Genomic DNA, 115,343 nt, shown 5'->3' with positions numbered 1-115,343 from the left:
TATCATAATTAATTTTAAAACTAAACAAATCATTACCTATAGCATCTGGGTTGTTTATTTGCTTAAGCCAGCCTCTAATGTTATACGTATAATCTACGTTTTGTAGTGTTGCGCTCTCCTCGTTTCCAACACCTTTACTCGTTAATTGCCCAAGCTCATCATAGGTATTTGATACAATCAGTTCTTCGGGATGTCCTGTAATTTGTTGTTTTTGAGTAAGCAGTCTATTGGCATGATCGTAAGTAAACCTATCGGTTACTACAATAGCAGCATTAGTATCCTTAGTATGTGAACTTTCGGTCTTGGTAACAATGCCTGTAAAGTCCAACTCTGATTTAATTATATCATCTGTACTAAGATAAGTATTCTCACTACCTGCATAAATAGGCTGCGCTTTGTCATCATAATAGCTTACCGAAGTGATCCAATTATTGGTGCCTAACACACGAACCAGACTTCCTGTTGGAAGTGACTTGGTATCACTAGTCACTTGCGTTCCAAATACTGTTCCCGGATTAGCAACCGCAGTGGTTAAACTTGCATTATACCCATCGTAATAATTAACACTATGTAGTGTTAAATTGGTTGTTGGATACACATTATTAGAGTAGTACACCGTAACGCCATCAATCGTAGAAGAACTAGAATCGTTTACCGATGAAGCACTCGTATTTACAGTGGCCTGAACATTACCTCTACTTCCAGCCAGTGCTGTTGTTGTAAATAGTCCTGTATAAGCCACACGATCAAAATCGTCATACTTTGTAAACGACCATTCCATTGGGCTTTTTGCGCGTTGCATAGCATCTTGGGTCGCCATTGGTCTGTCTAGCTTGTCATAAACAATGTATTCCCAGCCCTTTTGTGGAATTTTCTTTTCTACCAATCGATTTCTGTAATCATAATGGTATTGGTAACACAAACCATCAAGTACTTTCGTTTTAATGATGTTTGTTGGTAAACTAGCCACGATTTCTTCTTTTACTAAACTTGTAATTCCGCTACCTGCAATAAACAAATGTCCGTCTTGAATAGAGACCGTATAATCACCATTAAGAATGGTACCAACTACCATATCTGGAATGGTGGATTTTAACTGAAATATCGCACCTTGTTTAAGATCAATACTTGGGTTAAAGGTCATATCAAAATCAACGGTTATCGTATTGGCGGTTTCATCCACAATAATATCAACCTGTCCTGTTCCGCTTCCAACAACATTTCCTTTTTTGTCTAAAGGTAAAAACGACTTATAGGTATCATCATCCACAAAGGATTCTGGTGAAAAGGTCTTTAATATCAGGTCACTCCCTTTTGGTGATAACACATAAGTAAGGTTTCCAAAATCATCATAGACATAGTTCGTGTTGTGTTCTAAACCATTAGAATCATAGGTGCGTTTTAAGATGACTTGACCTTGAGAGTTAGTAAACTCCTCTGCGGTATGTGCTTTTGGATAGGCCTGTCCTGGTTGCCAGTTTTCATCCTTGGTAATGGTCTTATAAAGCTCTCCTGCCACATAAACACCATCGTAATAGAGTTGTGGTGCCTCGGTATTTAAATCTGGAAAAATAACACTGTATTTATCTATGTTTACAGCATTGACCTGATAGTCAAACTTAATAGTGTGATCTAAATCTGAACTTACATCTACAGCCCAAGAATCGCCAGGCGCGCCCTGTTCTAACACTCTGTTAAGAGGGGACTGATCAAAGTGCTTTTCTGAAAATGGATTTGGACTATTAACATCCAAATCGTCTGGATATTTCGCCAAGTACTGATTGTCTAAATCATCAAAAAAGGTTTGATCTTGGATTTGAAAATTAAAAGAACTTACTGCTCTTGAATATGGTAAATAGTCGAAAACTTGCCTGCCATAATTATCATAAACCATTGGTACGATGATATCTTCTTTATTGCCACCCGCTTGTTTGGCAATAGATTGCTTAGCTCTCCCTAAACCGTCAAAGTACGTAATGCTTTCTATTTTGTCGTCAGTAACCAGTTGTCCAGAAGTTAAAGCATAATCCACACCATTAAGCGTTGGCACTTTAAAGGCTGTACTCTTAACATAGCTACTTTGAGCACCATAGACATACTCATTCTCACTTAGTATATAGTTGTCATTATCTTTCACTCGTTTTAAACGATTAAAATCGTCAAACTCATAACTCATCTGGTAGCCTCTTGCATCTTCTTGGCTCGTTATTCCAACCAGTGGATCATAAACATAAGTACTCACCATAGCATTTGAGAGCGTTCTTAAATCATTTGTTTGTTGCGTAGATAGATTTCCTGTAAGGTTAAATCCAGAACCAAAACTAGACAACGCTTCAATATCACTATATGAGGCATTGATGACTTTAGCCAATGGCACAGTAGCATCAAAACCCCAGACGTAAGCAATTTTTATACCATTGGTTTTGCCAATTTCGAGTGGATTCCCATAAGCATCATACTCGTAAAATTCAATACGTTCTTCTGTAATGCCTGTTCCTTTTTGAGTTTCTACCAGTTTAGGAAGAATAAGGTCTGTTTCAAATTCGTGATATGCGGTATTGCTTTGTGAAATCTTAACCCCGTTTTTCGAAGCAATCGTTTCTAGAACCTCATTAACTTTATTGACATTATTTATCATTTTGGTTCTTAGAGCTGCCGATGTACTTGATACATTATCATGTGGGTAGAAATATTCGGTTAAAAGCTCCTGATCTACGCCTTTTTCATTGTAAAAAACCTTTAATGAATCGATTTGATAGTTGGTGGCATCATATACAAACTCTTGCCTAGATTCCTTGATGTTTGCAGGTCCACCATCATAGAAATAATCTTTAGTATCAGTTTCAATAAGCTTTACCCATGTAGATTTTAAATCTCTTGAAATGAAAGTAAAAGGAATAGAGCCGCAGTTTTGATATTGACCTAATAAGCAATCTGTATCGCATCCGCCATTACCATTACCGTGAATAATATATGAAGATGGTACCAATCGATACTTATTATCTTCAACTAATACTAATATTTGTGTGGTTATAATATCTGTTTCTAGAGTTTGAGTGGTATAACACTGTTGCATTGGTCGCTCTGGAATCCCATTAGGATTCATATAGGTATCGTAAAGTTCATAATATTGTTTCCATTCACAATCAGAAGTGTATAATTTATGATTTGTTGAAATCACATCAGAATCATCAAAATCATATTGATTATTAGTTTCTTTTATTATTCTAGTAAAAGTAAAGTTGTTTTCAATATACTCTTCATGTACTTCAGTTTTGGTAAGTAGTCCTCTTTTATAATCTAAATCCTCTGCTGGCGCATATGGATAGGTAAAAGTGGCTGAAGGACTAGAATGGTCTTGTGCTGAAGTATACGTATGTCTAGTAAAGCCATTACCTGGCTCACTAACAGTTATTGTTTTGTAACCTACGTATTGACCTTGGGTAAGCTCAGCATTAAGCCCTCTAGTAGTAACTTCAAAATTAAATGTTACTGGTCCAGTATTTATAGTACCTAAGGCACATTGCTCTGGTATTAAATGTCTTGTAACTGATTCATTATATGTTTTTGTTATACCTGTAAGCAGACCATCTATTGAACCTGATGACCTGTTTTGACCATTAAGATCATCATAAGTGAATTGAATATTTTTCTCATTAGAGGCTAGTAATGGGTCATCCTTAAATTTTATAGACTTTATTCTTACACCACCACCATAAATATACCTTTGAACAACAGGTTTAAAATTCTTATAACCAATGCAAATATCTGCTGTGACATTAGCACCCAAAGTTAGACAGTAAAACCTAACGTCATAACTACCCGCTTCAATATAAAACTTCACTTCCTCTTCAGAATCCAATCTAAAGACTTCTTGAAAGTTATTTGGTCCCGTAACTTCTATATATGAATTAAAAAGAGCCTCTGCACTGCCAGAAATGGAATTCCTTTTATAAGACACTTCTTGGGCTTGAGTTACTGTAAATGTTTCGTGATAAGCATTTGGATTTCCAAAACTATTATGGTTAGTTATGGTATTATCAAAAGATGCGCCAATACTTGTAGACAACCAATTGTCAGGGTTTTTATCACGGTACTCATCATCTGTTAATTGCGTATTTCCTTGATAGGTAATTTTATGTTGTTCAAATTCAAATTCCTTTGACCCTCCTGTTGGATAAATAATACGTGAGAGTAAACCCTTTAAAATAGCCGTATCATCAGGTATAAATAATCCGCAATAATTAGTATTGGCAATAGCTTTATTATAACCCCAGTCATCAGTGTTATTTACATCATCAAAATCTGGTAACAAATGCTTGTCATTATATTCGAATGTATATGAGTTTGTATTTCCATTAGCGTGTTCATTTACACCAATAAGCCATAGCCTATCTGTAGGGTTTTGTTCATTATATACAAATTGAAAGTGTTTATTTTCAATATTTCCAGTTTTTTTAATTCTAATATACTCTAAGACATGCCCGTTTGTTTCAGGGTGAGGAAAGTTATTTTTAAATTCAAAATCTATATATGTACCATCCCTAAAACTTATTTTTGATAGTTTTTGAGTTGTTGTTGCAGTAGTTAAATATGAATGAACAGCTTTTGGTTTTAATACTGATGCATTATATGGTACAGATATTAAGTCATTCCATAATGGTTGAGTAGGATTGATAGGTCTTGTATATGTCCTAGTTACTGATGCCGTATATGTTTCTTGACTTGTCTGATAGTCGAAGTTTACTAATACTAAATCTTGATTAACAGAATTTGGCATTTCAATTCGTGAAAGATGCCAAGCAGATTTACTAATGTAATCTGAACCATCTCCAGAAATACTTGAACTATTATCATGCATCTCTACAGCTACAAAAGGAGCAGTTGTCATTTGTTCAACAACATCAAATACATAAATATACCCCTTTGTATCAATTACTTTAAATGAATAGATATCATAGTAATAATCACTAAGAGGGTCATCGTTATAAGTGATTTCTATTTTTAAATTTTGATTTTTTGATAAAAATTTAGGTACTAAATCATCATTTTCATCTTTAACAATAATAAATCGTCCAGTAACACCTAAAACGTTAAACTGAAATAAATCAGATTCATAATCATAGACGTTATCTGGTGTTCCAGCAGCACGCCATCTAAAACGTTCTTTTTCGCTAGCAATTAGAGTGTCATAGTCCCAAAAATCATCATTATGAAGAACACCCTCTCCAGTGATTCCAATGTTCTTTTTTTTCTCATCGGGTAAGCCTCTTACTGTTCTCGAGATGACTCCACCAGCATTTAAAGACCAGCTTGTACCAACCCAACCTGAGCGGTTATTAATCTTAACACCTTGAGTATTATAACTCAACCCTATATTAACAGCTAAGTCGCCATTAATGGCCTTAGAATAGATTGGGATAGAAATATTAGGTTGTCCTGTATAATAACTTACAGGAACTTCTTCAAACTGCATTAAATTGGCTACAGTTGGTGAGGGCGGAATGATTTCTGGTAATTCTTGACCATAGGACATTGAACATAGCATCACCATAATGATGGTCATACTAGAGCTTACAAAATTTTTCATTAATAAATGAGTTTAATAGTTAATGCAAACACAAAACCCACGACTTGAAATGAACAAAGAATTCTGGTGCGGTATTTGTGCCTAATTGTTACCCGATAAAATTATTAATGAACTCTAAACCTTGTTAAAGGTTTAACCTTTAAAAGTTAAAGCAAAAACCTTTAATTTGTTCTTGCTCCCTAAAGTAAATTAGTAGCTGTAAATATTAATCCAAAACCATTTTATTTACAACTATGACAAAACAAATCAACGTCTTAATTGTTGAAGATGAACCTCTAATTGCGAGCTCGTTAGAAGCGGCGTTAAAACAAATAAGTGAAACCAATGGTCTTATAGATTTTAAAATAAAATCTACGAATAATTGTGACTCGGCAAATGAGGCCATTAAAAGAGCGATTCGAAAAAACCCTTTCGATTTAGTATTGCTAGATATTGGTATTCCTTCTTCTAAAGACAAACAGCTATTATCTGGAGAAGATATTGGCGAGGAGCTTCGTAAAACATTTCCAGAAATAAAAATAATCGTCTTTACATCTTATACCACTAATTATAGGTTAAACAACATCTTAAAATCATTAAATCCAGAAGGGTTTCTTCTAAAAAGTGATGTTGATTTCACTAAACTTATAGATGCTATAAACGCCGTAATATACGATGGTCCATTTTATAGCAAGGCCATATTACAATTAATGAGACGCCATATTTCTAATGATTTTGTTTTAGACCAACTCGACCGTCAACTTATCTATCAAATATCTAGAGGTGCTCAAATAAAAGATATTGCAGAAGTTATTCCATTATCTAAAAGTGCCATTGAATATCGAAAACGAAACATCAAGCAACTTTTTGATGTTGAACATGGCAACGATAGAGATTTACTAATAAAAGCAGAAGAACATGGCTATATATAAAACAACATCCAAACATAAAGTACGCGCATTCAACCTTCAAGAGATACTCATTGTATTGCTTATTATTGGAGTATTCATGCTTATTGCGTTACCCAATCTAATGCCACTTGTAGCTAAGGCAAAAAGTGTTGAAGCTCAGATACAATTAAAATATATTTTCAATAATCAAACCTCACATAGGTATCTCTATTCTAAATACACAACAGATTTATACGACTTAGATTTTGAAGCACCTAAAACGGTTAAAGACAATGGCACTGCAAATTATGTGTATGACATATTAAGTGCAGATAATACCAATTTTGTGGCTCGCGCTACAGCGATTACCGACTTTGATGGTGATGGCATTTTTAACGTTTGGGAGATCAATCAAGATGGTACACCAAAACAAATTGTAAAAGATTGATGCTGGCTCTAAAAATCATATTAATCATACTATTCGTTCTTATTTTCTTGCAAGATTATAAAGAGCGACAGGTCTATTGGTTCTTGTTCCCATTAGTTGGGTTGTGCTCTGGATTGCTATTTTATCAAAGTACATTACCAGAATTATTTTTAGTGTCTATAGCACTCAATAGTGGCTTCATTATTTTTTTATTGCTCATTGTTGTTTTGTACGCTAAGTTGATCTTAAAATTAAATGTTAGTGAGGCCTTCGGGCTAGGAGATGCACTCCTTTTTATAAGTTTGATATTCTCATTTTCGACAGTATCTTTCCTAACCATTTTCGTCTTCGCTTTATGTTTTTCTTTAGTGACACACCTTATTCTGAAAAAGCGCTCTAAACTTAAAACTGTGCCTCTAGCAGGTTATTTAAGTCTGTTTTTCGGACTGTCTTATATCGCATTTTGGGCAGGAATCACTAACTCCTTATACGCGTTGTGATATGATAAAGGAAGATTACAACATACCCGTAGAATTATCACAACTTATTAGTAGTGAGCAAGCCTATCAATATCATATTATTCCTATACATAAGGATGGTAACCATATTACTTTTAAGTCTGAAGACACTTCCGAAAGTCTACAACAAGAATTACACATTGTATTAGGTAAATCGGTGTCCTTAATTTATGAAGCTCCAGAAATTATTAAGCAGTATCTGGCTTCAAATTTCAGAACAACAAAAAGAACTCAAACTACTTCATTTAGTTATTCGTCAGATTTTTTGGAGCAACTGCTCTCTACAGCAAAAGCTATCGGAAGTAGTGACATTCACTTTGAGACTTATGAAAACAACTGTCGTGTACGCTTTAGATTAGACGGAAAACTTAAAACCTACTTTATCATTTCTAAAGAAGAGTATCCTGTCATTATCAACAAACTTAAGATAAAAGCAGGATTAGATATTTCAGAAAAACGATTACCACAAGATGGTCGCATTACCATTAAAACGGCAAATGATGAGTTTGATATTAGAGTATCATCATTGCCTACGCTTCATGGAGAAAAAATAGTACTTAGAATATTAAGTAAAGATGCCGATCATATTGAATTGAATGATTTAGGGTTTTCGACTGAAGAATTAAACACCTATAAAGAAACCATAAAAAAACCTAATGGTATTGTTCTCATTTCTGGTCCAACAGGTTCCGGAAAAACCACGACGCTCTATGCGACTTTGAAACTATTAAATGACGAACAAGCGAACATTTTAACCATTGAAGACCCTATTGAGTATACCTTAGAAGGTGTTAACCAAGTGCAACTTAAAGAGAACATCGGTCTTGATTTCACAAGTACTTTACGCACCTTTTTAAGGCAAGATCCAGATGTGATTATGGTTGGTGAGATTAGAGATGCTAAAACGGCTAATATGGCGATAAGAGCAGCATTAACTGGCCACTTGGTATTGTCAACAATTCATACCAATTCTGCTTGGGCTACGATTACAAGGCTTGTTGACATGGACATTGCTCCATTTTTAATTGCTAGTACTTTAAATGTTAGCGTCGCTCAGCGTTTGGTTAGAAAACTATGTGAAGACTGCAAGGAAGAGCAACCAATTTTAAAAACTGATGTTCCGAGTTCATTCCATATTCCAGAAGACTTAACAACGCAATTTGTTTCGGTAGGTTGTAGTCACTGTTATTATACTGGATATGCTGGACGAAAAGCCATTTATGAAATCATTCCAATCACAAAAGCGTTGGTATCTCATATTAAAAACAACAATCTTGAGATTGACAATTATATAGAAGAACATGACATAGCGACCTTAAAACACAACGCTATTAACCTCATTAAAACAGGTATAACTTCGGTAGAAGAAGTCTATGCGCTATTAATCTAAAACCGCATCAATGAAATCAATATTTTCAATTATTATCATATTTCTGGTCTTTTCAATAGGGCAAGCACAAACCAACGATAGATTACCTCTCATACAAACGCAGTTAGACAGTTTGTCTCTAACTAATAAAGGTTTGAGCGAAACTCTAGATGCTAGTATCGTTTTAAATGAAGTGACGCTTGCCAATTTTCTTTTGGCTGTTTCTAATGTTCATAACATAAGTATGAATGTATCATCGCAACTAGGTCAAATTAATCTCACCAATAACTTTTCAGATGTTACAATTGCCAACGTACTGTTATTTCTGTGCAAGGAGTATAATCTGGATATTGAGTTTACAGGTCAGATATTGTCTATAAAACCCTATGTTCACATTGAAGAAAACAAAGAATATCCAATTGTTATAGACTATGACCCTACAAGTAACACTATTGCACTTGACACCAAAGAGAATAATCTTTACGAAGTTTTTAGGCATATTATGGATGCCAGCGCAAAAAATTTGATGTTTGCGCCTGGTATGGAAAATCAAAAACTTACCTCCTACATTAAGACCACAAATTTTGATGCTGCTATGGATAAGTTGGCACTGGCCAATAATTTAACTCTTACCAAAACCAAGGATAACTTTTATGTGTTTGATGTAGCACAGAAAGATAACACATCAACAAATCAACAGAGTTTGAGGCGACGATTGCAGCCAAATTCGACCTTTAAAGTATTAGATAAAAACAGGCAACTTTTAGAGGTGAATTTTGTAAATACGGCCATTTCAGACGTGATAAGAACTGTTGGAGACTCATTAGATATTAGTATGTTTTTAGCGTCACCTTTAGAGCAAGCAGGAAACGTTACTATAAAAACAAAATCTATAAGTTTTGACAACCTTCTTGTAAAAATGTTTGAACCTCAGGCCGATGTAAAGCCTAGAGTAAACACCGACAATACATCGTCATCTTCTGGTAATAGAAATTCTGGCAAACAAGCAAGTAACGTCGAATCTAAACGTTATACTTTTAAGAAAGAAGGAGATATTTATTTCTTCGGAACAACAAATCAGCTTAGTGTTCGCAAGGTTGAAATCATCACATTAAAACATCGTTCTGTCAATCTTATGGATGATCCAGAATCTATGTTAACTAATAACAATGTTAGAGATAATTTTATCGCGGCAGATCAAGGATTTAGAAACCAAACCAGCTACAACACTGGTAATGTACCTAGACCCCAAAACTCTAACAATCGAAATATAAGATCTCATAACCAAGAGTCTAGAAGCATCTTAGATATTATTCCCGAAGAGATTAAATTCGGTTTAGATTTCAAAGTAGATTTCGAACTCAATAATATCTATGTTACTGGAACGAGCGCGCGCATTGAATTCTTCAAAGATTTTGTGAGTAAAATAGACAAAACGATTCCTGTTATTCTTATTGAAGTAATGATTGTGGAAGCACAAACAACCAATACACTTGAGGCAGGTGTTACTTGGGGTATTGGAGACGAACCCCAAACAACGCAAGGTAATTTGTTCCCTACAACAGATTTAACCCTGGGAGCTAAAACCATTAATAAAATCATTAACGGTTTTAGCAGTACTTCTGTCTTTAACTTTGGTAGAGTGGTTCCTAACTTCTTTGCAACAATCAAAGCCATGGAAACCAATGGTGATCTTAAAATTAAATCCACGCCTAAATTGGCGACTTTAAATGGCCATAGAGCCTCTTTTTCTAATGGGCAAACCTCATATTATGCTATCGTTCAAAGAAACATCATAGGTACAGATAATCCTCAAACTTCAGAAATACGCAACTATTTTCCTATTGACGCTAAATTAGGTTTAGATATCAAACCTTATGTTACCGGAGATAAACAAGTGCTATTGGATATCAATGTTATTCAATCTAGCTTCGGACAGCGCATCGCAGATGATGCTCCGCCAGACATCAACTCTCGTAATTTCTCATCGGTTGTACGTATGAAAGACCAAGATATTGCCGTATTAGGGGGTTTAGAAGAAAATTACAAAAACAATTCTGGCTCAGGTGTTCCTTTTTTAGCAAGAATACCAATTATCAAATGGTTATTTAGCAAACGAGTTAGAGAAGGTCGAAAATCGAAACTCACAGTATTTATTAAACCCACAGTAATTTATTAATGATACAAAAACTCATATCATATCTCACGTATGGCAATAGCTTTTACAGTGTTGAACAAACATTAGTAAATGGCAATACGGTATATCATGGTATTGGTTTAAAGAAATCTAAAAACCAAGTTGCTATTGAAGACAGCTTCCAAGAGCATACGCTCGAAGCCATTTCAAAAGCAATTCCGAAGGGAAAAGCCGTTTTTTTGGTTGTCAATAACGAATTAGTCATTACCAAAAAGGTTGAAAGTGATGCAAGCGAAACGATTAAACTCGTGCTTCAGGCTTTTCCTAATATCAAAATTGACGACTTTTATTATGAGGTTTTAAAACAAGAGCATAGTCATTTTGTGTCTATATGCAGAAAAACACATATCGATGATCTACTGAAAGATTACAAGCAAAATGGAATGGTTGTGGTAGATGTCTCATTGGGTAATTTAATGATAGCGTCAATAGTTGGGTTTATTTCCGAAGATACCATCCGAACCTCAAACGCAATACTTACAAAAAAGGGTAAGGTTATTAATTCTATTAGCTTAAATAGCGAAGTGTCAACCGTTACTTATAACGTTAATGGAACGCCCTTGGATGCCAATCAGTTGATAAATTTTTCATCGGCATTGAGTCTCATTACATCCTCTAAGCAACTAGAATCGGTATTTGGTGATACACAACAACGTTTGATAACGGACTTTAAGGAAAAACAGTTTTTTACGCAATTTATAAAACTTGGACTCTCCTTTTTATTTATACTCCTTCTAGTCAATTTTTTTCTATTTAATAACTATTACGATAAAGTTAGTGAGCTCAAAGAAACTGCCCAGGTTTTAACCACCTCCAAGACCAAAGTCATTGGTTTAAATGAAAAGGTTCTTAAAATGCAAAAGCAGGTTGAAGATGTCCTAAAGAGTAATGCTTCGCATAGTTCTTTTTATGCCAATGCCATTATCACTAGTTTACCTGAAAAAATTATGCTTTCAGAATTAAACTATCAACCACTTCTAAAAAAAATAAAAGCTAAAAAAGCAATCGAAAATGACATAAATGTCCTTCGGGTTTCAGGAATATCTTTAGAAAGTGTATTAGTATCAGATTGGATTTCTAAACTTGAAGCCATAGATTGGATTCAGCGGATTGAGATTATCAATTTTGATGATAAATCTAAAACTTCATCTTCGTTTTCATTTAAAATTTATATCAACGATGACGCAAAAAACTAAAAATATCGCTCTTGTTTGTGGGTTTATCTTACTGGTTATTATAGCCTATAAATTTGCATTTTCAAATACCCTTGAAACCAAACAAGAATACAAGGCTTTAAAAAATGAAGCGGTAGCTTTCGATAATCTACCGATGCAATTATCGTCATTAAAACAAAAGGAAAAGTACTATGATTCGTTGCTCACCAAATACCAACTTAAAGATAATTCCGTTCAAAACAGCATCCTAAAAACCATAAATACTTATGCCGATAGTACAGGTTTAAAAGTGAGCAATTTTATTGAGCCGCATCAAATTAAGCAAGGCGACCTAAGTGTAAACACCTATCAATTTACCTTAGAAGGTCATTATAATGCCATTATTACACTTATTCACAGGTTAGAACAAAACACCAAGTTTGGAGAAATCATCAACTTAGACTTTCAGAAAAAGAAAAATTATAAATCCGGTAAACACTACTTACAGGCACATGTGCTGCTTAAAAGTTTTGGGTAAAAAAACGGCTATCTATTTATATAATACTACTCAACTTAAACATTGGTAAATACATTGCAATTAGTATAAAACCAACAAATACGCCAATAAAAATAATAATAAAAGGTTCTAAGAGTGTCGATAACATTTTAGAGCTGTTTTGAACTTTAGTGCTGTACAGTGTATTCAACTTTGTAAAAATGTATTCGGTTTGATTGGTTTCCTCAGATACCTTTATTAATGTGATCATTCTGTCATCAAATATATCGTGTTTCTCCAATGAATTACTTAGAGACTGTCCTTTAACGATTTGATGTTCTACATCGTTTAAGGCTTTAGTTAACGGATAGAAATCAATCATCTTTTTTACCAGATTGACACTTTCAACAATTGGAACTTTAGACGCTGTTAACAACATCATGGATTGCGTAAATTGAGACAAATACACGGTCTTTAGAAATTTTCCAACAAAAGGGATTTTAGTGAGTAAATTATCTTTCATTCGTTTGTGCCATTCCTTTTTTTTCAATAGAAGATTAGCCACGACACCACTAAAAATAAACAATAGCATTAACCATCCATAATCGCGAACTACATTAGACAGATTCACCACAAACTGCGTAATAGCAGGTAACTCTACGTTTTGTTGTTTAAAAATATCCTGAAACATTGGTACAACAAATTGTAACATAAAGATTACAACCAATATCGCTGTACTTAATATGATGCTTGGATACGTTAAGGCATTTATCAGTTGCCTACGCTGTTCATTTTTTTTAGCATAAAACTCACCCAATTGCTGGGCTATTTTTGGGATGGTTCCTGTTTCTTCACCTATTCTTATGGAGTGGTATTCATAATCTGAAAAATCTTTATAGACTTGTATCGCTTCAGAGAAACTTTCGCCATTAACTATAGCTTTAAGAATGGCCTCTAAAACCACCTTAGTTTTTTTATTTTTTTGTGAATTAACGATAAGTTCTAAAGCCTGTTTTAAGGTAATACCTGCATTGAGTAATACGCTTAGCTCTCCATAAAATGCTTCTTTAATTTTATTAGAAAACGGCTTTTTTAAAACAACAATTTCTTTATTGAGAATAGACTCAACATTAGTACTAGCTTTTGAATTAATAGTCTTACTTGGTTGTATGTTATCTAATTGAAATGCCATTAGTTCATAAATTGTGTTGCATCAGTTTGTTTAAAAATAAATAGGCGTTGTTTGCCGTATACTTTTGGTAGTTCTAAGCGAAATGCATCTACCTTTTTGGTATTGGTTATATTTCCGTTAAAATAGAATTGCTTTCGTTCAAAGGCTACATGAAATGTATCGGTAGATTTCGTGACTACTTTTTCGTTGAAATGATAAACAGCAGAATCAATTGGTGAACTAAATACGAGTGTATTGTCTTGTTCTGAAAATGATATAGTTCCATATTTAGCGGTATCAATCCAAAGCGATTGTTCTAACCTGTTTAGTTCTGTATTTAATTTTAAATGTTCTTGAATCGCCCATATATGACGTTGCACCAATGTTAATACCGAAAAAGCAATGCCTATAATTATGGTAGATACGATAATTACGATTAGCATTTCATTTATGGTATATGCAGGCACTTTTGATTTCATTTTTTAAAAGTTGATATTTCGATGGTCTTTTCTGTGGCTGTATTAAATGCCGAAAACAAGATGATATCTTGATGGTCGCTCTTCTCTTTAGTAATAGAAATATTCCAATGCTCAAAATCGTCCTGATAAGGAATCGTTAATTTTTTGCTGTGATACATATATTCTAATTCATTAAGATGTGCTGTAATTTGTCTTGTATTGTTTCTAATCGTGTTAGAAAACAAATTGTTTAAAATCATACTAGAGACCATAAAAATGACAAGCACTAAAATGGTTGCCACTAATGTTTCCATTATACTAGACGCTTTTATTTTTTTTAGTATAACCATTTCATAACCTGTTTTGGCAACGTATTAAATGACAGTCCAACAAATTGTTCTGTAAGTTCATTGCTATTAATTTCGGCATGATACAAGTGGTTTTGATATGTTGTTCCGTTTTCTTTAACCAAGAAATTATTGGCATAAACGGTTCCGTAAACAGTACCACGTAAGTCTAGATTCTGTTCGCAATACACTTGACCTTCAATAATTGTGTTGTCTTCTATTTTCAATTGAACATCAAAATTATCAGATCGTGTTCTCCCTAAGCACAGTAAAACACCTTTGATTTCAGAATTAGAAGCTAGCTCAAGGTGATGCGCTTCTTCCTTTATATAATCGCCATACAATACGAGGGCAGACGGATAATTGAGTTTTACATTTTCAGAAACGCTAAGCTGTTTTGTGGCAAAGGCTTGAAAGATTCCTTTTACATCTTTTCTTATCTCAATATTTGGAGCTATAAGAACAACATCTTTTAATTTTGCAGTCTCATCTACGATAATCTTGCGGTTGGACTGTACGATAATATGACCACTAAGTGTGATATTAGAAAGCATAATCTCATTACGACTAGATGCCAACATTAATGGATTTTCAAACGAATTGATATGTGTTTTGCCTGAATGCAAATCGATGTTCTGTATGTTTTCTTGATTCACTAGTTTATATTCGGTCAATAATTTAATATGTGCTTCTAGTTTACTATCTAGCTTAGGGAATTGCCGACTTACTTCTGTAGCGCCATATACAGTTTTTGTTCCGTAATAGGAATGTCCTGAAATATGCCCTGTTTTGATCCCTCGTTTGGGTAAATAGGCACTGCCTTCTATTCGGGTATTGCCAACAACCACTAAGGGTTTATTATTATCTTTTAAAAACAGTGCTACTCTTGATGGCCTTGGTTGCTCACCAACAAATGCCATTTTCACTAGCTTTTTGTTCTTTATTTGTGCTTCGACGTGCATCTGTTCGAAAACACCCCAAAAGCCTTTTGTTAGTTTTAAGGATTTATCATCTTCAGCAATTAATGACATGGTCCTATTTTCATCTGTTGTAACGGTTTTAGGCATTTGATAATGAATGCCTTCATCTAATAACTTTACCGTTTCGATAGTATGATTGGTTTGTATTCTAAATTGCTTGTGAACATGCATTAAAATGAGAATTGATGACAAGAACAATGCGATCACTACGATAATGAAAGTGACCATCTGTAATGCTCCTGCTTTTAATGTTCTCATTCGTGTGCTTTTCTTACAATTACTTTTTGTTCATTTTTATAACGAAGGGTTAGCCTATTTTTATTACCTCTAACTAAAGTGATACTATCCTTTGTTTGTCCTTTTTTTACTAAAGACTGTTTGCCATTAATGCTTATAATAAAGATCTGTTCCTTATAATTTTTGTTCTTAACAATCCCTAAATACTCAACAGGTAACCATGTCACTGTTTTTCTTTTTTTAGTACTACTCTGAACTGTTTTGGGTTTTGTGATTGTTCCTAAAAAAGGATCTCTATCTACGGTTTTAATTGAAAACGTATCAATGACTGTATCCACTTTAAAGTTTGCTTTTGCCAATACTTGCGGTGTGTTTAACTCTGGCAAATCAGGATTCAATCCAGCAATAATTTTATAGGTAACGGTTCCCCATACACCTATAACCAACACCAATAGCACATATGTTTTCTTTTTAATCTTCAATACTCAAATTTTGTGTAGTATACGCTGTTTCGTATGCAGAATTTATTGCTCTAACACGCCATTGGTACTCATTACTTAATAAACTTTTAGTAAAGTTCGAACCTGTTAGAAGGGTATCTTCTACAAACTGAAGTGGCGTTTCAAAATTTGGAGTTGCGATTTGCAATTGATAGCTATCTGCAAATTCGATAGGCTGCCAAGAGAAATTGATTGCTGTATTATCTAATGTTGCATTATTTGTTGGCGCTAAAATGGTAAGATCCATTTCAGAAATATCTTCAACTGCAATAATTTCTTCACAAGTATATAAGCACAGAAGAACAAGTACTACGACTACTTTTTTTAACATAGTTTCATTACGATTAATCTAGACTTAAAAATACATTGTCTTTAGATACTTTATTAAAGGTTAAACCTTTAAATGATTAAGGATAATGCTTAAAAATAGAACTTTAGATTAAGTCATAATCCTTTAAGTAATTGGTAATTATAGTCGTACGATCCGAAAGTGGACTATGAAGAGGAGCGAAAGACATGGCTGGACTTGTGTTATTTGCGGTAAAATTTGGTTTATATATAGAACTATAAATGCGTTATTACGCAGTCTTTTTAAATCTTAAAAACACAATTAATAAAAGACCTATACTTAGAATTGCAATCACGATATAGTATACATTTTTATGATTGTCAAACTCTGGAGTTGTGTCTCCGGTTAATACTAATGAACTCCAATAAAAAGGAGACGCTTCACTCGTGTTTTTATGATTGTTTATATATGATATTTTCGCATTTCTGAGGGCTTCAGATTTAGAATTGCCTTCTTTTAGATTTGAATAAAATGTAGTTATTATTTCGTTTGTTGATTGTTGATTAATGTCCCAGAGTGAAGACACCACGCTTTTAGACCCCGAATTAATAAATGCTCTAGCTATACTCATTACACCTTCTCCTTTTTTAAGTTCTCCATGTGATGTTTTACAGGCGCTAAGTACAACTAAATTTGATTTTTGATTATTAAAATAAATATCATTTAGCATTAGTTTTTGATCATTAAAAGATATCCAAGGCTGATTATTTAAGACACCTCCATGAGTAGATATATGAACTACTTTTGAATTGCCATACTCACTAAGAAATTTATGTTTCGTTGCAGCTTCATTAACAATCATACGTGTATTTAATGTTGTTTCAATAGTTGAAGTTTCGCTTTCTGAAATCAATAAATTAGGTAAGGAACGGTCTTTAAAAACCGAAGGACTAATGGCTAAGAAATCATTCTTAAATTCCTCATTATGAGAAATTGCTAATGATGAATATGAATACGCATAGCTAACTTCGCAAAAATTTATTAAATATGAGGACGCTAAATCTTGCTCTTTATTTGTTATAAAGGATTCAAAAGGAATATAGTTTAATCTACTATCAGGTATTATGATTAACTTTTTATTGGTAAAGATGTCTTTGTTGTTTTTAAGAAAAGGGAATAGGTTAAGATAAAGTTTATGAGATATATCTTTGAAGTGCTGTTGATCTTTATAATCAACAAACGGCTTTCTAATAAGACCATCATACTGATCTAAAGCCTTATTAATATAAACCATATCTTCTAAATAGAATACCTCCTTATGCGATTTTGTTACCAAAACAACAAAACCTTTGTCTAAACTAAGTTTGTATTGCAGAACTATTTCATTGTCCTTAAGAGACTCTTGGACCATTTTAGAGTTGAATACTGTGATTTTTTTCTTAAAATTATGATATCTAGGGTATGCTGTTTCCAGAGAATCTATAAAACGCATATAAGTTTGTTTTTTAGAGAACACTTCGTTTTTTAAGCTATCTCTTATTTTAATATCCTGATGCGATTTTTTTAATAAAAACAGTTGTTCTTCTACCTTTTTAATTTCACCAATAAGATCATATTCTCTATGAATTAAATAATCGGGAAGTTGAGCTAAGACCTTGGCTTTACTAGTTGTAATATTCTCTAATAATAATAAGGCTTTACTTTTTTCAATAAAATAGAAAGCAGTTTCTGGTTGGTTTAATAAATAGGCTGCTTCTGTAGCATTTAAATAGAAGTTTGATGCTTCTTCTCTCCAAAGTAATTTTGAAAATTCTTCTCTACTCTCAAAATAAATAACATCTACTATTTGGTCTGATAATGTATATAGTTTCAGTGCTAATTGTAAATATTTGGTTTGTAAGGCTTCATTCTTTATTAACATTAGAATGTTAGCCTTATCTATAATATAACCCAATACATCTACCTTATCGTTAACATCATGAAGTGCATTAAAATTTGGAATATCAAAAACATTAGTGTTTTCGGTTTGAAGAAATTCTGAAATGGCGTCATTATAATAAGATAGGGCAAGTTCATAGTCTTTTTCCTCTTTATGCAAATCTGCCAAATTATTGTATAATGATGCTCTCTTTTCGTTATCATTAACATAAGGTAATGCGTCATTGAAAAACTTTCGAGATTCTTTTAGGTTGTTATCTTTTCTATTTGTTATTCCTAAATTTATAAGTGAATTACATATATTTAATGAATCTGATAACTCACGAGATAACTCTAGAGATTTTAAGTATCTAAATTTAGCGTTTTCATATGCTCCAATCTCGTCGTAAAATGATCCTGCATTTAGTTCTTTTGTTATAATATCGGTGTTTTTAAACTCATATTCTAGGCTAAGTTTATCAATTCGTTTAATAATTTGTAGGACTTCATCTTTAAATTTTCTATTGTCAATTTTCGAATACGTATCTAAAAGATTAATGAGGGTTCGCCCCTCCTCTTTATAATCTTCACGTTCTTTGAGAATATATATGGCTTTATTATAAAATGAAATAGCTTCGTTAAAATCACCAAGATCGCAATAAGAATTTCCTAAAACTCTATATATTATTGCCTGTCTAATGGTTTCCTTTGGGTGTTTTTTCAGGAATGCTTTTCCGTATATGATAGATTTATTATATTGTTTTTTCTTATAGTATAGGTTAACAAGATTTTTATCATTCTTTAAATAAAAATTGTCTTCATCGGGAATATTCTTTCCAATATTTTCAATTTTTAAAGCATAAGCAATAGACTTGTCAAGATCTTTTCTATAAAACCCTTTTAACAAAGAATGATATATACGTGCAAGTTTATCCTGATTAACCTTATCTTCTTTGCCATGTATTAAACTGTCTAATAGTTGTTGTTTTTTATGTATATCTAAGTCTTCTTTCTCACATAGTATTTCATAAATATCTAAGAGAGATTTATCATTTTGAGCCGTTAAACCGCACGACCAAAAACAACATAATACCACAAAAAAACCTTTGTAAAACATTAAGCAAGTTAGATTTAAAGTTCAAATCATTAATATATAAATAAACAGTCAAATATCGCAGATAGACTTCATATAAAAATTCACAACCTCTTTTTTTAGAACACTGAAAATAAGTTGTTTAAATAAAAGAGGAGCGGTTAAACTCCTCTTTTGAGTTTAAATGTAAGATTTACCTAAACTTTAATTTAAACTGTGCTATAATCAATCTACATATAAAAATGCCGAATGCTTAATTTTGAATAATGAAGGTATATAAATACTACTTGCTATTACTTGATTTTTTAAAGTTTGAGCAGACATCCCATTTTGGTAATGATAGGCGCTATAAAATGATGCATAAGCTGCTGAAAAAGAGGTCCCGTTATAATAATAAGTTTCATTATTATAAACAAACGGAATGTTCTCACTTATTGCTGCCACATCAACTGAAATGTTCCCAAAATTGGAGAAGTCTGATAAGCCAATTGCTCCTGGACTAGAAGGACCTGTAGCTGTATTAAAACTTCCAGACAAACCAGCAATTGATAGAACATTTTCAGATTCAAAAGATGATGGAAAATGCGGTTCGTGGTCATTGTTTTGATGCTCATTACCAGCCGAGCAAACCACTAAAATATCATCTTCAACAGTATCGATAAACTTATTCAGAATTTCATAATCCTGATTATACCATCCAAAGCTCATATTTATTATTTTAATATTTCGTTTTTTAGTAGCATATTGAAACCCGCATAGCGCATCGAAATAATTTATGTTTCCGTTTTCATTGGCAATTTTTACTGGTAGCAATTGATAAGGCACATTATTACTATCTAAATTTGATGTTATAATATGACTTACAACTGTTCCGTGCATACTCAAGTGATTATCAAACGGATCATTATTATTTTCAACAAAATTCCAACCAAATAATTCTTCGCTATTGTTATCTATGCAAGCATCTTCACTGGCATTATATAAAAACGAATTCGAAAATCCGTCGTAGTGATAATTAATCCCTGTATCTAATACGGCAATAGTAATACTTTGATTAAGGGCAACAACTTTAGTAACAGCATCATCTAAGACTCCAAAGGAGTTAAAATTGAATGCTAATTGATCATGAGGTATACTAATTACTGGATTAAGATCTGTTCCTTCAATTTCTTCATCTACTTTCGCTGTTTCCTTTTTCTCCTCAATATTTATATTGTTCGTATTACTTTCATCAAAAATCCACAACTCAAGATTTTCATCTGCGCATTTGCATTGCTTATATTCAGTCACACCATATTCTATTCGTTTTTGTTGTTTTTCAAAATTTGTTGTTCCCTCAGGATACAAAATGATTAATTCATTACCTCCAGTACTGTTTCCATTTCTATGGTTTGACACTCTGTTTTTTTCACTATGGATATTTTCTTCACTTATTGTTTCTTTTTCACAACTCCATATAACTATCAGCGCTAATGCTGATAAAAATCTTAATATGCTTTTCATAATTTTATTGTTTAAATTAATATTGTTTAGGTAAAATAAAAGTTTCGGCTTGATATGTATCAAACCGAAACTCTCTTACAAGTATGTTATTCAATAACAACTCTTTTGGTTATTACCCCGTTAAGGGTTTTAAAATTAAATAGGTACAGGCCAGTTGGCAGATTTAAATCTAAACCAAATTCGATAACCCCTTTGCCCGACTTCTCCTTGTTGATGGTCTTAACCAATAAACCATCATATCTATAAATCTTCAATTCAACAAATGAAATCCCTTCTATCTCAACTCTTACATCCATTTGTCCTTTATTTGGATTTGGATATATTGAAACCTTGTCATTAGACGTTGTATCATCTGCTAACCTTAGTGTTGGCAAATGACAAGCCTGAGTTGACACTGGTGAGGTTGTTCCATCTGCACATATTGCCGTTACTTGCCATACAAAACACTTGCTCTGCAAACTTAAAGGCAATGTATGCGTTGTAAATGTGGTTGTAATTGGCGCAATAGAAACTCCTAATCTACAACACTCTATCTTGATTACACTTGGCGAACTAATAATATAAGACACTGCTCCAGGCACAGGATCCCATGTTAAATCACTTCCAATAGCTTGTAAATTACTAGGTGCTGTTAATCCATCACATTCTTTGGTCTCACATTCATAAATAAAATCAAAGGTGTAAACACATTCATGTCCTGCTGGATCTATTACAGTTACTGTAACTGTATACAACACATCAACATATACCAAAAATTGATTCGTATTCACGTCAACACCTGATGGGTTTCCTGCCCATGACACATTAATCGTTTCAAAATTTGTAATAGGGTCTCCATTACTATCAACCACTGTAGTAGATACAACTCCTGACTCGCATGGATCACAATCCTTTAACGCTTCCTTTGAACGTTCTAATATCGTAAATGCACGTTCTGCATCCGACTTACTAACTATCGTATTTGTAGCTCGTGATTCTAATCCATTAAATGAAGCTAATGTTGCTACTTCTTCATCTGGACATTCATCAAATACTACGGAAATATCATCCAAACAACAATCCTGCTCTATCAACACCGTTACACTTTCACTATAAGGATCTCCACACGTATCGAAACCTGTGATGTTAGCCGTAAAACTCGTTAAAGAACTCCCTGGTGGCACACAGAATAACCCATTTAAATCCGTTAATACTGGATCTGAGGTATTGTACACTGCGTTCTCTACATTGGTCGCATTAATTGTAACACAGTTTTCTCCACACGGAATCGTATAAGTTAACGTATCGGTTATGTCTTCTCCATTGGCTGTAATCGTTACAGCTTCTGGAACACAACATACTTCCAAATAACTAATGGTATATTCACAACCATTTGGATATGTTACCGTTACCTCATAAGTTTGATCCTCTACGGCACCATATAAAATATCTGATGTACTAATCTCTACACCATTTAATGTCCATGAAAACGTATATCCATCTAGTAATAACAATGGCGTATTACCATCTAAAACGCGGATTGGCCAAGAGTCTAACTCACATACATTATTCGTCTCACATAACTCCCAATGTGGCTCCACATATGGCTCGTCTAGACAGCAGTCTTGTTCTAGATTAACGGCTATATTTTGACTATATGGATTCCCACAAGAATCTACCCCAGTAATATTAGCAGTGAAACTTGTTAATGAACTTCCAGGCACACAGAAAAGACCATTTAAATCGGTTAATACAGGATCTGACGAATTATAAACTGCATTCTCTACATTTGTAGCATTTATGGTGACACAACTCTCCCCACAGGGAATAGTATAGGTTAATGTATTTGTAATATCGACACCATTGGCAGTAATGGTTATCGGTTTTGGAGTACAACACCCACTATCCAGTGGTTTTCGTGTTTCCTGCCATGTAAAGCAATTGGGTATCCACACACCATGTTTAATATAGTAAAACTTGTTTGGGTCGAGCCCTGTAAAAGTAGTACTTGTTCCTCCTTGAATATTTGATGCAGGACCAATGGTCACTGCGTCACTCGTTTGTCCTTCGACACTCGTTTCATAAACTCTCCACCATTGGGAAGGCACAGGATCGTTTGCAGTAACTGTGACATTATACGTATCCTCTAAACACTCGTATTCATCGATTGTAAATTGAGAAGAAATACTTGGAGGACAACAGTTGAGGCAAGCATATTTTAATGCTATTTGTACCCAATAGCAGCTGTTAACATCACTTGTCCATCCAATATAAAACTCGATATCTTCCACGACCTTCGGCTCTCCAGTATCTGGGCAAATTGGAGCATGCTCATTTGCGAAAGCTATGGTTGTTTCTAACATAGCCACCTGATCGGCAGGCGTATATGGACCTCCTCCTCCAGATCCATCGCACACTTGCCATATATCTGGTTCTATGTCTCCATTATCACATCCATAACTATAATCTACAATTTCTTGGTGTGTAAATTCACCTCCACAATCATACAGTAAATCTAAGTAGCAATCAACACCATTGTCTAAAGTCCCATCTGAAGACACATCATCAAATGGTGGATCACCATCAAAGCAATGTCCAATATCGGCCTCTCCATCGGCTCCTGTTAAATCAAACATTGATTGTGCAGTTTCGAAACAGCTTTCAAAATCTTGAGCATGTAGCATATTGCTAAAAAGAAATAGCATACACACTAGCAAGAAGTGCATCGTTGTTTTTTTCATAATAAAAGTAATTTTTGGTTGATTCCTACTCTATTGAATTAGGCTTTTCGGATACTGCCTTTAAACTATTTATAGTTAAGAGGCAAATAGATTATTTTGTTACCCAAAGAATTGGAACGTTTAAAAAAAAATCCGATTTATGTAAAATAAATCGGATTTTAATATCACGCTTTTTAAACTTTAAAAAGGGCTTATTCTATAACAACTCTTTTCGTTATTATTCCATTAGCCGTTTTAAAGTTGAACAGATACAAACCTGATGGTAAATTTAAGTTTAAGCTAAAATTTAAAGCGTCTTTATTGCTTACCTCTTTATTGATGGTTTTAACTAATAAGCCGTCATATCTATAGATTTCTAACTCCATAAATGAACTGTCTCTCACATCAACGTTAATATCCATTTGCCCTTTATTTGGATTAGGATGTATTGTAACCTCAGAGCGTTGTCTAGATTTAACAGGCCCATCACTCACGCCTTCACAACCGTCCCTATCTAATTGAAAAGTTCCAGATTCAGTTACCGTATTAACACATCCATTGGCATCAGTAATAGTCCAAGTCATTGTAATATTATAGGTTCCATTACTTAGTGTTTGGTAAATTCCATTTCCAGTCGTCACTATTGGAGTTCCTCCATTTATTGTAAATGAAAATTCTTCTTCAATAATATCGCTTGAGGCGCAACCAACATCGGTAGATGCTCCTATGAAATACAAACAATCGGTAATATATGTCACTCCAAAATCGATTATGTTTTGGTCGTCACATAAACAATCGTCTTCACATTCATAAATAAAATCAAAGGTGTAAACACATTCATGTCCTGCTGGATCTATTACAGTTACTGTAACTGTATACAACACATCAACATATACCAAAAATTGATTCGTATTCACGTCAACACCTGATGGGTTTCCTGCCCATGACACATTAATCGTTTCAAAATTTGTAATAGGGTCTCCATTACTATCAACCACTGTAGTAGATACAACTCCTGACTCGCATGGATCACAATCCTTTAACGCTTCCTTTGAACGTTCTAATATCGTAAATGCACGTTCTGCATCCGACTTACTAACTATCGTATTTGTAGCTCGTGATTCTAATCCATTAAATGAAGCTAATGTTGCTACTTCTTCATCTGGACATTCATCAAATACTACGGAAATATCATCCAAACAACAATCCTGCTCTATCAACACCGTTACACTTTCACTATAAGGATCTCCACACGTATCGAAACCTGTGATGTTAGCCGTAAAACTCGTTAAAGAACTCCCTGGTGGCACACAGAATAACCCATTTAAATCCGTTAATACTGGATCTGAGGTATTGTACACTGCGTTCTCTACATTGGTCGCATTAATTGTAACACAGTTTTCTCCACACGGAATCGTATAAGTTAACGTATCGGTTATGTCTTCTCCATTGGCTGTAATCGTTACAGCTTCTGGAACACAACATACTTCCAAATAACTAATGGTATATTCACAACCATTTGGATATGTTACCGTTACCTCATAAGTTTGATCCTCTACGGCACCATATAAAATATCTGATGTACTAATCTCTACACCATTTAATGTCCATGAAAACGTATATCCATCTAGTAATAACAATGGCGTATTACCATCTAAAACGCGGATTGGCCAAGAGTCTAACTCACATACATTATTCGTCTCACATAACTCCCAATGTGGCTCCACATATGGCTCGTCTGTACATACTTTGTCGCAATCTGTGATTTCAATATCTACGTCATAAGTGACCTCACATAATTCTCCTGTAACATTATCTTGTAGATTAAAAGAAACTGTTACAGTATAACTTCCATTTTCAGTATAAGAATGACTTGTAGAAACAGGTAACCCCGTAGTTGTTTCTTCTAATGAGTCGTCCCCAAAATTCCATGTAAATTCCTGAATTAAGGTCGCGCAACCATCTATACCAAACCCACTAAAATGAAACGAAGCATCACATGCATCAACAGAGTAATAGATTTCTCCTCCATTAATGCAGTCACATGCGCTAGATGAGCAATCTCCAATAGGTTCTGGCATTTCAAATAAACGATGACTTGCACAAAAATCATATCCAAACCAAGGTTCAATTGTTCCTGGATCTGTATAATCATAAAACCCTTGCATAATCCATGTTTCTACACTAAAAGGTGTATTAGTATTAAATGTAAGTTCATAAATTAATGCGTTACTATCTACCAAATTTGGCACGCCTAAATACACCCAAGTGTTATCTGAATTTGGTCTGATATAAGCATGAAAATCTACTGGGTTTCCATCTGGTGTATGTATAGAACATAAATCAATTCTAAAATTATATGTATAATCATTAGTGTCATTACAAACAGCTTCAACCTCAACGAGATCAACTTTAATATTTGGAATTGCCGCATCACTTAATGACTCTAGATTAGAGAAACCAAATGAGTAAAAGCAACATAAAAAGCCTAATACGGCTATCAAATAATTTTTTTTCATAATTAAATTGGTTTATAAATTAGTTCTTACTCTATTGAAATAAGGCTTTTCAGATTTCGCCTTCAAGCTAAATTGAATCGATTCATAAGTAAGAGGGGTTTTGGGTTTTTTGTTACCCAACATTTTTAATTAACTTACACCTAATTAATTATCAACCTATTGTTGTTATATGAAAAATGATGATTTTATTCGTCAGTTTTTAGAAGGAAACCCAAAAGCCCTTGATCATATTTATACTACGAATTTTACGTATGTCTCGCATTATATTACAAGTAGAAGCGGCAGTATAAAAGATGCTGAAGATGTGTTTCACAATGCGTTACTAATTCTATATGTAAAACTCAAAGAGAAAAAAATAAACATACAATCATTTGACAACTATCTATTTACAGTTTGTAAAAATCTATGGAAAAGAGAAAACTCTAAAAAGAAGGTAACAAATACAGATGTTTTTCCTCTAGTAAGTGAAGAACTAAATTTAGCCTCTTTTTATTTAGAGCACAGTCAATGGGAATTGTACAAAGAAAAGTTCGAGTTACTTTCAAAACAATGCAAGGTGATATTAAAAATGATATTTGAAAAAAACTCTTACGAAAGTATTGTTAAACGGTTTTCTTATTCATCTCAAACGGTGGCAAGACAAAGAGTTTTTAAATGTAAAAAAAGATTAACCCAATTAATTAAAGAGGATTCTAGATATTCTAATCTTAAATTATAAATAATGAGCTTAAACAAAGATATCGATGATAGAATTATGAAATATCTTGATGGTCTAATGACAGCAAAGGAAATTGCAGATTTTGAGCAAGACCGGGAAGATAATGCTGAGTTAGATGATATGGTTTCGATACTGGAAAACATGAATGTTATTTATGATGACAGTAACTGGCCTATGCTAGGAAGTGACACAGAAAAACTAAAAGAAGCGCGTCTACTTTTTAGTAATGACGATGTACAATCATTTTCTAAGAAAGTAAAATCATCGGAAACTAAGTTTAAGAACAAAGCGCCTAAAACAATTAAAAAGCCGTTAAAATTCGTGTCAAGCATTGCAGCCGTTCTATTGCTAGCTCTTTGTATTAACTATTTTTTTAACTCAAACACCTCTGCAAATGAGCTTTTTAATGAATACTACAGCACTCAAGATTTACCATCATTTGCAACAAAAAGTAGCAATATTAATACTCTAATTGAAGCCGAAACATTATTTAAAGAAGAAAAATATACTGAAGCTTTACAGCTTTTCGATGCCATTACCGATGATTCAGGTAATCCAAATATTTTAATCTATAAAGCAGTATCTAATTTAAATCTTCAGCAGTACGATACTGCTTTAAAACACTTAGATAAGTTAGAAAAAAGTAATGCTATAGATTTTCACAAAGCCTATTGGTTTAAGGCTTTGTTACACTTAAAGCAAGATGAAAAAGATAAAGCAATTTTCAACTTAAAGATACTCACAAAAAACGAAGGATATTTTAATCATGAAAAAGCTATTCGTTTATTAAATGCCTTGAATTAATCTAAAAATTAACTCACCTCCCTTTCCAGCTTTTAATGATTTCTGGGTCGTATAGTGCATATCCTCTTCGATCTGGGTCTTCGGTAACATTTAAATACGTTTTATAGAATCGTACTATTTGATTAAAACTATATCCATAAACACTACTATTTCTTGGGACTACCATAACCCTTCTACCGCTTGCTCCACCACGCTCATAATCTGAGCCAGTTCCGGGTAAAGCTGCATAAGTTTTAACTTTAGTATTGTGAGCCATTTGACCAGAATAGGTATGTACCATACCTCTAATTAAGAAGCCCTTCACTTCCAATAGTGTTCTAGAAAATCGTCTGGTATTAGTAGTACTTGGTGTTCTTGATCTAAAGAAAAATAAGGGGTCGTAGGCAAAATTCCTATCTGCAAATTCTTGGGTAAAGGATAGGTCAAACGTATCAGTATCTAAATGTCTTCCATAGCGTTTTGCTCTAAATTGTGGTGAACGCAATACCTTCTGAATAACTTTTTTATAAAGTCTACTTGCCGCACAACCCCAAACCCATACATAAGCATTATTTGCAAAAGCATTTTTATAATATAACCATCTTGTGAAATCCATATTAATCACATTGGTATCTTTTCTTCGCCCGTCTTTATCCCATGGATCACGTGTTCTAGATTGTGACCCATTGGTCTTAAACTCGTCTCTTTCAAATGTATTGACAAGTACGGGGCCTCCCCTCCAGCCATGACCTAAAACAGAAAATTCATAAACCGTTCCTGGTTCGTTTTTTCCTATGTTTTGAATATATGAATAAGCATCAGTAATAGATATCACGTTGGTGTTGGCCTGAATAAACTTTCGTTCTTCCGAATAATGTGTCGCATCATCTATGGCATCAAAACTGTCATTTTCCAGAGTCCAATGTATAGCGCCATTATTTACTGTACCTTTATCTACACGTCCATGACGAACATCAAATAAAATAAAATTCACGTTAGGATCTGTGCGCCAAGCACGATGTTGTCTTATTAAAAACGCCGCTCTTCTTTTTGCAATGGTCGCAATATTAGTTCTCCCATTGTGGTATTCATATCCGGCAACTAAAATCACATACTTTTTCATTATACACTTATTGATCAATAACGGGCTGTAGTTCAGATAGATTTACTTTTTTTCCCACATCTTGTTTAAGTTTATCTTTAACTGAAGCATTTACTTCCTGAACTTTGTAAGTCTTAGGCATTGTCAATTTAGAATAGTCTACATATTTAGCAATAAGTGACGTGTCTAGTGTTATAGGGCCATCAAATCTAGGCGGTCTGGGAGGTCCTACTGGACTTGGATCTTTAGCATTATCTAACTTATAAGCAAGATCATTTAACGCATACTCATATTTAGTGAGCATCGCCATTAACTTAGACATATCTACAGTTAGGTTATTTACTTCATCATTGAGTTCTTCATTTTTATTTGCAAGAGGCAAACTAAAAAATCCAACCACAAGAGTGGATAGTATCACTAAACCCATAAACATCCAAATTGTCTTAACGGCAATTTGTCTTGGCTCTTCTCTTTTTAACTCTGTTTTCATTAAATAATAGGTAAATCCTATCATCAACAATGCAAATCCCGACACACCATAACTTAAAAGTTTGCCGCCTAACATATCTACTACATTTTCCATTTTTTTAAGGTTTTATTGTTATTTCTTTTGTTATCACTTCTTTAAATTTTCCTTTTTCTTTGTTTCCATTTATATAGCGTTTAATAACTCTCATAAATAAGGTTCCTTCGTCTTCTACAACAAAATCTATTGGACTTGGTTCTTCTTCATTTGTGAATTCGACATCATCTAAGACTATTATAGTACCATCCTCCTTTTCTAACTTAAACTCCATTCTAACATAATCTAGATCTTCGTTTTCTAAACCTGGCCCTTCCCAAGTCACGGTTAAAGTATTATCTTGTTTTTTCACTTTAGGCTTCAATAAGAGCGGACCTCCTTTTGTTTTACCTTCTTCTAAATGGGTTAAATCTCCCTCTTTGGTAATCGCAGTGAATTTATAGTCAACCTCGTCGCCTTTATTAAGAACAGGAATTGTAATTTCTTCAAGTGTGAATTCTGGTTGTTTTGCTCTAAATAATTGACTAAATTCAAAATCATCATTAGGAGCTTTATAATTTATTTGTAACAATATTTCTAAATAGTCCTCTGTGTTTCCTGTAATTACAGGAATGATATGTGCGTTTTTAAATTCGAAAGGGTCAGCCACTATGGCTTCTTCATCAATGAGTGCAGCTGGGTTCTGTTTAAGCGTAGGACGTCCATCTAAAAAATGAAAATGACGTTCTTCTTCTATAGTAGCTTCATCATGCGGATGGGTTCTAATTCTCCAAACTTCTTCCTTATTTGCATCTGAAAGCGTAAGTATCTCTTGATTAATTTGTTTTCCGTTTTGATCTTTCGTTTTTATATAAATATCTACACCACCAACTTTGGTACTGTCTATGTTTCCGTATTTAAAAGTGAATGCCTTTAAAGGAGCTAGCACTTGAGGAATAATAATTAAGTCTTGTGATGTGCTAAAAATCACCTTACTAAAAATACTTACTGGTGAGCTCATATTATCTAAGTCATCACGATACGTAAATTTCACCTGATAATAATATCCTGCTGGTTCATCTGGTTCGGTAATCCAGGCGATATTGTGTTTTTCTTGATCGTCTTTCGTTGTCGTGTAACTTATTAATGGAACAGCATCGTTTGGAATAGCAAATCCTTCCGTTTGAGATACTGCATTTTTTCCATCTTTCTTTCTCCAAATAAGAACCTCGGCACTTAATAAATCATTGGTATCGTTTTCAAAATCATGAAGCATTTTTGTTTCTAAATGTTGCTCTCTCCATAAATCCCCAAAGGTGACGGTTTGTGTATAATTTTCTAAATCATCTTTAATCTGATTTCCCATTAACCAAAGATGTGATTGCGGATTATGCGTTTTTATAGTGGCAGATCTTTGACGGTAATCCACAAATATTTTCTTGTTATGAAATAGTTTTTTTCTTTGAAATTTATAAGCTACTCCAATCAAAATGCCATCACCTGGAGTTGGGTTTGGTGCTCCATCTGGGAGGTCTGGAATTTCTGGAGACACGTAAGGCCTGAAAAGTTCTCGCATTACTTTATCTGTAAATTCCTTTACCATGTCATCTACCATTTTTTTCATATCGGCATCTACAACTTGAGATATGATATTTACTTTTATATCTCCATCTTCTATCAGTTTTTCTTTAATGAATTCAAATTCGGCCTTTGCCGAAACCGTAAGTTCTCCATATTTTATGGCCGCGCCTGCCGCTACCATATGAGATACTTTCGTATGACATCGATCTAAATCTGCTTCTATAGTCATGTCTAAAGCAGGACGCATAGCTTTAAGTTTTAAATCGTACAGCACGCCAGCTACAGAGCTTCGGTCTCCCTTTAAGGTTGCTGCAATTAAGCTCGCTCCTTTTCTATCTAATCTCACATTAAATACAGCCTTTAGATCACTACTAGATAATGAAGGTTTTTTAGATCCAATAACACTCTCAACAAAGGACTCTTCGTTAATTAAATCTTCATTTTCAGTAGAGGCATCTAAAACAATTAAATCTATTGAGCCATCATACCATTCTGGTGGTGTGAAAATAAAATCTTCTTGTACTTTATATTCATCTATCAGTATTTGCCTAGCCTCTTGTAAATGTCTATCATTAGCAATACACTGTACACCTAACGACATTATTGCTCCTGCAGAATCTTCTAGTTCTTCAAGTCCGCCTTTAATTGCTCTACCTTCTTTAAATATTTGCAGAAAAAAGTCGTAGGCTCGTTCCTGATCTGGATTATCTGAGATGATTGGGGCTAACCCTACTTCGCTAGGTAAAAAGTATATAATATTTTCTTGCTCATGATCTCCATAGAACAAGATGTTTTTATATGTACCATATGGTTTTGATAAATCTAACATAATTACCAGATGTTTTCAGGAATGGTTATTTCTATTTGCTCAGAACTAGAGGTCTTCCAGTTTGATTTGTAACGGTCTCCGCTTTCACTTTTTACCTTTAATCTATACTTGTAATCAGTTGCAGAAGCGTCAATCATGTCATGAGTAAATGTGATGATATCTCCAACAGCATTAAATTCTAACTTCTTAGAATCGTCTGAACTCATTTTAATGTTGTTCTCCTCGTCTTCGTACATTATTGTAAGACGAACTTCTTTAATCTCATAGTCTTCAAAGCTGGGCGCCTCAATGAGCTTTGCTTTTATTGTACGCTCAGGTTTAACGTTATCCTTTATCATTAAAATTGGTCCGTTATGTGCTTTCCAAGCACCTCTCCTAATTGTACCATCAACTGTAATTTCTGTAGCCTTATATTCTAAAACCTCTTTTGGAGTATCAAGACTTGTGACAACCGCCAAGCTATGTGTATTAAGGTCTTTAGTGAAATTAAACTTCTCTTGAATCCAAGTTTTTCTAGTATGCTCCCAAATACGGATTTCGGTAATTATCTTTGAAGTTTTTTCCCAATCAACTTTGCTCATTAATTCTACAGACCACTTATTTTCAAAGGGGTTAGGAATAAAGAAATTAAAGTCCTGATGATCATCTAAGTCTAAAACATATTCTTGAGATCCTTCGATGTAATAGATAATTTGCAGATCTATTTTAACGGGATGCAACTTACTATAAAGGAGTGATAATAGTTTTTGGTCTTTATCATCTTCCTTTAGTAAAAACGACTGGCTCAAAATCTTTTTGTCAGTATCACGTTCTTTAACATGTATTGTACTTTCAATAAGGTGTGTGTTTTTAAAGATGGATGTATCATCTATTCCTATTTGAAGTTTTATATTTTCGAAATATTCGGTAGGATTAAAATATATAAACTCTGATGTTGTTTCCTTCCAATCTACTTCCATCTGAGCAGGCAAACCTGTTCCTTCATTATCTAAGTAAATTGTAGTTTTATAACTGTATTTATAGGTATTTGCATGCTGCCTTGTATACTTAAAAGTTCCTTTTACTAGTTCGGATTTATTAAATATAAAGGTGTGCTCATTTTCTTTTTCATTATTGGTTTCATCCCAAACAACACAATCAATTTTAACGGTTTTGATATTATCAATTTTAAACGTGTCCACTGCAATATCTACTGTTACAGTTTCAGTTCTAAATGGCATCTTATCTAACTTAATCCATTTAAGTCTATCTCCTAATCCTCCAACGTTTTCAATCATACTAGATAGCAAAGCTTGAGGGTAAAATGGATACTTTTTAACCTTGCGTTCTCTAAGATCTACAATGAGTTCATTAGTTTGAACCTCATCGTTGTTTCTTAAAATGTAGTGTGACCCAGGAATGATTGAAGAATGAATCATACCCACAGCATGAGCTAATCGGTTTTCTATTTTTTTACTCGCACTCAATGGTGGCACCGAAGGTTTAAACAAGCGTTTAATTGCTTCTGTTTTTAATTCATTTAATAATGTTTTTGAAGCATATTCTGTAACGTCTGGATCGAGTTCTTCAATTTCCATTTCAACCAAACTGGTTTCTTTCAAATCGTCTAGAGTATTGCTAATTTCTTCTCTAAAGAATATGAGGTTCTTGACTTTCATATCTTCAAAGTGCTTGTAAATACGTTCCCATTTAATACGCATTCGCGCTTTAAATGTAGGAGCTATTCCGAGCATATTCAGTTCATAATACACGTGTCCTGCTACCACATCTTCATTCAAAGCAGAGACGAGTCGCTTAGCCTCTTCTCCAGATGTTTTAACAACTAATGCTGCTCTATTGTCACCAAATATTGATGGCGAAATTCCAGAACTCACATACCAGTCTTTTGGGTCAGGTTCTTCTCCAGCCGATGCCAAAACCATATAAACTTTCCCATCTGTTACTGTTGCTGGAATAAGACGTTTAGCATCCATTCCCCACTTTTCTTTAATTTGGAGTTTTGCGGTTTCTAAAATTTGCTCTGAGGCTTTTAAGGAAACTTCTAAAGATAAGCTCGTATCCATGACCTGATTAATCTCTTGGTCTGTACTACTTTCTGGCAAAATTGTATATGCCGAAATTGCTGGTCCTTCTGCTTTTTCAACGATACAAGGCTGTATATTAACATAATAGAATGTTTCAGAGTCTCTATCATCTCTAAAAATTGTGAGATTCCCCACGTCCATAAATGGTGGCTGATAACTTAACATGATACTATGGATTTACGTCTTTAATGATTAAAAATTTGCCTTTCCCTTCAAGGTTTTCAACTTCTATTTGATCTCCTTGTTCTGGATATAAAGTCAATGAATAATTGTACGAATCATGTCCTTCATCAATTCTAGGAATAAACCAATTTAGTGGCTTTTGAGCGCTTTCTGAGTTAAGAAAAAATTGATGTCTTATATCTTGAGTCCCATTTTTGTAAGCCATTTCAAGGACAACATTTTGGTACTTTTCACCAATTTTTAATCGACTCACATCAATCCCAACTTGTAAAATAGGAAGTATTAATGTTTGATCTCCTGAACTATCAACCCAACCACTTTTCGAAAATAAATTATCTCCTACAAGTTTATAGCGATATCTAAATTCTTGCATATCTCTATCTAATTGAACTAATTTAGCCGTTACTGGTTCCCAATCATCCTCGGCAGCAAGCTCCACTTTATCTTCACTTGTAAATTGATTGTTTTCATCTTTATACTGAAACTCTACAATGATTTTTTTCAAGCTCTGATCTGGCGACATTCCTAACTCGACATCTACTTCTAGGGTGTCTTCGTATGGATTTGGTGTAAATATATCTCCAGGTTGGTTTTGGGTGAAATAGTATTTTTGAGATGGCATTTCTATGACTTTCCCATTTTTACTGAAATAGGTTACGGTATATTCTATAGGCGCATCAATATGCTTATAGATAGCACGCTCTAGTTTTTTGCCATCAACCTCTTCTGGTGTAAACAACAATGTTGTTTTAAAATGATCTGGATCGCTTTCATTTTTATAATTAATATCCACTTGAATATTAATTACTTTATTATCTCCAGATAGTGAGTTTAACGTTGAATGTGGCTTAAAATTAGCAACCATCAATCCTACTTTTCCAACTTCAATATTTATTAATCCGTTGGTCTCTTTTACTGGTATAACTAGTGGCTCTGAAACCCCTTTAAAATACACCTCTGAGGTGTATTTTACGACGGCATCGTCTTTTTTAGGTCGTCTAAACAGCCATTTATTTTTAGTGGTATTTTTATCAAACAACCACGATTTTGATTCTTCAGCCGAAGGATACTCCGATATTACTTTTACTGACGATACGAATGGTGCTTCTTCCCATGGCGCATTTACTTGTAATGGAATTTCAACGGTTCCAACAATATCATCTGCCAAATCAACCACCTTAGTAATATTCTTTTTGTTAGCTTCAGAAACACCTTCTAAAAAGTTCATAATCGTTGCTTGAGGTGCCATTTTCCATTCCACCACATCACGTTGAGTAAAACGAAGTTCAACAAACGATTTCACCTCTTCCTTCATCAGTTCAATCATAGAGGTTTTGCGTTCCTCCTGAGTCATACCATGAATTCGAGATTTAATAATTTCTTTTACTTTTTCTTCGATTAGTTTAATGGCCATATCTCTCAACTCACTTACATGCTCGTCTGATATTTCGGTAGAACCTTTTTTAATTTCAATATTCAAAAGCCCTTCTTCTGTCATTGTTTCTACAACACTTGAAACATCTATACGTTCTACATCTGCATCTGAACAACCTTGATCTTGATTTTTCCAAACGCGGTCTACTTTTCTATCAATTTGTGATGTTTGCGTAGATCCTGCCCAAGCTCTTATTTCTAAACTTGGTAAGCGTAGTCTAAACTTTAAATCGTATCGCGTACTTATAGCCTTATCGCCTTGCTGCAATGCTTTATACCAAACAGCTGCTCCGTCTGGACTTAAACGAATGGCAAAGGCAGCATTATTATCGCCAATTAAACTTGCTGGTCCTCCTGCAGATGACCAAGACACCAAACCACCTTCTTTCTCTTCAAGAAGTGTCACGGTACCATCGGTATACTCTAAAGCCCCAAACGTAATTTCTCCTACTCGAGGCACATCTGGCTCAGGGACTCTATCCTCGCCTCTGGCCCGAGCAATTAAGCCCAAACGTTCTTTTTCTAATTTTACAATTTCACGTCGGCGTTGTTGTTGTATTTTCATACTTTTCAACTTTGCTGCCGCTTTTCTTTTTTCCTCTTCGGAAATCCCTAGGTTAATATCAAAATTGATATATCCTCCAGCTAAGCCTGCTGTAGAATTATCTGCACCATCTGCTTTATCTGTCCAAAACAGGCCATTAAAAATAGGCATATCACCATCCATTCTAATCTGTGGTGTTGAACGCGCTAGGTAAAACATATTTGGGTTCTCATCGTCTGGATATGCAATGATATCGTCGAGTACTGTTATTTGTGGTAAAGTTGTCATATCTAATGTTTTTTGTTTATCGTTTATGGTTTAGGAGGAAATACATAGAGAAAGTCTGTATACATACTTCCTGCTTCTTGCCACTCTCCTTCATTCACTGAAGAAGTAGTTACAGTATTGATCCTGTAGTCATATTTTCTATTATCAAAGTCTATGGATTGTAATAATTGTCTTGCTGTTTTTGACATTTTTATTACACCTTCGGGTTGGTCTTTATTTAATACGATAGAAAATGTATTATTGGGATCATCTTTTAATCTTGTTTCGATAAGTAAGCTAATCACGTTCATATATAGTAAGCGTTCGTCCTCCGAAAGTGTGCTCCAATTTTTAAATGGTGGACAGAGCACCTTTAAATTCCAAATTTCTGAATCTCCTGAAGCACGATCTATAACAGAATTCATTATAACTTCTGAATTAATATCTGCTCGCACTCCGTAAGGTTCACAGACCAGAGCTGTCCAAACCATATTTTTATCAGGAATAGAATCAACAGATGTGCCGTCAAGATTAATATCCACCTCTTGTTGTGGTTCAATTAAAGGCCAATTTTTTTCTCTTATGGTTGTTTTTAGGTCATTATCAACATGGTGCACTTCTTTTTTTTCTTCATCTACTGAAAGTAAGGTAAGCTCAACACCTTCGAGTTTTAATGGTATATCTGTTTTATTAATGAGTTTAAAACCTGATGGCCAAGAAGTTTGTCCGTTGCTAGAAATAAGCATTTCAGTATCAAGGTGAATATTTTGTAACTTCTCTAAGTTTAATTCAACATTAATCGGTTTACTTTTTGTGATAATATCTTCGCCTTCTTCTTTTTCTTGAAGTTCAAAGAATATTTTACCAATATTAACAGCTCCTCGTAAAAGTTCTCTTTTAAAAACCTCAAAAGACTCTAGACTAAAATCTCCTGTAATGGCAAACCCTTTAACAGGATCTATATTTATGAGTTCTTTTTTAAATTTACCAGATAAAGGATCATCGTCTAAAAATCTATCTTCTATTACAAAACTTACTTCTTTATAACCTTCAAGTCGAAGGTCTTGAGCATATTTAATTTTACCTCCAAATCTATCGCTTAATTCGCGCATTAGATCTTTTTTAGCTTTCGGATGAAAATAAGGGATCATATGAAAGATCACCTTAATACGATACACATAGGCTTCAGTTTCATTTTTTATTTTATATAGATTAATATCCACCATTGGTTGACCGAGTCTATCAACGGCTATTCTATAAACTTGAGGCAAGAAGAGTACCTTATTAGGATCATTTGTTAATCTATAATAAAATGAATGATCTTCATTATTACTAGCTTTATTAGCAAGTGTCCATTTATAGTCTTGAATTTCAAGATTGGAGAAGATTCCTCCAAACACCTCAGGATCATTTGGTTCGACATGCTTAAACAACTCCGTTTTTACAACAACTTTTCGAGGCTTTACATCTTTGTTTTTAACCTTTTTCGCTGCAACATGTATCGGTTTACGTGTTCTTGGGTCAATTGCTCTTCTCGCTTTTCTTATTGTGAATGGAGGCTTTTGCCACCATACGTCTGCAAGAACTTCAAACTTGGCCAAAATATTTGGGCTTGTAAATGCCTTATAAATGGCGTCTTTAACGTCTGCTTTAATTAAAGCATGTGCGTAAATGTGATTTGAAACATTTAATGCTTGAATTGGATTGGTTTTGGTAATCGTTAACGGAATTGTTTTAGTTGCTCCATTATGTTCATAATGAAATTTAATTTTAAGTTCTCTATAAGCCAACGGAATAACATTAGGTTCATCCCGATAAGCCTCTATAATTATTTTGAGATGTATATCTTCGTTATCGCCTTCAGAAAATCGTAATGCCTGTTCTCCTGGTATTTTTTCTTCAGTAGTTTGAAGTTTAAACCTAAATTTCGGCCTTCCGTATTTCTTCCTATTATATTCATATACACCATCACCAGAGGGAGCCGAATTTAAAGTATTTGTTATAGGCTGAATGAGCACAGCATGCACTTGAGTAAATAACTTTGCGTTATAGGCCTGAAACTGCATCTTTACAGGATTAATTTGCGTTAATCCTTTCAGCGTAACTGGGTTCTGTGAACTTTTAGCTGCTACTCTTGATCTTATATCTCTTGGTTTCCTCTGAATTGACATGAATTAAATTTTTATATGATTATTAGGCGATGATCTCTTATAATTAAGCAAAGACCTATTGAGGTGTTACAATTGGATCTTCTGTACCTGGCTCAACTGGTGGCAATGGATCTTCAATAGGCTCATCGCTGCCTTCTGGGTCTTCTAAAATGAGAATGCCTCCTTTTGTTTTTTCCATAGGTATATCCACTACCTTTCCATCTCCAGCATACTTTAACGTACATTCGAATTCATTTCCTCCAGGATGAAAAGACAGAATCTCAAATGTTTTTAGAAAGTCGCTTTGATCTAAGCGGATGGTATCCTGCTTTTCGTAGTTATTGTTGGTATCCTTATAGCTTACTGTAGCGTAAACCATTTTCCATTTGGTCCAATCTAACAAGCCTCCATCAATAGTTAGTGCTTGTCTGTGACGTTTAAGATCTATTGGCGGAATATCCTCATCACTTTTGGCTACTTCCCAATCTGATGTCACGACCAAACCATCTACATATTGTACAAAGTGACGATACTTAAAAGAATTTGTAGCGCCTTCACGAAGTCGCATACTCCAATCCCAAGTTTCTGAACCTGTAAACCATTTTGAAAATTCTTCTGTAATGACATTTGCTTTATCTTCATAGATGATTTCAACTTTTGCCGTAGTTACAGAATTAGTATCCATTAACACATCAAAAGAGGCTTTTGCTCTTCCCACGAGATCATCATCAATTGATAATACTTCTCTCGTGTCTTCTATGTAATCTGATTCGCTTTGCGTACCATCTAAATAGATCCATTTTTTCTTGTAGCGATATGATTTATCTTCATGACCATACATAAAACATTTCCACGTATCTGAAAGAGACTCTTGGTTTAAACGAATTTGCTTCTTTGAATCTGGCTTGTTAGGCTCAGCTTTGTATTCCATGTCAACAACAACTTCTTTAACCATTGTCCAATCGATATCACCGGCAGTCACCTGAGTTGTTATAAACCCTAACTTATCGTAAGACACATTAAGAACACGATCACTAATATTATTAAGCTGTATTGGTGGTGGTGCATCGGCAGTTCCTTTATATGATATTTTGGCTTCAGCATTGTAAAAATCAACTAATTCTCCCTTTGCATTTCTAGCCATACTTACTCTAAAAGTGAAAACTTCTTCCCCTGTTTCGAACAAGAATGACTTTGCATTTTGGCGTACAATACCAGATTTATGATCCTTTTGTTTGTAGTTCACATTTACAATAACAGAGTCTATATTATCTAGAACGAAATCGGCATTCACTTTTACCTGAACCTCAAGCATTTGTACTTCTGGACTACTTACATCAATATATCGAACAGCTGCTTTACGTTCACTTTCTGTAAGCTGAACAGACAATGTTCCATTAGGGTATCTTAAAAACTCAACAACTCCATTTTTCTTAAAATGAAAATTGATATCAGATACACTAGTTTTTTTAATATCATTTCTAAAATAGTAGTAATGGTCTTGATTCTTAACTCTTTTATCTCTATGAGTTAGCTTTAAATCAGAATCTGGTTGTATGCTCGTACCAGTTGATGCACCCTCTTCTCCTTCATCTTCATCCTTACTATCTCCTATAAATGCGGTTTCAAAAAATGATTTAATTATGGTCCCAAAGATGAGTTCCATTAAAGACTTTCTTAAGTTATCTTCTACTTCTTTTTTCTCGGCACTATTAGATGCCATATCTCCATAATCGGTTATTTCAATTCTAACAACTTTTCTATCAATCATTTGCTCTACTAACGAATTGATATCTTCTTTATCAACATCAACCTTATGATCATAGGTTGTTGTTTTTTTAGAGTACGTCACACCTAAAAACTTCTTAGTTTTTGTTCTTTTTCCTTGTTGAATGTGTTTTTTATAAGTTTCTTTTTGGGTTTGTAAAAACTCATATATTTGAGTTCCTTTAGCCCTAACTTTTACTTCAAGATTTGGAATATGAGCATACCCCTTTAAATCGTATCTAACAATCGCCTGAATGGGTGTTTTTTCATCAGTCCCTTTTTTTGTTTTGAATCCTTTTGAAAGCGCATCAAACATGAGTTGGGCACCTTCCACACCAAATGTGGCATACACTGCAGCCGAGTTAGAGGCTGTTAAGGATGGTTTAACTTCAGAGCTAGAACTTTTTTTGAATGTATCACCAAGCCCTTCCAATATTTCTAATCTTACTGTTCCGTCTTTCCAAGTTCCTGGATAGGTTAAAATAGGTTCAATTTTCCTTGTTGGCACTGCTCTTTTGTAACGTTTATGATAGCGACGAACGAACGCATGCGATTTTTGATTTAATATCTTTTTTAAGTAAGTCGTTGCAATTTTATGCTCCTCTTTAGACAAGGATAAATCGACTGTAACCAGTAACTGTCCTAATTGGGTTTCAACAAGTTCTTTATTGGAGCTACTTGCGTAGGCTATATCTGCATTTCTTGAGAAAAAGTTATAACTCAAAGCAGGTTTTCCATCTTGATCTCTTGCCACAACTGGTGTGGATCTTAAAGCATAAAATATATTGTCTTTTTTATGATCTCTAAATATTTCTACGTCTGGGAGTCCTGGAACTCCAATTTTATCTAATAATGAAAGCATGATATTGTGTGTTTATTTGTTATTCGTTTTATTTAATTCACAGTTGTTATTGGCAACATGAGTTGTGGTGTATTTGGAGGTATAGCATAGCTTTGCTCTTCTTGTGATCCATCTTTGGCAAAAATGCGAACGGCTGCTGTAAGTGCTACTGTAACTGGTAAATCTGGTATAATAGCAATATCTTCTACCTTACTCGAGTTTAAAAACAACACTGTATTACCTGGGTGAGATGGATCTGTACTACTTAAGTTAATTTCTATTGCAGCTAGACGTCCAGCAAAAGTGGCTTGACCTAATAAAGTAGCAACTTTTAAAGTCCTAAATCCGCTATTATCTAAATTAATGAAGGGTTGTTCTGTATCGTAATTAATCCAGTTACCTTCAAGTAATCTACCATCATTAAGTATAAATCGGCTTCGTCCTCTCCATTGTCTCGGATCTGATTCTTCTACTAAAACAGCAAAGGACTTGGTTGGAATTTCTGGTGTAAGACTAAGCGTTGTTTCTTTCTCTTCAGAATCGGCTGTAGTATATTTAATATCTACCAATGTTTGTCTCACTAAGTTATTACTACTAGCTAAGTTTGGTGTGATATTGAATATTCTTGCAAATGGTCTATCAACCACAACTTGAGAGTCTTTTATATTCTCTTCTTCAAAAACCAGTTTTTCATCTTTAAAGAAAAACTCTTGTTTTAAGTAATAATCGTATTGATTCTCCTCTGGAGGGTGAATTAAATAGCGTTTCATTTCGGCATTTGCGCTATTTAATATTGTGGTTCTTCCATTTGCTGATTTGGAAGGCGCTAAAAAGACTTGAACCGAACGAATACCATCATCACTAAACTGTAATTCACCAGCTTGAATCTCAACGGGAATTAATGGAGAATGTGTATCCATATTGATACTTAAGGCACGATCTGTTTCGTCTTCAAAAAGCTGAGATGTGATTTTAGTTTCTGGACTTCCAATAATAGATCCTGTATTATGAATAAATTCTACTTGATAATCATAAGACAATGTTCCATGGTCATCAACAAAGAATTTTATTTTATCACTCAAGTTATTTTGATCTAGAGTAATACTGTGTTCGTGCACACGTTGTGACTTGTCTCCTTTATTGCCTTTATATCCGTAAGAAATATGTACAATGGCTTCTCGAACATCATATTCTTCAAAATCAAAACTTGCTCTAACTTCTAATTCTATTTCTTTAAATGGTCCTTCATTTAGACGAGTTATCATTAATTGTTTATCTGCATCAAAAGCAGTACCTGCCAATGTTAATGCTCCGTTAGGATGATATTTAATCACTTTGGCTTCGGCCTTATCAAATGTGAACTTTCTTTTTATTTGTTGTGAAATTTCACGTCTTCTCAGTGTATATCCAACATTAATATCGACATCTAACGCTGAAGATGTTTCTTCTTCTTCCGGGTTTTCATCTTCTCCAGATTCTCCTCCAGACTCACCTCCATTGGGAGTCTCATCTTCTGAAGGTACCGTAACGCTATTGTCAGGCGGATCAGTGTCTCCACCCGTTTCATTGTCACCTCCAGAGTCTTCTCCCTCTCCTGTTTCAGCTTCTCCTTCTGGACGATCATTATCAGAGTTTGTTCCATCTACGCTTTCTTCTCCATTACCTTCTGTGGTATCATCGTCTTCCCCAGAACCTTCTTCGTCTGTTTCTTCTCCTGCTTCTTCATCGGTCTCATCATCTTCCATGTCTTCTTCCTCTTCTCCTGATTCTTCTCCATTTCCTCCATCTTCATCTTCTTCCTCATTATGTAATGGTGGATCGTCATGATCTTCATCTTCACCATCGGCATCCTCCTCTTCATCTCTAACTCTATTTGCTATAGTCTCATTGATTGCAGAACTATAGTCCTCAGTAGGGATTGCTGTAGCTTGAAATAGTGTTGGTCCCATTAATTTTTTCACCAACTCAATTCCAGTTGGGTCATTTCCTAAAAGATTGGTTTCAGACTCTCCTTCGGCATAAACAACTTGCTTCACTGTAATCGCTCCATCACTCATTAATTCTCTAATCATAACATCAATATCTGCACTTGCAGCAATATTGATATTATCATTTTTAACTCCTGCTCTTAAGTTAAATGAATGGTTCCAGAAATCTTCGGTGGCTTTAAAATCCACCGTAATTTCTAAGTTATAGGCCTTCATTACACCTAAATAGCTAAGGTCATAAACGACAGCCACCTGTGTTTGTCCTTCTTGCTTGAGTAAATTCCACATAATCTGAGCTGGTTTATTACTCAATCGTGTAGAAAACACTGCTGTTTGCCTAAGTCCCAAAGATGGCTTTGTTGAACCAGCAATAGTAACTTTAAAGTCTTCTGTATTGGCTTCTTGACTTCCGTCTGAACTGAAAACTACAAGTTTGACATCACCATCTTTAAATGGCACCATTGACAGATTTACACCATCTCCATATTTGGATTTAAGTTCATCTTTTATAGATTCAAACTTTTCTTCTGTAGGTCCTAATTCAACTTGAAGCGTTAAAAACCCACCTACACGAGATTCATCGTTATCAAAATTGGGGTCGTCGCCTTCAATAATTTCATCGTCTGTATAAACCACATATTGAACCGCTCGTCCATTATCTGCAATTTTTGCTTTTTCTTCTGGGAGGCAGTAAAAATTATTTGGATCTGTATAATCTTGATAGATAATACATCCTTGAATGACTTCTTGTTTTTCTGTACTTAACATAATTCTTATTTTTTATACATTTATATATGGTCCTATATTGGCACACCTAAACTTCTGAAGGTGTTCTCTCCAGCACATCCATAGGCATTTCCATTAAAATTGTCTTTTTGAAATTTGATGAGTGCTTGCCCAGTTCCTCGACCAAAATCGCCATCAATTGAGCCCGAATAATATGGGTTTCCGGTACTTGCGCTTCGGGTAGCTGCCAAACCACGTTGAAGGCGCTCTACCATGCTTCCGGTTGATCCATATCTCACTTTAATTAATGATGATTCTGATGCATTTGCCTTAGCAGCGTTATAGACATCTATACTATTTAAAAGAAGGTACTTGAAGGTGTTTTGATTTTCGGCTATATCGTCATAAACATTGCTAATGAATTTGTCCCAAGCATTCCAATTTCCGTTAGATTGACCACTAGGAATATATTGAGGAGGACAACCTGTAATAACTTGACAACCGTAACTGCTGTAGTAATCAGACAAGCAAAAAGATGTCGAATAACTGTTTCCTCTTATGGATCTAACACGTGTTGTACTTGGATTATTTCTGGCACAATGGATATTATCTCCTGGGTTTCCTATTGAAATAGCAGCCGATGCACCATAATTGATAACAGGTTGCCCAGCGCTCATTGTATAGTTGGCACGTCTAAGCGTTATTGAACTATTTAAGCGCAAAGCTCTGTGTTGTTGAAAGCCCGAACTACTTCTTGGATGTTGTCCTTTTATATAATCATAGAAACCTGGTTGCATACAATTAAATTGATGCATGCGTTTTCTGTTGCGTTCTACAAGTTTGAGATTTGGTACTGTACTAGATAAAAACACGGCCACTTTTCTTTGCGAAGGCAACCATTGCCCTATAAGACATCTTGGGTAGTAATAATTAATATTAACCCGTTGTAATAAATGACTTTCTTCAAACTGCATGTGTCCAGAGTAATCTAATAACGATTCGTTTGGCGCAGCAGGCAAAGCTCCTCTTATTCCAAAAAGGATCATTTCATCTTCTCTGTTCTCTAAGGATATATTATTAAATTCGAAAGCCCTTCTTAAAACGGCGTCTGATATTCTAAAAGTTTGTGCTGACATATCTTAAATTTTAGATAATTGTTTAATCATTTCTTTTTGCGTGGCCTTATTGAAAACACCGTTTATAGCAACACCAACTGTAGACTGAAATATTTTAAGAGCAGCTTCAGTTTTTGGTCCAAAAATGCCGTCAGATGTTCCTGGTTGACATCCACAAAGTTTTAAGGCATCCTGAAGTTCTACTACTTCAATTCCTGTATCTCCTCTTCTTAAAACTTTTGTGCTTATTTTTTTATTTTTCAGCGGTCTAAGTCGTCTAAAACCTAGCAATTGGCTTGAAGCATATGCTGTTTCTCCAACTTGATTGTTTTGGTTTCCTCCTAGTGTATAAATTCGGGTATGATCTTGAGAATACCCCATAAAAACTCCAACATGGCCCTTATAAGACTCTGGGCTTTCTCTCCAAAAAATAACAACATCTCCTGGCTCTGGATTCACTACTGGAATACCAACGTTTAACCATGATCTAGCGTTACCAAGGTCTGAAGATTCTACCTTAGCTTTTTTTGCAACCCAATTCATAAAAAAACTGCACCAAGGTGTTTCGTCATCGTTCACGTAACTGAAACCCGCTTCTTTAGCATAGTTTACAATTTTTTGATTATGCTGAGGCCCAGGAATTTCCCTAGTTCCTATTTCTCTTGAAGCAATATGTATTAATGAGCTCATGGTATCTATTTTTAAATGTCGTTATTACTAAAGCTTCCGCTTTCATCAAAAAACAAATCCGCTTCTTGATTCAATAGAGATAAAATCGAAGGCAATAATGAAAGTGGATATCTTACGGTTAAAAAACCTCCTCTATTGATAAAAGCTTTTGATATTGCCTCATTAGGTTCTGACATTGAAAAGTCAATATTCCCTATCGCTTTTTTATTATTCTCAAAACCAAAAAGCCTGATGTTAGCGTTTGAATTAGAAATTCGTATTGAATAGTGGCTAATTTTTGCTGGATAACTTGTTAATGTTGACATTACATTTATTGTTTTATTGTTAACTTTTCTAGTGAATATAAATGCGTTTTAACCGCACTTATATTAGACTATAAAAATAGTAATAGAACAAGTTATAATGAGAACACAAACAACTGTTTTACAGTCGGTTATATCCTGTTTTTAAAAAAACAAAACCCCCTTTAAGGTATAAGGGGATTTCCTGTAGTGGAAAAAAATAAAACCCTAGAAATTAGGGTTTTTTTAGATTTAAGTTAAAGGCTAAAAATAGAGAATACCTTTGTGTATTTCAGCTCTAACTAGAAAAGTAAAATATATGTGATTGGTAAAATATTGTTAGAGATTGACAATTTTATTTTTAATAGCGTAAAGCACCAGCCCTATTTTATTTTTAATATTCAATTTTTGAAATAAGGTATCTCGATAACCATCAATAGTTTTTGGGCTCAAAAACATCTTTTCGGCAATTTCTTTGTAGGTTAATTCAGAACAAACAAGTTTTATAAATTCTATTTCTCGGTCTTTTAATCGACCTTCGGATGGTGTATCATCATTTAAAGAATTGATTAAAATGTTCGCAACATTTTTTGTGTGGTAATACCCTGTATGAATAACTTCTTTTAGTGCGGTTTCTAGAACTTCTTTTTCTACATCTTTTAAAAGATATCCTTTAGCTCCAGCTTTGAGCATTTTAATGATGGTTTCGTCATTTCCTTCTACCGACAGGGCAATAACATTGATCTGAGGGTATTCTTTTTTAATAATTTCTGTAGTTTCGATACCATTCAAAATTGGCATATTTACATCCATTAATACAATTTCGGGAACATTTTGAGGTGTTTTGAGATAGGTTAAGAGTTCTTTTCCATTTTTGCAGAGATAGGGCACCTTAAAATTATCAAAAGAATTCACTAACCCTGCAATTGCCTGAGACAATAAAATATGATCTTCTACGACTACAACTTTATGCGTTTTCATGGGTTAATATTTATAGGTTATGGTTAATTGTGTTCCTTGATCTGGTTTGGAAAAAATAGAAACTTCGGCATTTACTAATTCGGCTCTATTTTTAATGTTCTCTAGTCCGATACCAACAATTTTGTTTTTATTTTCAGCATCGAAACCTTGCCCGTTATCTTTGGCAACAATTACAAGTTCATCATGTTTATAATCTACAATGACATCTAAGTGACTAGCCTTAGCATGTTTTATCGTATTGGAAAAAAACTCCTGCATTATTCTAAAGAATACGATTTCGGTTTTTTCATCTATTCTTTTTTCCTCTCCCTTAACTTGTATAGATGCCTCTATAAAATTGAGTCTATTAAATCGTTCTATTTCTTGCGTAATAGCCTCTGTTAATTTCATACTTTTCAAGGCCTCAGGGTTTATGAGTCTTGATAAGGATCTTAACTCAGTCAGCCCTTTATTTAATGTTGCTTTGACGTCTTCAATATCTGCAGCATTTTGGAGTTGAATCTTTGCAAGTGTTAGTAATTGACCGATATTATCATGTAATTCCCAACTAATATTTCTAAAAGTTTCTTCTCTTATTTCGATTTGCGTCTTGGCAATTTCTTGCTCAAAATGCTTTTCAATCTCTTTTTGTTTTAATACCAGTGTGTTTTTTCTCTTTTGAAAAATCACAAACAGTACAACTAATATTAAACATAGAAATACTAGCGTAAAAACTGCTACTAGTATTGCTGTTGCTTGTCCTTTTTCCCACATATAAACCCTATAATAAAACAAATATTTAATATTATACTTAATATACTGCTAAATTCTAAAATGTATTCCAATCTCACCTCTTCTAAATAATAATTTCGTATCACTCTAATTGGAAGATTTCCAGAGAGATATAATAAGTACCCAACGCTAATCCAAAACAGTAAGTTTGTTTTAACAGATAACACCTCATTAGATTTTAATAGCTTCGAAAAGTAAAATACGATACTGACGATTAACAAAATAGCAGCTATAAAAAATGGAATTGTTTGAACACGTTCTAGGTAATTTTCAAAAATCATATTCATAAAAAAACTAGACACATAGATCAATAAGAAAACACTAGTTAAACGTTTATGTTTTTCCACTTTTAGGAATCTATTAAATAATAGAAACAAAAATGAAAAATTAATAAGATGAAAAATATTATAAATGATAAGGTTATTAGCTACAATACCATATTTTCTTAAAAAGTAGCACGTGAATTCATTTACGGCGGTATACCATAAAATCACCAAAAAGTATTTTAAAAAAGTGTGCTTGTATTTGTAAAAATAAATCGTACCTACAATAGCAGATATGAGCTCGATATATTTTACCGAACTTCTTATTGGAATAGATGGAATTTCTAATAACATAAACATTTTTTATCCTCTTCCGTTAGGTGGTGGCGACATTTCGCCCTCATTAAACAAAGTATTTGTAGTTTCTTTGTACTTTGGAACTAAGGTTTTAAACATATTGAAGCTCCCTTCTTGAATTCCATTTCTTTTATTATAAAAATCATATCGACCATCTTTTTTATAGTCTAACATTAACTCCTTAACAATTTTAAATTTTCCTTTTAGGCGATTTTTGCCGTCAGGTTCAATCACAAATGGTAGGTGACTTACATTCACATTATTACCGTCTGCCCACCCAGAATTCACAGTAGGAATCATAAAAAAGGTTTGCTGCTTAGGATGCTTTATGGTCTTTCCATTATATTGTCGTTCATTGGGGTATGCGGCAAAATAAACACGAAGTCCAGAAACCTCTTTTTTAGGGTTTTCTTCTTGGATTGCCTCTAAAAAGGCCATGTATTCTTTCATATCTTCTAGTGATAACCAAACAAATTTTGTATCCTCAAAAGAAGGGTCACCATACTTTTTTTGTAAGATGGGCTCAATAATCTTGGTTCTATTTCTTTGAAATTCTCTAAACATATTTACACCTTGTTCTTTAGATATGATGTGGTTTTTAAAGATATTGTCAAACGATCTTTTGTCCTTTTTTCGGTCACAAGAAACAATAAAAAGTGCTAATGATAAAGCCATAATTGATATGCGATAAATAGTTTTCATAATAGTGGATTTTTAATGTTTTAAAGTTAGTTTGTTTAAACAATACAGCTATAGGGGAAAAGCCCCTAAGTACTCAAGTTAATGCCCTGTTTTTTATGATAAAAACAGTATATCACCTTAATAACTGCGGTTGCGAGAAGCCATTAGGCCTTTAAAAAGTCTAAATATTTATATAGGGAGTATTGTAAAGATAGGTTTTTTTAGATGATTTTAAAACAACCTCATTTGTCCATCTTTATGATATTCATGCAATTGCGTATTTAATCTTGGCATTGCTTTATCTTTAAAATATTTCAATCGTGCTAGTCTTACCATATCATTAATATGTTTTGCAATTTGACCTTCGCCTCGCATTCGCTTTCCAAATCGGGATTCATTTAAGGTTCCGCCATGACAATTTTCAATTTGATGCAGTACCTTGTTTGCACGATCTGGCATTGTTTTTTCGATCCAATCTGTGAAAATATCTCCTATTGCACCATTTAAGCGCACAATGGTGTGGGCAATGCTTAATGCCCCTGCTTCCGCAGCCATTTTGGCCAATGGTAAAATTTCATGACTATTAATTGAGGGGATAATTGGAGCTAGCATCACATTAACAGGAATACCATTATCACTCAGTACCTTAACGGTTTCTAATCGTTTTTTAATCGTTGCTGTTCTTGGTTCTAGAATCCGTCTAGTACTTTCAGATTGTGATGTAATTGATATATTAACACCTATCAAATTATCTTTAGCCAATGCTTTTAAAACATCTAAATCTCTAAGAATCAAAGCGTTCTTAGTGATAATCCCAACGGGATGCTTGTATTTTAAAAACACTTCTAAACACTTTCTTGTGATTTTAAATTGATGCTCAGCGGGCTGATAACAATCTGTATTTCCCGACATTACAATTGGATGGGCCTTCCAGCTTTTACGCTTTATAAACGTTTCCAATAATTTAGGTGCATCTTTTTTAATCAAAATGCGACGCTCAAAATCCAATCCTGCGCTAAAACCCCAATACTCATGACTATTTCTGGCATAGCAATACACACAGCCATGTTCGCATCCTTGATACATATTCATAGAATATGCCATTCCAACATCAGGACTCTTAACCTTATTAACTATGGTTTTAGGAAAAACGGGAAGATAAAGCGTTTTGTTTTTATCGGCCTGCTCTCCTTCTTTAGCACAATATTCTAAAAAATCGTCGCGTTGTTCATGGCTTAATTCAAAAAAACGGTTTGGTACATTATGTTGTGCTCCTCGACCTTTAATGATTGATTTTTTAAACATATTATTGATTTTTTGTAAAATTACAAAAAATCAAATCAAAATGAGTCGTCAAATATTAACTTATAAACAAATAACAAAAGGACAATTATTTTCCTGGAAAATCGGCCTTGCGTTTTTCTAAAAACGCCGTAGTACCTTCAGTAAAGTCTTCTGTTCCAAAGCACTTACCAAATTGTTTAACCTCAGTTTTATACCCATTAACACCATCCTTAAAGTTGGCATTAATAGACTTAATGGCTGCCTTAATAGCCACCGAAGAATTTCGCATAATTTTACCTGCAATTTTTTCGGCTAAGGCTATAAGTTCACCTTCGTCGGTGACATGATTTACTAAGCCATACTCTAGCGCTTTATTGGCATCAATCATTCCAGCAGTCATAACCATTTCCATTGCACGCCCCTTACCTACTAATTGCGGTAAGCGCTGCGTTCCACCGTAACCAGGAATAACGCCTAAAGAGACTTCGGGCAGTCCCATTTTTGCATTACTGCTTGCTACTCTAAAATGACATGCCATTGCCAATTCTAAACCGCCTCCCAAAGCAAAACCATTTACAGCAGCAATGACAGGAGTTGATAGGTTTTCGATATAATCAAATAATAGTTCTTGGCCTTTGGCAGCTAATTTTTCTCCATTTTTTACATCGAAATCAGCAAACTCACTAATATCTGCACCAGCGACAAAAGCCTTTTCTCCACTTCCTGTAATAATAATAACTTTAGCCTCCCTACTTTTATTGGCCACCTTAAGTGCATCATGCAGCTCTTGTATAGTGTCTTTGTTTAAGGCATTTAACTTGTTGGGTCTATTGATCGTAATAGTAGTAATCCCATTATGAGTATTGGATAAGATATTTTGATAATTCATAGTAGTATTGTATTGTTATAACTTCGGAAATGTCACTGAAAATGTTGTTCCAATTCCTTGCTGTGATGTAAAGGTAATATTTCCTTTATAAGTTTCAACAATATTTTTTACCATGGCTAAACCTAATCCCATTCCACTCGTTTTGGTTGTAAATTTAGGTTCAAAAATCATTGGTTTATTCTCTTCGGAAATTCCTAAACCATTATCTTCTACAGTAATATTTACCATATCATTTTCAGATGTAACCTTTACTTCAATTCGTGGGTTTTCCTTTTCTTCAGGGATAGCCTGAATACCATTTTTCACCAAATTGGTGACGACACGTATTAGTTGAGTACGATCAAAATTTGCCATAATCTCTTCATCTTCCGAAGAAAACACAATATAATCTTCACTAAAAATATCTAGTCCTAGCTTTACAATATTGGTGACATTTAAGGTTTCATTTTGTTGAGCAGGCATTTTCGCGAAATTCGAAAATGCAGATGCGATAGAACTCATTGTATCGATTTGCTGAATGAGCGTTTGACTGTATTCATCAACTTTTTGATGTATATTTTCATCTTCAGGATTAAATTTGCGTTGAAAACTTTGAACACTTAATCGCATTGGTGTTAATGGGTTTTTAATCTCGTGCGCTACTTGTTTTGCCATTTCTCTCCATGCTTGTTCTCGTTCACTTGTTGCCAATTTAACCGCACTTTCTTCTAGCTCATCAATCATACTGTTATAGGAATTAATAAGTGTTGAAATTTCTTCACTAGAAGATGCTATATCAATTTTTTTATTGCGTTTCTCTAAGCGTGTCTCATTGATTTTGTCTGCAATAGTTTTTAAAGTCCTTGTAATGTATTTTGAAAGCAATAGTGCCAAAATCACGGCAATGAGCATCATAAATAAATAGGCATAACCCAGTCGTTCCAAAAACTCATTGAGCTCTTTATTAAGAAAATCATCATTTTCTAAATACGGTAAATTAAGTATTGCTAAAGGTTTAGACTTTGAATCGTAGATATAGGTATAAGCAGATTGAAATGTTTCTCCATTTTTTTGATTCTTTTCAACATAACGATGGTCTGCAGAATTGGAAATTTCATTTAAAATATTAGTATCTATACATTGCGTTTTAGGATCTTTTGCAAAGCTATCCTTTGATGATTTTAAAAGCGTTCCATCTAAATCATACATATAGATTCTTAGGCTATGAATATCTGCTATTCTATAAATTTCATCTTTAAAAATGAGTGGAATTTTTTCAGTAACAACCTCATAAGATGTTTTACGAATTACATAATGAATATCACTAATAATGGCTTTTTCTTTACGTTCTAAACGGTCTTTATGATAATCTCTAGCTTCTTCATTATATTGATAAATAGTAACGCCTGCGATAAGTATGGATGCAATTAGCACCAGTACTATCATTGCAAAAAAAATGCGGACTCGTAAAGACAGTTTGTTTAACCTCATTTCAATTTTTGTAGTGCTCTAAATGTAGCAATAATTAAGCCAATGTTATGCATCAGGATTTTTGCTTCTTATATTTTTATAAATTTTAAAACCTAACATGAGCAAAATAGCCAAGACCACGATCCCTATCACTCCAAATACCCAATTGATTGCACTTTTCAGAATTACTAAAAATACCACGGCAAATAGAATAAATGTAGCCCCTTCATTCCAAAGCCTCATAAAGTTAGATGTTTTCTTAACCTCATCTCGTTGTAATTGCTTATAAAATTGATGAGTTTTTAGTTGATAAAGTATCAACAAACCAACAAAAACTAACTTAACATGCATCCATGGTTGCTCTAACCAAATAGGCTGAAGCACAATTAACCATATGGCAAATATAGTTGCTAAAATCGCTGATGGCCAAGTAATAATTGTCCAGAGGCGTTTAGCCATTAACTTTAATTGCTTTCCTAAAATTTCTTTTTCAGGAGATGGCTTATGAAATGCTTCTATTTGATATACAAAAAGCCTTGGAATATAGAACAAACCTGCAAACCAAGTCACAATAAAAATAAGATGAAGCGCCTTTATATAATTGTAATATTCCATTAATCTTCAATAAATAAATAATTTAATTGTTTGCTATTAAATGCTTCGTTAAACGCTTTTATTTCCTTGCTAATTAATGCATTAAATGCATCTAACTCTGTTTTAATTTTAGTAGACAGTTCATTTTTAACTGCGATATCTTGATCTGTTGGTGGAAAATCTCCCATACTTACCAGTGAATTTAGATGACCTAATTTATTTGTTAGTCTAATTGGAAAATTCAAAGGATCTTGACCACTACGATTCTGAGTTTGATACAAAGCTTCTTCAATGTTTGTAAACGCTTCTTTTAATTCTTTAGACTTCTCTAAAAGCGCTTTCACATCATCATTGCCCTTGTATTGCTTTTCAAAAGCCGAGAGCTGCTTTTTAATTTTTCTAATTTTCTTAATGGACTTATGCGCATCGTCCATTGTTTTGTTTACATCTTTTATAAAATCAAACTGCTTTTGCATATCAGCTTGAGAGCTTTCCGATCTTGGATCTGCAATAATATTAAATGATTGAGATAGTACATTCCCATTCATATTTAGATGAACTTTATACGTTCCAGGGATTGCTTTGGGTCCATTTAAACTTGCCCACCATAAAATCATACCATCTAGTTTTTCGGCACCATCATAGGTCATATTCCAAACAAATTGATTCATTCCTTGTTTTACTTCAAGTTTATCTTTCTTCTTATTTTTAGTCGAATATGTTTTAATTGTATCCCCTTTAGTATCGAAATAGGTTAGTGATACTTCATCATTTGCCTTATCATAGTTTTTTAAATTGAAATAGGTCATCACACCATTAGGATGATTTGTCCCTACTGTTTTGCTTCCTTTACGACTTCCTCCACGCATACGATAAGTATCTTTAGGCTTTAACAGTTGATTAGCTTCAGAATTCGTATTATAAAGTTGATGTAAAACTGTTAAATCATCAATAATCCAAAGGCTTCTTCCTTGAGTAGCAACAATCAAATTATTGTCTTTTATTGCAATGTCGGTAATAGGAACAATTGGAAGGTTTAATTGAAATGGCTTCCAGTTGTTTCCGTCGTCAAATGAAATATACATTCCTGTTTCAGTCCCAGCATAGAGTAAGCCTTTTTGCTTTGGATCTTCGCGCAGTACTCTTGTAAAATGCTCTGCATTAATCCCTTTTGTAATCTTTTTCCATGTTTTCCCGTAATCTGTAGTTTTATATAAGTAAGGTGCAAAGTCTCCTGTTTTATATTTTGTTCCAGCCACATAACATGTTCCTGCGTCAAAAGCACTAGGCTCAATACTATTAATCATCATCCATTCTGGCATTCCTTTAGGGGTTACGTTTTCCCAATTTTGTCCGCCATCTTTCGTAACATGAATTAATCCGTCATCACTTCCAACCCAAAGTAAGCCTTCTGTAATTGGCGATTCTTGAGCTGCAAAAATAGTGCAGTAATACTCTACAGAGGTATTATCTTGAGTAATTGGACCTCCCGAAGACTTTAACTTTTCTGGATCATTTCTTGTAAGATCTGGACTAATAATTTTCCAAGATTGACCTTCATTTTCAGTCACATGAACATGTTGAGAAAAGGTATATAAACGATTAGGATTATGCTTCGAAAATATAATTGGAAAATTCCACTGAAAGCGATATTTCATTCCTTCGGCACCATGACCCATAGGATTATCTGGCCAAACATTAATAGCTCTAACAGTCCCTGTTTTATGATTCACCCTAGTTAAAAAGCCGTCATAACTCCCTCCGTAAACTATGTCGTTATCTTCTGGGTCTATAGCTATATGTGCCGATTCTCCACCTGCTGTACTTTCCCAATCGTCTTCAGAAATTGATCTTCCATCTGTTCTATGAGGAATTCTAATGGTTGAGTTATCTTGTTGTGCAGCATAAATTCTATATGGAAAATGATTATCTGTAGTCACACGATAAAACTGCGATGTTGGCTGATTTCTATAAGTGCTCCATGTTTCGCCACCATCATAAGTCACTTGAGCGCCACCATCATCTCCAATAATCATTCGACTAGGATCTTCGGGAGCTATCCATAAATCATGATGATCACCATGAGGTGCATTATGTGTGCTAAACGATTTTCCTCCATCGGTACTTTTATGGTAACGTACATTTAACACATAGACCACATCAACATCTTTAGTATCTGCATAGACTCTGGTATAATACCAAGCCCGTTGACGCAATTTTCGTTCACTATTTACTTGCTTCCAAGTCTCACCTCCATCTTCACTTCGATATAAACCACCATTATCTTTGTGTTCTACAATAGCCCAAACACGTTGATTATTTACAGGTGACACAGTAACACCAATAATCCCTAAAGTGCCTTCTGGAAACCCATCTTTTACTGAAATCTCAGTCCAAGTTTCACCATTATCTGTACTTTTCCATAATGCCGAACCTTCGCCACCAGAACTTAAACTATATGGTGTGCGTTGCACTCTCCATGTTGAAGCATATATAATTCTTGGGTTAGTTGGATCAATTATTAAATCGACAACACCAGCGTGCTCATTAGAAAATAATGTTTTCCGCCAAGTTTTTCCACCATCTTCACTTTTATAAACACCACGTTCTTCAGTTGGTTTATAGATATTCCCTAGAACACCTGCATATACGATATTATGGTTTGTAGGGTCTACAACTATTCTAGGAACATGACGTGAATTTTCTAATCCAGAGGCTGCCCATGTTTTTCCTGCGTCAACACTTTTCCATATTCCATAACCTGAAGACACATTACCACGAACTGTTTTTTCTCCACCTCCAACATACATTACATTGGGATCACTTTTTGAAACTGCAATAGCGCCAATACTTCCTCCAAAAAAACCATCAGAAATATTGTCCCAAGTTCGTCCGCCATCAAGCGTTTTCCAAATACCACCTCCTGTTGCTCCAAAGTAATAAAGGTTTGGCTTATTTGGGACACCAGTTACCGCAGCACTTCTTCCGCCTCTAAATGGGCCTAAAAGTCTATATTCTAATGCGTCGTATTGTGATTCGTTAAAAGATTGAGCTTCTAGTTGTGTCGTATTTCCGAAGATAAAAAGACACAACAACGTAGTAATTAATCTCATTTTGTTGGTGGTTTTGTTAGTAGCTTTAAAAATAAGCATAAAAAAATATTAAGCCGTCGTCTTATCCAATTTTAACTTCACCTCGCGTCTTAAGAAGAAAGCCGTTACGATAGTTGATAGTACATCTGAAATTGGAAATGCTATCCAAATTCCTAATTCACCGAAAAAATTTGGCAGTATATACATTAGAGGAATGAAGAAAATCGCTTGCCTTGTGAGTGTGAGAATTAAGGCTGGCAAGGCCTTTCCAATGGCTTGAAAATATGCTGCTCCAATAAGCTGTAAAGCCAAAATAGGAACTGCAGCGAATGTCCAGCGCATATTATTAGGGGCCACCTTGATGACATCTAAATCTGTTGTAAACCATTTCGTAATAATCTCAGGAAAGACCATTAAACTAACAAAAACGATGGCTGCCAGAACCGTTGCATATTTAATTGCTGTATAAATAACCTCTTTAACACGTTGATATTGCTGGGCACCATAGTTATAACCAGCTATAGGAATAAACCCTTGAGTAATGCCAAAAACAGGAAATAATGCAAACATGCTCATACGCCCTACTATGGCGTACGCTGTTACCGAAGTTTCTCCTCCAAAATTAAATAATGCGTTATTAACAAGTAAAAACGTAACGCTCACTACCGCTTGTCTAGCAAGCGTAACGAAGCCCAAGGAGCCTATTTCTGAAACTATTGTTTTTTCTAATTTAAAATGCGAGATATTAATTTTTAATTCAGAATTACGTGACAGAAAATACCAAAGTATAAATATAAAAGATACAATATAAGATCCTGTAGTAGCCCATGCCGCACCAGCCATTCCTAATTCTAATACATTAATAAAAATGTAATCAAATACTAAGTTTCCGATAGACGGAATTAACATGGCATACATGGCGAATTTTGGTTTACCTTCAGCTCTAATGACGTTATTACCCATCATAACAAACCCTAAAACAGGAACACCATAAAGTATGATTTCGTAATAGATTTTTGCCGGATCAAAAATGGTTCCTTTTCCTCCAAAGGCAGGAATAAGCGTATCTACAAAATATAAGCCGAATATGGCAAAAGACACTGTAAAAATAAAGGTTAACGTAAGTTGATTCCCAAAGGTTTTTAGGGCTTTGATCTTATTATTTGCACCTAAAGCTCTAGAAATAATAGACGAGCCACCAACACCTATTGCCATCCCGAGAGCAGCAATAAAAAAGGATACTGGAAGTACAACATTAATAGCAGCTATAGCAGTAGAACCAATCCATTGCCCTACAAAAATGGTGTCAACCAAAATATTAAGGGACATCACTAAGATTCCTATTGATGCTGGGACGGCTTGCTTAATTAACAATTTGCCAATGGGCTGAGTCCCTAAATCTTGTGATGATACTTTAGCCATTAAGCAGTAGTCGTTTCAAGCGACACCCAAGCGTTAATCCATTTAGATAATAAGTCAACAAATTCTTGATCATCGTTTAAACAAGGAACTGTAGTAAACTCTTTCCCTCCCATTTCATGAAAAATCTCTTCACCTTCCATCGCAATCTCTTCAAGGGTTTCAAGGCAATCACTTACAAACGCGGGAGTGACTATGGCCATCTTCTTAATCCCTTCTTTACCTAAGCGTTCTATGGTTCTGTCTGTATAAGGCTGTAGCCATGGATCAAACCCTAGACGCGATTGAAATGACGTGGAGTAAGTTCCCTCTTTTAAGTTTAACTTTTCAGCTATTAAGCGTGTAACTTCAAGACATTGATGCCTATAGCAAAATTGATGAGCAGGAGATGGTGTTGCACAACAGCTTCCGTCAATTTTACAATGTGATTTTGTAACATCACTTTTTCTAATATGACGTTCTGGAACACCATGATATGAAAACAAAAGATGCTCGTAGTCTTGCCCATTTAAATGCTTTGAAATAGAATTGGAAAGCACATCAATATAATCTGTATTATTATAAAATGCAGGTAAGTCGCTAATCGTTAACTTCGGAAAATGAGCTTTCCTAACCTCTTCGGCTAGCACCAATATGGTTTCTGTTGTTGCCATAGCGAATTGTGGATATAGCGGAATTAAAAACACCTCATCCACACCTTTGTCCACCAATTCTTGGAGTCCTTTTTTAATAGTCAAACTACCATACCTCATTGCTAAACCAACAGGTACATTTGTTTGTTTTTGGATAGCACCTTGAAGTCGTTCTGAAATGACAATTAAAGGCGATCCTTCTTCCCACCAAATTTTTTGATAGGCTGCTGCTGATGCTTTAGGCCTTGTATTTAGAATAATACCTTTAACAAGTAAGGTTCTTGCCCAAAGTGGTACATCAATAACGCGTTCATCCATTAAAAATTCACCTAGATACTTTTTTACATCTTTAGGTTCTGGGCTATCAGGAGAACCTAAATTAACGAGTAAGACTCCTTTCATGAATTCTTTAGTCTTTAGTCTTTAAAAGTTTTGTTCTTATACTTTCTGGGATGATAGAATCTACTAATTCTTTCATGGCATCATCATTACCAATAAATTTCCATCCTTTATATTTTGGGTCTTTTATAGCGAACATATTGGCATCCATATTAACAAGCAATGACAACGTTTTTAAATCGGAAGTTACATTTGTTTCTCCAAATTGAGTTTTCATAATACCAGACATAAATTCTAAGAAGCTTTTTTGTTCTTCTTCTGGTTTATCTTTTTCAGAAATAAATGTCATCCTCATTTTGCTATTATAAAATACAGCTGCATAAGTAATGTCTTCAACGTCCATCTTATCTGAGACATCCGTGACTTTATTCGATACAAATTCTATTTTCATTTCAGGAGAATTAAACATTTGCTCCATTCCTAATTTCATTTGTTCTCTAGATAACTTATCAAACACTTTTGGATACATATAATCTAATACGCCATCAAAGTTTTGATTTGTCATATACTCGTAATAGGTCTCTGCATTCTTAGTAATCTCTTCTTTGTGCGATTGAGCAAAGCCAGAAAGTGTAAACAAAACGACTAGTACTACTGTTGAAAATAATTTCATAATATATTTTAATTTGTTTTTGCAAAAATACGACAGTATTTCATAATAGACAGAATATTTGGACGTTCACTATATAAAAAGATGGGTTTACTCATTTTAATTTTTAGTACTTCCTATCTTATTTTATATTTACGTTTCTAATTAATCTTTATGAAAAAAATAATACTTTCCGCTTTAATCACCTTTTTTACTGTATTAGGTTTCGCTCAAGATAATAGTTTGCTTTGGGAGATTTCTGGTAATGGTTTGACTAAAAACTCCTATATCTACGGTACAATGCATGTAAGTAAAAAGGTTGCCTTTAGACTAGACGATGTCTTTTACGAAGCTCTAGAAAAAAGCGAATGTGTTGCTTTAGAATCTGACCCAACACAATGGTTAGAAAACTCTTATGAAGATTTAAGCATGAGATATAATGATCTCGATGGGTCTTACTCTAGTAATTTCTATTCGAGGCTATTTGGGCTTAAGCCTGTCGATGAGCTCATGGTGAGAAACATCATACGTTTTGACAATAACTTGATTAATGGTTACTTATATAGAAAAAACTCCTTTTCCGATAATTTCGAAGAAGAGACTTATCTTGATATGTTTATTTTTCAGGCTGGAAAGAAAAATAGCAAACCAATTGTTGGTTTAGAAGACATAAATGAATCTAGATTTTTAACTACTAAAGCCGCTTATAACCCTATTAAAGAGAAACCAGATGCTTGGTTTAGCAAGCTTTTAAAAACCGAAAACCCTTATTTACTTCAAGAAAATGTATATCGCGAGCGTAATATTGCTTTGCTAGACTCTATAGGATCGGCTACCAATACACCTTTTTATAGAGAACATATGCTTTTTAAGCGTAATGAAAATATGGTTGTTGTTTTGGATTCATTAATGCATAAAAAATCTGTCTTTTCTGGTGTTGGTGCAGCCCACTTAGCAGGTGAAAAAGGAATGCTTCAAATGCTAAGAGATAGAGGGTATACAGTAAAGGCATTAACCTCAAAACAAACCGATTTTGCGAAAAATGAAAAAGAAAAACTCGAAAATTTATTTACCAAACCAGAACTTTCTTACCATTCTACTCCAGATCAATTTATTGAAATCAAAAGTTTTGACAAACTAAGAGAGTTTACTTTTAATGGCGTAAAATATTATATAGCCCCAGACATGACTAATGGTGCTTATCTAACAATTAATAGGTTAAGCACTTTTGAATATTTGCCGAGCGAAAAAGAAAAAGTAAGTCTTGACTATATTAAAAATCTACTATATGAAGATATCCCTGGTGATATCATTGAAAAAAAAGAGTTTGATCTCCCTTTTCCTGGTATTAGCATCTTAAACAAAACAAAGAAAGGCGATTATCAAAAGTATCATATATACAAAACACCTTTAGAAATTATTGTAGTGAAATTTGGAGGAAAAAAGGACTTTGTACTTAATTATCATGAAGAAATTTTTAACTCCATAAAGTTTAAGTCAGAATCTTTAGAATACGCCAATTTTAAAGATCCATTTAAAAAATACACTTTTAATTTTCCGAAATATTACATTACAGATAACTTAAAAAATCCAGGTAAAAAATCAATACAAGGGTATGTAGGTACTGATTATTACTTTTTTCAAGAATCTCCCAATCATGATACTAGTTACATTGAGGAGGACGATTTTGAAGCCCAGTTTATTCATACCAATTTTTATAAAGAACTAGAAATTGAAGAAATTGAAGGGGCTTTTCAAAAAGGAACCTATAGTAGTTATGTGTCTTCTGCAGAAATTGACTCAGTACATCATAAAAAAATATGGTTAAAATCTGTTGTTAAAGATGGGAGTTATTATCTCCTTGGTTATGCTGGTTCTACAGAAGATAAAGCCAAGTCATATTTTGATTCGTTTAAAGTTAATACAGCAACGTATGAAAATTTCAAAACAATTACAGACACCACACTTCTGTTTAAGGCAAACTCAACCACAAAGGCTCCTTTGGTGTTTATGGGCTATAGAATGCGAAATAATAAGCCTTATGATCAGGTAATAAAGCGTAATACTTTCGTTTCAAAATCTAATGAAGAAATTGCCGTATCTAGAACCAAATTTCATGACCTAAAAATGTATGAAAATGTTGATAGCTTATGGAATAGCCTTTCCAAAAAACGAAGAAACAATTACTACAGAAACCGAAGTTCTTTTTCGGTTCATGATGAAAAACGTTATACCGAAAATGGTAACAACATTTATACCTTTAAATATCGCGATTCTCTGAGCAGTAAAGAAATTCTTGTTAAGTACATTCAAAAAAAAGGCACACTTTTTAGATTATCCACGCTCAAAGATAGTATTGGAGAACCTTCAAAATTTATAACTGAATTCTATGATTCATTTACACCAATGGATTCTTTACTTGGGAAAGACATTTTTGCCGATAAAACAGCTACATTTTTTGAAGCACTTAAGGCCAATGATAGTATCGTTTTTAAAGGGTATACTAAATTAAAATTCAATAAAACTCATGCTTCAACAATTAAGAATATCTTAGAAACTCATGAGTTTCCTGAAGATAAAGAAAATATAAAAACCTATTTGGTTGGACAACTTATTAAAATAGATAAAAGCCAATCAACCATAGGTCTTATAAAGCGTTTATATGAAGATTCTTATGCTAAGCCTTCTATTCAAAACAGGATTATAAACGGGTTGTTATCTAGAAGTTCAAAGTCTTCTAATGACTTAATAAAAGAACTCATGCAAATAGATATTCCATTAGGAAGTAGATATTCTGGTTTCAGTATTTACAATATCAGTTCCGATTCGTTAAAAGTTATGAAACAGTTATATCCTGATATCTTACAATACGCATCTATTGAAGAATATAAAAAGCCTGTTTATGGATTATTAGTAAAACTTTTAGACAGTAATATAGTAAAACCAAAAATCTATAAATCTGCAAAAAAGCAACTTATTAACGATGCTAAAATTGAGATTAAACGAAGTTTAAATAAAAGCAAGTACTCTAGGTTTGATGAAAATGATATGCTTGAAGGCTACACGAAACTTCTGTTTCCTTTTAGAAAGGAAAAATCTGTTGCTGCTTTTTATGACAAACTTATCCTTAGTAAAAATATACATGCTTTAACAACCTACTATGCACTTCTAAAGAAAGAGCGAGAGGTGATTCCAAATGCCCTGAAAGCAGAAACCATTGATAACGAAAAAGCACAGGCCATGTTAGTTGCTAAATTGCACTTTCTAAAGCTATTAACGACCAATATTCTTAAAGAAATTGACTTAGACACTTATGCCAAATCTGGATTAATAACCAACAATAATAGTATCAAAACGAAAGATTCTATTGTATTGTTGGAAAAAAGGCAGTTAAACACAGACACCAAAAAAGCACTAATTGTTTATATTTATAAAAGAACTAGAGTTAATGAATCAAGAGAATCTTCTTATTTACATTTTATAGCTTTTGAAACCCCTAAAGGTGAACGCTATAATGTAGAGCCATACTACACCTCACGAAACAGTGGACGCTTTATTAATAATGGAACTTCCGAAGAGGATATCATAGATGACGTGATGCTTCTAATTAAACATAAAACTCGAAAACGTGTTAGCATTAATAACGAGGATTATTTAGGAGGAATGGATTTAGATTTTTAACCCAGAGCCATGAGATACTTTTTAGGAGTTGTGCCATACTTCTTTTTAAATGCAGAAATGAAATGACTAGACGTGCTATATCCAACTTTTAAGCCCACCTCATTTACATTGTTATCTCCAGCCTCTAAAAGTTTTCTTGCAACTTCCATTTTATAATCAAATAAAAAACTAAATACAGAATCTCCATAAATTTGTTTAAACCCTTCTTTTAGTTTTTTAAGACTCAACCCTATTTCTTCAGAAAGTTCTTGAAGTGTGGGAGGTTCAGCCATACGCGCAATAATTATGTCTTTGGCTTGTCGTATTTTGATAACATTGGCCTCATCAACAAGAAATGGGCATTGCTCTATATCTGCATCCTCGCTTCTATTAAAATATAGACTCAACAATTCTAAAGCCTTGCCTTTAAAATAAAGAGTTTTAATAGACGAGTTTAAATTATAATTAACAAGCTGATTAAGCGCAATCGCCATGGAAGGCGAAATTTTCCCATCCTTATAATACTTTTTATCCTTATTGTCTTCACTCAAAAACGTAATATAATCGGCCTCCTGTGAAAACAAACCATGAAACTTTTTGATAGATACAATAACAGAAACAAGCCAAGAATTAGGATGCACTTCTAAATGAATTGGCAAATCACGTTGTGGATTATAAAGCAACAACGAGTTTTCTTCTTCCATTTTCAATCGGTAATTACCTTGGTTGAAAATAAACTCACTAGAGCCCTTAATACAAAAATGAAATTGAATAAAGCTGCTATCAATCTCACGTTCAAGAGTTTGAATATGATGCTCCTCATTTTGATGAGTAAGTATGAAAAACCCATCATCTAATCTCGTTTCATTAAATGAACCTCTAGCGATGTTTTTTGAACCTGAAAAATCGGTATTATTTTTATTGTTATTTAGATTCATTCTAAACTAATAAGTTTTAAAGGCTTGATATGACTACAAAAGTATGATATTTATCATATAATATTAAGAAATGACTTTAAAAAACCACAAACGATACTTAAAGTTCTTCTAGCGTTGTTTTTTTTCGCCTGACCTTTTTATTTTTGCTAACGTAATTTTCCAAATCAGGTATGGAGCACTACAATATGTCTAAGGGCACAACATTTTATGCAATTGGTCTCAGCTATAAAAAAGCTGATGCCGAAATACGGGGTCATTTTAGTTTGGATGAAACGTCTAAGGTTAATGTTTTAGAACAAGCCAAACAAAATGGTATTGAAAGTTTAATTGTGACCTCTACATGTAACAGAACCGAAATCTATGGTTTTGCACAACACCCTTTCCAACTTATTCAATTATTATGTGACAACACTAAAGGTACTGTTGAAGAATTTCAAAACGTGGCTTATGTCTATAAAAACCGTGATGCAATTTCTCATATTTTTAGAGTTGGTTGTGGTTTAGACAGTCAAATTCTTGGTGATTTCGAAATTATTAGTCAGTTGAAAGTTAGTGCCAGACTATCAAAAAAACATCAATTGTTTAATCCATTTCTTGAACGTTTGGTGAATGCTGTTATTCAGGCTTCAAAACGCATTAAGACCGAAACCGATATTTCTTCGGGTGCAACCTCTGTATCATTTGCTTCGGTTCAATACATCATGAAATCGATTAATCAGGTTTCAGAAAAGAATATTTTACTCTTTGGAACTGGTAAAATTGGCCGAAATACTTGTGAAAATTTAGTAAAACATACGAAGAACGAACATATCACCTTAATCAATAGAACAAAGGATAAAGCCGAAGCTATTGCAGGGAAATTTAATGTTCTTGTTAGAGATTATGCAAATCTACAGGAAGAAATTAATAATTCTGACATTCTAATTGTCGCCACTGGAGCTCAAAATCCAACAGTCGACAAGCATTGTATACAAACATCTAGACCTTTATTGATTTTAGATTTGTCCATCCCGAAGAACGTAAATAACAACGTTACAGACTTAGGAAATGTCACACTGGTACACTTAGATGATTTATCTCAAATTACAGATGAAACTTTAGAGCGTAGAAAAGCACATATTCCTGTTGCCGAAAACATTATTGAAGATATTAAAACCGATTTCAACGCTTGGTTAGCTACTCGAAAATTTGCACCAACTATTAAGGCGTTAAAACATAAGTTAACCGATTTTGCTACCGCCGAATTGGATACACAACGCAAAAAAATGAATGACTTCAATGAAGCGCAAGCCGAGTTAATAAGTAACAATATCATTCAAAAAATAACCAATCATTTTGCACATCATTTAAAAGGTGATGACGTCTCAACAGATGACAGCCTTGAACTCATAAAAAAAGTGTTTCAACTCGAAACAACTACAAACAATGCCTAAAACAATTAGAATTGGAACGCGCGATAGTGAACTTGCACTATGGCAAGCCAAAACAGTACAAAGTCAACTTGAACATTTAGGTCATAAAACAGAGTTGGTTCCTGTAAAATCTACAGGAGATTTAGTCCTTAACAAGCCTATCTATGAACTAGGAATTACTGGTGTATTCACCAAAACCCTAGATATCGCTATGCTAAATGAAGATATTGATATTGCAGTTCATTCACTTAAAGACGTCCCTACTCTACTACCAAAAGGTATCGTACAAGCGGCTGTTTTAAAGCGCGGCAACGTTAAAGACTGTCTTGTTTATAAAAACAACGAAGAGTTTTTATCGCAACGTGATGCAGTTATTGCAACAGGTAGTTTGCGCAGAAGAGCACAATGGTTAAATCGTTATCCAACGCATACTTTGGTAGATTTACGCGGAAATGTAAATTCTCGATTACAAAAGCTAGAAGACAATAATTGGAACGCCGCTATTTTTGCTGCTGCTGGTCTTGGACGTATTGGCTTAAAACCAGAACAATCGTTTAATCTCGATTGGATGCTTCCTGCTCCTGCTCAAGGTGCTATTATGATTACTGCTCCTGAAAATGACGAAGACATTAGAGCCATTTGCGCCGAAATTAATCATGAAGAGACCGAAATCTGTACAACAATAGAGCGCAAATTCCTAAATCTTTTAGAAGGAGGATGCTCAGCCCCAATTGGAGCTCTCGCATTTATTAAAAATGAAGAAGTACACTTCCAAGGGGTTTTACTAAGTCTTGATGGAAGCAAAAAAATAGAAGTTCAACGTACTGTCCCACTAGGAAAACATGACGAATTAGCGCAGTTTGGTGCCGACTTTATAATTGAACGCGGTGGAAAACGTTTAATGGATGATTTAAAAAAATCATCTAAAGATGTTAATATCTACTCTACCAAATCCTTAACCGATGACCAAAGGCAGTTGTTTCACAATAACGTTGTTTCGGAAAGCTCAGATTTTATAAAAATAAGTTTGAATCGTATGACGCCTAAGGTCTTAAAACCAATGCCTAAAAACGTCATTATTACCAGTAAAAATGCGGTAGAAGCATTGCTAATGAATTTTGCGTCACAAGAATTACAATTTGAGAATATCTACTGTGTTGGAAGGCGTACAAAACGTTTAACAGAACGTAAAATAGGAAAGGTGACACACACCGAAAACAACTCGAAAAACCTGGCCAAATATTTAGTTGAACACATTAATGGTACCGAAGCCACTTATTTTTGTAGTGATATTCGTTTAGATGAATTACCAACCATATTAGAAGAAAACAATATTACAGTTAATGAGGTAACCGCATATGAAACCAAATACGATCCGGTAAAAATTAATGAATCAGTACAAGGTGTCATGTTTTATAGCCCATCTACCGTTCAAAGTTATAAGCAAGAAAATCTTAGCGGTAACACCATAGCATTCTGTATTGGCGAAACCACAGCTAAAGAAGCCAGTAAACATTTTGACGATGTTAGAATCGCAAGAGTACCTACCGTTGAAAGTGTTATTGAGCTTGTAAATGAGAATTATATAAAGTAGGAAGGTTGTGGTGTTAATTTGTAAGCCTTCTAAAATGCATTGTTCATTACACCTACTTCAGTACTAACTAGGAAAAAAACTATGATAAAAAACGACTTATTTTTAAGAGCATTAAAAGGAGAAACCGTAGAACGCCCGCCAGTATGGATGATGCGTCAAGCAGGTCGATATCTTCCTGAATTTATGGAAATCAAAGCTAAATACGATTTCTTTACACGTTGTCAAACACCTGAGTTAGCTAGTGAAATAACCGTTCAGCCTATTAGACGATATGGTATGGATGCCGCCATTCTGTTTAGTGATATTTTAGTGATCCCACAAGCTATGAATATCGAGGTACAAATGAAACCTAATTTTGGGCCCTATTTACCAAATCCTGTGCGTTCTCAAAAAGATGTTGATAATGTTATTGTTCCAGATGTAAAGGAAGCCTTAAATTATGTCTATGACGCTATAAAAGCTACCAAGGAAAAACTTAATGATGAAATTCCATTAATTGGCTTCGCTGGATCACCTTGGACTATTTTATGCTACTGTGTCCAAGGACAAGGCAGTAAAAATTTCGATAAAGCCAAAGAGTTTTGCTTTACTAATCCTATAGCTGCTCATCAATTATTACAAAAAATTACAGATACTACTATTGCTTATTTGAAAGAAAAAGTAAAAGCAGGTTGTAATGCTGTACAAGTGTTCGATTCTTGGGGTGGTATGCTATCTCCTGTTGATTATCAGGAGTTTTCTTGGCAATACATTCAACAAATTATCGATGCGTTAAAAGATGATGCACCTGTTATTGCTTTTGGTAAAGGGTGTTGGTTTGCACTCGGTGAAATGGCAAAGTCTGGGGCGTCTGCTTTAGGTGTAGACTGGACTTGTTCTGCAAGAAATGCACGTTATTTAACAGGTGGAAATATTACCTTACAAGGAAATTTCGACCCTACGAGATTGTTCTCTCCGCCTTCAGAAATTAAAAAAATGGTTCACCAAATGATTAATGAGTTTGGTAAGGATAAATATATTGTAAATTTAGGTCATGGAATTTTACCTAACATCCCGTTAGATAATGCCAAAGCATTTATTGATGCTGTAAAAGAATATCAACCTTAATTTGATTTAACTAAAAAATGATAAAGAATATTTCACAAGGTATACAAGCATATGCTGGTTCTCTAGCATTAATCTCTAAGTTAAATCTTTGGAAATTCTTTTTCATTCCAATTGCTATTAGTGTAATTACCGCAGCAGTTATTGGGTTATCGGCATATGGACTATCAGATAATATAGGAGACTTTATTGCTAAAATTTGGCCTTGGGATTTTGGTAAAGAAACCTTCACTTCTATTTCCACATTTATTGGTGGTATTGTGATTTTAGTGGTAGGATTAATTCTCTATAAGCATATCATAATGGCACTATCTGCGCCATTTATGAGTCCGGTTTCAGAAAAAATAGAAGCACATTTAACTGGTATAGAAAAACACAACCATAGAAATACTTCATCTCGCGAACAGCTATGGAGAGGTATTAGAATAAATTTACGAAACTTAGGAAAGGAGTTGTTATTTACCATCCCTCTCTTGTTGCTAAAATTCATACCTGTAATTAATATTTTTTCAACCGTTCTTTTATTCTTACTGCAAGCATATTATGCTGGTTTTGGTAATATGGACTATACTTTAGAACGACATTATAAATATAGGGAGAGCATTAGTTTTGTTAGAAAACATAGAGGAGTTGCTATTGGTAATGGCATTGTTTTTATGCTCTTCTTATTGATTCCTGTTGTAGGTATTATTTTGGTGTTACCTATGAGTGTTACAGCAGCATCGTTGAAAACTGTAAAACTCATTCAACAAGATAATTTGCTTCCCGAACACAAAACGATTGTATGATGATTGGGGGATTTGACGGTTTTGAAATCAACCCAATACATCAAGGTGATGTTTGGAAAATTTGCAACTTTATGGTGGCCAATGCCGATCGTTTAAAACGCTATTTCCCTAAGACATTAGAGCAAAATCTAAACCCTACCTTATCTCAACTTTTTGTTGACAAAAAGACCAAATTATTTCAAAGCAGAGAAGAGTTTTTATTCACTGTTAAACATACCGAAACTCGAGAATTGGCAGCTGTTATATATATTAAAGAGTTAGATTGGGAGAAAAAACAAGGTGAGTTTGCTTACTGTGTTGGATATCCTTTTACTGGGCAACAACTTATGTCTAAAGCCATAAAGTTATTATCAACCTACGCTTTTGATACTTTAAAATTAAACACACTTCAAATCATTGTTAATAAGAACAACATCCCTAGTGTAAAAGTAGCTGAAAGAAATGATTTTAAATGGCAAAAAACGCTTGAAAACGAATTTACTCCACCTGGTGAACAACCTTTAGATATGGAGCTTTATGAATTGTATAAATAATTAACTATGCCGCATTTTGTGATAGATTGTTCTGAAAATGTTTTAAAATTAAATAGCCCAGAAAAAACACTTCTGACAGTACATCAATGTGCGACTAAATCTGGATTATTTGATGAAAGTGATATCAAAGTGAGATTAAATCCTTTTAAGGAAAACTATATCGTTGGAGGAAAACAACAAGATTTTATTCATGTCTTTTCTAACATTATGGAAGGAAGAACAACAGATCAAAAAAATCAACTGTCTAAACTCATCATAAAAGAGCTTAAAGTCATATTTCCAACTATCGGTTTTATAGCTGTTAATATTAGAGATTTTGAAAAATCAACCTACTTTAACAAAACAATGGTTTAATATGAAAGATACATTCTTCAATTACATTCACGAGCTACAAGATACGATTACTTCAAAGTTGGAAGCTATTGATGGAAAGGCTAAATTTCAAGAAGATATTTGGAAACGCCCTGAAGGTGGTGGCGGAAGAACTCGCGTTATAGAACATGGAAATGTTTTTGAAAAAGGAGGTGTTAATATTTCTGGTGTTCATGGTAAGTTGCCTGATTCTATGCAAACCTATTTTGGTGTAGAAGATGCCAATTTTTTTGCCTGTGGGTTAAGTTTAGTGCTTCATCCTAAAAACCCAATGGTCCCAACTGTTCATGCCAATTGGCGCTATTTTGAAATGTATGATCAAGACGGTAATATTGTAGATCAATGGTTTGGTGGTGGGCAAGATCTCACTCCTTATTATTTATTTGAAGAAGATGCCATTCATTTTCATCAAATTTGTAAAACGGCTTGTGATCATCACAATAACAATTTCTACGAAACTTATAAAGCCAGATGTGATGAGTATTTCTATAATTCGCATCGTAATGAAGGTCGCGGTATTGGTGGTTTGTTTTTTGATTATTGCAAAGCCACCAGCGACATGTCAATGCAAAACTGGTATGATTTTGTCACCGAAGTTGGTGATAGTTTCCTAGAGGCTTATGTGCCTATCGTTGAAAAACGTAAAGATTTAGACTACAACAAAGCACAACGCGATTGGCAAGAAATTCGTCGTGGGCGTTATGTTGAGTTCAATTTGGTACATGATAAAGGTACTTTGTTTGGCTTAAAAACGAATGGAAGAATTGAAAGTATCTTAATGAGTTTACCACCTCACGTTCAATGGGTATATGATCACCACCCAGAACCAGGCAGCAAAGAAGAAGAATTAATTAACGTATTAAAACAACCTAAAAACTGGGTATAAATGAAACTATTAAGTCGCGTATTTTTAATTATCAATTGGAAAACATTTGTTATCACAGGCTTGGCCATAGCTTCAACAGCATTTTGTTTGCATTTTGAAATCAAAGCCGATTTTCCATTAACACTTATTGGTACTGCTATCGTATTTCCAATTGTATTCTCTATTGGCGGCGCCTATAAACGTCGTGAAGTTGCATTAGATGAATACGGCTCTATAAAAGCGCATGGTCGTGCACTGTATTTTGCTGTTTCCGATTGGCTAGAAAACCCACCTCAGGAGTTAAAAGATGAATTAAAGACCCATCTTAAAAACCTTTTAAACTCTTGTAAACATGTATTTAATAATCCAATAAATGAACTCGAAGAAAACGAAAAAGCCGTTTATGCGAGTTTTGAAGGTTTATCAAAGTTTATCAAAAGCATGCGATCTCATGGTTTACCATCTGGTGAAGCATCACGTTCTAACCAATTTTTAAGTAAAATGATGATTTCTTTTGAACGCATCAAGCACATTTATCAGTATAGAACTCCAAGAACACTCAGAACCTATAGTGATATATTCATTGTTATTTTACCTATAATTTATGGCCCTCACTTTGCGCATAATGTAACGAGCTACAGTTTCGGTCTACAATATGCTGTACCTATCATGTTTAGTGTTATTTTGGTGGCTTTAGATAATATCCAATCACATTTAGAAAACCCATTTGATCAACAAGGTGAAGATGATGTTTATATCAACGAGGAAAAATTTATAAGAAATTTAGATTAAAACTATGTATCCATTAAGACGAAACCGAAGATTAAGAACTAATAATGCAATTAGAAGTTTAGTTCGCGAGACCATTATTTCACCAAACGACTTTTTGGTCCCTCTATTTGTTGTAGAAGGAAAAGGGATTAAGCAAGAAATTGCTTCTATGCCAAATTATTATCGCTATAGTTTAGATTTATTAGAACATGAAGTAAAAGAGCTTTGGGCACTAGGCCTAAAATCTGTGCTTTTGTTTGTAAAAGTTCCTGACAACTTAAAAGATAATAAAGGAACAGAGGCTTTAAATCCAAACGGACTTATGCAACGTGCCATCAAAACTGTTAAAAACGTATGCCCTGAAATGTTAGTTATGACAGACGTTGCTTTAGATCCTTATTCGTCTTATGGTCATGACGGTATTATTGCTAATGGTCAAATTATTAATGATGATACTGTTGATGTCTTAGCCGAAATGAGCCTGTCTCATGCTCAAGCTGGAGCAGATTTTGTGGCGCCAAGCGATATGATGGATGGTCGAATTTTAGCGATAAGAGAAGCTCTTGAAGATGATGGTTTTACAGATACTGGTATTATGAGTTATTCTGCAAAATATGCTTCTGCTTTCTACGGCCCTTTTCGCGATGCACTAGACTCGGCACCTGCAGATATAAAAGATATTCCTAAGGATAAAAAAACCTATCAAATGGATTTCGCAAACCGCTTTGAAGCACTCAAAGAAACCGAAATGGATATTGATGAAGGTGCAGATATTGTTATGGTTAAACCAGGCTTGTGTTACTTAGATATTGTTCGAGATATTAAAAATGAAGTAGAGGTTCCTGTTGCTGTGTATCAGGTTTCTGGAGAATATGCCATGCTTAAAGCGGCTGCCGAAAAAGGATGGTTAGATCACGATGCCGTAATGTTAGAACAAATTACTGCTATTAAACGTGCAGGAGCAGATATTATAGCTAGTTATTTTGCTAAGGATGTTGTGAAGTTATTGTACTAACTTTTGAAACGTATTCTTTATATAGCGTCTTTTATTATCCTTTTAGGAAGCCTTTTGACATATTTTGTTTTAAAAAACCAAGAAACCAATCTTGGTTGTGCTACAGAAGATATTAGAAAAGGGGCGTGTGGCACTTCAGGTTTTAACGAATCTGGCTTAGAAGGGCGATCACTTTTCAATACTAATTGCGCCGCTTGTCACAGCTTATATAGAGTAATGACTGGTCCTGCGCTAAAAGATGTAGGTAAAAAATATGATTCGTTAACTATAATCAAATTTTTGCATGGAGAAAAGACAGCTATAATAAATAAAGACTACGATAACAACTGCATGGTTTTCAAAAATTTAACCAACGAAGACATCCTAGATATCTTAAAATATACAGATCATTCCAGATGAAAAAACAACTATTCCTGTTTGGTATCATTATAGTCCTAGGAGGTTTCATTACTTATGTCGTTTTAAAAAACCCAAAATCAAATACACAGCTTCAAGAGTCTAAAATTATTGATAACCCAATCACTTCAATGACCGATAACGAGTTGGAAGGTAAGCGGCAATTCGAGATTAACTGCGTCGTATGTCATAAATTAAACGTGATAGTTGACCCTCCTCTTTTACAAAAGAGAATTCATGATTATAATCTCAAGGAGTTTCAACAATTTATTCGAAACGAAAAACGAGAGCGAGTTAACAACTTTGGTATTGAGTGTATGGTATATTCTGAGATGAATAGACAAAAAATTAAATCTATTTATGACTATCTCATATACCAGATTCCTATAGACTATTAAATCTATTTACTACTACTGTTTGAGTTTTTTTATCTCGTCACCAAGATTAATCCCCCAGTTAATCCCTAACAAGGTCACAAGATTATCATCTACAGGAAAATCTTTTCCAAAACCACCTGTAATACTCAATTTTTTCGAATAATGGAATGTAAAGTTTCCAACAGATCTATATTGATCATCGTCTCCACTTCGTTTCAAATATTCGTATGAAAACTTAATTTTTTTAAATTCAAATTCTATTTTCCCACCAACATCCCAATAATCATTACTAAATGGGATTTGATTCTCTCCTATATTGAAACCGTCATCAACATATTTGGCAATACCGTATAAATGCAGGTAATTTTTACTCTTGTCATCTCTGTTACTAGATTTAACCAAATCTATTGAATAATCAAAAGTTAGCCACCCAGCAAACCGATCTAAAGACGATGAAAAATTATTATCATTAAATAACAGTCCATAACCAGCACCAAAATCGGCTCTAAATGTAGGTTTGATATTTTTCCTATTGTAATAAAAATTCTTCATTACTTTGAGTCTTTCTTTCATATAATAGTCAACCACTTTACTATCTATACCTTGATTTTTTGCCAAATCATAATAGGGCTTTTGAGCTTGAGCTCCACCTTCTAAAACATTTATTCCTGGCATGGTAAGATTACTATTAGGACCATTGATCGCATTTTCAAAATCAAGTACATCTTGATCGCTTATCCCTTTCTCTGTTGATCCACTCACCTTGCCTCTTATACCATTAATAGCCTCAATTAATTCGGTTCTTCTATCCTCACCATAGACACTAAAAATATTAGATCGTATCCCAATAGAAAATGTCTTTTTCGCTTCAGCAAAGCCATTAAACTTTTTATCTATATAGCCAATTGATACAGACGTATTCGTAGAAACACCTTTAAATGGATCAATTTTGGCCGTAGATTTATCAATGTCTCCATTTTGATCAAAACTATTTTCGGTAAAACCCCTATAGGCTTCGTAAGATTCTCCTGTGTTCTCTTTATTTACAAACCACCAATATAAATTAGACTCAATAGCTATATTACCAGAGTCAAAACCACTGTATAAATAAGTAGCCAAACTTCCTATGTTTTCAGGGTTCTCAATAGCTGTTGGTGTTTGATCAAGCAATAAAAAAGCGGGTGCTGTCGTGTTTTGAAACGTAAAATCGTTTATAGAGACTTCTTGTTTATTCTCTTGTTGCCCATAATTAGCCAAGCTTATAAACAATCCGCAGAGTAAAAAAAATAAATTTCTCATAGTATTATTTTATAGTGATTGAACAAACGATTTATGTGAACTTCTGAAATCTTCTAAAAACTTAATTTGAATTTCTTTTCTTATAAAGAACGTATTGTCATCATCAAAATGAAACTCTGTAGGGAAGTCATCAAAATTAGAATAGAAGGTTTTTTTAGTATCTCGATCTGATATTTTAAATTCTATTTTGGTCGACTTGATAAATCTAAGCCTGTCTGGACTTGTATTTTGCACCTGATCTAAAGCCAAATTAACTCTAATATTTAGTACGCTGGGATTCTTGACATCAGATTTAGAAATGGTAGCAGAATCACCATTTCCTAGAGCGTTGTCATCTAAGAAGAAAAATGATGGGCCTCGATCCTTAGCGGCTAAACTACTAATTGTTACTTTAGCATTTATGGCTTGTTTATTTTCATACGTTTCAAATGTTTCCATAGTATATATTTTGTTATTGATTGGGTTTCTTTTTAATATTATTTAATAGTTGTTTTTATTAGTGCTTTGACATTCGAAATTTCGGCTTTATAATCACATAGCGCTGGGATTTGAACCTTTATCAAATCGGTCTTATCTTCTATTGTTTTCATTTCTATAACTAAGACTTTGTGTTCTACAAACTGAGCCTCGATAGTGATCTTATTAGCATCTTCATTAAATGTGACATGTAACTTCTTGTTTTCGGCAAACGCTTTTTCATTATCATCCTTATAGCCTTGGATCTTATCTTCTCTTTGCTCTATTTTTTCGGCCTCAGCCCTTTTCTGTTTTTCAGTATTTAATAGATATAAACTTACCGAGCCTCCAATCAAAACGGCCACTGTCGCCATGGCAACCCAGAACTTTGCACGCTTTATACTTTTGGCTAACGCAATTACGAAATTACCGTAGGTCTCATTAATCTTCAACGGGCTTCTTATATCCAATTTCTCAATATTTAATTCTTGCCCAACCGATGTTTTATATATAGCGACAAACACAACAGCAATAGGAAGAATGAAGCTAAAGTAAGCCCATCCGTTGGTACTATCCTCCAACATTCCTTTTACAAGACCAATTGCCGCATAAAACCCTAATAACGCCTTGAGATAAACATTATAATTATTGAGATGTCTAAAAAGGTTGGTAAAGGTCTCGTCTACTAACTTCTGACCTTTCTCCATCCAATATATATCGAAATCTTTTAAATCACTCATCTTGTTTTATTTTTACATATACGCGTTGCATAAAATCACAGCAAGGACACTTCACAACAATATAATCGTTAATAAGTTTCTTCTCTACTGACCGCATTAGGAGATCTATAGCTATCTCCTGAACTGGAGCTGCTACAGGTGTTAAAACAGGAGAAATCACAACATCAAAAGATTCATTGCAATCTTTCTTTTGGCATTCTACTCGAATAATCTCGTAGACCTTGGGTGCATTAGAAGTTTGTTCAGCGGCCATAATTATCTATTTAATTATGCTACTAAATTCTAAAACAGGGAGTGTAAAATCAATACCCAATACAAGGTATTTCAAATATAAAGTTACAAAATAATCTAATCCCTTTCAAAACTCTAATGTTAACAGGAATTCTAAGATTTCTTTAAAATGCCCATTATTACTGACACTTAAACACTTACATAGGTTAATGCAAGGTTAACTTATTTGATTTTTATCATTTTTAAAAATCTTCAACCTAGATTTGTATCATCATCAATCATTAAAATCAAAACACCATGAGAACTTTAAAAAACGATTTAATTACAGAACGACATCAAGGAACGAAATCGCACAATTGGAATTCAAGACGACGTTACAGATCAATAAAGTAAAAACACATGAATTCATCAATCAAACAATCAACCACTATGATGAGCATAATGTCTTTTTAGACATTGTGCTCTCTTTTATTAAAGATGATTCTTAATTTTAAGCAAACAAAAACATTGCATGAAGAAAAAAATTAACCTGTTAATTAGTTTATCTATTCTTGGATTAATTGCCTTATCTATTATTCAAGGCTATTTAATTAACAACACCTATAAACTCAAAAAAGAAGCATTCATCACTGAAACTAGACAGTCTATTTCAAAAATTGATGACTTCTCTCCTGCTTTAGATTCGTTATCAGATATTTGGCAAGACAATTTTCTAAATACCATAGCAGATTATAAAGCCAGTACAGCCACCAAATCAGACATATTAGAAGGTCTTCAATCTATAATAGACTCTATAAATGAAACCTATCGTGTTGAATACCAAAAAGAGCTGGTTAAAAAAAACATCCCTTATGGTATAAAATTCCATAAAAAAATTAGAACTATTATATTACAAGATTCGGTAAAAAATGATACCATTTTCAATTTTGATAAAACACCGAAGTCCATTGTTTTAGGCGATCCTATTTCAGATGAAGATGCCATAGGTGTTAGCTCCACGCTCTGGTCTACAGATCACACTTCTAACAGAGTTATTAACGGAGAAGACAAAGAAATCACCTTCTATTTAGTGTTTTTAACTCAAGATAAAATGGACATTGCAGGTTGGAAAAAAATCGTTTTCAAACAAATGGTTGGGTTACTTTTATTATCGCTTTTAATCTTTGCCGTGGTTATTGGGTTATTGTATTATTCGATTAAGAGTTTAATCACGCAGAAAAAAATTGCCGATATAAAAACCGATTTTGTAAACAACATCACACACGAACTAAAAACACCGCTAGCAACCTTAACTTTGGCAACTAAAATGCTAAAAAAAGAGGAGGTAAAACAGCAACCACAACTTGTTGATAATACTGTAAATACTATAGAACGTCAAAATAAACGCCTTCAAAAACTCATTGATCAAGTTTTAAATAATAGTTTGGGTTATAACGAAATACAGCTTCTCAAAGAGAAGGTTGAAATTAAGCCATATATCAATACTGTTTTGGACGACTTTCTATTATCGGTTAAAAACGAAGACGTCACAATAAATCGAACCTTTGAAGGATCGCATACAACTATTGATCTCGATAAATTTTATGTTACAACAGCCTTGTTAAATATTCTAGAAAATGCTGTAAAATATGCCAGTGATCATATTATAATTGATTGTATGGTTGACAGTAATCATGAGCTCAATATTTCAATAAAAGACAATGGTATTGGCATTTCGGATAAAGATAAAAAACAAGTATTTGAAAAGTTCTTTCGCGTTGGAAACAAAGAAATTCATAATGTTAAAGGTTTAGGTTTAGGCCTATACTATACCAATCAAATTATAAAAGCACATGATGGAAAAATCACTGTAGTTAGCAAAGAAGGTCATGGTTCAACATTTACATTAACAATTCCTTTTAACCAATAATAAGCTATGAAACATATTCTTTTAGCCGAAGATGATGTAGATTTCGGTCATATATTAAAACAATACTTAGAAATTTCTGGATACCAAATTACTTGGGCTAAAGATGGAAAAGAGGCGTTAGAACAGTTTAAAAATGGGCATTATAATATTTGTGTGTTTGATGTAATGATGCCAAAAATGGATGGTTTTACATTAGCCGAAAAAGTCATTGATATCAACCCCGAAACACCATTCATTTTCTTAACGGCTAGGAAGCTTAAAGAAGATAAAATAAAAGGGTTAAAGCTTGGAGCAGATGATTATATTGTAAAACCTTTTGAAGCAGATGAACTTGTATTAAGGCTTAACAACATTCTAAAACGTACTGAAAAAGCAGCGCTTCAATTGCCTCAAAAAGATATTGTTATTATAGGAACCTACACCTTTGATACCCATAGACTCGAATTGAGTTCTGGTGATTATAAAAAACAACTCACGCAAAAAGAAGCAGAATTGATTCTCTTTCTTTTCAATCACAAAAACCAACTCCTTAAACGTGAAGACATCCTTAAAGCTGTTTGGGAAAATGACGATTTTTTCTCAGGAAGGAGTATGGACGTATTTATAAGCAGATTACGCAAATACTTCAAACAAGATCCTTCAATTTCAATTGAGAGCATTAGAAATGTTGGTCTTGAGTTTAAAATAAGTTAATAGAGATTATGTTATTGGTTAACGCTAGGTTAACGCTTAATCTTTTCTTTTTTAAGCCATTACAGTCGTCTACATTTGTATCAAACAATCATTAAAAACGAACAGTTATGAATTTTTCAAAATCAAAAGACAGACAAAACAGTATTAGAATTATCGGCCTAAAAAAAGGATTATGCTTAGCATTTAGTTTTGCTTTGCTCTCGGTTAGTGGTTTAAACGCACAAACAACTCCAGAACCACCAACTCCACCAAAAACGACAACAACATCAGGAACATCATATTCTATTTCAATAGATAATGATGATGACGAAAAATCAAACAGTTCTATTTCAGTAAAAACAACAGATGACTATTATAAATTTAGAGCGAGCTTTCACAAATCTAAGAATGAAGCTGTAAAACAGATGCTAATCAAAACCTTAGGTAAAAGCAATTTAGATGTTAATGGTAATACTTATCTATGGACCAATAGTAAAACTGGTGATGAAGTTTTTGAATGTAAACTCACTAAAGGTCATTTAAGAATATCATTGGATACAGATGTCGCATCAAGTGCATTTACAGAAAAAATCACCAAACTAGGCCAAGAATTAAAGTATCTTATATCTGGTACTAGTAGAAAAGAAGACGAGGCAAGACAAGCCGAACGTGCTCGACGAGATTTAGAACGTGCACAAAGAGACTTAGATCGAGCAAAACGAGATCTTGAACGTGCAGAACGCAATGCAAAACGATCAAAAGGCAATTAAACCAATCAATCAAACGAATATTCTATAATATTCTATAAATTAGCCATTAAATAAATTTATTTAATGGCTTTACTTTTATTATACGCATTTGTTTCTATTTTCTTTTCCTTTTTATGTTCTATACTAGAAGCTGTATTGTTAAGCGTAACACCAACATTTATAAACGTTAAGAAAAAGGAGGGCAAAGCCTACGCAAGTGCCTTAGAAACTTTAAAAAAAGATGTTGACCGCCCTTTAATTGCTATCCTAACCTTAAACACCATTGCGCACACTGTAGGTGCTATTTTGGTAGGTGTACAAGCAAAGGTTGCCTATGTTGAATTATACGGCTCACAAACAAGACGTATTTTTGGTATAGAGTTTACCGAAGAGTTAATGGTTGGGGTTGTATCATCTATTATGACTATTTTAATTCTAGTTGCTTCGGAAATTATCCCAAAAACAATTGGAGCAACCTATTGGAAACAATTAGCAAATTTTACAACAAAGGCGTTAAAGTTCTTAATCATTCCATTGAAATACACTGGGATTCTTTGGATTTTACAACTTACAACAAAATTGATTGGAGGTAAAGGTCATCACGGAAGTGTTTTAAGTCGTGAAGATTTTCATGTCATGGCAGATATGGCTCATGAAGAAGGTGTTTTTCAAGAAAACGAAAGTAAGATTATTAAAAATCTATTAACCTTTAAGGAGGTGTTTGCTAAAGATGTAATGACGCCTAGAACTGTAATGAAAGCTGAGGATGAAAAGACCACTGTTGAAGATTTCTTTAATAAAAATATGAATTTACGTTTTTCAAGAATTCCTATATACTTAGACAACCCAGATAATATTAAAGGTTTGGTTTTAAAAGATGAAGTATTTAAAGAAATGGCTCTTGATAATGGTTCTAAAAAATTGTCTGAACTCAAACGAAATATCATCGTTGTTGAGCGCAATTTACCCATTCCAAAATTGTTCGAACAATTAGTAGAAAGTAGAAATCACATGGCACTAGTTGTTGATGAGTATGGTTCAGTTAGTGGATTGGTGACTATGGAAGATGTTATTGAAACCTTACTTGGTCTGGAGATTATGGACGAAAGTGATAATGTTTCTGATTTGCAACATATGGCACGAAAAAGTTGGGAAGCCAGAGCTAAAAAGCTAGGAATTCTAGACGATGCTAATTCTAAAAGCGAACATGAATAGCATGGAAACCTGTATCATTAATTCTCCTCTAGGATTCACTAAAATTGTAGGTGATGAAGATGGTATAGCTCAAGTAACGGTTTTAAACTCCAAAGAAAAAGAAACAGATATCATTCCCACAATATTGGAAGATTGTGTCATTCAACTTAGAGACTATTTTGAAGGCTCTCGTACAACATTCGATTTAAAATTAAACCCTCAAGGCACCGAATTTCAAAAGTTAATATGGACGCTTCTTGAGGAAATTCCGTATGGGAAAACCATTTCATATCTACAGTTATCAAAACGTCTTGGTGATGTAAAAGCCATAAGAGCTGTAGCCAACGCTAATGGTAAAAATCCATTATGGATTATTGTACCATGCCATCGCGTTATAGGCAGTGATGGCAGTCTCACGGGCTATGCAGGTGGGTTACACAGAAAGCAATGGCTTTTAGAACATGAAAGCCCCTACAAACAACAATCTCTATTTTAATGTATAAAGTTGCAACACAATTTTTAGAACGTTTTTTTAAACCCGCAACGATTTATAAATATGGCTTTAATTGGTCTCCAATGTATAAGCGAACCACAGCAAAAGTTGTTGAAGTTAGTGACGATTTACATAAAGTTGTCATTTCGATGAAACCTAGTTGGAAAAACAGAAATTTTGTAGGAACCATCTTTGGTGGCAGTATGTTATCTGCAACCGACCCTATTTATATGATTCAATTGATGCAAATTCTAGGCGAAAATTATGTCGTTTGGGACAAATCTGTTGAAGCGCAATATAAAAAGCCCGCTAAAAGCCAGATTTTTGGTGAGTTTACTTTTTCTAAAGAAGAGATTGAAAATATCAAACAAGACATAGTTAACAAAAATCAAATCGACATTGTTAAAACCATGAATCTTGTTGATGCCAAACAAAATATAATTGCTACTTTTAAGAAAACACTATATATCGCAGATAAACGTTTTTATAAAGAAAAACTAAAGCAACGTCAGACAAAACATTAACTTGGTTACAATGAAATTTTTAAAAAAACTCCTCAAGGTCTTAGCTCTTTTATTCGGTTTAATTATTCTCGTGCTCTACATAACAGATACAGATTACCTCATAAAAGCTGTAAGAACAATCTATATGAAAGGACATACAACAGCCTTTTTAGAAGATTATAAAGAATTTGACAATCAGCCAATTAGCGCCTCAGATGCACCTAAGCCTTGGCCAAACCATAAAGATTATAACACTGTAACAACAACGCCTGAGCTTGAAAAAGTTAACCAAGACTGGGGAACCATTGCTTACCTCATTATTAAAAATGATAGTATCTGGTTTGAAAAATATTATGATGGCTTTAATGAAGATTCTAAATCGAACTCATTTTCAATGGCAAAAAGTTATGTTTCAGGCCTACTAGGAAAGGCCATAATGGAAGGTTATATAAAAAGTTTAGATCAACCTGTTTGTGATTTTCTTCCAGCTTTTTGCGAAGGAAAAGCCTCCAAAATGACCGTTGGGGATTTATCGTCAATGGCATCTGGAACCAATTGGGATGAGGCCTACTATTCTCCATTATCGATTACTACACGTGCTTATTTTGATGACGATCTTGCAAAAGTAATGAATGGATTAAAAGTAGTTGATGAGCCTGGACAAGGGTTTAAATATGCCAGTGGTGATACTCAAATGCTTGCTATGGTCATAGAAAAAGCAACAGGTAAAAAAATGTATGACTACTTTGAAGAAAGCTTTTGGAAACCTTTAGGCTCTGAAAATGCTACACTTTGGCAAGTAGATAGTGAAGATCATGACTTAGTAAAAGCCTACTGTTGTATTGCGAGTAACGCCAAAGACTTTGCGCGCTTTGGAAAACTCTATAAAGACCATGGAAAATGGAATGGAAAACAACTTTTAGACTCTGCATTTGTTGCAAAATCAGTCCAACCTCGTTTCCCTGAAAGTCCAGAGTATGGTTACGGTTGGTGGCTTCGCCAAATAGGAGATAAACACTTCTTTATGATGCGTGGTCATTTAGGTCAATACGTTTTTGTAGAGCCAAATGATAACATCATTATTGTAAGGTTAGGTCATGAAAAATCTCCAGATATTGGAACTAAAACTTTTACTGATGATATTGGGTTATACATTGAAGAAGGCTACAAAATGCTGAACTCAAAATCGTAATATTTCTTAATAAATTAAAACTAACCATCTATGAAAAAGTTACTCTTAATACTACCTGCCCTGTGCTTATGCGGTAACATATTTGCCCAGAGTAAATACAACTTAGATTTCGAAATACTCGAAAATGAAACTGCCAAAGGTTGGGCGTCTCCATTAGGAAATGATAATTATAAAATATCATATGATACATCTATACGTCAAAATGGTAAGGTATCTGCTTCAATAGAAAGTATTAATGAGGAAGGTGGATTTAGAGCTATATCGTATCGCATTCCTTCCCATTTTAGTGGAAAAAAAATTAAACTTACAGGTTATGTTAAGACAGAAAATGTTAGGGATGGCTGGGCTGGTCTATGGTTGCGTTTAGATCCAAAAATTGGATTTGATAATATGCAAGATAAAGGTATAACTGGAACAACAGACTGGAAAAAATATGAAATTGAATTAGATGATTTACCCAACGCCGAAACAATTGTATTCGGAGGTTTAATTTCTGGTAAAGGAAAAATGTGGTTCGATAATTTAGAGCTTACAATAGACGGAATACCTATTGACAAAGCACCTTTAAGAGAATTATCTAGTGCAGAAAAAGATGTTGAATTCAACAACGGATCAAATATCAATACTTTGGAACTAGACGATACACGTCTTGCTAATTTAGATCTGTTAGGACGGATTTGGGGGTTTTTAAAATACTACCATCCCAACATAGGAACTGGAGCTGTTAATTGGGATTATGAGCTATTTAGAGTATTACCTTCTTATCTAAATGCCGCTAATAATTCGGAACGAGACGCCATACTCTTATCATGGATAAATAAACAAGGTGATGTTAAACCTTGTAAGCCTTGTAAGGCCCTAGATAAAGATGCTCAAATGGTCCCAGATTTAGATTGGATCACCTCTTCTAACTTATCGAGTGCATTGGAGCAAAAATTAAATATGATTGAAAAAAACAGGTTTCAAGGAACACATTATTATGTTGGGAGTGGTCAGGTAGGTCAAGCTAATTTCACAAACGAAAAGTCTTATGTTAAAATTCCGTATTCAGATTTAGGATTCAGATTGTTAGCTGTTTATCGTTATTGGAATATGATTCAATATTATTTTCCGTACAAAAATGAAACCGATCAAAATTGGAATTCGGTTTTAAAAGAAATGATTTCTAAAACTATTAAGGCAGAAACAGAAACAGATTATCACCTTGCTCTTTTAGAAATGGTGGTAAAAATAGACGATAGTCATGGTGTCTTCTCAACGCCAAAAACTTGGGCCCATTTTGGGACAAAATTCCCCCCTTTTGAAATTCAAATTATCGACAATAAAGCTGTTGTATCCAAATTTTATGATTCCAATTTAGCTGAAGAAAATGATATAAAAATTGGAGACGTTATTACCCATGTAAATGAGGTTCCTGTTTCAGAAATTTTGAAAACCAATAATAAATATATATTTGCATCTAATCCATCCGTAAAACGAAGAGGTGCCTTTTTTGTCTTGTTTAAAGGCGATAATTCATCTTGCAATGTCACTGTAGAAAGGCAAGGAACTACGACGTCTAAAAAAATAAAGAAATATTCATATTCAAACTTTAACCGTCAACAATCTAAAGATAAGTGGAACATGTTAGACAACAACATCGGATATGTTCATATGGGGAACTTAACGCGTGGAGATGTCACTGAAATGATGACGGCATTTAAAGACACTAAAGCTATCATATTTGATATTAGAAACTATCCGCAAGGTACTTTGTATGAAATTGCACCATACTTAAACACCAAATCTGTTGATTTTGTAAAATTCACGAAACCAGATTTATCTTATCCCGGAGCATTTATTTGGGAGCCCAGTTATCAAGCAGGAGGAGGCAGTAAAGAAGATCTTTATAGAGGGCAAGTCATCTTGCTTGTAAATGAAACCACTCAAAGTCATGCAGAATTTACTGCGATGTGTTTGCAAATTGCAGAAAACGCGATAACTATTGGAAGCCAAACCTCTGGAGCCGATGGCAATGTTAGCAAATTCAATGTGGTTGGAGGCTACTCAACAATGATTACAGGGATAGGGATATTTTATCCCGACGGCAGAAAAACACAGCGCATAGGCATCGTTCCTGATATTGAAATAAGACCAACCATTAAAGGGATACAGCAAGGCAGAGATGAAGTATTAGATAAAGCACTAGAGGTAATTGACAGTAATCTGATCAAGGACTAAAACATTTAACCATTAGTCTTAATCTTTTGTTATTTAACAAATTCTTAGTTAGCCGTCTATCTATTTCTTTCTTTTTTTGATTTTAAAACCAATCAACAATGAAAAAATTAACACTTCCTCTATTTACCTTGTGTACTGTTTTCAGTTGTATTGCACAGAGTGATTTCAACTTAGATTTTGAAACTTTAGATGGCGACTCAGCCAAAGACTGGACGTCATTTGGTGATGGCAATTACAAAATAAGTTATAGCGATGTTATTGCTCAACACGGACGCATTTCGGGTGTTATTGAAAGCCTTCCTGACGAAAGTGGTTTTCGAGCATTATCTTATAAAATACCTGCTTCTTTTGGAGGTAAAAAAATAAAATTAACTGGATATCTTAAAACTGAAAATGTTAAAGGAGGTTGGGCAGGCTTATGGATGCGAATTGATCCAAATGTAGCATTCGATAATATGCGTGCTAAAAAACTTCAAGGCACGAATGACTGGGAAAAATATGAGATAGAACTCAAGCTAGATGATAATTCAGAAGAAATACGTATTGGAGGTATACTCGTAGGAACAGGAAAAGTATGGGTTGATCACCTCGAAATCACTGTAGATGGTAAACCATTAAATCAAGCCCCTAAGAAAGCACTTTCAAAAGCGCGGATGGATAAAGAATTTGATACAGGTTCTAATATTTCTTTTCATGATTTAAACGAGGTTCAAATTAAAAATTTAGAATTAATAGGACGTGTTTGGGGTTTTCTAAAATATCATCATCCAGAAATTGCGAAAGGTAATTTCAATTGGGATTATGAATTGTTTAGAATCCTGCCAAAATACTTAAAAACCACATCCAACACTCAACGCGATAATGTATTAATTGCATGGATAGATAGTTTAGGCAAAGTAATGCCTTGTAAATCATGTAAAGCGGTAGATAAAGATGCTTTTTTAAAACCAGATTTAGATTGGATAAAAAGCAACGAAATATCGGTTGCACTAAGTGAAAAACTTCTGTATGTAAAAGAAAACAGACACCAAGGAACGCATTTTTACATAGGCATGGAATCCTATGTAGGGAATCCAAAATTTAAGAATGAAAAATCATATTCTGGAATGAAATATCCAGATGATGGTTTTAGATTGCTTTCGGTATTTAGGTACTGGAATATGATCAACTATTTCTTTCCATATCGACATTTAATGGATAAGGATTGGGACAGTTGTCTTGCCGAATATATTCCAAAGTTTATTGACGCGAAAAATGAACTTGAATATGAGTTAGCAGCCATTCAAATGATTGGAGATATTAAAGACACGCATGCCAATCTATGGGGTGGTAATGATAAAATTCAGGAACAAAGAGGTGATTATTATGCACCTATTCATGTTAAATTTATTGAAGACAAACTTGTTGTTGACGCACTTTTTAATGATGAAAAGAGTAGGTCTTGTGGTTTAAAATTAGGAGATGTGATTACGCATATTAATAAAAAACCAATCACTGATATTGTTTTAGACATGAGCCCTTATTATCCGGCATCAAATCAGCCTACACGATTACGCGATATTAGTTTTGATATTTTACGCTCTACAAATAAAAAACTTGATTTAAAAATTGACCGTGGAAGTGACCATTTTGAAACTACGATAAATCTTCATCCTAAACGAAATATTAAAGGCCATTATAAATGGTATAAAAAACGTACTGAATCTAGCTTCAAAAAATTGAATAACAATATTGGTTATGTAACACTACAAAATATTAAAGAAAAAGATGTTGATTTACTCAAAGAAGCGTTTAAAGATACTAAAGGTATTATTGTAGATATTAGAAATTACCCTTCCACTTTTGTACCATTTACACTAGGAAATTATCTCAATTCTAATCGTACAAATTTTGTTAAATTTACATCTGGAAATATCGATAACCCAGGTGAATTTGTTTTTAGAGATGGTTCGAAGGTAGGTTTAAAAAGAGGTTGGTCATACAAAGGACAAAAAGTAATTGTTATAGTTAATGAAATATCTCAAAGCCAAGCCGAGTATACTGCGATGGCCTTTAGAGCTGGAGATAAAACAACCATTATTGGAAGCACTACAGCTGGTGCAGATGGCAATATCTCTCGAATTAACCTTCCTGGAGGATTGCAAACAATGATTTCTGGAATTGGCGTATATTATCCAGATGGAACAGAAACGCAGCGTATTGGGATTGTTCCAGATATTGAAGTAAAACCAACAATTGAGGGCATTAAACAAGGTCGTGATGAATTGCTAGAAAAAGCTATAGACCTCATCAACCAGTCAATTACAACAAACGAAACAATTAAAGACTAACGATGTATTTCTTTTAAACTGAAATGAGCATGATAACAAAATTAAACATAGAAAATATTCTATTTTTAGACATAGAAACAGTTCCTGAAACTGAGCATTTTTTAGAATTAGACGTCATCAAACAAGAGCTTTGGGAACACAAATCTAAGTATCAAAGACGCGATGAATTTACAGCTGAAGAATTTTATGAACGTGCTGGCATTTGGGCCGAGTTTGGAAAAATTATCTGTATATCTATTGGCTATTTTAAACATGAAGGAGGCATTAGAAGATTTAGAGTCACTTCTCTCTATGGTGACGAATCTAAGATTCTTCAAGATTTTAAAAACCTATTATTAACGCATTTCAGTGGTCATAAGTTTTTACTTTGCGCACATAACGGAAAAGAGTTTGATTTCCCTTATATCGCCCGTCGTATGATTATTAATAATATAGAATTACCTAACAAGTTAAATCTCTTTGGAAAAAAACCTTGGGAAGTTCCGCATTTGGACACTTTGGAACTTTGGAAATTTGGAGACTATAAAACTTATACCTCATTAAAATTACTTACTCATGTTTTGGGAATTCCATCTCCTAAAGATGATATCGATGGCAGTGAAGTTTATAATGTCTATTATAAGCTCAAAGATATAGATCGCATCATTACCTACTGTGAGAAAGATACAATTGCAGTGGCACAAATTTTCTTGAGATTAAGAGGTGATGAGCTATTACATGATAATGACATTGTTCATGTCTAAACCATTTACTTAATTATTACTTTCTGAGTTTTGCTTTGAATATCACTACTTAAGTGCACCACATAAACACCTGAACTCATTGTAGAAATGTCTATAGTATGCATAGTTTGAGAATTACTTAAACTCACCTTCTCAATTAAACGGCCTTGTAAATCATAGATAGTTAATTTAGAATCCATAAGTAAAAGCCCTTTAACAATTAACTCTTTTGGACGCGTTGTTGTATACATTTCTAAATCATTTTCGTTGGGCGTATTAACACCTAAAGTCGCTTCATTAAAGTGTAAAAAGTAACGTCCAATGCTGGTTAAGTTTTCGGTGGGCGTAATGGTATAATTTGTCGTATTAAGTAATGTGAACGTATTAGATTGCGTGTCTTCAATATATACTTCAACATTTGAGGGTATTGTACTTTCTGAAATACTAATAGTGAATTGTTGTCCTTGTCCAACATGAACTCCTAACGGAATGACAGCATTTTCTAAGGCGTCAAATCCTAAAGATTGTATCGCCATATCAATACCAGTACTCTCTTCTAATAAATGTGAGTATAAAGCAAAACTTGAAGGTGCTTGTTCTCCATAAATACTAGAATCATAATTAAAGTCCATTCCGTTTGAGGCATTATCTGTAAAATAAAAATCTGTTTTATAACGTCCTCCTGAGGTTGAATTTAATTCTAATTGTAAATGTGCAATATTGGAGTTTCTTCCTGGAATAAAATCGTCTGTATTACCAGTGATTCGCATAGTTGATGTAAAGTCGATTCGTCCATTATTAGTTGCAGAAGCCACTAAAAACCCTTGACCAGGTGTAATAATAGCATTCGGGTTCGCTTCAGAATAGGCCATGTTCCATATGGTCCATCCGTCAGATGCATTCCCATCATATCCATAAATCCCAGCGCTTTCAAAATCAAATTGCGAGTTATTTGCTGCAAGAAAATCAAACAATCTAATATAAGAAGGGTACGGGTTTCCAACTAAATTCCATTCTGGGTTTGTTGGTCCGTCATTTACTATTGGTACACTAACATCTCTAGTGTTTACTAATCCCGTAAAAGTAAAAGTGCTTGCATCTGTTGAAGCGGCTCGGTATCCAGTTCCTGCGTACATTGGTGCGGTTTCGACATCGCTATACAGTAGGTAAGTATCTGTTATTTTATCAAAAGGACCAAATAAGAATAATGTGTTCCCCGTATTACTTACAATATTGGCATTAGACATTCTAAAATCGAAAAATGACTCGCCAAAAACGGGTGGTGCAACAAGGTCATTTCCACCAACGCTAGCTGTGGTATTAACGTATCTTCTGTACATCACTTTTCCAACCACTAAATTAGCAACTATTAAACTAGCATATTCATTAGAGTCTGAGTCAAGTGTTACATTATCATTTGAAATTAGATTTCCGTTAACGGTTAGTGATTTAGATTTTTCAACAAATACATTTGCACCTCCTTCAACTCTTATATCATTAATTTGAATATCATCAGATATCGAATATGTTCCATCTAAGACAATAGCATTATCTGTTCCTGTTGTTGGTGATGGAGAGTAAGGTATCCAAGTGTTATTCGTGTAAATCAAATCATTAGATCCAACTAACTTAATCGAATAATCTTCAACTTCACCCCAAGTAAAATCCTCACAAGATGTCGGAACACCATTATATTTCATAGAAACACGCATTCTCGTGTCTGTTTCTGTTGCACTAGATGGGATAATAAAGTTACCGCTAACGCTTGTATTCTGATTAGGGTTAATTGTGAATACTTCTTCTCCAGAATCTTCAAAATCACCATCATTATTAAAATCAATCCAAACAGCATAGGCCTCATTGTATATTGTTCCAGTCCAAGTTGGCGTCACAGTAATTGTATATTGAGTACCTTTTCTTAGAATCGTTGACATTGCTGTAAAATCTGAATAGAACTGGGCATCAGATGTGTTATCAATAGTATTTAATTGAACTCTGCTAATAAACTCGTCATTAACATTATTACTTTGAGAGTCACAATAGGTTTGTGCAGGGCCAGATAAAGTAAGTACACCAACTTCATTGCTATCCATAGAGGTATTGTTGGCTCCATCTTTAGCAATCACTTTAAAACTATAGAATGTTTCAGGAGACAATCCGGTAGCCTGATAAGTTGTGGCTAAAACATCTTGAGCAATCAAACTAGCGCCTTGATAAATATCATAACCAACAGTAGCTATATTATCTGTAGAAGCCTCCCAATCTAAATCTACTGTTGTAGTTGTAGTGTTACTGGCCAATAAATTTAATGGTGTCGTTGGTGCCTGTGTATCCAGCTCTAATGTTGTTACATTAATTGTATTACTAGCGGCTGAGCTGTTATTTGCAGCATCTTTAGCAATAACATAAAAGGCATAGTTTGTATTATCCGTTAATCCAGACACCTGATGGGAAGTTATAGAGACTGTGGCAATTAAATTATTGTCTTGGTAAATTTCATATGCCGTAACTCCTATATTATCTGTAGCGGCAGTCCAGTTTAAGTCTAAGCTCGATTGTGTAACATTACTAGCTGTCAAATTTGTTGGAGCAGTTGGAGCTTCTGTATCAGGTAATGTTCCTGTGATCTCAATTGCAAATGTTTCTTGATAATACATACAGGTTCCAACGGAATAAGTTACGACATAGTTGCCGTTTGTAGATGCAGACAAATCAATAACACCTGTATTAGAATTAATAGATAATCCTGTTGTGCTTGCAAATGTTCCGCCAGTAAGACCAGATATGGTTGGTGAGGGGTTCGCATCACTAACATCATAAGAATTAGCAGCATAAGAAAAATTCGCGAAATCATTGTAATGAATGTCAATATAATCCAATACTACGGCAGCATATTCTTTTGCAAAAGGCACTAAAGTTTGAGGTCTTGTATCATACACATTCCCATTATATGTTCCGAGATCCCTTACCCGCCTATTAACTTCTGTCATAATACCATCTATATGACCGCCACCTCCAACATTACCTCCGCTACTACCTGTTCCATTTCCAGAGCCATGTCTCCGATTATTGTAGAAATCTCCATCAAAATAAGCATTAGAATGAGGCCTTGTATCATCACAACTCGTATTTCCATAGTCTGAATTACTAGGAACAGCTCTATATCCAGAGGTAACACCGCATCCTGGGTTGACATTTGCGTTGTAAAATACAGCTGGTTGATTTTGAAATAGCTCTCCCAAACTATTTACCCCTCTTATTAATTCTTCATGGGTATGACTATTTAAATTATTCGATACTAGATTCTTAATCGTAGATCTATTAATATTTGTAGTGCTATTTAAATTGCCTGTATTTAATTGTGTAGCAGTGATATTATATCCTATTTCTATTCTTGGTATGGTATGACTTTGACCGTGTAAATCAATGTATAGACCTTTACCCCAATTTGCTTCAACAGAAGCACTGGCCTGATCAATAAAACTATGCCAAGCATTCCAATGGTCTAAAGCATCTGAATCACCACAAGTGGCTTCGTTTTGTTCGCGGTTAGGGTCAAGTTTTGATCTGTGTAAATTATTAATGATAACATGTGCATAGCATCCTGTTAGTGCAAATATTTCAGCTTGAATTTCACGAATTAAAATGTCCGTATTATCATCACGTTCGTTAGTACCACAACTTCTATCTGGTAATGTCGAATCATTATCTGGATAGAAGGTTCCTCCTATTGTTTGTCCAGACAACTTCACTCCTCCATGAGGTGCAGAAATAATTATAGGCAAATTCCCAGGTATATATTCTATATATTCTCTAGTATCTCCATTGAATTGTTCATAGAATGTTGATACGCCCGGAGTTTGCGCATTTGCCTGAATAGCCATAAGCAAAACTGCGATCAAAAAACGAAACTGTGAATTCATATAGTTTTTAGGAATGTAATAGCATTAATATATACAAGGTATTGATAATCTCTTTATTAGACTCATATTTTTGTTGTATGTCACAAAAAAAAAGCCCAGATACGTGATCTGGACTTTTTAAAGTTAATTGGTATCTCTATTGTTTTATAAATCGTTTTGTCAACGTTTCATCTTCCAAGGTAAATATAATTTGATAGATGGCTCCATCAAGTTCACTTATATTAATAGCATCGTTTTTAACGATTCCTTTTCCAACAAGTTGCCCCACCATATTATAAATCTCATAGTTAAGGTTAGAGTAATCAGATTTCACGTTTAATAAATCGCCTTTAACCGGGTTAGGGTATAGTGTAATGTCTTTAACATTAGCTATATCTGGTCTTGACGTCTCTCCTTTAGATTGAGCAGTAATCAGTCTAACATTATCAATTGCAATATCTGCTTGCCAAGTACCACCCGTTACTCTATTGAAACGCAGTTGAACACTTCCTCCAGCATATGAAGACAAGCTAACATTAGCCGACTGCCAAGAATTTCCTAAGTTACCTGAGCTGTTCCAGATACTTACCCAACTTACACCATTATCATTACTAGCCTCTAAATTAATAGTTCCCATATCTGATGAACCAAATTGATGGTAATTAAAACTAAAACTCGCTGAAGCCTGTCCGCTTAAATCAAAACAAGGAGAGTTTAATATAGCTTGCTTTGTTGGGTAGCCTGTATTGTTACCAGAAGCCTCAACATAGATATAATAAGTTCCTTCATTTGCACTTGATGGTCCTGTACCATTCGATGGTGTTCCATTAGCATCAACAGTCCAGTTTAAATCGTCAGCCGATGACTGCGTCCATCCACCCAACGTGTTTTCAAATCCTTCGGAGTATGGGAATGACGTTATTCCTCCAGAACAACTCTCTACAACAACTTCACCTTCGATTAGGCTAACATCATCAATTGCTATATCTGCTTGCCATGTACTTCCTGTGAGCCTATTGAAACGCAATTGTACACTACCTCCTGTGTAGGCATTTAAACTAACATTTGCGGTTAACCATGAATTTCCTTGGTTTCCTGTACTATTCCAAATGGATGTCCAGCTCGCACCATCATCATCACTTATTTCTAAATCAATGCTTCCCATATCATTAGAACCAAACTGATGGTATTTGAAACTAAAAGTAGCTTCAGTCAATCCAGATAAATTAAAGCATGGCGAGTTCAAAATAGCACGTTTATTAGGATAACCTGTACCATTCCCAGATGCTTCAACATAAACATAGTATGTTCCTTGAGTTGCACTAGATGGACCTGTACCATTTGAAGGTGTTCCATTGGCATCAACAGTCCAGTTGATATCATCGGCCGTTGATTGCGTCCATCCTCCTAGCGTATTTTCAAAACCTTCAGAATAAGGGAATGTTGAAATCCCGCCAGAGCATCCAGATGATGGTTCGGACACATTCACAGTTCTAATAACTTGAGTTGCGGCATTTCCTGCAGCATCATTAACATTATAAGTCACGACATAACTACCTGCGGTATTCGTGTCAACGGTAGCTCCTCCAATAACAATATTTGCCGAAATATCGCCATCAATATTATCGGTTGCTGTAGCTCCTTGCTCGTTATAAGTGTCACCAACGGTTAGATTAATTGTTGCAGCTCCTATTAAAGTAATTACCGGAGCTGTTGTATCTGCAGTAACATTAACAGTTCTTATAACCTGAGCGGCAGCATTTCCTGCAGCATCACTAACATTATAGGTTACAACGTAAGTTCCCGCATTATTTGTATCTACGGCATCTCCTGCAATTACAATATTTGCTGAAATATCGCCGTCTATATTGTCTGACGCAGTAGCACCTTGTTCGTTATAGGTGTCGCCAACATTTAAATTAATTGTTGCGGCTCCTATTAAAGTAATTACCGGAGCTGTAGAATCTGGATTTACAGTAACTGTTCGTATTACTTCTGTAGCATCATTTCCTGCAGCATCACTTACATTATAAGTTATAACATACGTTCCTACTGCATTAGTGTCTACAGTATCACCACCAACGACAATACTAGAGGTTAAATCTCCATCGACATTATCCGAAGCCGTAGCACCTTGATCAGAATACGAATCTCCCAACTCTAGGTTAATTGTTGACGCTCCATTTAAAGTAATAACAGGAGCTTCAGTATCTGGTCCAGACCCTTGAATTATAACTGTATAATCTTCAACTTCCCCATATGTAAATGTTGTTTCACATGCATCAGGGATATCGTTGTACTTCATAGATACTCTCATTCGAGTAGAGTTTTCTACAGCACCAGCTGGTATTGTGAAACTTCCGCTAACAGGTGTTGTTTGCGTAGGTGCTTGAGAGAATACTTGCTCTCCAGCATCTGAAAAATCTCCATCTCTATTATAGTCAATCCATACTGAATATCCTTCATTATATAAAGTCCCTGTCCATGTTGGCGTAATAGAAATTGTATATTGAGTTCCCTTCGTTAGTGTTGTTGATATACTTGTGAAATCAGAGTAAAATTGGGCACCAGAAGCATTATCAATTGTATTTAATTGTACTCTACTAATAAATTCATCATTCACATTGGTACTTGCCGAATCACAATAATTCAATTGTACATCTGTAGTTGTGAAATTCACTGAAGCACTATAAGCAGAATTACTTCCACCAGAGCATTTGCTTCTTACTTGAGCTTCATATTGTGTAAGCGCTGTAAGCCCAGAAATATTTGACGAGATTCCAGTCACAGCAGTTGTTGTCCATGTCGATGTTCCAGTTTGACGATATCTCAAATCATAAGTTGCTCCTGGCACTGCATTCCAACTTAAAGTTGCAGTCGTTGTAGCCACATTAGAGGCCGCAAGACCAGTAGGAATATCTGCATTACAAACCACTTGACCAGCAATAGTAAAGTTAGAATTCGAAATATCAAAGAAAATATTGTTTGCTCCTCTTACCATTACTCTATTTTGATTTCCTTGATTATTTGGAACTAAAATATCGTGTGAGCCATCATTAGGAACACCAGATGCTAATGCTATTGGGTATGTGTCTCCGCCGTCTGTAGATAGGAATATATCAACATTTGCTGCATTAACACCATTTCCAGTAGTTCCAGCAACATTCCAAGTAACCGTTTGCGTTGTTCCCGCATTCCAGGTAACATTTGTATTCGGAGAGTTAACAACAAATGGGCCAGCGGTACCATTTACAGTGACAACCATATCGTCACTATTATTGGTTCCACCACCAGCTTGGTTGTCTCTAACTGTCAATCTAAAATTTAAGTTTCGAGCAACATTCGGAACAGCTTCCCATTGCCAAGAAGTTGCTCCTGTTTTGATTGTTGACAATCTTGGGAAATATCTTTTTGTATCAGTAGTTGGGTTAAAAGATCGAAATGCCACACCTGACGTTGCATTAACGCTTGGGTTCGTTGTAGAGGCATTATTCTCATCCATTTGTTCCCAGCAATATGTTAATACATCACCAGCATCCGCATCGGTTGCAGAGCCATCTAAAACAAATGCAGTTCCTCTTGGAATCGTATAATTTGAACCCGCATTAACAGTTGGTACGGCGTTACCTGTATTTGTATTTGTTTGACAACTCGTGGTTTTTATATAATCTGTAATCTGTTCTATAGAAGCTGCGTGAAAATAAGGATCACTATTAGATTGAACATCAGTAGCTCCTGTAATACCTGCATACCCCATTATTGTAGATCCACTTCCAGGTTCCATTTGTACGTTAGTTCCTTCGTTTCCGCCATGCGTCCATGTATGATTTCCTCCAAACTGATGTCCCAATTCATGCGCTACATAATCTACATCGAATGGATCGCCTTCAGGTACTGTATGAGAAGTCCATCCACTTCCTTTTTGTCCATTAACACAAACGCAACCAATACATCCTGCATTACCATTATTTTGAAGGTTTGCAAATAAGTGACCAACATCATAGTTAGCTTCGCCTATTACGTTAGTTAAAGTAGATTGTAATTGACCATTGTAACCGCCTGTAGAGTTTCCGTAGGGATCTGATCCTGAATTTGTATAAATGACATCATCAGTATTACCTATAAGTATCATCGTTACATTAAAATCACTTTCGTAAATACCGTTTACTCTTGTCATTGTAGCATTAATTGCCGCAAGAGCCAATGCTTTTGTTCCTCCATGATAGTTGGTATATTCCCCTGTTGCGGATACTGCCAATCTATACGTTCTTAAAATGGAGTCATCGGCATTTCTCATGGCGCTATCATCTCCTACATTTAAACGTTTATTCATACTCTCTGTAACTTCACATTCAAAATCATCATTAAAGTTGATTTTATCTGCTCTTTTAAATGCAGTATAGTGAGACGCATTATCTGTTAAAGCTTCAATAAATGTGGCAGGCATATAAGCCGATAGCCTCATACTTTGAAAACCTTTAGGCGAGATACTAAATCTAATAATTGCAGTTGGATCGTCAACACCTTGTCCTACATACGATCTAATATCTGGATATCTAGCTTGTAGTTCTGGGCTAAATACAGAAGCTTCAGCAACTTTAAAGCGTTCTAGTTTACCTTGATCATTTGGAAAAGATAAAATTATACCAGAAGAATTGTTATGAAGTGCTTCTCTTTGAGGTGCATTAACCAACGCCTGTTTTAAGGCTTCGATATTCAAAGTAAATGTTTGCGTTTTTGGCAAATTTAATTTACTTGATTTAATAGTTCTTGAATTGTCAATTGATTCTTTTTGCCAAAACGTCTTGTTCTGTGACATCGCAAAATTAAAACTCATTATGAAAATGAGGATCCCTAATTTAAGTTTCATCTGTGAAGTGTTTTTAATGATTAATAGCTTAAAATTTTCTATAAACTCCATTGAAGTTAATTATAATTTACTGTAATCTCCATATCAAAATCCTTAAAATTCTCAATTATATGCAAGATTTGTGGTTTTTCCGTAATTGCTTTTCAGATTAGTCCTACAAACAAAATATAGAATAAAAAAAAGTCCAGATTTACATCTGGACTTTTAGCATTAAGTAAACGGTTAGTGTTTATTGCTTAATGAATTTTTTAGTCATTGTTTCTTCTCCGTCGTTAACTTCAATGAAGTACATTCCAGATTTCAAACTAGACACGTTGATTTCTTTTACAGAATCTCCTTTCATCATCGTTTGTCCTAACATATTTAAAATTCTATATGTTGCATTTTCATTATTAGATAACTTAACAAATAATGTGTTTCCTTTTACAGGGTTAGGATAAATAATGAAATCTTCTTCAGACATAAATGAATTATCTGGTCTGTGATCGGTTCCAAGTGCTCTAATAGTATCTACTCTACCCGAACCATTGATACCTCTAATAGTTACTTGATCTATATAAACCTGATCTGCGTTAGCTGATGCATCACACTGGAATCTAAATCTAGAATTTGATGCAAAGTTAACATCAGATGCGTTTAATGTCACTGTAGCCGTATAGAATGTATTGTTATTAAAGTTTGTTCCACTAGCATATGATGCTACTGTACTATAAGACGATCCATTGTAGTAACGCAACCAGAAATCTTCTCCAGTTTCCATACTGTTTGCGTAGAAATAGAATTCAACTTCTACTTGATCATAAGGTGTTAAATCAAAAGCTGAAGATGTCATTGCTGAAGCCGTTCCTGAGTTGTCTCTTAATCTAATTGAGTAGTTACCTTCATAAGAATTTGAACCACTATATCTGAAGCAATCACTTCCGCCATCAGACCATCCATCCCATCCAGACTCGAAGTATCCTTCGCTTAAGACAGTTGTTCCTGGTGTTGAACAAGGTGCACAAGATGAACCTCCACAGTCTACTCCTGTTTCGTCTCCATTTTGAATTCCATCAGTACATGTTGGTGCAGGTGCTCCTCCTAAACAGAAATCTGTGGCTTGAGAACTTGTAAATGATCCTCCTGATGCTAATACACCTGACGAACCTGTAAGGCTATAAGATCCATTTCCGTAAGAACAGCAGATACCATCACCATAAACATCTGTAATTGTAAATGTATAGCATCCATCTGGTAAACATAAATCTTCAGTATATGTAGAACCATCTGCTTGGCTACCATATGTTCCTCCAGATGCTACTGTTTGACCACCACTATTAGTAAGCGTCCAAGCTGTTTCTTCCGGATAGTTATCGAAAGTAATTGATAAATTAACTTCATTATCAGAACAAGCTGTTTGACAAGGTGCACAAGATGAACCTCCACAATCTATTCCTGTTTCATCTCCATTCTGGATACCATCTGTACATGTTGGTGTTGGTGCTCCACCACCACATTTGTCAGATAATGCCAAACTTCTTCTTACCCCTCCTGCCTCTAAAACAGCACGCATTCTGTCTTTTTGACCTTGCGTAAATAGGTTCATACATGAATCATTAGTATAATCCATATAATTTTGTACCATATCTGTAGATCCACAAGATACTTGACCTACAGGACATCCTCCATTTGATGTTTGATGCGTTGGTGTATCTGCAACAAAATCGTTTCCACAATTAGAATCTCCCCAAATATGACGTAAATTAAAGTAGTGGCCAACTTCATGCGTCGTTGTACGTCCACCGTCAAAAGGAGCTGTAACGTTTCCTACTCTTCCAAAATAGTTATAAGCCATAACAACCCCATCAGTTGATGCATTCCCACCTGGAAATTGTGCATAACCTAAAATTGTTCGTCCACCGCTTGTCATTTTTGGTACTATCCACATATTTAAATATTCGCTTGTATTCCAAGGATCAACACCTCCAGATGATGATCTTTTCATATCATCACTAGTTCCCCAATCTTGTCTAGTAGTGGATTTTCTGGTAATACCTGTTGTTGCATTACCATTTGGATCTACCGTCACTAAACAAAACTCAATTTCCGTATCTGCGGCTTGAGACCAAGTATTATCAGCATCAGGGTTAGTACGTCTAAAATCTTCATTTAATACATCTAATTGAGATTGAATTTGAGCCACGCTGATGTTTTCAGTGCTATTACGATATAAAACATGTACTACCACCGGAATAGTAATGATGCTTCCATCAACCCTATTCATTTGCATTTCTTGAACTTTATTCTGTGTAAAGGTTTCAATTTCCTGCATTCGAGCCTCAAGACTAGGATCTTGCTGTTTTCTAAGTTCTAGATTTTCCATCGCTCCACAATTTCGTTCAAGAATGTCTTGAGCAAAAACGGAACACATTGATAGAAAGCACAATAGTGTAAGAGTAATTGTTTTTTTCATGTTAATTGTTTAAAAAATTAGTGTTTATTTTGAATTTTCGCTCGTGAAAGTATTAAAATTTTGTTAATATCAAAATTTAACGATAACGTTTTCGTTGAAGCGCAACCATATATTTTTTGGTTACGGTTTTTCCGTAAATTAGTACCAGAAAATGACTACATTTACCTATGGAGAATCCTAAATTACTTGATATAAAGAATTTGTCTGTTTCTTTTTTTTCTGAAGGCACAGAGAACAAAATAATTCACAATATCTCTTATCAATTATATCCAAATGAAATTTTAGGAATTGTAGGAGAGTCTGGTTCTGGAAAATCTGTATCATCCATGGCTATTTTAGGTTTACTACCAAAGACCATTTCAAAAATAACTCAAGGTAGTATTGAATTTAATGGTCGTAACTTAACAACCTTAAGCCAGAAGGCACTGCAACACATAAGAGGAAAAGAGATTGCGATGATCTTTCAAGAACCAATGAGTTCTCTAAACCCTTCTATGACGTGTGGAAAACAAGTTCTTGAAATACTGCTTCAACATACAAGCCTATCAAAATCTGAAGCCACAGCAGAAACATTATCGCTTTTTGAAAAAGTAAAGTTACCCTTAGCTAAGCGTGTTTATGGTGCTTATCCTCATGAAATTTCGGGTGGACAAAAACAGCGCGTTATGATAGCTATGGCCATTGCTTGTAAACCCAAGATTTTAATTGCAGATGAGCCTACAACAGCATTAGATGTTACAGTGCAAAAAGACATTATAACGCTTCTCAAACAACTTCAGAAAGAAGAGCAAATGAGTATTATTTTTATTTCTCACGATTTGTCCTTGGTTTCGGAAATTGCAGATCGTATTGCTGTTATGTATAAAGGTGATATTGTAGAACAAGGTACAGTTTCGCAAATTTTTAAATCTCCAAAGGAATTATATACTAAAGCCTTGATTAATTCGAGGCCCTCTATGGACGACAGGTTAAAACAATTACCAACAATTGATGATTTCATGAATGATTCGCAAAATTCTGAAATTATAACTTCGGAAGAAAGAGCTCAAAATCATAAAAAGATTTACAGTAGACCTCCTCTTTTGGAAGTTATTAATCTTGAAAAAGAATTCCTTTCAAAATCAGGTTGGTTTTCAAAACCAAATGTATTTAAAGCAGTTAACCAAGTATCTTTTAAACTATATAAAGGAGAAACCTTAGGACTAGTGGGTGAATCTGGATGTGGAAAATCTACGCTTTCAAATGCTATTTTACAGTTGAATCCAGCGACAGCTGGATCCATTATCTATAAAGGTAACGACATTACGACGCTATCTGAGTCCAAGATGCGACAGCTTCGAAAAGATATTCAAATTATATTTCAAGATCCTTATGCATCACTAAATCCTAGGCTTACTGTGGGTAACGCTATCATGGAGCCTATGAAAGTTCATGATATTGGAAGCAATGATAACGATAGAAAAGCTAAGGTTCTAGAATTACTTTTGAAAGTAGGTTTAGATGATAGTTATTTTAATCGCTATCCACATGAATTTTCAGGCGGGCAACGACAGCGTATTGGTATTGCTAGAGCTATAGCCTTAGAACCTCAGCTCATTATTTGTGACGAGTCTGTTTCTGCACTAGATATTTCTGTTCAGGCGCAAGTACTAAACTTATTAAATACGTTAAAGCAAAATTATGGGTTCACCTATATTTTTATATCTCATGATTTAGCAGTGGTTAAATACATGTCAGATCAACTAGTGGTTATGAATAAAGGTGAAATTGAGGAAATGGATGATGCCGATATTATTTATAGCAATCCAAAAAAGGAATACACTAAAAAACTTATTCATGCTATCCCGAAAGGATTATAGCATGAATATTTTTTTAGTTAGGGTTAAGATGTTTTTGAGCAATCTTAGAGTGTTTTGAAAACCAGCTGTAAACTTGTTTTCAGTAGGTGTAGGTTTTGGTAGATTTGGGGCAAAAAAGTTCATTCAGTTAAAATTTATGATAGATTTGGGGCAAATCATAAATATTGGTTAATTGTAAATTTGGTTGTTTCGATTTGGTTTTGCTAATATGAAACTTATTTTCAATTAATCAGTTAAAACACATAAAAAATCGATGAAATGCATTGTTTTTTAACATTCATAAGGTGATAAACAGAAAAATCTTACATTTTTTAAAGCAAATATTTCTTATGAAAACAAAAAAGCCACTTACATAAGTGGCTTAAATTTTTTAGTAATTGCTAATTTTATAATATCATCTCAGGAATATCGCCATCAATAATTAAAGTGCCTTCGGTGGCGTTTTCAATATCTTCAACAGATACACCTGGAGCACGCTCTAAAAGTTTAAACCCCTCATTTGTTACTTCCATAACAGCAAGATTAGTTACCACTTTCTTAACACAACCAACTCCCGTTAATGGCAATGAGCAACGCTTCAATAGTTTTGACGCACCTGCTCTATTGGTATGCATCATGGCAACAATAATATTTTCGGCACTTGCAACTAAATCCATTGCGCCTCCCATACCTTTTACCATCTTCCCTGGGATTTTCCAATTAGCAATATCTCCATTTTCAGCTACTTCCATAGCTCCTAAAATGGTTAAATCTACATGCTGCCCTCTTATCATTGAAAAACTCGTAGCTGAATCGAAAAAACTAGCTCCAGGTAATGTTGTAATTGTTTGCTTTCCTGCATTAATAATATCGGCATCTTCCTCTCCTTCAAAAGGAAAAGGTCCCATTCCTAGTACGCCGTTTTCACTTTGAAACTCTACTTCTATATCATCGCGAACATAATTGGCTACCAATGTTGGGATGCCTATACCAAGATTAACGTAGTATCCATCCTGAACTTCTTTGGCAATGCGTTTTGCGATTCCGTTTTTATCTAACATAATTAATCTCTTTGTCTAACAGTTCTTTGTTCAATTCGTTTTTCATAACGTGCTCCTTGAAAGATACGTTTTACAAATATGCCTGGAATATGTATTTGGTTTGGATCTAAAGTTCCAACAGGAACAAGTTCCTCAACCTCAGCTACAGTAATTTTTGCAGCACCACACATATTTGGATTAAAATTTCTGGCAGTTCCTTTAAAAATAAGGTTACCTGCTTCGTCACCTTTCCAAGCTTTTACAAAAGCAAAATCGGCTTTAAATGCATACTCTAAAACATACATTTTACCATCAAATTCTCTGGTTTCTTTTCCATCGGCAACTTCCGTTCCATAACCAGCAGGTGTATATACTGCTGGAAAGCCTGCTTGTGCAGCTCTACAACGCTCGGCTAACGTTCCTTGAGGAATTAACTCTACTTCCAATTCACCAGACAACATTTGTCTTTCAAACTCATCATTTTCTCCTACATACGAAGAGGTCATTTTATCTATTTGCTTTCCTTGTAACAATAATCCCAGTCCAAAATCATCAACGCCAGCATTATTAGAGATACATTTAAGTCCTTTAACGCCTAAACGCACCAATTCTGCAATAGAATTTTCTGGTATTCCTGATAGCCCAAAACCACCAAACATAAAGGTCATATTATCTGAAACACCTTGTAATGCTTCTTGAACATTAGCTACTTTTTTACTAATCATTTGTCTTTAATTTAGCATTGGAAAATTACAAAATAAAAAAGCCATTCAAAAATGAATGGCTTGTGATTTTATAATAAAATTGTGCTTTAAAAATCGAGCACATCTTCCAATTCGTCTGATGGGTCTTTCCCTTCACCATCATTGCCTTTCCATTTGCTACAATCTACTTCTATTGAAAGGTCTGCTGGCTTTTCAAAACTCTCTTTAGAAATGCCTAGGTCTTTATCTGCGTAGCACGCCTTCATGTATAATCCCCAAATTGGAAGTGCCATTGAAGCCCCTTGACCATAAGCAATGGTCTTAAAATGTGCTGCTCTATCTTCGGCACCAACCCAAACACCTGTAACTAAATTTGGAACCATTCCCATAAACCAACCGTCACTTTGGTTCTGAGTTGTTCCTGTTTTACCTGCTATTGGATTAGTAAGCTCGTAAGGGTATCCCGTAATTATTTCTTTATATAATGTTTGATTTGCTCTCCAGCTACCTCTTAATCTGCTTCCAGAACCAGACTGTACAACCCCTTCCATTAAGTTTACCGTTGTATATGCCACTTCTGCACTTAAGACGTCTTTAGTTTCTGGGGTAAATTGATACAATATTGTGCCATTTTTATCTTCTATACGCGTTACCATAACTGGTTTGTTATAAACTCCTTTATTAGCAAAAGTAGAGTAAGCAGCTACCATTTCATAGACGCTAATATCTGGTGTCCCCAAAGCAATAGCTGGCACAGGAGGGATATCTGAATCTACGCCTAAATTTCGAGCCATATCAATCACAGGTTCTGGTCCAACTTTATCCATCAAGCGTGCTGTTGCTGTATTAACAGAATTGGCCAAAGCATCTTTTAGAGACAAGAAACCGTCATAGCGTCCATCTGAGTTTTTCGCAGTCCAAGGCTCTGGGTTTCCATATTTATTAGCTTCAATAGTAATCTGTTGTCTTGGAATTGTATCGCAAGGCGATAAATGTAACTGATCTATGGCTGTAGCATATACAAATGGTTTAAACGTAGATCCCACTTGCCGTTTACCTTGTTTCACATGATCATACTGAAAATGTCTATAATTCATTCCTCCAACCCATGCTTTAACATGTCCTGTTTGTGGATCCATAGACATCATTCCTGGTTGCAAGAATGACTTATAATAACGCATAGAATCGATAGGTTTCATAACGGTATCTATTTCACTAGGCTTGCCGTCTTTCCATGCAAATATGCTCATTTGAGCAGGCTTATAAAACGAATCTCTGATCTCCTTTTCCGATTTACCATTTGCCTTCATAACACGCCAACGTTCTGACCTTGACATGCTTCGGTTCATTAAATCTTCTATCTCGTCTTTATCCAATTCTAAAAAAGGCGCTGTTTTATTTCGATCAGGTGTGTTTTGATTATCAAATTCGGCCTGAAGTCTAGGCATATGAAGAGCTACAGCATCTTCGGCATACTTTTGCATTCGCGAATCAATAGTTGTGAAAATCTTGAGTCCGTCATTATACAAATTATACTTTGAGCCATCTGGCTTTGGATTGTTTTTTATCCATTCTTTCATAAACTTATCTAAATAAGCTCTAAAATAAGTTGCTGTTCCTTCACGATGCGTTTCCGGCGAAAAATTTAAGTCTAATTCTCTAGCCTGTAAGCTATCTTTTAAGGCTTCGGAAATGTACTCGTACTTATACATTTGAGCTAGAACAACATTACGTCTATTCTTTACTCCAACAGGATTACGCGATGGTATTGGATTGTATAAAGATGAGTTTTTAAACATTCCTACCAGCATTGCCGATTCTTTTAAGTCGAGGTCTTTAGGCTCTTTTCCAAAGTAAATCCGAGAAGCGCTTCTAATACCATCTGCATTATTTCCAAAGTCATAAATATTAAAATACATCGCTATAATTTCTTCTTTGGTGTACTGGCGTTCTAAACGAATGGCAATTACCCACTCTCTAACTTTTTGAAAGATTCTTTGAAATTTGTTAGATGAAACTTGTTTTGTAAAAAGTTGTTTTGCCAATTGTTGAGACACAGTACTAGCTCCTCCTCCTCTTCCTAATTTTGATATTGCTCTTAGCGTTCCTCGAACATCAATTCCGGCGTGATCATAATATCTAATATCTTCTGTAGCGACTAAAGCATCAACCAAATTTTTAGGTAATTCATCATAATCTACAGGAGTTCTATTATCATCTAAATAGAATTTTCCCAAAGTCTTATTATCTGATGAAATAATTTCAGTTGCTAAAAATGTTTTAGGGTTCTCAAGAATGGTATGGTCTGGCATATCGCCTAAAAGTCCCCATGATGCTAGTAAAAACATGGAAAAAAAAGCGATAACACCTCCAGTAAAAATCATCCAAAATCGTCGAACATATTTTGAAAAATCTTGAGTTGAATTATTTGTAGATTTCTTTTTTGCTGTCGTTTTCTTTGCCATAATCAAGGTGTTTGCGCATGCTCTATTCTAAAACCAACATCTGTGATGCCTTCCAATTTATCAATACCATCAACACTACCATTTTGTCTCATGGCTTGTTGTATATTGATTGTATACTCTCCTTGTTCATTAAAAACAAAAGGAGTTTTATGTCCTTTGTACCACAATTTATTTTCTTTTACGTCTGTAAATCCCGTACCTAAAAAGGTGCCATCTGGATTTGTCATTGCGTATTCTAATGTATCGACTAAGGTCTTTCCGTTAGGATAGTTAAGTTCTACAATAAGAAATAAATTGCTGTATTTAAAATCTTCTGTATTTCTTAGGTTAACAAATAAGTTGTAATTACTAGTAGAATCTGGCGGAGTTACTTTGAACTCAATAACATTATTCTTATCCCATTGGTCTGGAACAGATTTGTACTCATCAAACACTCTATTAGCGTCACAAGACACTGTAATAATTACAATGAGTAAACCAATGAACCAATACTTATTTTTTTGCATTGTTATTTTTTGATTTATTACGACGTCTTTGCTTCCCTTTATTATTTCTACGTTTGTTTTTACGTTTTGGATTATCAAAACGCGTTAAACTATCTTGACCAACAACGTTTTCAAACTCTGTTTTAGTATTTTCAATAAGTTCAGAGGCGTATTCTTCTAGGCTCGCCACTTTTTCTTTACGCTTGTTCTTCTCAATTATTTCATTCGCTTGTTCTGTAGTTAATTTATGCCAATTCATCCATTCTCCTTCATAGGCATACCACATATGGCCTTTAAAGATGTCTGTTTTTTGACAAACTGCTTTACCTTTTTCGGTATATAATCGTGTTTCGGTTTTTGGGAAAGCCTTCAGAGCATCTAAATAAGCATCGAGTTCATAATTTAAGCAGCACTTCAGTTTCCCACATTGTCCAGCTAGTTTAAGCGGGTTTAAAGAAAGTTGTTGGTATCGCGCTGCAGATGTACTTACAGATCTAAAATCGGTAAGCCAAGTAGAACAACATAATTCTCTACCACAAGAACCAATACCTCCAAGTCTTGCGGCTTCTTGGCGAAAACCTACTTGTTTCATCTCAATACGCGTTCTAAATTCACGCGCAAATACTTTAATTAATTCTCTAAAATCTACTCGCTCTTCGGCTGTATAATAAAATGTTGCCTTGCTAGCATCTCCTTGATATTCAATATCGGAGATTTTCATTTGAAGTTTTAAATCAATAGCAAATTGCCTTGCCTTGACTTTCATTGGTTCTTCTTTATCTCTTGCAGAAGACCAAATATCAATATCTTTCTGACTTGCCTTACGGTAAATTTTTAAGACATTTTCTTCGTCATCAATATTGATTTTTTTACGTTTCATTTGAACTCTTACCAATTCTCCTGTAAGAGTCACCATCCCGATATCATGACCAGATTTGGCTTGCGTAGCTACAATATCTCCAATACTAAGTGTGAGGTTTTCTGTGTTTTTATAGTATTGTTTACGTCCATTTTTAAAACGCACTTCTATACCCTTAAAAGGCTCTTGTCCTTGTGGTAATGACATATTGGCCAACCAATCAAAAACAGTTAGTTTGTTGCAGCTATCTGTACCGCAAGTTCCATTGTTTTTACATCCTTTTGGTTGTCCGTCTTTTCCAGTTGAGCAACTGTTACAACTCATGAAATTTTATATATAATTCGGCAACTCAAATAGTTGTCGAATGACAATTAGTATTTATTTTGAAATGTAAAGATACTATTATTTATTAAGTAAAATAAATGCATATCTAGCTGCTACTTTTATAAAATCAGAAGGATACTTAGGTCTATTAATTATTTCGAAAATGAATCGAAAATATTTCTCAAATCCTTTTTATAAGGCAGGTGATCTGCTCTACCTTTTTTAAATATGTCATTGCTATTTCCTTGCCCCTTTCTTAGCGCTTTTTGTTCATCATAAGGAAGTCTATTTACTTCCATACATGCGGTCGAACAGCAATTCTCCATGTGCTCTTTGCAAGATGCGCATTGAATAAATAAAAGATGACAAGCTTCATTAGCACAATTCGTATGCATATCTGCAGGTTGGCCGCACTGATGACAATTGGCAATAACGTCTTCACTTATGCGTTCAGATCGTCTTTGATCGAAAACAAAATTCTTACCTAAAAACTTATTCTCTAAGTCATTGGCTTCAACCTGCCTCACGTAGTTAATAATTCCGCCTTCCAGCTGGAATACATTTTTAAATCCTTTATGTTTATAGTATGCACTCGCTTTCTCACAACGAATCCCTCCAGTGCAATACATCACTAAATTCTTGTCTTCTTTATGTTCCTTTAAGTCTTCTTCTATTAAATCTAACGACTCTCTAAACGTATCAACATCTGGAGTAATAGCGTTCTTAAAATGCCCTATTTCACTTTCATAGTGGTTGCGCATATCTACCAAAACAGTATTGGGATCTTCAATAAGATTGTTGAATTGTTCGGCACCTACATGAACCCCTTTATTTGTGACATCAAACGTATCGTCGTTCAATCCGTCTGCCACTATTTTTTTACGCACTTTAACTTTCAGTTTTAAAAATGCAAAATTATCATGCTCAACAGCAATGTTTAATCTTACATTTTCTAAAAATGTAATAGTATCTAAGTGATTTTTAAATGTTTCAAAGTTTTCTGCTGGAACAGAAAGTTGGGCATTAATTCCTTCATGAGCCACGTATATTCTACCTAGAACATCTTGTTCGTCCCACGCTAAAAACAAATGATTTCTGAAAATTTCGGTATTGCCAATTTTGGCGTACTTGTAGAAAGAGATTGTTAAGCGTTCTTTTCCCGCTTTTTCAATAAGTTCGGCTCTTTCCTTAGCACTTAAGTTATTGTACAGTTGCATGCTATACTAATTTTAAGGTTAAAAAGATTATTTTAAAATGCAAAGATATTCTTTTTCAAAGAATATCAAATGCTTGTAATAAAAAAGCCCTTTAGACTTTCTAAAGGGCTTTTTTGAGGACTAACTCGTTATTAATATTTTAAAATGTTTATCTTAAAACTAATACGAGTTAGCCTCCATCGGCTTTACAATTACTGTTTACGTGGACAGTAACTGAAACACCTAATGCGTTGTTAAAAATAATTTTTCTAAAAAATCTCATTCCTCTGTAAGAATTGAATTTTGGATAAGCCATTTAAGGCTTGGTTATCATAGCAAGATTTCCCAATCTCAATTAGTAGATGCAAAAACTTTAAAAAGGTTGCGTCATAACCCTAAAAAAAATTAAAAGATGTTGTATTTTAGCTCTCCGCTATCAAAATAGTATTCATTAAAAATATTCAGATCAATGAGCAGTGAAAAAGAAGCAAAATTAAAGGCATTAAAACTAACATTAGACAAACTAGACAAGGCATACGGAAAGGGTACCGTTATGAAGATGAGTGACCAAGCAGTCATAGATGTAGATTCGATTTCTTCTGGATCTTTAGGTTTAGATATTGCTTTAGGTGTTGGTGGTTATCCTCGAGGACGCGTTATAGAAATATATGGCCCAGAATCATCAGGTAAAACAACATTAACATTACACGCTATTGCTGAGGCACAAAAAGCTGGAGGTATTGCTGCTTTTATTGATGCAGAACATGCCTTTGATAGAACATATGCCGAAAACTTGAATGTAGATATTGATAATTTAATTATCTCTCAACCTGACAATGGAGAGCAAGCTCTAGAAATTGCAGATAATCTTATCCGTTCTGGTGCAATTGATATTGTGGTTATAGATTCTGTAGCGGCCTTAACACCTAAAAGTGAGATTGAAGGCGAAATGGGAGATTCAAAAATGGGATTGCACGCTCGATTAATGTCTCAAGCCCTAAGAAAATTAACAGGTTCTATTAGCAAAACGAATTGTACAGTAATCTTTATTAACCAATTGCGTGAAAAAATTGGTGTTATGTTCGGAAACCCTGAAACAACAACTGGTGGTAATGCATTAAAGTTCTACGCTTCTGTACGTTTAGATATTAGACGATCAACACAAATTAAAGAATCTGACGGAAATGTTGCTGGAAACAAGACTAGAGTAAAAGTTGTAAAAAACAAAGTAGCTCCTCCTTTTAAAATGTGTGAATTTGATATCATGTATGGTGAAGGAATTTCTAAAGTGGGAGAAATATTAGATATTGCTGTAGATCTCGAAATTATAAAAAAGAGCGGATCATGGTTTAGCTATGGAGACACCAAGTTAGGTCAAGGAAGAGATGCTGTAAAAGCATTAATAAAAGATAATCCAGAATTAATGGAAGAGCTAGAAGATAAAGTTCGAGAAAGCATTAATTCTTAGGCAATAATCACATATAAAATAAAAAAATCCCTCTTTTTGGGATTTTTTTTTGTTTTTAGACGCAACCTTTTGCTATGTTGTGCATCTATTAATAGAAATCGATACGTATTTCTAAATTTAAAATGAATATGAAAAAGATAATTTTATTAAGCTTTTTGATGTTTTCGTTGTTCTCTTGTGAGATTTCAGACGACAACCCAAATTTTTATTATGAAGCCTTGCCTGTTGAATCTGTGGATATGCCTGAAACATTTCAATTTGGTGAAACCTATGAAATTTTGTTGACTTATATAAAGCCAACAGATTGCCACGTGTACAACAACTTGTTTTATGAAAGTGATTTAAATCAACGGGATATTGCAATAGTTACTGCGGTATTTCCTGATAATGGATGTACTGAACTTAATGAAGAGGAAGAAGTTTCTTTTAATTTTAAAGTAACAAATACAGGCATATATACATTTAGGTTTTGGCAAGGCGAAGATTCTAGTAGTGGTCTTGACACCTATTTGATTGTAGAAGTTCCAGTAGAAGAATAAAAACTAAATAAACCTAACCATTTGAGTTTAGAACAACTCATAGAGCGATGTAAAAAAAATGATGCTCAAGCACAAAGTCAACTATATAAGCTATATGCGAGTAAACTGTTTTCGATTTGCTTGAAGTATTCACGTAACTATGCCGAGGCAGAAGACAATTTGCAGGATGCATACATTACGGTTTTTAAAAAAATAGATCAGTTTAAAAACAAAGGCTCTTTAGAAGGTTGGATGAAACGAATAACGATTAACACTGCATTACAAAGGTATAGAAGTGCTGGTGTTTTTGACATTATTAATGAAGATCGAATTGAAGATGTAAGCGTTGATGTAGATGATGATGATATTAGCATTGATTTTTTGCTAAACATTATTCAAGAATTACCTGATCGTTATCGATTGGTATTTAATTTATATGCCTTAGACGATTATTCGCATAAGGAAATTGCGAACATGTTAGATATTTCGACAGGAACATCAAAATCAAATTTAGCTAGAGCTAGATTGATTTTAAAAGATAAAATAGAACAATACAAAGCGAAACCCAATTCGCAAAGTTTATAATGAGTGAAAAGAAAAACATAGACAAACTCTTTAAAGAGCAACTCAAAGATTTTGAGGTTGCTCCTAATGATGCTGTCTGGGAAAATATAGAGCGTGAGCTCCATAAAGACAAGCGCAAGCGTCGTGTTATTCCTATCTGGTGGAAAATAGCAGGTGTTGCCGCTGCGTTACTTTTATTATTTACCGTAGGACAAAAATTGTTTAGTCCTAATGACAGTGCTATCGAGCAAGAAGTTGTTGATACAAATAAGTCAAGTAACGATACTAGCAATGATACTAACGATACAGGTAACACAAAATCTTCAGACTTAAATACATCTAAAGATTTAGACGATACGCCAATTGTAGATAATCATAATTCTAAAAATGATGACCACAGTAGTATCACCGACAATTCAAACAACGATTTAACAAATTCAGAAGATTCAAATAACAAAACGACAGTAGTCTCTTCAAAAGAAAAAAAGAAGACATCATCATTTAAAGATAAATCGCTAATAAAAAACAAATCTTTGAAAGAACATGCCGTTGCAAATAAAAATAACAACCAACTTCCTCAGAAAAATAAAACAAAGACAGCAACCACTGTTAACACAAACAAAGAAGCTGTAGCCAATACCTCAAACGATTCTAAATTAAACAAAGACAATGATTTAAACCCTGTTAACAAGGAGAAATCTGAAATTGACAAACTCATAAATGACATCAAAAAATCTAAAGAAACTCAAGTAACTTCTTCGACTCCTGATAAAGAAAATGCGGCATTAGCTATAGATACATCAAAATCAAAAGACGCAATTAAAAAAGAAAATGATATTGAAACAGCCATTGCAGAAGCCGAAAAAAATAAAGATGAAACCGAAGAACCAGAAGAGCTTCTAAAACGCTGGAGTGTTGCTCCTAATGTAGCACCTGTTTATTTTAATACTCTAGGGAAAGGATCTCCAATTGACGATCAATTCATTAACAACACCAAAGAAGGCGATGTTAATGTAAGTTATGGTGTTAAAGGAAGTTATGCTATTAATAAAAAATTAAAAATTAGAGCTGGTATTAATAAGGTAGATCTTGGGTATACTACAAATAATGTTGTGGCATTTACAAGACCTACAAGCTCTGGTAATAATACGAGGCAATTGCAAAATATTAAGCTTCATGATTCTACCACCACATTTATTAGTGCCAATAGTATAAGCTATACAACTGGTCCTGAGATTCTATTTACAAAAGAACAAGGCTCAATAGACCAACAGCTTGGTTTTATTGAAGTGCCAATAGAAGTTGAGTACAGCCTAATAGATAAAAAAATAGGCTTAAACCTTATTGGAGGGTTTAGTACGCTGTTTTTGAGTAATAATGAAATATACTCGGTTCAAAATAATGGCGATAGAGCATTTTTAGGTGAAGCTACAAATATTAACGATATGAGTTATAGTGCCAATTTTGGAATTGGAGTGAACTATAACATTTCAAAACAATTACGATTTAATCTTGAACCTACGTTCAAGTATCAAATTAACACCTTTAATGATACGTCTGGTGATTTCCAACCGTTCTTCATTGGTGTTTATACAGGACTTAGTTTTAAGTTTTAGGTTTTTTAGTTGGTTAGATAGTTATTGCAAACTTCGCAATGATGACGAAAAGCTGCTCTGTGCCAAGGGCAGCTTTTTTTAACCGTTGTATAGGTCTAATTGCTGTAACAATAAGTTCCGCGCTTCTTTATTAACACCTTTAGTGTCTTCTATAGTTAATCCTTCGGTTGAAATAAACTTATGAATTTTTGCACGCATTTTTCCAGGGCTTCCACTAAAAAAAGTATATGAAAATCGCTTTTTGTTATCCCCAAAAGTAATTGGAACAATAGGAATATGATGGTTAATTGCCATTCTAAAAGCACCATCTTTAAAATCATCTAAGATCACATCTTCGTCAGGTACTCCTCCTTCAGGAAAGATACAAATGCTCATCCCTTGTTTGAGTCGTCGCTGTGCTCTTAGAAACACCGTTTGCCTACTTTTAGCACTACTTCTATCTACTAAAATACTTGTTCGTTTATAAAAGAATCCAAATAATGGGATTTTTGCTAGCTCTTTTTTCCCTACAAATACAAAAGGGTTCTTTACAGTCACAAGCATCAACATGATATCAGTCATAGATGTATGATTGGCAATAAACATATAGCTTTTTTCAGGTTCTGGCGTTTGCTCTCGCTCTATCTTAACACGAAAACCCATACCAATTAAAATGAAACGCGCCCAAAAACGAGCAAGTTTAAAAAAGAAGGGATACCATGACTCTTTTAAAATAGAAAGTATTAAAATTGGTAAGAGTACAACAATGGGTAAAGCCACTAAAATATAGAACCAAATGCGGTATAATAACCAAAATATGTACTTAAAAAACTTCATATGCGCCAAAAGTACACAATTGTTTTGAGCTATTTAATTAAAAAAAATACCTTTGCTGACGATATAAGTTTAATTTATTAAAACAGATTTCCGCTGGAGTCTATCTTAAGCGGAGCCGAAAGGCGGAACGTAAATATGGCAAGAATACTTACAGGAATACAAAGTACAGGAACACCACACTTAGGTAATATACTAGGCGCTATTATACCTGCAATAGAGATGGCAAATGACGATACAAATGATTCGTTTCTGTTTATCGCAGACATGCACTCGTTAACGCAAATAAAAGATGCAGAAACACTTCGTCAAAACACATATTCAACGGCCGCAACATGGTTAGCATTTGGATTAGACATTAATAATACGGTCTTTTATAGACAAAGTGATATTCCTCAGGTTACTGAGTTATCATGGTATTTAAGTTGTTTCTTCCCTTTCCAACGTTTAACCTTAGCTCATAGTTTTAAAGATAAATCAGACCGCTTGGAAGATGTGAATGCTGGATTATTCACCTACCCAATGTTGATGGCTGCCGATATTCTCTTGTATGATTCTGAAATTATCCCTGTTGGAAAAGATCAGCTGCAACATATAGAAATGACACGTGATGTTGCTTCTCGTTTTCATGCTAAAATGGGAGGTGAAACGTTTGTTTTACCAGAAGGAAAAGTTCATAAAAATACCATGCTCGTTCCGGGAACTGATGGCGCGAAAATGAGTAAGAGTAAAGGAAATATTATAAATATCTTCTTACCTGAGAAAAAATTGCGCAAGCAAATTATGTCGATAGAAACCGACAGTACTCCTCTTGAAGATCCTAAAGATTGGAAAACGTGTAACTGTTTCGCTTTATATGCCTTATTAGCTTCTGAAGACGAGATTAAAACTATGAAAGCTAATTATGAGAATGGTGGTTATGGTTACGGCCATGCTAAACAAGCGCTATTTGAATTAATCATAGAAAAGTTTTCTACACAGCGTGAACGTTACAATCATTATATGGCCAACCTCAACGAAGTAGATGATGCTCTAGCCGTTGGTGCCGAAAAAGCTAAAGCGGTTGCTAATGACGTTTTAAAGCGAGTACGCGAAAAGGTTGGATACTAGGTAACATTTGAATCCTATTTCATACTAATTAGGTATGATACGATCTTTTCTTTTATGGCTCAAAGGTTATGTTAGATTGGTTTTGGTGTATGCTTTATTTTTCTTTTTAATTCGCCCAATTACTGAGTTCCTAACACTATTCGATTTTTTGCATGACATAAAAGACGAGACACTAATTCTTACGGTCATTTTATTAAATCTTCTGATATGCTCTTTTATCATTAAGTCGATTCAACATTTTTTTAAGAGGCTTCAGGATGCCGAATAAAACCACTAAACCAGTTCAAACAACTTTCCTGGTAATGGCCTCGTAATGCCTTTTAATTCCATGGTCAATAATATACTGGCAACTTTAAAAATAGGTAGCTTGCAGTTTAAGGCAATCACATCTAATAACTGCTTATCGTTTTCTTTAAGGAAATTATAGATCACTTTTTCTTCCGAAGTTAATTCTACAAACAGTCGTTTTTGTATTACTGGTTTTTTAAAATCTTCTAATTGCCAATTAAGCATATAAGCAATATCTAAAGGGTTAGATAATAGATGAGCTTGTTGAGTTTTAATCAAATTATTACAACCAATGCTTTGATTGTCTGTTGCTCGACCAGGAACGGCAAAGACATCGCGATTATAAGAATTAGCAATATCTGCTGTAACGAGGCTCCCTCCTTTTGATGCAGATTCTATCACAATAGTAGCCTCGCTAATGCCAGCAATAATTCGGTTTCGTTTTAGAAAATTATTGCGATCAAAACTTGATGTGCTCCAAAAGTCTGTAAGAAATCCACCATTTCGATTAACATCTGTCACGTACTTTTTGTGCGATTTAGGATAGATTTGATTCAGCCCATGCGCCAAACATCCAATGGTTTGGAGTTTGTGTTTTATGGCCAATTTATGCGCTGTGATATCTGTTCCGTAGGCAAAGCCAGATACGATGACAGGATCAAAAGCAGCGAGTTGATCAATAAGTTTTTCACAAAAACTCACACCATAACTCGTAATTTTTCGAGTACCAACAATACTAATAAGTCGTCGTTTTTGTAGATTGATATTTCCAGATTGAAATAATACCATTGGACCATCAATGCAATGTTTTAATTTCGTTGGATAATCGTCATCAGTAAAATATAGACATGTGATGTCATTATCCTTAATAAATTGTAATTCGGTCTCAGCAGCTTTTAAATGTTTGGATGCGCAAAGGTTTTTAATCATCGTAAGACCGATACCGTCTATTTTAAGGAGATTGGTCTTCTTCTCTTT

87 protein-coding genes (2 of these 87 only partly in view) are annotated in these 115,343 nt (G+C 34.3%); 37 read left to right on the top strand and 50 right to left on the bottom strand.

From position 1 onward, the window contains the following. Window positions 1–5,590 carry the 5' portion of a DUF6443 domain-containing protein gene (locus tag Q0893_RS03295; protein WP_299272412.1) on the bottom strand. 2,135 nt of this gene lie to the left of the window's left edge, so 5,590 of the gene's 7,725 nt are visible here — the first part of the coding sequence; it begins with the start codon at window positions 5,588–5,590; its stop codon lies off the left edge, out of view. Between the two features lie 233 nt (window positions 5,591–5,823). On the opposite strand from Q0893_RS03295, the gene Q0893_RS03290 reads away from it, so the two are divergent. The 7 genes from Q0893_RS03290 to pilO are packed head-to-tail and all read left to right on the top strand — an operon-like array spanning window position 5,824 to window position 12,662. After that, window positions 5,824–6,501 (top strand): response regulator, encoded by a 678-nt coding sequence (locus tag Q0893_RS03290; protein WP_298900952.1) that lies wholly within the window; start codon window positions 5,824–5,826, stop codon window positions 6,499–6,501. Then, window positions 6,488–6,907 (top strand): type II secretion system protein, encoded by a 420-nt coding sequence (locus Q0893_RS03285; RefSeq protein WP_298900953.1) that lies wholly within the window; start codon window positions 6,488–6,490, stop codon window positions 6,905–6,907. Before Q0893_RS03290 ends, Q0893_RS03285 begins: the two co-directional genes overlap by 14 nt. Then, window positions 6,907–7,386 carry a general secretion pathway protein gene (locus Q0893_RS03280; protein WP_299272409.1) on the top strand — a complete coding sequence of 160 codons (480 nt, stop codon included), beginning with the start codon at window positions 6,907–6,909 and terminating at the stop codon, window positions 7,384–7,386. The genes Q0893_RS03285 and Q0893_RS03280 overlap by 1 nt, the downstream gene beginning before the upstream one ends. A gap of 1 nt (window position 7,387) precedes the next feature. Then, the gene (locus Q0893_RS03275; protein WP_299272407.1) at window positions 7,388–8,794 is read left to right on the top strand and encodes a GspE/PulE family protein; all 1,407 of its coding nucleotides are present in this window, start codon (window positions 7,388–7,390) and stop codon (window positions 8,792–8,794) included. A gap of 10 nt (window positions 8,795–8,804) precedes the next feature. Beyond that, window positions 8,805–10,952: a general secretion pathway protein GspD gene (locus tag Q0893_RS03270; protein WP_299272405.1), complete on the top strand. Its 2,148-nt coding sequence runs from the start codon at window positions 8,805–8,807 to the stop codon at window positions 10,950–10,952. Continuing rightward, entirely contained in the window at window positions 10,952–12,166 is a 1,215-nt protein-coding gene (locus Q0893_RS03265; RefSeq protein WP_299272403.1) for a hypothetical protein, read from the top strand. The genes Q0893_RS03270 and Q0893_RS03265 overlap by 1 nt, the downstream gene beginning before the upstream one ends. Further along, on the top strand, window positions 12,150–12,662 hold the full coding sequence (pilO, locus tag Q0893_RS03260) for a type 4a pilus biogenesis protein PilO (RefSeq protein WP_298900958.1): 513 nt from the start codon (window positions 12,150–12,152) through the stop codon (window positions 12,660–12,662). Before Q0893_RS03265 ends, pilO begins: the two co-directional genes overlap by 17 nt. Window positions 12,663–12,678: 16 nt before the next feature. Here the strand turns inward: pilO and Q0893_RS03255 are convergent, their stop codons facing one another. The 10 genes from Q0893_RS03255 to Q0893_RS03210 form a co-directional block, all read right to left on the bottom strand. Beyond that, window positions 12,679–13,812 (bottom strand): type II secretion system F family protein, encoded by a 1,134-nt coding sequence (locus tag Q0893_RS03255; RefSeq protein ID WP_298900959.1) that lies wholly within the window; start codon window positions 13,810–13,812, stop codon window positions 12,679–12,681. Further along, on the bottom strand, window positions 13,812–14,270 hold the full coding sequence (locus tag Q0893_RS03250; protein WP_298900960.1) for a hypothetical protein: 459 nt from the start codon (window positions 14,268–14,270) through the stop codon (window positions 13,812–13,814). The genes Q0893_RS03255 and Q0893_RS03250 overlap by 1 nt, the downstream gene beginning before the upstream one ends. Continuing rightward, window positions 14,267–14,599, bottom strand: coding sequence for a hypothetical protein (locus tag Q0893_RS03245; protein WP_299272401.1), 333 nt, complete (start codon window positions 14,597–14,599; stop codon window positions 14,267–14,269). The genes Q0893_RS03250 and Q0893_RS03245 overlap by 4 nt, the downstream gene beginning before the upstream one ends. Beyond that, on the bottom strand, window positions 14,587–15,834 hold the full coding sequence (locus tag Q0893_RS03240; RefSeq protein ID WP_299272399.1) for a hypothetical protein: 1,248 nt from the start codon (window positions 15,832–15,834) through the stop codon (window positions 14,587–14,589). Before Q0893_RS03240 ends, Q0893_RS03245 begins: the two co-directional genes overlap by 13 nt. After that, on the bottom strand, window positions 15,831–16,295 hold the full coding sequence (locus tag Q0893_RS03235) for a hypothetical protein (RefSeq protein WP_299272397.1): 465 nt from the start codon (window positions 16,293–16,295) through the stop codon (window positions 15,831–15,833). Before Q0893_RS03235 ends, Q0893_RS03240 begins: the two co-directional genes overlap by 4 nt. Beyond that, window positions 16,285–16,644 carry a hypothetical protein gene (locus Q0893_RS03230; RefSeq protein ID WP_299272395.1) on the bottom strand — a complete coding sequence of 120 codons (360 nt, stop codon included), beginning with the start codon at window positions 16,642–16,644 and terminating at the stop codon, window positions 16,285–16,287. The genes Q0893_RS03235 and Q0893_RS03230 overlap by 11 nt, the downstream gene beginning before the upstream one ends. Before the next feature lie 247 nt (window positions 16,645–16,891). After that, window positions 16,892–19,636 carry a CHAT domain-containing tetratricopeptide repeat protein gene (locus Q0893_RS03225; RefSeq protein WP_299272393.1) on the bottom strand — a complete coding sequence of 915 codons (2,745 nt, stop codon included), beginning with the start codon at window positions 19,634–19,636 and terminating at the stop codon, window positions 16,892–16,894. A 201-nt stretch (window positions 19,637–19,837) separates the two neighbouring features. Further along, the gene (locus Q0893_RS03220) at window positions 19,838–21,115 is read right to left on the bottom strand and encodes a S8 family serine peptidase (RefSeq protein WP_299272391.1); all 1,278 of its coding nucleotides are present in this window, start codon (window positions 21,113–21,115) and stop codon (window positions 19,838–19,840) included. An 86-nt stretch (window positions 21,116–21,201) separates the two neighbouring features. Beyond that, on the bottom strand, window positions 21,202–23,835 hold the full coding sequence (locus tag Q0893_RS03215) for a T9SS type A sorting domain-containing protein (RefSeq protein ID WP_299272389.1): 2,634 nt from the start codon (window positions 23,833–23,835) through the stop codon (window positions 21,202–21,204). A 191-nt stretch (window positions 23,836–24,026) separates the two neighbouring features. After that, a complete protein-coding gene (locus Q0893_RS03210; RefSeq protein WP_299272388.1) occupies window positions 24,027–26,333 on the bottom strand; it encodes a PKD domain-containing protein in 2,307 nt (768 codons plus the stop codon). A gap of 169 nt (window positions 26,334–26,502) precedes the next feature. Between Q0893_RS03210 and Q0893_RS03205 the strand changes: the two genes are divergently transcribed. Both Q0893_RS03205 and Q0893_RS03200 read left to right on the top strand, forming a co-directional pair. Then, window positions 26,503–27,051, top strand: a complete 549-nt coding sequence (locus Q0893_RS03205; RefSeq protein ID WP_298900976.1) for a sigma-70 family RNA polymerase sigma factor — start codon at window positions 26,503–26,505, stop codon at window positions 27,049–27,051. A gap of 3 nt (window positions 27,052–27,054) precedes the next feature. After that, on the top strand, window positions 27,055–27,855 hold the full coding sequence (locus Q0893_RS03200; RefSeq protein WP_299272386.1) for a M48 family metallopeptidase: 801 nt from the start codon (window positions 27,055–27,057) through the stop codon (window positions 27,853–27,855). Window positions 27,856–27,868: 13 nt separating this feature from the next. Here the strand turns inward: Q0893_RS03200 and Q0893_RS03195 are convergent, their stop codons facing one another. The 23 genes from Q0893_RS03195 to Q0893_RS03085 form a co-directional block, all read right to left on the bottom strand. Then, entirely contained in the window at window positions 27,869–28,957 is a 1,089-nt protein-coding gene (locus tag Q0893_RS03195) for a hypothetical protein (protein WP_298900978.1), read from the bottom strand. Window positions 28,958–28,964: 7 nt separating this feature from the next. Beyond that, the gene (locus Q0893_RS03190; RefSeq protein ID WP_299272385.1) at window positions 28,965–29,519 is read right to left on the bottom strand and encodes a hypothetical protein; all 555 of its coding nucleotides are present in this window, start codon (window positions 29,517–29,519) and stop codon (window positions 28,965–28,967) included. A gap of 4 nt (window positions 29,520–29,523) precedes the next feature. Next, complete coding sequence (locus Q0893_RS03185; RefSeq protein WP_298900980.1) at window positions 29,524–31,848, bottom strand: hypothetical protein; 2,325 nt, start codon at window positions 31,846–31,848, stop codon at window positions 29,524–29,526. 2 nt (window positions 31,849–31,850) lie between these two features. Then, window positions 31,851–34,097 carry a hypothetical protein gene (locus Q0893_RS03180; protein ID WP_298900981.1) on the bottom strand — a complete coding sequence of 749 codons (2,247 nt, stop codon included), beginning with the start codon at window positions 34,095–34,097 and terminating at the stop codon, window positions 31,851–31,853. Window positions 34,098–34,101: 4 nt separating this feature from the next. Then, window positions 34,102–36,381 (bottom strand): hypothetical protein, encoded by a 2,280-nt coding sequence (locus Q0893_RS03175; RefSeq protein WP_299272382.1) that lies wholly within the window; start codon window positions 36,379–36,381, stop codon window positions 34,102–34,104. Window positions 36,382–36,404: 23 nt separating this feature from the next. Then, entirely contained in the window at window positions 36,405–38,531 is a 2,127-nt protein-coding gene (locus Q0893_RS03170) for a hypothetical protein (RefSeq protein ID WP_299272381.1), read from the bottom strand. A gap of 55 nt (window positions 38,532–38,586) precedes the next feature. Then, complete coding sequence (locus Q0893_RS03165) at window positions 38,587–41,139, bottom strand: hypothetical protein (protein ID WP_298900984.1); 2,553 nt, start codon at window positions 41,137–41,139, stop codon at window positions 38,587–38,589. 32 nt (window positions 41,140–41,171) lie between these two features. Further along, window positions 41,172–43,874, bottom strand: a complete 2,703-nt coding sequence (locus Q0893_RS03160; protein WP_298900985.1) for a hypothetical protein — start codon at window positions 43,872–43,874, stop codon at window positions 41,172–41,174. Window positions 43,875–43,906: 32 nt separating this feature from the next. After that, complete coding sequence (locus Q0893_RS03155) at window positions 43,907–44,968, bottom strand: peptidoglycan-binding domain-containing protein (RefSeq protein ID WP_298900986.1); 1,062 nt, start codon at window positions 44,966–44,968, stop codon at window positions 43,907–43,909. Window positions 44,969–44,971: 3 nt separating this feature from the next. Beyond that, window positions 44,972–45,637, bottom strand: coding sequence for a TIGR02594 family protein (locus tag Q0893_RS03150; protein ID WP_298900987.1), 666 nt, complete (start codon window positions 45,635–45,637; stop codon window positions 44,972–44,974). 11 nt (window positions 45,638–45,648) lie between these two features. Next, a complete protein-coding gene (locus Q0893_RS03145; protein ID WP_299272379.1) occupies window positions 45,649–45,942 on the bottom strand; it encodes a hypothetical protein in 294 nt (97 codons plus the stop codon). A gap of 315 nt (window positions 45,943–46,257) precedes the next feature. Further along, on the bottom strand, window positions 46,258–46,899 hold the full coding sequence (locus Q0893_RS03140; RefSeq protein WP_298900989.1) for a response regulator transcription factor: 642 nt from the start codon (window positions 46,897–46,899) through the stop codon (window positions 46,258–46,260). Window positions 46,900–46,902: 3 nt separating this feature from the next. Continuing rightward, entirely contained in the window at window positions 46,903–47,568 is a 666-nt protein-coding gene (locus Q0893_RS03135) for an ATP-binding protein (RefSeq protein WP_299272377.1), read from the bottom strand. A gap of 50 nt (window positions 47,569–47,618) precedes the next feature. Next, a complete protein-coding gene (locus Q0893_RS03130) occupies window positions 47,619–48,287 on the bottom strand; it encodes a hypothetical protein (RefSeq protein WP_299272376.1) in 669 nt (222 codons plus the stop codon). A 9-nt stretch (window positions 48,288–48,296) separates the two neighbouring features. Continuing rightward, complete coding sequence (locus Q0893_RS03125) at window positions 48,297–48,992, bottom strand: hypothetical protein (RefSeq protein ID WP_298900992.1); 696 nt, start codon at window positions 48,990–48,992, stop codon at window positions 48,297–48,299. A 210-nt stretch (window positions 48,993–49,202) separates the two neighbouring features. Next, window positions 49,203–50,276 (bottom strand): PA0069 family radical SAM protein, encoded by a 1,074-nt coding sequence (locus Q0893_RS03120; protein ID WP_298900993.1) that lies wholly within the window; start codon window positions 50,274–50,276, stop codon window positions 49,203–49,205. 85 nt (window positions 50,277–50,361) lie between these two features. After that, entirely contained in the window at window positions 50,362–51,144 is a 783-nt protein-coding gene (locus Q0893_RS03115) for an enoyl-CoA hydratase-related protein (RefSeq protein ID WP_299272374.1), read from the bottom strand. Between the two features lie 15 nt (window positions 51,145–51,159). Next, window positions 51,160–52,569, bottom strand: a complete 1,410-nt coding sequence (locus tag Q0893_RS03110) for an ATP-binding protein (RefSeq protein ID WP_298900995.1) — start codon at window positions 52,567–52,569, stop codon at window positions 51,160–51,162. Window positions 52,570–52,659: 90 nt separating this feature from the next. Beyond that, on the bottom strand, window positions 52,660–53,208 hold the full coding sequence (locus Q0893_RS03105; protein WP_299272372.1) for a CopD family protein: 549 nt from the start codon (window positions 53,206–53,208) through the stop codon (window positions 52,660–52,662). Beyond that, window positions 53,208–56,300: a glycosyl hydrolase gene (locus Q0893_RS03100; RefSeq protein WP_299272371.1), complete on the bottom strand. Its 3,093-nt coding sequence runs from the start codon at window positions 56,298–56,300 to the stop codon at window positions 53,208–53,210. The genes Q0893_RS03105 and Q0893_RS03100 overlap by 1 nt, the downstream gene beginning before the upstream one ends. A gap of 48 nt (window positions 56,301–56,348) precedes the next feature. Continuing rightward, window positions 56,349–57,701 carry an MATE family efflux transporter gene (locus Q0893_RS03095; protein WP_298900999.1) on the bottom strand — a complete coding sequence of 451 codons (1,353 nt, stop codon included), beginning with the start codon at window positions 57,699–57,701 and terminating at the stop codon, window positions 56,349–56,351. Beyond that, window positions 57,701–58,732, bottom strand: a complete 1,032-nt coding sequence (hemH, locus tag Q0893_RS03090; protein ID WP_299272369.1) for a ferrochelatase — start codon at window positions 58,730–58,732, stop codon at window positions 57,701–57,703. Before hemH ends, Q0893_RS03095 begins: the two co-directional genes overlap by 1 nt. Window positions 58,733–58,739: 7 nt before the next feature. Further along, complete coding sequence (locus Q0893_RS03085) at window positions 58,740–59,342, bottom strand: hypothetical protein (protein ID WP_298901001.1); 603 nt, start codon at window positions 59,340–59,342, stop codon at window positions 58,740–58,742. A 150-nt stretch (window positions 59,343–59,492) separates the two neighbouring features. On the opposite strand from Q0893_RS03085, the gene Q0893_RS03080 reads away from it, so the two are divergent. Then, window positions 59,493–62,999: a TraB/GumN family protein gene (locus tag Q0893_RS03080; protein ID WP_299272368.1), complete on the top strand. Its 3,507-nt coding sequence runs from the start codon at window positions 59,493–59,495 to the stop codon at window positions 62,997–62,999. Here Q0893_RS03080 and Q0893_RS03075 read toward each other — a convergent pair. Further along, the gene (locus tag Q0893_RS03075) at window positions 62,996–63,916 is read right to left on the bottom strand and encodes a helix-turn-helix transcriptional regulator (protein ID WP_298901003.1); all 921 of its coding nucleotides are present in this window, start codon (window positions 63,914–63,916) and stop codon (window positions 62,996–62,998) included. The two genes, Q0893_RS03080 and Q0893_RS03075, sit on opposite strands and share 4 nt — an antisense overlap. Before the next feature lie 170 nt (window positions 63,917–64,086). Here Q0893_RS03075 and hemA point away from each other — a divergent pair, with 170 nt between their 5' ends. The 11 genes from hemA to Q0893_RS03020 all read left to right on the top strand — a co-directional run bounded on the left by hemA (window position 64,087) and on the right by Q0893_RS03020 (window position 73,164). Beyond that, on the top strand, window positions 64,087–65,349 hold the full coding sequence (hemA, locus tag Q0893_RS03070) for a glutamyl-tRNA reductase (protein ID WP_298901004.1): 1,263 nt from the start codon (window positions 64,087–64,089) through the stop codon (window positions 65,347–65,349). Beyond that, the gene (gene hemC, locus Q0893_RS03065) at window positions 65,342–66,922 is read left to right on the top strand and encodes a hydroxymethylbilane synthase (RefSeq protein ID WP_298901005.1); all 1,581 of its coding nucleotides are present in this window, start codon (window positions 65,342–65,344) and stop codon (window positions 66,920–66,922) included. Before hemA ends, hemC begins: the two co-directional genes overlap by 8 nt. An 81-nt stretch (window positions 66,923–67,003) precedes the next feature. Then, window positions 67,004–68,029: a uroporphyrinogen decarboxylase gene (hemE, locus tag Q0893_RS03060; protein WP_298901006.1), complete on the top strand. Its 1,026-nt coding sequence runs from the start codon at window positions 67,004–67,006 to the stop codon at window positions 68,027–68,029. Window positions 68,030–68,046: 17 nt separating this feature from the next. Beyond that, window positions 68,047–68,814, top strand: coding sequence for an EI24 domain-containing protein (locus tag Q0893_RS03055; protein ID WP_298901007.1), 768 nt, complete (start codon window positions 68,047–68,049; stop codon window positions 68,812–68,814). Further along, on the top strand, window positions 68,814–69,347 hold the full coding sequence (locus tag Q0893_RS03050) for a GNAT family protein (RefSeq protein ID WP_299272365.1): 534 nt from the start codon (window positions 68,814–68,816) through the stop codon (window positions 69,345–69,347). Before Q0893_RS03055 ends, Q0893_RS03050 begins: the two co-directional genes overlap by 1 nt. 6 nt (window positions 69,348–69,353) lie before the next feature. Next, the gene (locus Q0893_RS03045; protein WP_299272364.1) at window positions 69,354–69,701 is read left to right on the top strand and encodes a 5-carboxymethyl-2-hydroxymuconate Delta-isomerase; all 348 of its coding nucleotides are present in this window, start codon (window positions 69,354–69,356) and stop codon (window positions 69,699–69,701) included. Window position 69,702: 1 nt separating this feature from the next. Continuing rightward, window positions 69,703–70,605: an oxygen-dependent coproporphyrinogen oxidase gene (gene hemF / locus Q0893_RS03040; RefSeq protein WP_299272363.1), complete on the top strand. Its 903-nt coding sequence runs from the start codon at window positions 69,703–69,705 to the stop codon at window positions 70,603–70,605. After that, window positions 70,606–71,376 (top strand): hypothetical protein, encoded by a 771-nt coding sequence (locus Q0893_RS03035; RefSeq protein ID WP_298901011.1) that lies wholly within the window; start codon window positions 70,606–70,608, stop codon window positions 71,374–71,376. 4 nt (window positions 71,377–71,380) lie between these two features. Then, the gene (gene hemB, locus Q0893_RS03030) at window positions 71,381–72,370 is read left to right on the top strand and encodes a porphobilinogen synthase (RefSeq protein ID WP_298901012.1); all 990 of its coding nucleotides are present in this window, start codon (window positions 71,381–71,383) and stop codon (window positions 72,368–72,370) included. 3 nt (window positions 72,371–72,373) lie between these two features. After that, on the top strand, window positions 72,374–72,769 hold the full coding sequence (locus Q0893_RS03025; RefSeq protein WP_299272361.1) for a cytochrome c: 396 nt from the start codon (window positions 72,374–72,376) through the stop codon (window positions 72,767–72,769). Further along, the gene (locus Q0893_RS03020; protein ID WP_298901014.1) at window positions 72,766–73,164 is read left to right on the top strand and encodes a hypothetical protein; all 399 of its coding nucleotides are present in this window, start codon (window positions 72,766–72,768) and stop codon (window positions 73,162–73,164) included. The genes Q0893_RS03025 and Q0893_RS03020 overlap by 4 nt, the downstream gene beginning before the upstream one ends. Before the next feature lie 12 nt (window positions 73,165–73,176). Here Q0893_RS03020 and Q0893_RS03015 read toward each other — a convergent pair whose 3' ends face one another. From Q0893_RS03015 to Q0893_RS03000, 4 genes are read right to left on the bottom strand one after another with little or no spacing between them, the layout of a single operon-like run. Continuing rightward, complete coding sequence (locus tag Q0893_RS03015; protein ID WP_299272359.1) at window positions 73,177–74,442, bottom strand: hypothetical protein; 1,266 nt, start codon at window positions 74,440–74,442, stop codon at window positions 73,177–73,179. A 9-nt stretch (window positions 74,443–74,451) separates the two neighbouring features. After that, window positions 74,452–74,880 (bottom strand): hypothetical protein, encoded by a 429-nt coding sequence (locus Q0893_RS03010; RefSeq protein ID WP_298901018.1) that lies wholly within the window; start codon window positions 74,878–74,880, stop codon window positions 74,452–74,454. Between the two features lie 38 nt (window positions 74,881–74,918). Further along, the gene (locus tag Q0893_RS03005) at window positions 74,919–75,638 is read right to left on the bottom strand and encodes a hypothetical protein (RefSeq protein WP_299272356.1); all 720 of its coding nucleotides are present in this window, start codon (window positions 75,636–75,638) and stop codon (window positions 74,919–74,921) included. Next, window positions 75,631–75,891, bottom strand: coding sequence for a hypothetical protein (locus Q0893_RS03000; protein ID WP_298901021.1), 261 nt, complete (start codon window positions 75,889–75,891; stop codon window positions 75,631–75,633). Before Q0893_RS03000 ends, Q0893_RS03005 begins: the two co-directional genes overlap by 8 nt. A 489-nt stretch (window positions 75,892–76,380) precedes the next feature. Here Q0893_RS03000 and Q0893_RS02995 point away from each other — a divergent pair, with 489 nt between their 5' ends. The 10 genes from Q0893_RS02995 to Q0893_RS02950 all read left to right on the top strand — a co-directional run bounded on the left by Q0893_RS02995 (window position 76,381) and on the right by Q0893_RS02950 (window position 87,874). Next, a complete protein-coding gene (locus Q0893_RS02995; protein WP_299272354.1) occupies window positions 76,381–77,778 on the top strand; it encodes a HAMP domain-containing sensor histidine kinase in 1,398 nt (465 codons plus the stop codon). 6 nt (window positions 77,779–77,784) lie between these two features. After that, on the top strand, window positions 77,785–78,471 hold the full coding sequence (locus Q0893_RS02990; RefSeq protein WP_298901024.1) for a response regulator transcription factor: 687 nt from the start codon (window positions 77,785–77,787) through the stop codon (window positions 78,469–78,471). Between the two features lie 107 nt (window positions 78,472–78,578). Further along, the gene (locus Q0893_RS02985) at window positions 78,579–79,220 is read left to right on the top strand and encodes a hypothetical protein (RefSeq protein ID WP_298901026.1); all 642 of its coding nucleotides are present in this window, start codon (window positions 78,579–78,581) and stop codon (window positions 79,218–79,220) included. A gap of 63 nt (window positions 79,221–79,283) precedes the next feature. Further along, window positions 79,284–80,414: a CNNM domain-containing protein gene (locus Q0893_RS02980; protein WP_298901027.1), complete on the top strand. Its 1,131-nt coding sequence runs from the start codon at window positions 79,284–79,286 to the stop codon at window positions 80,412–80,414. A gap of 1 nt (window position 80,415) precedes the next feature. Then, window positions 80,416–80,889 carry a methylated-DNA--[protein]-cysteine S-methyltransferase gene (locus Q0893_RS02975; protein ID WP_298901028.1) on the top strand — a complete coding sequence of 158 codons (474 nt, stop codon included), beginning with the start codon at window positions 80,416–80,418 and terminating at the stop codon, window positions 80,887–80,889. Continuing rightward, window positions 80,889–81,410, top strand: coding sequence for a DUF4442 domain-containing protein (locus tag Q0893_RS02970; RefSeq protein ID WP_298901029.1), 522 nt, complete (start codon window positions 80,889–80,891; stop codon window positions 81,408–81,410). The genes Q0893_RS02975 and Q0893_RS02970 overlap by 1 nt, the downstream gene beginning before the upstream one ends. Window positions 81,411–81,420: 10 nt before the next feature. Beyond that, entirely contained in the window at window positions 81,421–82,581 is a 1,161-nt protein-coding gene (locus Q0893_RS02965) for a serine hydrolase (protein WP_298901030.1), read from the top strand. 30 nt (window positions 82,582–82,611) lie between these two features. Continuing rightward, the gene (locus Q0893_RS02960) at window positions 82,612–84,801 is read left to right on the top strand and encodes a S41 family peptidase (RefSeq protein ID WP_299272349.1); all 2,190 of its coding nucleotides are present in this window, start codon (window positions 82,612–82,614) and stop codon (window positions 84,799–84,801) included. Window positions 84,802–84,899: 98 nt separating this feature from the next. Continuing rightward, window positions 84,900–87,131 carry a S41 family peptidase gene (locus Q0893_RS02955; protein ID WP_299272347.1) on the top strand — a complete coding sequence of 744 codons (2,232 nt, stop codon included), beginning with the start codon at window positions 84,900–84,902 and terminating at the stop codon, window positions 87,129–87,131. A 29-nt stretch (window positions 87,132–87,160) separates the two neighbouring features. Then, window positions 87,161–87,874 carry a 3'-5' exonuclease gene (locus tag Q0893_RS02950; protein WP_299272345.1) on the top strand — a complete coding sequence of 238 codons (714 nt, stop codon included), beginning with the start codon at window positions 87,161–87,163 and terminating at the stop codon, window positions 87,872–87,874. Between the two features lie 5 nt (window positions 87,875–87,879). Here Q0893_RS02950 and Q0893_RS02945 read toward each other — a convergent pair whose 3' ends face one another. The 3 genes from Q0893_RS02945 to Q0893_RS02935 form a co-directional block, all read right to left on the bottom strand. Continuing rightward, complete coding sequence (locus Q0893_RS02945) at window positions 87,880–91,776, bottom strand: GEVED domain-containing protein (protein ID WP_299272343.1); 3,897 nt, start codon at window positions 91,774–91,776, stop codon at window positions 87,880–87,882. Between the two features lie 136 nt (window positions 91,777–91,912). After that, entirely contained in the window at window positions 91,913–96,625 is a 4,713-nt protein-coding gene (locus tag Q0893_RS02940; RefSeq protein ID WP_299272342.1) for an immunoglobulin-like domain-containing protein, read from the bottom strand. A gap of 229 nt (window positions 96,626–96,854) precedes the next feature. Beyond that, complete coding sequence (locus Q0893_RS02935) at window positions 96,855–99,077, bottom strand: M43 family zinc metalloprotease (protein WP_298901036.1); 2,223 nt, start codon at window positions 99,075–99,077, stop codon at window positions 96,855–96,857. A 167-nt stretch (window positions 99,078–99,244) separates the two neighbouring features. On the opposite strand from Q0893_RS02935, the gene Q0893_RS02930 reads away from it, so the two are divergent. Beyond that, window positions 99,245–100,936 (top strand): ABC transporter ATP-binding protein, encoded by a 1,692-nt coding sequence (locus Q0893_RS02930; protein WP_299272339.1) that lies wholly within the window; start codon window positions 99,245–99,247, stop codon window positions 100,934–100,936. Window positions 100,937–101,322: 386 nt separating this feature from the next. Here Q0893_RS02930 and Q0893_RS02925 read toward each other — a convergent pair whose 3' ends face one another. From Q0893_RS02925 to Q0893_RS02900, 6 genes are all read right to left on the bottom strand, one after another. Beyond that, complete coding sequence (locus tag Q0893_RS02925; protein WP_299272338.1) at window positions 101,323–101,976, bottom strand: CoA transferase subunit B; 654 nt, start codon at window positions 101,974–101,976, stop codon at window positions 101,323–101,325. A 2-nt stretch (window positions 101,977–101,978) separates the two neighbouring features. Beyond that, window positions 101,979–102,680 carry a CoA transferase subunit A gene (locus Q0893_RS02920; protein ID WP_298901039.1) on the bottom strand — a complete coding sequence of 234 codons (702 nt, stop codon included), beginning with the start codon at window positions 102,678–102,680 and terminating at the stop codon, window positions 101,979–101,981. 86 nt (window positions 102,681–102,766) lie between these two features. Then, the gene (locus Q0893_RS02915; RefSeq protein ID WP_298901040.1) at window positions 102,767–105,124 is read right to left on the bottom strand and encodes a transglycosylase domain-containing protein; all 2,358 of its coding nucleotides are present in this window, start codon (window positions 105,122–105,124) and stop codon (window positions 102,767–102,769) included. 2 nt (window positions 105,125–105,126) lie between these two features. Continuing rightward, entirely contained in the window at window positions 105,127–105,630 is a 504-nt protein-coding gene (locus Q0893_RS02910; RefSeq protein WP_298901041.1) for a gliding motility lipoprotein GldH, read from the bottom strand. After that, window positions 105,617–106,792, bottom strand: a complete 1,176-nt coding sequence (locus Q0893_RS02905; protein WP_298901042.1) for a regulatory iron-sulfur-containing complex subunit RicT — start codon at window positions 106,790–106,792, stop codon at window positions 105,617–105,619. The genes Q0893_RS02910 and Q0893_RS02905 overlap by 14 nt, the downstream gene beginning before the upstream one ends. Before the next feature lie 152 nt (window positions 106,793–106,944). Further along, window positions 106,945–108,009 carry a rhodanese-related sulfurtransferase gene (locus tag Q0893_RS02900; protein WP_298901043.1) on the bottom strand — a complete coding sequence of 355 codons (1,065 nt, stop codon included), beginning with the start codon at window positions 108,007–108,009 and terminating at the stop codon, window positions 106,945–106,947. A gap of 448 nt (window positions 108,010–108,457) precedes the next feature. Between Q0893_RS02900 and recA the strand changes: the two genes are divergently transcribed. The 4 genes from recA (at window position 108,458) to Q0893_RS02880 (ending at window position 112,154) form a co-directional block, all read left to right on the top strand. Further along, window positions 108,458–109,456 carry a recombinase RecA gene (recA, locus tag Q0893_RS02895; protein ID WP_298901044.1) on the top strand — a complete coding sequence of 333 codons (999 nt, stop codon included), beginning with the start codon at window positions 108,458–108,460 and terminating at the stop codon, window positions 109,454–109,456. Window positions 109,457–109,584: 128 nt separating this feature from the next. Next, window positions 109,585–109,995, top strand: coding sequence for a hypothetical protein (locus Q0893_RS02890; protein ID WP_298901045.1), 411 nt, complete (start codon window positions 109,585–109,587; stop codon window positions 109,993–109,995). A gap of 21 nt (window positions 109,996–110,016) precedes the next feature. After that, window positions 110,017–110,559: an RNA polymerase sigma factor gene (locus Q0893_RS02885; protein ID WP_298901046.1), complete on the top strand. Its 543-nt coding sequence runs from the start codon at window positions 110,017–110,019 to the stop codon at window positions 110,557–110,559. Then, complete coding sequence (locus tag Q0893_RS02880) at window positions 110,559–112,154, top strand: hypothetical protein (RefSeq protein WP_298901047.1); 1,596 nt, start codon at window positions 110,559–110,561, stop codon at window positions 112,152–112,154. Before Q0893_RS02885 ends, Q0893_RS02880 begins: the two co-directional genes overlap by 1 nt. 78 nt (window positions 112,155–112,232) lie before the next feature. Here the strand turns inward: Q0893_RS02880 and Q0893_RS02875 are convergent, their stop codons facing one another. Continuing rightward, on the bottom strand, window positions 112,233–112,970 hold the full coding sequence (locus tag Q0893_RS02875; RefSeq protein ID WP_298901048.1) for a 1-acyl-sn-glycerol-3-phosphate acyltransferase: 738 nt from the start codon (window positions 112,968–112,970) through the stop codon (window positions 112,233–112,235). A 135-nt stretch (window positions 112,971–113,105) separates the two neighbouring features. On the opposite strand from Q0893_RS02875, the gene trpS reads away from it, so the two are divergent. Beyond that, window positions 113,106–114,077: a tryptophan--tRNA ligase gene (trpS, locus tag Q0893_RS02870; protein ID WP_299272334.1), complete on the top strand. Its 972-nt coding sequence runs from the start codon at window positions 113,106–113,108 to the stop codon at window positions 114,075–114,077. A gap of 273 nt (window positions 114,078–114,350) precedes the next feature. Here trpS and dprA read toward each other — a convergent pair whose 3' ends face one another. Next, window positions 114,351–115,343: the 3' portion of a DNA-processing protein DprA gene (gene dprA / locus Q0893_RS02865; RefSeq protein ID WP_299272332.1), read on the bottom strand. The gene runs 111 nt beyond the window's last position; only the last 993 of its 1,104 coding nucleotides appear in the window; the start codon falls outside the window, past its right edge — the gene reads right to left on this strand; the stop codon is at window positions 114,351–114,353.

Source organism: uncultured Psychroserpens sp. (assembly GCF_947494225.1).
GTDB lineage: Bacteria > Bacteroidota > Bacteroidia > Flavobacteriales > Flavobacteriaceae > Psychroserpens.
This window is presented reverse-complemented; position numbering and strand designations above follow the sequence as displayed.

What these genes read in the sequence shown, in the direction of transcription:
- Q0893_RS03265 (WP_299272403.1), top strand. Translation starts at nt 10,952, where the DNA reads ATGATACAAAAACTCATATCATATCTCACGTATGGCAATAGCTTTTAC.
- Q0893_RS03100 (WP_299272371.1), bottom strand. Translation starts at nt 56,300, where the DNA reads ATGAGATTAATTACTACGTTGTTGTGTCTTTTTATCTTCGGAAATACG.
- Q0893_RS02950 (WP_299272345.1), top strand. Translation starts at nt 87,161, where the DNA reads ATGATAACAAAATTAAACATAGAAAATATTCTATTTTTAGACATAGAA.
- hemB (WP_298901012.1), top strand. Translation starts at nt 71,381, where the DNA reads ATGTATCCATTAAGACGAAACCGAAGATTAAGAACTAATAATGCAATT.
- Q0893_RS03080 (WP_299272368.1), top strand. Translation starts at nt 59,493, where the DNA reads ATGAAAAAAATAATACTTTCCGCTTTAATCACCTTTTTTACTGTATTA.
- Q0893_RS03215 (WP_299272389.1), bottom strand. Translation starts at nt 23,835, where the DNA reads ATGAAAAAAACAACGATGCACTTCTTGCTAGTGTGTATGCTATTTCTT.
- Q0893_RS02905 (WP_298901042.1), bottom strand. Translation starts at nt 106,792, where the DNA reads ATGAGTTGTAACAGTTGCTCAACTGGAAAAGACGGACAACCAAAAGGA.
- Q0893_RS03120 (WP_298900993.1), bottom strand. Translation starts at nt 50,276, where the DNA reads ATGTTTAAAAAATCAATCATTAAAGGTCGAGGAGCACAACATAATGTA.
- Q0893_RS02985 (WP_298901026.1), top strand. Translation starts at nt 78,579, where the DNA reads ATGAATTTTTCAAAATCAAAAGACAGACAAAACAGTATTAGAATTATC.
- Q0893_RS02980 (WP_298901027.1), top strand. Translation starts at nt 79,284, where the DNA reads ATGGCTTTACTTTTATTATACGCATTTGTTTCTATTTTCTTTTCCTTT.
- Q0893_RS03200 (WP_299272386.1), top strand. Translation starts at nt 27,055, where the DNA reads ATGAGCTTAAACAAAGATATCGATGATAGAATTATGAAATATCTTGAT.
- Q0893_RS03010 (WP_298901018.1), bottom strand. Translation starts at nt 74,880, where the DNA reads ATGGAAACATTTGAAACGTATGAAAATAAACAAGCCATAAATGCTAAA.
- Q0893_RS03205 (WP_298900976.1), top strand. Translation starts at nt 26,503, where the DNA reads ATGAAAAATGATGATTTTATTCGTCAGTTTTTAGAAGGAAACCCAAAA.
- Q0893_RS03140 (WP_298900989.1), bottom strand. Translation starts at nt 46,899, where the DNA reads ATGAAAACGCATAAAGTTGTAGTCGTAGAAGATCATATTTTATTGTCT.
- Q0893_RS03055 (WP_298901007.1), top strand. Translation starts at nt 68,047, where the DNA reads ATGATAAAGAATATTTCACAAGGTATACAAGCATATGCTGGTTCTCTA.
- Q0893_RS03175 (WP_299272382.1), bottom strand. Translation starts at nt 36,381, where the DNA reads ATGACAACTTTACCACAAATAACAGTACTCGACGATATCATTGCATAT.
- Q0893_RS02945 (WP_299272343.1), bottom strand. Translation starts at nt 91,776, where the DNA reads ATGAATTCACAGTTTCGTTTTTTGATCGCAGTTTTGCTTATGGCTATT.
- Q0893_RS03050 (WP_299272365.1), top strand. Translation starts at nt 68,814, where the DNA reads ATGATTGGGGGATTTGACGGTTTTGAAATCAACCCAATACATCAAGGT.
- trpS (WP_299272334.1), top strand. Translation starts at nt 113,106, where the DNA reads ATGGCAAGAATACTTACAGGAATACAAAGTACAGGAACACCACACTTA.
- Q0893_RS03225 (WP_299272393.1), bottom strand. Translation starts at nt 19,636, where the DNA reads ATGTTTTACAAAGGTTTTTTTGTGGTATTATGTTGTTTTTGGTCGTGC.
- hemE (WP_298901006.1), top strand. Translation starts at nt 67,004, where the DNA reads ATGATAAAAAACGACTTATTTTTAAGAGCATTAAAAGGAGAAACCGTA.
- Q0893_RS03125 (WP_298900992.1), bottom strand. Translation starts at nt 48,992, where the DNA reads ATGAAAACTATTTATCGCATATCAATTATGGCTTTATCATTAGCACTT.
- Q0893_RS02900 (WP_298901043.1), bottom strand. Translation starts at nt 108,009, where the DNA reads ATGCAACTGTACAATAACTTAAGTGCTAAGGAAAGAGCCGAACTTATT.
- Q0893_RS03005 (WP_299272356.1), bottom strand. Translation starts at nt 75,638, where the DNA reads ATGAGTGATTTAAAAGATTTCGATATATATTGGATGGAGAAAGGTCAG.
- Q0893_RS02920 (WP_298901039.1), bottom strand. Translation starts at nt 102,680, where the DNA reads ATGATTAGTAAAAAAGTAGCTAATGTTCAAGAAGCATTACAAGGTGTT.
- Q0893_RS03250 (WP_298900960.1), bottom strand. Translation starts at nt 14,270, where the DNA reads ATGAAATCAAAAGTGCCTGCATATACCATAAATGAAATGCTAATCGTA.
- Q0893_RS03245 (WP_299272401.1), bottom strand. Translation starts at nt 14,599, where the DNA reads ATGGTTATACTAAAAAAAATAAAAGCGTCTAGTATAATGGAAACATTA.
- Q0893_RS03035 (WP_298901011.1), top strand. Translation starts at nt 70,606, where the DNA reads ATGAAACTATTAAGTCGCGTATTTTTAATTATCAATTGGAAAACATTT.
- Q0893_RS02925 (WP_299272338.1), bottom strand. Translation starts at nt 101,976, where the DNA reads ATGTTAGATAAAAACGGAATCGCAAAACGCATTGCCAAAGAAGTTCAG.
- Q0893_RS02940 (WP_299272342.1), bottom strand. Translation starts at nt 96,625, where the DNA reads ATGAAACTTAAATTAGGGATCCTCATTTTCATAATGAGTTTTAATTTT.
- Q0893_RS03270 (WP_299272405.1), top strand. Translation starts at nt 8,805, where the DNA reads ATGAAATCAATATTTTCAATTATTATCATATTTCTGGTCTTTTCAATA.
- Q0893_RS03015 (WP_299272359.1), bottom strand. Translation starts at nt 74,442, where the DNA reads ATGAGAAATTTATTTTTTTTACTCTGCGGATTGTTTATAAGCTTGGCT.
- recA (WP_298901044.1), top strand. Translation starts at nt 108,458, where the DNA reads ATGAGCAGTGAAAAAGAAGCAAAATTAAAGGCATTAAAACTAACATTA.
- Q0893_RS03275 (WP_299272407.1), top strand. Translation starts at nt 7,388, where the DNA reads ATGATAAAGGAAGATTACAACATACCCGTAGAATTATCACAACTTATT.
- Q0893_RS03105 (WP_299272372.1), bottom strand. Translation starts at nt 53,208, where the DNA reads ATGGAATATTACAATTATATAAAGGCGCTTCATCTTATTTTTATTGTG.
- Q0893_RS02990 (WP_298901024.1), top strand. Translation starts at nt 77,785, where the DNA reads ATGAAACATATTCTTTTAGCCGAAGATGATGTAGATTTCGGTCATATA.
- Q0893_RS03130 (WP_299272376.1), bottom strand. Translation starts at nt 48,287, where the DNA reads ATGTTATTAGAAATTCCATCTATTCCAATAAGAAGTTCGGTAAAATAT.
- Q0893_RS03195 (WP_298900978.1), bottom strand. Translation starts at nt 28,957, where the DNA reads ATGAAAAAGTATGTGATTTTAGTTGCCGGATATGAATACCACAATGGG.
- Q0893_RS03210 (WP_299272388.1), bottom strand. Translation starts at nt 26,333, where the DNA reads ATGAAAAAAAATTATTTGATAGCCGTATTAGGCTTTTTATGTTGCTTT.
- Q0893_RS02930 (WP_299272339.1), top strand. Translation starts at nt 99,245, where the DNA reads ATGGAGAATCCTAAATTACTTGATATAAAGAATTTGTCTGTTTCTTTT.
- Q0893_RS03255 (WP_298900959.1), bottom strand. Translation starts at nt 13,812, where the DNA reads ATGGCATTTCAATTAGATAACATACAACCAAGTAAGACTATTAATTCA.
- Q0893_RS02960 (WP_299272349.1), top strand. Translation starts at nt 82,612, where the DNA reads ATGAAAAAGTTACTCTTAATACTACCTGCCCTGTGCTTATGCGGTAAC.
- Q0893_RS03165 (WP_298900984.1), bottom strand. Translation starts at nt 41,139, where the DNA reads ATGCTTTCATTATTAGATAAAATTGGAGTTCCAGGACTCCCAGACGTA.
- hemC (WP_298901005.1), top strand. Translation starts at nt 65,342, where the DNA reads ATGCCTAAAACAATTAGAATTGGAACGCGCGATAGTGAACTTGCACTA.
- Q0893_RS02970 (WP_298901029.1), top strand. Translation starts at nt 80,889, where the DNA reads ATGTATAAAGTTGCAACACAATTTTTAGAACGTTTTTTTAAACCCGCA.
- Q0893_RS03230 (WP_299272395.1), bottom strand. Translation starts at nt 16,644, where the DNA reads ATGTTAAAAAAAGTAGTCGTAGTACTTGTTCTTCTGTGCTTATATACT.
- Q0893_RS02935 (WP_298901036.1), bottom strand. Translation starts at nt 99,077, where the DNA reads ATGAAAAAAACAATTACTCTTACACTATTGTGCTTTCTATCAATGTGT.
- Q0893_RS03190 (WP_299272385.1), bottom strand. Translation starts at nt 29,519, where the DNA reads ATGGAAAATGTAGTAGATATGTTAGGCGGCAAACTTTTAAGTTATGGT.
- Q0893_RS02890 (WP_298901045.1), top strand. Translation starts at nt 109,585, where the DNA reads ATGAAAAAGATAATTTTATTAAGCTTTTTGATGTTTTCGTTGTTCTCT.
- Q0893_RS02915 (WP_298901040.1), bottom strand. Translation starts at nt 105,124, where the DNA reads ATGGCAAAGAAAACGACAGCAAAAAAGAAATCTACAAATAATTCAACT.
- Q0893_RS03145 (WP_299272379.1), bottom strand. Translation starts at nt 45,942, where the DNA reads ATGTCAACATTAACAAGTTATCCAGCAAAAATTAGCCACTATTCAATA.
- Q0893_RS03075 (WP_298901003.1), bottom strand. Translation starts at nt 63,916, where the DNA reads ATGAATCTAAATAACAATAAAAATAATACCGATTTTTCAGGTTCAAAA.
- Q0893_RS03160 (WP_298900985.1), bottom strand. Translation starts at nt 43,874, where the DNA reads ATGTTAAGTACAGAAAAACAAGAAGTCATTCAAGGATGTATTATCTAT.
- Q0893_RS03220 (WP_299272391.1), bottom strand. Translation starts at nt 21,115, where the DNA reads ATGAAAAGCATATTAAGATTTTTATCAGCATTAGCGCTGATAGTTATA.
- Q0893_RS03285 (WP_298900953.1), top strand. Translation starts at nt 6,488, where the DNA reads ATGGCTATATATAAAACAACATCCAAACATAAAGTACGCGCATTCAAC.
- Q0893_RS03180 (WP_298900981.1), bottom strand. Translation starts at nt 34,097, where the DNA reads ATGTTAAGTTATCAGCCACCATTTATGGACGTGGGGAATCTCACAATT.
- Q0893_RS03095 (WP_298900999.1), bottom strand. Translation starts at nt 57,701, where the DNA reads ATGGCTAAAGTATCATCACAAGATTTAGGGACTCAGCCCATTGGCAAA.
- Q0893_RS02955 (WP_299272347.1), top strand. Translation starts at nt 84,900, where the DNA reads ATGAAAAAATTAACACTTCCTCTATTTACCTTGTGTACTGTTTTCAGT.
- Q0893_RS03085 (WP_298901001.1), bottom strand. Translation starts at nt 59,342, where the DNA reads ATGAAATTATTTTCAACAGTAGTACTAGTCGTTTTGTTTACACTTTCT.
- Q0893_RS03045 (WP_299272364.1), top strand. Translation starts at nt 69,354, where the DNA reads ATGCCGCATTTTGTGATAGATTGTTCTGAAAATGTTTTAAAATTAAAT.
- Q0893_RS02880 (WP_298901047.1), top strand. Translation starts at nt 110,559, where the DNA reads ATGAGTGAAAAGAAAAACATAGACAAACTCTTTAAAGAGCAACTCAAA.
- Q0893_RS03000 (WP_298901021.1), bottom strand. Translation starts at nt 75,891, where the DNA reads ATGGCCGCTGAACAAACTTCTAATGCACCCAAGGTCTACGAGATTATT.
- Q0893_RS02975 (WP_298901028.1), top strand. Translation starts at nt 80,416, where the DNA reads ATGGAAACCTGTATCATTAATTCTCCTCTAGGATTCACTAAAATTGTA.
- Q0893_RS03150 (WP_298900987.1), bottom strand. Translation starts at nt 45,637, where the DNA reads ATGAGCTCATTAATACATATTGCTTCAAGAGAAATAGGAACTAGGGAA.
- Q0893_RS02875 (WP_298901048.1), bottom strand. Translation starts at nt 112,970, where the DNA reads ATGAAGTTTTTTAAGTACATATTTTGGTTATTATACCGCATTTGGTTC.
- Q0893_RS03280 (WP_299272409.1), top strand. Translation starts at nt 6,907, where the DNA reads ATGCTGGCTCTAAAAATCATATTAATCATACTATTCGTTCTTATTTTC.
- Q0893_RS03020 (WP_298901014.1), top strand. Translation starts at nt 72,766, where the DNA reads ATGAAAAAACAACTATTCCTGTTTGGTATCATTATAGTCCTAGGAGGT.
- Q0893_RS03170 (WP_299272381.1), bottom strand. Translation starts at nt 38,531, where the DNA reads ATGTCAATTCAGAGGAAACCAAGAGATATAAGATCAAGAGTAGCAGCT.
- hemA (WP_298901004.1), top strand. Translation starts at nt 64,087, where the DNA reads ATGGAGCACTACAATATGTCTAAGGGCACAACATTTTATGCAATTGGT.
- Q0893_RS03240 (WP_299272399.1), bottom strand. Translation starts at nt 15,834, where the DNA reads ATGAGAACATTAAAAGCAGGAGCATTACAGATGGTCACTTTCATTATC.
- Q0893_RS03115 (WP_299272374.1), bottom strand. Translation starts at nt 51,144, where the DNA reads ATGAATTATCAAAATATCTTATCCAATACTCATAATGGGATTACTACT.
- Q0893_RS03155 (WP_298900986.1), bottom strand. Translation starts at nt 44,968, where the DNA reads ATGTCAGCACAAACTTTTAGAATATCAGACGCCGTTTTAAGAAGGGCT.
- Q0893_RS03110 (WP_298900995.1), bottom strand. Translation starts at nt 52,569, where the DNA reads ATGATAGTACTGGTGCTAATTGCATCCATACTTATCGCAGGCGTTACT.
- pilO (WP_298900958.1), top strand. Translation starts at nt 12,150, where the DNA reads ATGACGCAAAAAACTAAAAATATCGCTCTTGTTTGTGGGTTTATCTTA.
- Q0893_RS03185 (WP_298900980.1), bottom strand. Translation starts at nt 31,848, where the DNA reads ATGTTAGATTTATCAAAACCATATGGTACATATAAAAACATCTTGTTC.
- Q0893_RS02965 (WP_298901030.1), top strand. Translation starts at nt 81,421, where the DNA reads ATGAAATTTTTAAAAAAACTCCTCAAGGTCTTAGCTCTTTTATTCGGT.
- Q0893_RS02995 (WP_299272354.1), top strand. Translation starts at nt 76,381, where the DNA reads ATGAAGAAAAAAATTAACCTGTTAATTAGTTTATCTATTCTTGGATTA.
- hemH (WP_299272369.1), bottom strand. Translation starts at nt 58,732, where the DNA reads ATGAAAGGAGTCTTACTCGTTAATTTAGGTTCTCCTGATAGCCCAGAA.
- hemF (WP_299272363.1), top strand. Translation starts at nt 69,703, where the DNA reads ATGAAAGATACATTCTTCAATTACATTCACGAGCTACAAGATACGATT.
- Q0893_RS03290 (WP_298900952.1), top strand. Translation starts at nt 5,824, where the DNA reads ATGACAAAACAAATCAACGTCTTAATTGTTGAAGATGAACCTCTAATT.
- Q0893_RS02910 (WP_298901041.1), bottom strand. Translation starts at nt 105,630, where the DNA reads ATGCAAAAAAATAAGTATTGGTTCATTGGTTTACTCATTGTAATTATT.